The organism is Qipengyuania sp. 902 (assembly GCF_051195295.1).
Lineage (GTDB): Bacteria > Pseudomonadota > Alphaproteobacteria > Sphingomonadales > Sphingomonadaceae > Qipengyuania.
Genome location: NZ_JBNJLJ010000003.1, coordinates 331950 through 444286 on the forward strand (window position 1 = coordinate 331950; position 112337 = coordinate 444286).

The window sequence follows — 112337 nt, forward strand, 5'->3', positions numbered from 1 at the left end:
TGGGCCGCGGGCTCGCTACGCTACGCGGCGAGGTCACGGTAGCGCTAGGCGTAGGGGTTGGGGTCGGCGTCGGTGTGGCAGTCGCCGTCGGTGTCGGGCGCGCCGTATTGATTACGCGCGGCGCGACCGGAACGACGCTGCCCTCTTCATCGACCGGGCCCTGCGCGCGCGGGTTCGCCGTCGGCGTCGGCCCCGGCGGGAGCGAGAAATCCTGCGCCGATTGCGCCATCGCAGGCGCGGAAAGGCTCAGCATCAGGGCAATCAGGGGCAGGCGAAAAGTCGGCATGTTTCGGGCGCGTTCGTGAAAAGCAGGCACATGCGCTGCGCCGCGCTGAATAGGTACTGAAGCGCGCGCTTCCAAGCCCCGCCTTGCGCCGGACCGCCTTTCACGGCAGATGCGCGGCATGAGCGACACACACAGCCCCCGGTTCCTCGGCGAGAACAGCCCGCTGCCGGGTTCGCCCGAAGAGGCGGAACTCGACTACGTGCCGAACCCGCGCGCAGGCGAGCTCTACCTGGTGCGCTTCGCCGCACCGGAGTTCACCTCGCTGTGCCCGGTGACCGGCCAGCCGGATTTCGCACATCTGGTGATCGATTATGCGCCGGGCGAGACGATCGTGGAGTCGAAGAGCCTGAAACTTTTCCTCGGCTCCTTTCGCAATCACAACGGTTTCCACGAGGATGTCACCGTGGGCATCGGCAAGCGCCTGTTCGACGAGATGCGCCCCAAGTGGCTACGGATCGGCGGCTACTGGTATCCGCGCGGCGGCATTCCAATCGACGTATTCTGGCAGAGCGGCGCGCCGCCTGCCGACCTTTGGCTGCCCGACCAGGGCGTTGCATCCTACAGGGGGAGAGGCTGAGCATGGCCGAGCATAACGAGACCGACGCGGCCACTCACGACGACACCGCGACCACCACCTCGAGCGAGACAGCCGCGACGCAGAAGCCGCGCCGCGTCTGGCGCAAGAGCCTGCCGAAATGGTCGCTGTGGCTATCGCTGGCCGTGCTCGCGTGGTTCGCCCTTGCCGCGTTCGGACCGAAGATCGGCATCATCCCCTGGCAGACCGGCCTCGGCTTCATGATCCGCGAGGCGGGCGTGATCCTGCTACTCGTCGCGTCGATCTTCGCGATCGTCGCGCTGGCATTCGCCTTCTTCAAAACGCCGCGCGGCCCGTGGTGGAAAGCAGCCATAGGCCTCGCCATTCCGGCAATCCTGTTCATGGGTCTCTCCACGATCCGCAGTCAGGCGGAGAGCGTTCCGCCGATCCACGACGTCTCCACCGACTTGCGCGACCCGCCCGAATTCTCGCCTCGCACCATGACCCTGCGCGGCGAAATAGGTGCCAATCCGATCAACGATTACGGTACTCCCCTCGGCGAGCTGGAGATGTGGGCGGACAGTGATGACGCAGCGCTCAAGGCGAAGAACCACGCCGACCTGATTGCCGAGAATTACGACAATCTCGATCCCATCGTAATCGGCAACCGCACGGACGAGGAAGCCTTCGATGCGATCGTGGCCGCCATGGGCGAGGTCGGCCTGACGGACGTGCGCCGCGTGTCGGGTATGAACTCGGTCGAAGGCGTGGCGGAGACCTTCGCCTTCGGTTTCAAGGACGATGTGGTCGCACGTGTGCAGGACGGCCAGATCGACCTGCGCTCGGTCAGCCGCGTCGGGGTATCCGATCTCGGCTACAATGCCGGGCGGCTGGAGGATTTGCGCGAAGCGATCATCGACCGGCTGGGCGCGTAAATCGCCTGATCCAGCGGGTGTCGAGCCAGTCCTTCACCCGACGCAGCCAGCGCGACTGCAGGCCGAACCGCCGGTAGCTGGCGATCGCTTCGCCGCGACAGGTGTTGAGGAGGTAGAAGTCCATGAAACGCGGGCTGTAGCTGCGCCGCGGCGGCTTGCCGTCCAGCATGCGCCGAAGGTTTCTGGCCAGCACCGGGCCGGTGTAAACGGCATGCACGCCGGAATGCGGTACGCTCCGGTCGGTCCGGCGCGCGACATCTCCGGCAGCAAGGATATGCTCGAATCCGCAGACCCGCTGGTGTTCGTCAACCTGCACGAAGCCGTCCTCATCAACCGGCAAGCCGCTGACGGCGAGCCAGTCGGGTGCGCCGCTGCCGATCGCGGCTGCGATCAGGTCGAGCGGCTCGAGCGAACGGTTGCCTGCCATCAGCGCGCCATCGCGGATCGCCGCATCTTCGCGCATCACTGCGACGCCCTGTGCTTCCAACTCCCGAGCTACGCGCTCGCGCACAGCAATAGCGTGATGGGGCAATAGTCCTCGAGCCCCGGTCGCGAGCGTGACGCTGCAATCGCGCCAGTGACTGGAATTGCGCAAGCCGAAGGCCAGCTCCACACCCCCTGCACCCCCGCCGACGACTGCGATCCGGCGATGGTGCGGCTCGGCCTCACGAAGAGACTCCCAGCGGCCGATGAAACCACTCAGCGGGCGGATGTCGAGCAGGCGCTCGTCCGCACCCAGAACGTCGCTCGCCTGCCCCGCACCTCCGGTCGCAGTGGAGCAAATATCGAACGCCAGCGTCTCGCCATTGTCGAGATAGGCGATGCGCTTTTGCGGATCTATCCGGACAAGGCGCGCCCTATGCCATTCCAGGGCCGCCTCTTTTACCAGCGGTGCCAGTGGGATGGCCAGCTCGCTGGCGCGATATTCGCCGGCGATCCAGCCCGGCACCATGCCTGAATAGAACATCGCATCGAGCGGCTCGACCAGCAGCGTGCGACCACGTGGTGGGCCGTGCTTGCGCCAGTCGTCGATTACCCCGAGATGCGCGTGGCCCGCCCCGGCGAGCAGGAGGACAGGATCGACGCGCGCAATCATGTCGCAACACTAGCGCTTCGAGCACGACTTGTCGCGGGATTGGCAAGCCTGGTGGAGCCGAGCGGGATCGAACCGCTGACCTCGTCATTGCGAACGACGCGCTCTCCCAACTGAGCTACGGCCCCGTTCCAGCTTACGCCCCGGCTACAGCCGGGAAGGCGCGCCAATTAACCCGGCGCGCCGTCTATTTCCAGACCAAATCCGGCGGGCCCGCTCAATCCTGCGGCGTGTCGCTCTCATTCGCATCGCTCGGGACCGGCTGGACGATGGGCGTCGACTCATTGCGCGTATCGACCGGCACCACGGGAATGCGCGCGCCCGTATCGGGATCGACCACAGTGGTCTCATTGACATTCGGCTGATTGGTTAGCAGCGCGGGATCGCTTATTCCGGGCTGCGGAGCGACCATTGAAACACGCGCCTGCTGCGCAGCCACATAGCCGGGCTGCGACGAGCCGTAGCGCGCCCCGTACTGCGCATCCCATGACGCCGAATCGCGCTCGTATTGCTCGTAGGCGCGGAAGAAGTTCTCGAAGGGCTGTTCGAACGTGCTGAAATTCGTCAGCGCGAAGGCGGTCGGATCGACCGTGTCCATCGCATTGTACTGGTTCGCAAGCTGCAACGTCGTGTCGCAGAACTCGCCGCGCGCCGGCGGCAGGGCGAAATAGTTGTAGACCATGGTCATCTGTGCCTCGCGCGCCATGATCGCCTCGCGGCGGGTGCTCGCCTGTTTGCGATATTCGGCGTCGATGCGGTCGTTCACGCGCTTGAGAGCGCGCCCGTGGGTGGAGATGTAATCGCTGTAGCCGTCCAGGATCGGCTGGTATTGCGGATCGAGGCAATTGAGCGCCGCCACGTTCCATGCGGAGCGGAAGTACCATACGCGCTCGTCGTCGCTGATGCCGGTATTCACCGTCTGGCGCACACCCAGCGGCCCGACACGGGGAATGTCCATGACATAGGCCGCCTGCTTGGGCGGGACCGGGCGGTAAGGCACCGCTTCGACCGGCGGCGGTGGCGGCGGTGGCGGGGGCGGAGGAGGCGGCGTCGCGCAGGCGCCGAGGGCAGCGATCGTGCTGATCACGGCGGTAATGCGAAATATCGGTTGTGCGGCGCTGCTCATGGCTGGCGGACCCTCCTGGAAGTACATCTGTCGTTAATTTGCCCCGCCCCGGATTGACCGGGGATGAAGCAGCAATGCTTAGCGGCTGGAAAGGACAAAGAAAATGCCCGGAGCGCGCATTGCGCCCCGGGCACGTCCAAACGAATCCTGTGTGCGATCAGTGGAGCGCGATCACTCGCGGCTGCCCATGAACCGCAGGAGGAACAGGAACATGTTGATGAAGTCGAGATAGAGGCTCAGCGCGCCCATGATGATCGCCTTGCCGGCGAACTCGGTACCGCGCAGGTACTGGTACTCACGCTTCAGTCGCTGCGTATCGTAGGCGGTGAGGCCCGCGAAGATCAGCACACCGAGGAAGCTTACGGCCAGCGCCAGCGTGCTCGATTGCAGGAAGATGTTGATCACCATCGCGATCAGCAAGCCGATCACGCCCATCACGAGGAACGTGCCGAAGCCCGACAGGTCCTTCTTGGTGGTGTAGCCGAACAGGCTGAGGCCCGCGAAGGCGCCCGCCGTGGCGAAGAAGGTCGCGGCGATGCTCTCGCCCGTATAGACGAGGAAGATCGTCGAGAGCGACAGGCCCATGACGATCGCGAAGGCCCAGAACATGATCTGCAGCGTCGGCTTGGAGAACTTGTTCACCCCGAAGCTCATCGCGAAAACGAATGCCAGCGGCGCCAGCGCTACGATCCACATCAGCGGACCGCTGGCGAAGGTCAGCGCCAGCCCGCTACGCGCAGTCAGCAGCGCGACGATGCCGGTCAGCAGCACGCCCGAAGCCATGTAATTGTAGATCGACAGCATGTGCTTGCGCAGCCCTGCGTCGAAGGTTTCCTGCCGGGTAACGGCATCGCCCGCGCGGGGCACGGAGCCGAAGCCCTGCCGCTGCTCGGTGTTGTCGTTCCAATTGGCCATTTCAAAGTACTCCCATAAGCGGCGATCACACCCGCCGCTTCTCATACGCGCAATATCGCCATTCGGGGCCCGAATTTCAAGGGAAACCGACGAATGTCGAACCTTGTTCGATTAACCAAAATCACTGACGATACTCAGGCCTCGCCCGCCGCATCTACCATGGCCGCACTGAGCGCGTCGGAGGGTGATTTGTCGCCCCACAATACGAACTGGAACGCGGGATAGAAGCGGTCGCACTCATCGACCGCGATTTCGACCAGAGACTGGGCCTGCGCGAGGCTGAGCAATCCATCGTCGCCCAGCATGGTCCCGTTGCGATAGAGCACCACGCCGCCATTGGACCAGATGTCGAAATGGCCGAGCCAGAGTTGCTCGTTGATCCGCGCGACCAGCTCGTGAGCGGCTTTTGTCTTGCTGTCCGGCACACGGATTTCCGGCAGGCAGATGACCTGCAGGACCATGTCTTCCGGCCGCCAGATCCCGCGCAGCTGGTAGTTCGTCCAGCTACCCTGGATTTCGCCGCTCATCTCGCCCTGCGCGCTTTGGCACGGCCATCCGCGTGCCTCGAACAGGGCCACCAGCATATCGAGCGGAGCTGCGTCCTCGTCCGCTTCGTAGCTTTCGCTTGCCGTTCTCATCGAGCCTGTCCTTCACACGTCATGCACGCTGGATGCCGACAGGACACGGGGCTTGGCAATCCAGCCGATTGTCGCTGCTGGGGAGAACCGTTTTCGCTTGTGCAAACCCTGTGCACAAGGCGCGCGAGGTGAATTAGCCGAGGGGCTCGATCGCTTCGCCTTCGGCACTGCGGAAGGTGAAGCTGTCGATGTCCAAACCTTTGAGCTTGTTCATCATTTCCCGGGCAGAACCAGCATCGGGGTAGGGCCCGGAAAGCAGGCGGTTGGCCTCCCCCCATGGCGTCACGAAGGGCCCCTTGCCCTCCAGCAGCCCGTCCGCCTTGCGAGCGATCCGGCGCCAGTCGAAGCCGAGCGCCGACACGTCCTTGCCGGTCGCAATCTGCACCCAGTGCCGCGACGGATGGGCGGGCGGCGGCGGGGGGTCAGGCTCGGCCTTCTCGCGCGGTGCCTCGATACGCGTGATGTCGACCGCCCCCTGCGCTGCCGGGCGGGACGTGGTCGGCTCGAGGGAGAAGCCGGCAAAGGCTTGCTCGAGCGTGGGTGCCGGTTCGCTAGGTGGCGGGGGTGGTGGTGGTGGTGAAGCGGCGGTCGCGCGGGCGGGATCGATTATGTTCGGCGTGGTGGCGGGTTGCCGCGCAATCACCACAGGCGCGGTCTCTGCAGGCGCTGGCGCCGACGCAGTATCAGCCAAAATGGCAGCGGCTCGCGGCGCTTCCTCTGCCGCCCTGGAACTTCGCGCAGGCTGCGCTGGAGCGGGAGCTTGCTGCGGCACCGGCTGCGCCACTGGTTGTGGTTGCGCCGCCCGCGTAGTCGTCGGGGAGAGATCGGGTGCAATCCCCGCATTTTCGCTCGAACGCGGCCCAACCGTCGCGGTCCGGCGTGATCGCTCCTGCCGTTCGCGTGCGAGAGCCCTGCTCTCGGCCTGGCGAGAGGCCACTCGCCGTGGCGGAATGGCTCGCGGCTGGGGAGCTGCCGCAGGTGGAGGTGCCGTCGCCGGTGCTTGCGACGTGGCTGGTGAAGGAGCGACCGGCGCGTAGGCGGCGATTTGCGGGTCGTCCGTGCCGATATTGGCCGCGCGTGGAAACACCCCGAGCGTCCCCGCCGCTGCCTGCTGTGCCGGCGTCAGGCGGGGCATGAACTCGAGATAGGGCCGAACCCGGCCGGCCATCTGCGCGGGCAGCATCGCATCGGAAATGTCGATCGCCTCGCGCGTATCGCCAAGGATCGCCAGACCGAATGCGCGTGTGCGAAAAGCTGCGAGATCGCGGGCTTCGAGCAAGGGCAGCAGGGTCTGCTCGAAGGCCTCGCGCGCTCCCGAGATCGCCAGGCTGAGCGCGAGGCGGCGCTTTACTTCCGACCCGGCACCTTGCGCCAGCGCCAGCCGGAAAAGCTCCTGCGCGCTGCGGTTGTCACCGACGAGCATGAAGGCCATGCCCCTATCTTCCGCCATGCGATCATTGGTGACGCCCGCCCGTTCTGCCTCGGCAAACAGGCGCAAGGCCTCGATCGGTTGGCGCGAGCGGGCATATGCCTTGCCGAGGCCGAGACTGATGCGGCTGTTTGTGGGCGAAAGCTGCTTCGCGCGACCGAAAAAGCCGATCGCCGCATCGATATCTCCGACATCCAATGCCGCCTCGCCGGCGTCGAGCAGGGCGGAAACATCGGCCGCATTGCGCGCAAGCCGCCGCAAGGCGTCGCTCAACCGGTCGGACCCTTTCGGCGGCAAGGGCTGGACGATCTCGCGCTGTGCGTGGGCCGCGGTCGGCACGGCAACTGCAGCGGCCAAGACCGCTGCAACCGTGATCCGCGATAGTGTTACCATGATCCTGCCCTTACCCGGGCGCGCCTGAACAGGCGCTGGCCCGGGTGGCTGCGTGTCTTACTGGTTGTTCTGGCGTCCGAGGAAGCGGGGAATGTTCAGCGAGCCGCCCTCGTCGTCCTCGTCTTCGTCGTCCTCTTCGTCGGGCTTGTTGGCACCGCGCGAGAGATTGGCCATGCGCTCGAACAGCGTGCTGCCGGCACCGGCATCGCTCCCGCTGTCGTCACCGCCCAGCACGGGGCGCTTCTTGCCCGGCTTGCTGGCGAGCGGACTCTCGCCTTCGCCATAGGAGCTGTCCTGACCGCCTTCTTCCATCGGCTCGGACAGGTCGAGGGGCGAGGGCTGGCCGGCATCTTCCGCCCAGCCGCTGCCGAATTCGCCATCCTCTGCGGGCGGCGGAACTTCGCCGTCCTCGTTGCGCAGGCCAGCGAGCGGATCCACAATGCCGTCGACATCGTCGTAATCTTCTTCCTCGTCGTCGTCCGCAGAGCCGTAGCCGAGGTCGTCGGAGAGGACCGAGGGGCTGTCGTCGCCCGCTTCCGCCGTGAGGTCGAGCGTGTCGGCGTCGCCGGACTCGGCATCCGGTTCGGCGGACAGGCCTTCGGACAATTCGAACGGTTCGTCGTCATCGATCGTCTCGGTCGGCAGGTCGAGCACCGGACGCTTGGGCGCGCGGCTATCGCTCATCGAGAACGCCTGCGGTGCGCTAGGCTGAACGCTGCCATCCGTTTCGATACCGGTCGCGACGACCGACACGCGGATCTTGCCTTCGAGTTCGGGATTGAAGGCCGAGCCCCAGATGATGTTCGCGTCTTCGTCGACCAGCTCGCGAATGTGGTTCGCGGCCTCGTCCACTTCGAGCAGCTTCATGTCCTCGCCGCCGATGATCGAGATGATCACGCCCTTGGCACCGGTCATGCTGACACCGTCGAGCAGCGGATTGGCGATGGCCCGTTCGGCGGCTTCGAGCGCGCGATTGTCGCCCTCGCCCTCGCCCGTGCCCATCATGGCCTTGCCCATTTCCTGCATCACCGAGCGGACGTCGGCAAAGTCGAGATTGATGAGGCCCGGCATGACCATGAGGTCGGTGATCGAGCGCACGCCCTGCTGCAGCACCTCGTCGGCCAGCATGAAGGCTTCCTTGAAGGTCGTTTCCGCCTTCGCCACCAGGAACAGGTTCTGGTTCGGGATAACGATCAGCGTATCGACATGCTTTTGCAGCTCGTCGATGCCCGCTTCTGCGGCGCGCATGCGGCGCGTGCCTTCGAACAGGAACGGCTTGGTTACCACGCCGACAGTGAGCACGCCCTTCTTGCGAGCGGCCTCGGCGATAACCGGGGCAGCACCGGTGCCGGTGCCGCCGCCCATGCCGGCCGCGATGAACACCATGTTGCAACCGTCGAGCGCGTCCTCGATGTCCTCAACCGTTTCTTCAGCTGCGGCCTTGCCTACCTCGGGCCGCGCGCCTGCGCCGAGGCCGCCGGTGATGTCGGGGCCGAGCTGGATGCGCTTTTCCGCCGGCGAAGAGCTGAGCGCCTGCGCGTCGGTGTTGCTGACGATGAAATCGACGCCTTCGATGCCGGCGTCCATCATGTTGGCGATCGCGTTGCCGCCCGCACCGCCGACGCCGATCACCATGATCTTGGGGCGAAGGTCGTCGCTGGATGCCGGACCGATATTGATGCTCATTGGGTATCCCCCGGAAAGTCGGAATTCTGAAAAATCACTATGTCACATTACGCGCGCAAAGCGAATCGCGCGAAGACTCGTAGAAGAAGCTTATCCACAAAGGCCTAATGCCCTGTTGTGCATGGGTTTCAACCATCAGAAATACTCGCGCACCGCCTGTACGACACGGTTCACCAGAGCGAAGCCGGAATAGCGGCTGGTCGATTGGTAGTTCGAGCCGACCGAGCGGATGTCTACCGGGTCTTCCGCAGCGTAAAGGCACAGGCCCGCAAGCGTCGCAAATCCGGGCGTCGCGTGGGCTTCGGGGAGGCCCTGCAATGCTGGCGGCTTGCCGATTCGCACCGGCTGACCGAGCGCGCCCTGCATGAAGTCGGCTATGCCGTGCAGTTCGGCCCCGCCGCCTGTCAGGACGACCTGCCCGCCTTGCGATCCGCCGAAGCCCAGCGCCTTGAGTGCCTTCGAAATTTCGCCGCTCATCACGCCGAGACGGTCTGTGACCGTGCCGACCAAATCCGCGCGCGGAATGCGGTTCTGCTCGTCCGCACCGCGCGCCAGCCGCCCGTCGGGCTTGTCGCCCGGGCCGTCCACCGGGATCATCTCGCGGTGATCGGTCGGCGTGGCTATCGCCGAACCCGATACGCACTTCAGCCGCTCCGCCTGGCTCCGGCGGATGCCGAGCGAAGATGCGAGCGCATCGGTAATGTCGTTCGAGCCGACCGGGATCGACTGCAGACCGAGCAGCATGCCCGCTGCATGGACGGAAACATTTGTCACCTGCGCGCCTATCTCGACCAACGCCACGCCGAGATCGCGCTCTTCGGCGGAAAGGCAGGCGTATGCTGTCGCGAGCGGGCTGGCGACCACGCCCTCGACCTCGAGATGCGCGCCCTGCACCGCCTCGATCAAATTGCGAACCGGTGCGCCTTCGGCGAAGGTTACATGGACATCGACGCTCAGCGCTTCGGCATGGAGGCCCTTGGGATTGGCGACACCATGCGCACCGTCGAGCATGTAATGCGCCGGCTGCGCGTGCAGGACCATGCGCCCGTCGGGATGCAAATGGTCGCGCGCTGCATGGAGGAGATGCTCGATATCGTCCTCCTCGATGCGCCGCCCACCAATGGCGATCTCGACGCTGGAGATGCGGCTCGACAGCCCGGCCCCGGCGCAGCCGATCCAGACGCTGGAGATCGAGGTGTTCGCATTGGCCTCGGCCTTTTCGACTGCGGTGCGGATCGAGTGGCTCGCCGCGCGCATATCGGTGACATAGCCGCGCTTGATCCCCTCGCTGGCGCGGTGGCTGGAGCCGAGCACGACCATTTCTCCGCCTTCGGCCTCTCCCATGATCATGGCCGATACCCGGAAGGATCCGACGTTCACGGCACCATAGACGCGGGTTATGCGTGGCGTGGGGGCGGCCATCACTCGGCCCGCCCGTTGCGCGCCAGCTGCGTCGGGCACGGGCCGTCCTTGCAGCGCAGATAGACTCTGTCCGGCACGCGCATGTCCACAGCGATGGGCTTGCCGCCGATCAGCCGGTGCATCCCGTCTAGCTGGGCAAACTTGACCAGCGCGGGCGCGCCCGCATCGCCTTCCGGGAGGGCTAGCAATTGCCCACTGGTGAAGGTCAGATTCCATCGCCGGTTGCCGACCCATTCGGCTCCGGCGATATGCGGTTTCAGCGCCGGCGCGGCATCCAGCAGGCGGCCCAATTCCTCGACCTGCTTCTGCGCCCCGGGCCCCTCGATCAGCAGCTTGCCCTTCGCCGCCTCACGCGCGATCGGCTCGAGTTCGTGCCCCTGCCCATCGACCAGCATAAGCCGGTTGGGCTTGCGCAGCACGGCATGGGGTTCGCGCTCGACGATATCGATCTTCAGCGTGTCGGGCAGCTGGCGCGAAACCCGCGCATCGGCGACCCAAGGCAGCTCCAGCAGGCTGGCGCGAACGTCGTCGAGTTCGACCAGCGGCATCGGCCGGTCGCGCTGGGCGAGCACGCGTTCGTAGACCAGCTGTTCGTTCATCCGCTCGACGCCGGAGACGCGGACCTTGCTGACCTCGAAGCCGGAGCGCGAGGCGGATTTTGCGAGTTCGTCGCGGGCCATTTCCGGCACGCCCGCATAGCTGGCGACCGTCCACGCAATGGCGAGCCCGACGACGATGATCGAAGTCAGGAAGAACTTGTGCCACTGCTCCTCGGTGAACGGCAGCGCGGCCATGATGCGGTCGAGGATGCCGCTGGTATGCTTGCGCGCGGCGCGCGCCTTCTGGCTCCGGCTGCGCGCAGCGGCCGAGCGCCGGACCCCCTGGGGCTTGCGGCTAACTCTGGCCATCGCCCCTGCCCTTACCTGTATGGTCCTTACCCGCATGGTCGCGCAAGGCCGCGGCAATCACGGTCTCCACCAGTTCGCCATACTCCATGCCGACATGCTTGGCCTGCTCGGGCACGAGGCTGAGCGGGGTCATGCCGGGCTGGGTGTTGGTTTCGAGGATGAACAGCCCATCCTCGCCCTGCTCCTCGTCCCAGCGGAAATCGGTCCGACTGGTGCCCCGGCAGCCGAGCACCTGGTGCGCCTTCAGCGCAAATTCGCGGCACAGCCGCTCAATGCTTTCGGGAATGTCCGCCGGGCAGATGTGATCGGTCATCCCGTCGGTATATTTGGCATCGAAATCGTAAAAGCCGCTCTTGGGCTTCAGTTCGGTCACCGCCAGCGCGCGCGGGCCGTCCGCGAAATCGACCACCGCCGTCGTCATCTCGCGGCCCTTGATGTAAGGCTCGGCAAGCAATTCGGCGAATTCCTGCCACGGCCCCTTGGCATCGCGCGCGATGGGATTGCCGTATTCGCTCTCGTCGGTGACGATCGCCACGCCGACGCTGCTGCCCTCGTTGACCGGCTTGAGCACATAGGGGCGCGGCAGCGGATCGCGCTCGTACAGATCGGCGCTCTTGACGATCCGCCCGCCGGGCATGGGGATGCCGTGCGGCACCAGTGCCTGCTTGGTCAGCTGCTTGTCAATCGCGACCACCGACGTGGCGAGGCCCGAGTGCGTATAGGGCACGCCCATCAGGTCGAGCATGCCCTGCACCGTGCCATCCTCGCCCGGAACGCCGTGGAGCGCATTGAACACGACATCAGGCGCGACCTTGGCGATGCGCGCGGCGACCTGCCGGTCCATATCAATGCGTGTGACACGATGCCCGCGCTCTTCCAGCGCTTTCGCCACGCCTTCGCCCGACATGAGGCTGACAGGGCGTTCATTCGCCCAGCCGCCCATGAGGACGGCGATGTGCAAGTCTTTGGGAAGGTCGGTCATGTCAGTTCCTATGGCCGCCCCACCCGCTGGATTTCCCATTCGAGTTCGACGCCCGAATGCTCGTAGACGCGGCGTTTTACTTCTTCGCCCAGGCCTTCGATATCGGCGCTGGTCGCGTCGTCGACGTTGATCAGGAAGTTGGTGTGCTTTTTGCTCACCTGCGCACCGCCCATCTGCAGGCCGCGGCAGCCCGCCGCATCGACCAGTTCCCAAGCCTTGCGACCGGGCGGGTTCTTGAAAGTCGAGCCGCCGGTCTTGGTGCGCAGCGGCTGCGAATTCTCGCGCGCTTCGGCGATCTCGTCCATCTTCGCACCGATAGCTTCGGGATCGCCCGGCTCGCCCTGGAAGCGCGCCGCAACAACGATTGCGCCGTCCGGCAAGGCCGAGTGGCGATAGGTATATTGCAGGTCGGCCTTGGGCAGCGTCACCAGATTGCCGCCCGGCAGGATGACGTCGCAGTCGATCAGCACGTCGCTGACCTCGCGCCCGTAAGCTCCGCCGTTCATGCGCACGAAGCCGCCGACCGTGCCGGGAATGCCGCGCATGAATTCGAGGCCGGCGATCCCGGCATCGCGCGCCGTCGAGGCGACGAGGATGCCATGCGCCCCCGCCCCGCAGGCGACCACATGATCGTCACGCGTTTCGATATTCGCAAAGGGCTTGCCGAGCTTGATGACCACGCCCGGCACTCCGCCATCGCGCACGATCAGATTGGAGCCGAGGCCCAGCGCCATCACCGGCAGCTTGCCGCCCAGCCGTTCGAGGAAGACGCGCAGATCGTCGAGGTCTTCCGGCTCGAATAGCCAGTCGGCATGCCCGCCGCTCTTGAACCAGACCAGCTTGGCGAGCGGTGCATCGTGGGTCAGCTTGCCGCGCAAGTCGTCGATCGCCACGGGCGCGGAGACGCCGCCATCGACCTCGCAATCGGGGGCCATGCCGCTGTCCCAGTTCCACACGTCATCGGGTTGGTCCATCTCCATCGCTCAGCTTGCCAGCGCGATCTGGTTTTGAAGGCCGGCCGCCCAGCGGGTGATGTCGCCTGCGCCGAGGCAGATCACGAAATCGCCTTCCTGCAATTCGGCTGCGAGCGTTTCGGCAAGGTCCTGCTCGTCCTCGATCGTCGCGGCGGCGCGGTGTCCGCGCGCCTTGAGGCCATCGACCAGCGCCTGCGCGTCGACGCCGGGGATCGGGTCTTCGCCCGCCGCATAAACAGGGGTGACATATACCAGATCGGCTTCGTTGAAGCAGGTCTGGAATTCGTCCATCAGATCGTTGAGGCGCGTGTAGCGGTGTGGCTGGACGACGGCGATCACGCGGCCCCGCCCCGCACTTTCGCGCGCCGCGCCCAGCACCGCCTTGATCTCGACCGGGTGGTGGCCATAATCGTCGATGATCGTCGCGACGCCGCCACCGGTCGGAACCTCGCCGACCTTGGTGAAACGCCGCCGGACGCCGCCGAACTGGTTGAACCCGCTGCAGATCACCTCGTCCGGGCAGCCCATCTCGATCGAGACGGCAATCGCGGCGAGCGCGTTCTGGACATTGTGGCGGCCGGGCATCGGCAGGCGTACGCCTTCGATCCGGCGATCTTCCTGCCCGCGCCGCCGCACGATGACGTCGAAGCAATTGCCGCCCGCATCGGGCCGCACGTTCACGCCGCAAATGTCGGCCTGCAGGTTGAAGCCATAGGTCACCACATTGCGATCGCGCACCTTGGCGATCACGGCCTGCACTTCGGGATGGTCGATGCACAGCACCGCCGCGCCATAGAAGGGCACGTTGTGGATGAACTCCACGAAGGCGTCCTTCACGCCCTCAAAATCGCCGTAATGATCGAGGTGTTCGGGATCGATATTGGTGACCACCGCGATCGTGCCGTCGAGCCGCAGGAAGCTGCCGTCGCTCTCGTCGGCTTCGACAACCATCCAGTCGCTGTCGCCGAGGCGGGCGTTGGAGCCATATTGCTCGATGATGCCGCCATTGATCACGGTCGGGTCGATCTTGCCCGCGTCGAGCAGGGCGGCGATCATGCTAGTCGTGGTCGTCTTGCCATGCGTGCCGGCGACCGCGACGGTCGATTTGAGGCGCATGAGTTCGGCCAGCATTTCCGCGCGGCGCACCACGGGAATGCGATTTTCGAGTGCGAAGGCGACCTCGGGATTGGTCCGTTTCACGGCGGTGGACGTCACCACCACTGCCGCCCCTTCGACATTCTCCGGCGCATGGCCGATAGAGACCGTCACGCCGCGGCTGCGCAGCCGCTCGATCACCGGGCTTTCCTTGATGTCGGAGCCCTGCACGCTGTAGCCGAGATTGTTCATCACCTCGGCGATGCCGGACATGCCGATCCCGCCGATGCCGACGAAATGGATGGTCCCGATATCGGTCGGTACGCCCCTCATTCGGCCGCCTCCTTCGCAGCGCCTTGCCCTGCCGGTACGCCCTGCGTAGCGCCGCGCGCATTGTTTCCGCCGACGCGGATGACGTCCATCATGTCCGCTCCGCCGAAGCTTTCGACCAAGTCGGCGAGATCCTCGACTGCCTTGGGCCGGCCGCAGTTCCATGCGGCATGGGCGGCTCTGTTCAAACCTTGCGGGTTCTCGGCAAGCGCCTTGATCTGCTTGGCGAGTTCCTTGCCGGTGAACCGCTCCTGTCGGATCATGCGCGCCCCGCCGGCCTTCGCCATTTCGCGCGTGTTCGATGCCTGGTGGTCGTCGGTCGCGATCGGCAGCGGGACGAGGATGGCCGGGCGGCCCACGGCGGTGAGTTCGGCAATGGTCGAGGCCCCGGCGCGGCCGATGAACAGATGCGCATCGGCGAGCCGCGTGGCCATGTCCTCGAAATAGGTCGCGAGTTCTGCCGGGATCTCGTGATTGCGATAGCGTTCGCGAACGGCATCTAGGTCCTCGGCACGGCACTGCTGCGTTACCTGTAGGCGCTGGCGCAGCGCAGGGGGAAGCATAGCGAGCCCGTCGGGTACGACTTCGGACAGCACGCGGGCACCCTGACTGCCGCCGGTAACAAGCACGCGCAGCAGTCCATCCTCGGTGAACTCGGGAAATGGCTCTTCGCGCAGCGAGAGCACGCCTGCGCGCACCGGATTGCCGACGAGGTGGACCTTGTCCGAATGCTTGTCCGCCAGCCGCTCCACATCGGGATAAGCCGTCGCGATTGCCTGGACACGGCCTGCCAGCAGGCGATTGACGCGGCCGAGCACGGCGTTCTGCTCGTGCAGGATCGTCGGGATGTCGGCGGAAGTCGAAGCGAGCACCGCCGGAGCAGAGGGATAGCCGCCGAAGCCGATCACCGCGCTCGGCTCGAAACTCTCGTACAACCGCAGCGCCATACGCCGGCCTTCCAGCACGGCGCGGATGCCCTTGATCCATTGCAGCGGGTTCTTCCCGAAGCGGCCCGCGGGGATGACATGCGCCGGCATGAAGTCGGGCTTGCCGGGGATCTCTGCCCCGCGCTCGTCAGTGATCAGCGCGACGTGATGCCCGCGCCGGTCGAGCTCGGTCGCCAGCGCAAAGGCCGGCAGCAAGTGTCCGCCGGTGCCACCGGCGGCGAGGACATAATGGCGGCTGGAGCGAGTCATGGCTGGATCTCGCGCACGGGGCGAGCGGAAGGGGAATTCATCGCGTCCGCCTGCCCTATTCCCATCCACTCGCCAAGCCCCTTGGTCCGGCTTTTCAGGAACGGATTTCGCCGGGTTACCGCCAGCAACAGCCCCACGCCGATACCGATGGCGATGGTCGAGGAGCCGCCGTAACTCACCAGCGGCAGGGTCATGCCCTTGGACGGGAACAGTTGGAGATTGACCAGCATGTTGATGAACGCCTGCCCCCCGAGCAGCGAAACCAGCCCAGCCCCGGCCAGCAATGCGAACAGGTCCTCCTCGTCAACCAGCCGCATCAGCACGCGGCCGACGATGGCGAGATAGAGGATCACGATCACCGCGCAGGCGAGCAGGCCGAATTCCTCGCCGATCACGCTGAAGATATAGTCGGTATGCGCTTCGGGCAGGCTCATCTTGCGAATGCCGAGGCCGTAGCCTGCACCGGTCCAGCCGCCGGCCAGCAGCGTGCGGCTGGCGAGGTCCACCTGGTCGTAAGCCGTGCCGCCGCCGAGGAAGCTGTCGATGCGGTGGCGGGCGTTGTCGTAGAGGAAATAGGCGGCGGTGATCCCGGCAATTCCGCCACCGATGACGAAGCCGATGCGCTTGGCATCGACACCGGACAGCACCACCATCACGAACCACACGCCGGCAAACAGGATGGTGCCGCCGAAGTCGGGCTGCGCCATCATCAGCGCAGCGATCAACCCGAGGGTTCCGGTCGCGATGCCGAGAACCGGCAGGTTCGGGTCGCGCAGGCGCCAGGCGAAGATCCATGCCATGGCGATGGCGAAGCCGGGCTTGAGGAATTCGGACGGCTGGAACTGCATGCCGATCCTGATCCAGCGCCTTGCGCCGTTGATTTCGACGCCGATCAGCGGGGTGAGGAACAGAAAGAACAGCATCGTCGCCGCAAGGACGATGCCGAGCCGCCGCGCATTGTCGCGGGTCAGCATCGACACGCCGAGCATCGTACCGAGGCCGACCACCTGCCAGGCGATGTGGCGATAGAAGAAATAGAGCGGATCGAGCGTCTCGCTGCTGGTCGACAGGCGATTGGCCGTGGCGGGACTGGCGGCGGCGACGGCGATGGTGCCGAAGCTCATCAGCAGCAGGATCAGGAACAGCAGCACGCGGTCGATTTCGCGCCACCAGATCTTCAGCTCCGACCAGCGCGAGAGGCGGCCCTTGGGCATATGCGCAGGCTGGCGCTTGCCGGGGACATAGGGCTGCATGGTGGTGCTCATTTCAGGGCCTCCACCAGCTCGCGGAAGTGTTCGCCGCGCGCTTCGAAGTCGCGATACTGGTCGAAGCTGGCGCAGGCTGGAGACAGGAGGACGGTGTCGCCGCTCACGGCGTGATCAGCGGCGCGAGCCACGGCGTGATCGAGCGTTTCGCACGGCGTGACCGGCACGCGGCCTTCGAGCAGCGCCGCGAAGTCCGGCCCGGCCTGACCGATGGTGTAGGCGGCTTTGACATGAGGCAACTCGGCCTCGCATTCGCCCAGCCCCGGCTCCTTGGCGAGCCCGCCGAGGATCCAGTGGATGTTGTCGAATGCCGCCAGCGCGGGCGCGGAGGCAGCGGTGTTGGTGCCCTTGCTGTCGTTGACGTAGGCGACGCCTGAGATTTCAGCGACACGCTCCATGCGGTGCGGGAGGCCGGGGTAGGACTCAAGGCCATTTTCAATAGCACCATCGGTCAGTCCGATGTCGCTGCAGGTCGCCCAAGCCGCGGCCGCGTTCTGCTGATTGTGGCGACCTTTCAGCCACGGCCAATTAGCCGAGATTTCGATTGGTACGTCGCCAATAAATTGGATCAGAGGATCCTCGGCGCTTTCGAGGACATCTTCATCCGCTTCGGCTTGAAAATCGACAACCGCAAAACGCTGCGGTGACTGCATTTCGAACAAGCGCGCCTTACTCGCCGCATATTTCTCAAAATCCCCATCATACCGGTCCAGATGATCTGGCGTAATGTTCAGCAGCACCGCCACGTCGCAATCGAGCGAATAGGTCAGGTCGATCTGGTAGCTCGACAGTTCCAGGACATAGACCCCGCCCTCCGGCAAAGGCTCCTGCCCGAGGATCGGCAGGCCGATGTTGCCGCCCATGGTGGCAGGCCGCCCGGCGGTCTTGAGGATGTGGTGGACCAGCGCGGTGGTGGTGGACTTGCCGTTGGTGCCGGTGATGCCGACGACCTTGTGCGGCGGCAGACCGCTGCGCGCCTGAGAGAAGAGTTCGATATCGCCGATCACCGGCACGCCGAAACTGTCGGCATGGGGTTTGATCGGGTGGGTGTTGAGCGGGACACCGGGGCTGACGACCACGCCTGCGAAGCCGGTCAAGTCCGCCTCGACCGGATCGGCCAGTTCGACACGATCCGCAAACTCGCTGCGCGCTTCCTCGCTTCTGTCCCACGCCATGACCTTAGCGCCGCTCGCCAGCAGCGCCTCGACCGTTGCCCGGCCGGACCGCGCGAGGCCGAGCACCGCGTAGCGTTTGTCCTTCCAGGCGGTCGAAGTGATCATCGCAGCTTCAGCGTCGCCAGGCCCATCAGCGCGAGGATGATCGAGACGATCCAGAAGCGGATCACCACCTTGCTCTCCGACCAGCCGAGCTGTTCGAAATGGTGGTGGATCGGGGCCATGCGGAACACGCGCTTGCCGGTCCGCTTGAACCAGAAGACCTGGATAATGACGGAAAGCGCCTCGAACACGAACAGCCCGCCGACGATCGCCAGCACGACCTCGTGATGCGTCGCCACGGCAATCGCGCCGAGCGCGCCGCCCAGCGCCAGCGATCCGGTGTCACCCATGAAGACAGCAGCCGGCGGCGCGTTGAACCACAGGAAGGCGAGCCCCGCCCCCATGATCGCCGCGCAGAAGATCGCCAGCTCGCCCGCGCCTTCGACATGCGGGATGCCGAGATATTCGGAATAGTCCACGCGCCCGACAAGATAAGCGATCAGCGCGAAGGTGCCGGCCGCGATGATCACCGGCATGGTCGCGAGCCCGTCCAGCCCGTCGGTCAGGTTCACGGCATTGCCGGCGCCCACGATCACGACAGCCGCGAACAGGTAGTAGAACGGCCCCAGCTCGACCCCGAAATCGTTCACGAAAGGAACGTAGACGAAGGTGTTGATCTGGCTGACGACGATATAGCTCGCCGCGCCTGCCACCAGGAATTCCGCCAGCAGCCGCGTCCGGGCGGAGACGCCCTTGTGGCTCGATTTCGACACCTTGTCGTAATCGTCGAGGAAGCCGATCAAGCCGAAGCCCAGCGTCACGGCGAGGCAGGCCCAGATGAACGGGTTCTTGAGGTCCATCCAGATCAGCACTGCCAGCGACAGGCTGATCAGGATCATCAGGCCGCCCATGGTCGGGGTGCCGACCTTGGCGAGGTGCGTCTGCGGACCGTCGGTGCGGATCGGCTGGCCCTTGCCCTGGCGCACGCGCAACATGGCGATGAAGCGCGGGCCGATCAGCAGGCCGATCACCAGCGCCGTCATCAGCGTCGCTCCGGCGCGGAACGTCTGATAGCGCACGAGGTTGGCGACGCCCTCGAAGTTCAGCCATTCGGCAAGAAGGTAAAGCAAATGCGCCTCTTGTCGCGCCTATCCGGCGCGGGTGAAGTGATCCACGAGCCGACCGAGGCCGACCGAATTGGAGCCTTTGACCAGCACGGCATCGCCAGCGACGACGCCGAAATTCTCGAGCAGTTCGATGGCCTCTTCGGCAGTTCGGCAATGCGCCCACGCAATGGGCTTGCCAAGCACGTCGCTCTGCGGTTTCCCCAGTTCGCGCGCGAGCACGCCCATCTCGTCGCCGACCAGCACCGCATAGTCGATGTCGGCGGCAAGCAGCGGCTCGGCGAGGCCGGCGTGGAACTTCGGGCCGAAATCGCCCAGCTCCTTCATCGATCCGAGCACCGCGATGCGACGGCCCGAAGGAGTCTGGCCGAGCTGCGCCAACGTGGCGCGCATGCTGGCGGGGTTCGCGTTATAGCTTTCGTCGATCAGCAGCGCCTTGCCGCCCGGCGCGGTGATGCCGTGGCGCGCACCACGGCCCTTGAGACCGCCCATTTCGGCCAGCGCGAGGCCGGCCGCGGCAAGATCGCCACCTGCCGCACGCACCGCCGCCATGACGGCGAGCGAATTGGCGACCCAGTGTTCGCCCGGCTCGGCCACCGTGTAGCACAGTCGCCCTTCGGGAAATTCGCAGGTCACCAGGCTGCCGCCATTGGCGCTAGGGATTGCGTCGAGCAACCGCATGTCGGCATGGCGCGCCTTGCCGAAGCTCATCACCCTGGCGCCGACTTGCTCGGCGGAGGACTTCAGCTGTTCGTAATGGGGCGTGTCTGTCGGGATGACGGCAGTGCCGCCGGGCTCCAGCCCCGCGAAGATCTCCGTCTTCGCGGCAGCGATTGCCTCCATCGAACCGAGGTTCTCGATATGCGCCGGCGCGATGGTGGTGATGACCGCGACATGCGGGCGGACCTGCGTCGTCAGCCCCTCGATCTCCCGGGCATTATTCATGCCCATCTCGAAGATGCCGAAGCGGCTGCGCGCGGGCATGCGGGCAAGGCTGAGCGGCACGCCGACATGGTTGTTGTAGCTGCGGATCGAACGGTGCGCCGCACCGCGGCTGGCACGTTCGAGCGCGGCGAAAATCGCCTCCTTCACCCCCGTCTTGCCGACCGAACCGGTGACGCCGATGATCTTTGCTTCGGTGCGGGCGCGCGCTGCGCGGGCGAGCGCCTTCAGAGCTTCGGTCGTGTCTTCGACCAGGATGTGCGGCCAGTCGATCGGGCGATCGACGATGGCCCCGGCAGCGCCATTGGCGAAGGCTTTCTCAAGGAAGCGATGCCCGTCCATCGCCTCGCCCTTGAGCGCGACGAAGAGATCGCCATTCAACACATCGCGGCTGTCCATCTCGACGCCTGCGACCTGGAAATCATGGCTCGCCGTGCCGTCGACGGCTTCGGCGATGCTCTTTGCGTCCCACAGCGTCAGTGGCAGGCGGTCGCGCGGATCGGCAGGCCATTCGACATAGGCCGGATGGCGCAGGATAGCGGCGCTCATGCGCGCTCTCCCGCGATTTCGGCAGCGCATTCGCGCGCGACTTCCACGTCGTCGAAGGGCAGCACCCGCATGTTTTCTCCCGACCCGATGATCTGACCCGTTTCATGTCCCTTGCCGGCGACGAGGACGATATCCTCGGTGCCCGCTTCGGCGATGGCTGCTTTGATGGCTTCGCGACGACCGCCTATTTCGCGTGCTTGCGGCGCTCCCTCAAGCACCGCGGCACGGATATCCGCAGCAGTTTCGCCGCGGGGGTTGTCATCCGTGACGATCACGACATCGCTGGCCTTGGCCGCGGCCTCGCCCATCGGCGCGCGCTTGCCATGGTCGCGGTCTCCGCCTGCGCCGAATACGGTGATCAGCCTGCCGGAAACATGCGGCCGAAGCGCCGCGATCGCGGCTTCGAGCGCGTCGGGTGTGTGGGCATAGTCGATGTATACCGGCGCACCGCTCGGCGAGATCACGGCGCGTTCGAGCCGCCCGCGCACCGGCTGCAGGCGCGATACCGCATCCCAGACGCCCGAAGCGCTCGTGCCCGTAGCAAGAGCAAGTCCCGCCGCGCACAGCGCGTTGGACACCTGGTAGGCACCGATCAGTGGCAGAGTGATCTTGCGCTCCTGCCGGTCATGCTCGACCGTCAGCACCTGGCCAAGCTGGGTCGGCTCGCGCGAGGTCAGGCGGATGTCGTTCCCTTGCTCGCCGACGGTCATGACGGTCAGCCCGCGCTTGCCGGCATGGTCGACGACCCGCGCGTTCCAGCCGCTTTCGCCAGAGCCCATCCAGACGACCGCAGTCGCACCGTCGGACACGACCTCGTCGAACAGCCGCATCTTGGCCGCAAAGTAGTCTTCCATGTCGGCATGGTAATCGAGGTGATCGCGGCTGAAGTTGGTGAAGGCGGCCGCTTCGACCGGGATGCCTTCGTTGCGGAATTGCGAGAGGCCGTGGCTGGATGCTTCGTAGGCGACATGCGTCACGCCTTCGCGCGCCAGGCCGCTGAGGTTCGACAGGAAGGTCACGATATCGGGTGTCGTCAGCCCGGTGGAGACGCTCTCGTCCGGCGTGGTGACCCCGAGAGTGCCGATGCTCGCCGCACGTTCCCCGGTCATGCGCCAGATCTGGCGCGCCATCTCGACGGTCGAGGTCTTGCCATTGGTGCCGGTCACCGCGACGATGTGCTCCGGAACCGGCGTGAAATAGCGCGAGGCGAGGCGGGCGAAAGCGCGGCGCGGTTCGGGCTCGGCGATGTGTACCGCGCCCTCGACTGTGGCCTCAGGCCGCGCGACCACGGCGATGGCACCGGCTTCGATGGCAGCGGGAATGAACTCCTCGCCATTGACCTGCGTGCCCTGGAACGCGCCGAACACCGTTCCGGGCGCGACCTTGCGATTGTCGATCGCGAAGCCGGTGACTTCGGCATCGCTGCCGCCGCAATCGAGGCCCGCCGCCGCGCAGAGTTTCGCCAGCTTCATGACGTCTTCCCTGGAATCAGCGGTCGAATATCGGAAATATCGACATCGCGGGTTTCGTCGGGCCGCACGCCGATCAGCGGGCCGATGCGCGGCACCAGACGGCCGACGATCGGAGCGGCGGTCCAGCCGGCCGTGCGCTGATAGCTCGATGCCACGGTGCCGCGCGGCTCGTCGAGCATGGCGATGACGACGTAACGCGGGCGATCCATCGGGAAGGCGGCTGCGAAAGTGGAGACCAGCGCCGTGCGGCGATAGCCCGCGCTGCCGCCCGGCTTTTCCGCCGAGCCGGTCTTGCCACCCACGCGATAGCCATGCGCATCGGCGTTCTTGCCCGTTCCGAACACGGTGATAGCGCGCAGCAACTGGCGCATGCGGCTTGAGGTCGAGGCCTTGAACACGCGGCGCCCCTTCGGCGCGGCGCCCGGCTCGACCTTGTGCAGGGTCGCAGGCCGCCAGATCCCGCCGTTGACCATCGCCGCATAAGCGCTGGCAAGATGCAGCGGCGTCACTGCGATACCGTGACCATAGCTCACGGTCATGTTCCGCAGCCGCGGCCAGTTTTCGCCCGGCCAGATCGGGAAGCCCTTGGCCGGAAGTTCGATATAGGGTCGCTCGTTCAGACCCATGTCGATCATGTAACGACGCATCCGTTCAGGGCCGAGATCGTCGGCGATCCGCGCGGTGACGGTGTTCGACGAGTAGACCAGCGTCTCGACCACATTGAGCGTATTGCCCTTCGAATGCAGGTCCTTGATCGCAAAACGGCCGACCTTGACCGGGGTCGCGTCATACCGCCTCGAAAAGTCCCGCACCACACCGGCATCGATTGCGGCAGCGACCGAAAGCGGCTTGAAGGTCGAGCCGAGCTCGTAGACCTGGTTGGTCACGCGGTTGAACATCAGGCTCTGCCCGCGCTCGTCGATCTTGTTCGGATCGAACTCCGGAAGAGAGGCGAGCGCCAGCACTTCGCCGGTGTCGACATCCAGCACGATCCCCGCGCCGCCCTGCGCATCGACCAGCTTCATGCCGCGCCGCAATTCGTCTTCCAGCGCGCCCTGGACGCGCACATCGATCGACAGGGCGGCAGGCGTCCCGCGGGTCACCGGATCGTTCAGCTGAGCATCGAGCACCTGTTCCATGCCGACGCGGCCCTTGCCGTCGGCGGCGACATAGCCGAGCACATGCGCCGCCATCGATCCTTGCGGATAGTGGCGGTCGTTCTCCATCGGCATTTCGAGCGCGAGCTCACCGATTTCCTGCACGCGGTTGGCGTCTTCCGGCAGCACGCGCCGGCGCAGGTAGCCCTGCTGACCGCTGGCAAGCTGCTTTGCGACGCGGCTTTCGTCCATGTCGGGGAAGATCGCCTTGAGCTTGGCAGCGACCTCTGCCGGATCGCGAACCAGCGGGTCGCCGTTCTCGCCAAGAGCCTTGGGATTGAACCACAGCGCATAGGCCGGGAAAGCACGCGCCATCGGAATGCCGTTGCGATCGACGATCTCGCCGCGCGGGGGCAGCAGCGCTTCTTCCAGCGAGGTCGCACGGGAAGCGCTGTCGGACATGCCGAGATAGCCGAGCCGCAGCAGCGCCATCAGCGCGACGAAGGCGAAGCCGAGCGCGATCCACAGGACCCGCCAGCGCGCGACCGTCAGCGAACGCTGGCGCAGGGTGACGAGCTGCACGCGGCCGGAAGCGACGGCCATGCTCACCGCCCCGTGCCCCGTGCGCCCTGCCGCGATCGCGGGACCATAGCCCGCGAAAGCGTTCACCGGGCCACCTCGGCAACTCCGGCAGCTGCAACCGGCCGGGTCAGCCGCTGCGCGAGATCGGTAGAGGCGAACTCACGCGTCGACGTGCGACCAGGGCGCGCGGCGTCCTCGGACTCGTCGCCAAGCCAGTCGGCCAGCAAGCCCTGCTCTTCGCGCGGCGGCCGGTTGAGCGCGACGCGCACAGGCGAGGGCGCGTCGAGCCCGCGCGGCGTGCCGAGCGCGGCAAGCTGGCGCTCGCTTTCGAGATACTGGTCGGCGCGCGGCGGACCATAGCCGAATTCGATCGCGTTCCAGTTGGCCAGCTGCTGCTGGCTGGCACGGGTCTGGAATTCGGTTTCCAGCATCAGCTTGTCGTGCTGGGCCGCGATGATGTGGCGTTCGGTCAGGCGCACCTGGCTCTTCACCGCGTTCACCTTGAAGGTGAGCGCGAGCAGCAGGCCGAAGCATACGGCCAGCACCAGCGCCCAGCCGATCTGGCGCAGACGGGAGCCGCCGGCAATCATGCCGCTTCCCTCGCCGGTGTGGCAGTGCGCACCGCATGACGCAGGACGGACGAGCGCGCGCGCGGATTACGCTCGATTTCCACCGCGCCCGGCTTGACCGCCTTGCTGACGGGAGAGAAGACCGGATCGCCAAGCGCCGCCAGTGGGACGTGACGCGAGGCGCTCGGGGTTGAGGATGCCTCGCGCAGGAAGCGCTTGACGATCCGGTCTTCGAGGCTGTGGAAGCTGACCACCGCAAGGCGGCCCCCTTCGCGCAGCAGGTGTTCGGCAGCCGACAGGGCTTGGGACAGTTCGTCGAGCTCGCCGTTCACGTGAATTCTGATGGCCTGAAACGTGCGCGTGGCCGGGTCTTTCTTGTCGTGCGGCTTGTGGCCCAGCGCCTTGCGCACGACGCGGGCGAGATCGCCAGTCGTCTCCAGCGGGCGGGCCGCCACGATCGCACGCGCGACGCGGCGCGACTGGCGCTCTTCCCCGTACTGGTAGATGACATCGGCAATCGCGCTCTCGTCGGCGCTGTTTAGGAAATCGGCGGCGCTTTCGCCCTCCTGGCTCATCCGCATATCGAGCGGACCGTCGGCCGAAAAGGCGAAGCCGCGTTCGGCTTGGTCAAGCTGCATGGACGACACGCCGATATCCATCACGATCCCGTCGACTCGCGCCACACCGGCCGATGTCATGACGTCGAGCATTTCGGAGAAACGGTGCGGGTGGAGAATAAGGCGCGGCGGGTTTTCCCCCGTCTCGCGCCAGTTGCGACCCGAAGCGATTGCATCGGGATCCCGGTCGAAAGCATGCACCGTCGCGCCGCGCTCCAGCAACGCACGCGTATAGCCGCCCGCGCCGAAGGTCGCGTCGATCACGACATCGCCCGGCTGCGGGTCGAGCGCGTCGATCACCTCGTCGAGGAGGACGGGGATGTGCGGGGCGCAGGTCATTTCCCTTTCGCCTTCGCATCGGCGAGCAGGCTGTCGCAGGCGGCCTTGGCGCTGGCCCAGTCGTCGCTCATCTTGGCGAGCTCGTCCGGGTTCCACAGCGTGAAAAAGCGTCCGCCACCCTGGAAATAGAGACCTTCCTCGATCCCGGCGAGGCTGCGCAGATGATCCGGCATGACGAAGCGGCCGCTGTCGTCGAAGGGCATTTCGAGGAAGCCGAACAGCTGGCTGGCCCGCGTGTCACGGTCGAAATCCTTGCCGACACGAACGGCGATTTCTTCCTCGCGGTCGAGTTGGGCGTCGAGCTCTTCCTTGCGGCTGAGGCCGAAGCCGACGAGGCAGTTCCACGTGGGGTGCTTCATGAGGCAGAGGACGCGGCCGTCGCTGCTTTCCTTGACGGCCTTGCGGAACAGCGGCGGAAGCACAAAGCGGCCCTTATCGCCCGCAGGCGAATAGGCTTGTCCGCTGTACCCTCCGAAAGTCACCTGCCCCAATTCCCGAATGCGCGTTCAACATCTCCCCCGGGCAAGACTTCTTCCCCCTCGCCCACATGCATGGGCGAGCTGCACCGCTCGCGAGCGGTACGCGCATAGACAGCCTTGTCCGATGTCCTGAGGATTTATCGCGGGACGGGCGGGGATGGAAGGGAAAATTGCGGGATTTCACGGGATAAGCCCGTAAAATATTGGTTTTTCTCGACTATTTTTCCAGCTGCGCTCTCGAAACTCCTACCGCTTTGCCAACGAGACCGCTGGAAACACTAGTAATTTCGGAGAGCAAAGCACGATTTCCCGTGCCCTCCCCGACTCGCTCCCGCAATTTCCCGTGATCAGAAATCGAGCGCCGCAGCGACCAGGTCATCAAGTGCCGCCCGGCGCCGCGAGGGCAGATCGCCCTCCCCTTCCCAATCGAGGATGGCGGCATCGGCCAGCAGGGTCACGCGGCCTTCGCCGACCTCGCACTGGGCGAGCAGGCCGCCGTCCGACACGGTGCATTGCGACGGCGCGCCTGAATCAACCTGCACGAACTTGCCGGGGAGATTTACCGGAAACTCCCCGTCATAGGCATCGACCCAGCGTTCGCCGACAGGCTGGGTTTCGTTGAATTGCAGTTCCAGCCCCCACCGCTTCAGGATCGGCGAGATCAGCACGACGTCCTGTGGCCGCCTGCGGTCGCCGATGGAAAACTCGCTATGCCTTGTGAGCAGCGGGTCGGCGAAGATCAGCAGGCGCCCACCACCGCGCAGCCAATCGTCGAGTGCGACGTTTTCCGACGGAGCGAGCGGCCGGGGCTGGGCCAGCAGCAAGCGATCGACATTCGCGAGGGTTTCCGGCTCGAGCGCGTCGAGCGGGGCGAGTTCGAACCTGCGCTCCAGCAACTCGCGCACCCAGTCCTTTTCTTGCGCGGTATCGAGCAGCGTGGCGACATCTCCGCCGCTACCCCAATAGATAGGCAGCGTGGAGAACAGGCCGAGCTGCTCCTTGTCGGCGGCGTTGTCCGTTGGCGCAATGCCCTGTCCGCAGGAGGCCAGCGCCACCCCCAAACCGAAAAGCGCAGCCTTAAGGCTTTTGCGGCCGGGGGGCACTGAGATCCTGCTCCGGTGCGGCGGGCGAAGGCGTGCCGGTCACCGCCGTAGTGGGCTCTGCGGGCAGTTCCGGCACGACGCCAGCCTCGGCCAGCGGGTCGTTTCGCGGCATCGCCTGCGTCGGTTCGGTAGTCGGTGCCGCTTCCGGCACGGCGGTCGCATCGGTCTGCGCCGCGCGATTGCTCACCACGCTGGCCAGCGCGACCAGCAGGACCATCATGACGATACCCGTCCCGCCGATCTGCAGGCGCTGGAGATTGCGCTCGCGCCGGGCGCGGTTGCCGGGAATGTCCGACACCTCGCCCGTATCTGGCTTGCGGCTCATATCGAAAAATTGCGCCATCGACCGCAGCGATACGCCGCAACCCGCAGTGCGGTCAATCGTCGCCCTGCAACCAATCGAAGACGGGCAGGTCTTTCGATGCCAGCCATTCGGGATCGTAAAGCGTCGAGAGATAGCGGAAGCCGGTATCGCACAGGATCGTGGCGACGCGCGGGCTTTCGCGCCCCTCGGCCACCAGCTGCTTGCCCAGCGCGATAGCGCCAGCGACGTTGATGCCGGAGGAAAGACCGAGGCACAGCCCCTCCTCGCGCAGCAGGCGGGCGACCCAGTGAAGCCCTTCCTCGTCCGACACGCGAAACTGCGTATCGATCGGCGCGCCTTCGAGATTGCCGGTGATCCGCCCCTGCCCGATCCCCTCGGCCACCGAGGAGCCTTCGGCCTTCAGCTCGCCATTGGCGAAGTAGTTGTAGAGCGCCGCACCATGCGGGTCGGTCAGCGCGATCTGCACGGTCTCGTCGAATTCCTTGAGGCCCATGCCGACCCCGGCGATCGTCCCGCCAGTGCCCGCTGCGCAAGTGAAGCCGTCGATCCGGCCGTCGAGCTGCTGCCACAGCTCCTTCGCCGTGCCTTCGATATGGGCCTTGCGATTGGCGGTATTGTCGAACTGGCCCGCCCAGATCGCGCCCTCGGTCTCCTCGGCCATGCGCCGCGAGACGTGCTGGAAGTGATTGGGATCGGCATATTTGGTCGGGGGAACCGTGACCAGTTCCGCGCCGAGAGCCCGGATGGTCTGCATCTTCTCGCGGCTCTGGTTGTCCGGCATCACGATGATCGTGCGATAGCCCAGCGCATTGGCGACCAGCGCGATGCCGATACCGGTATTGCCCGCCGTCCCCTCGACCACCGTGCCGCCGGGCGTCAACTCGCCCCGCGCTTCCGCATCGCGGATGATGTAGAGCGCGGCGCGATCCTTCACCGAGGCGCCGGGGTTGGCGAATTCGCATTTGCCGAAAATGTCGCAACCGGCCTCCGCGCTTGGTCCTTCCAAGCGGACCAGCGGCGTGTTGCCGATGAGGTCGAGCGTGTGCTCGCGTACGGGAATTGCTGTCATGTCGGGTGAGGTAGGCGCGCGGGGTGAGCTGCGCAAACTACATGGCCTTGCAGGCGGGAAAGGGAGAGTCTTTGTGGGGTACGCCTTCGACATCCGTCGAAGGCTTGCGGCACCAGCCCACGCCCCCACCCGGATTCTTTGTTAGGTGCAGTCAGGACATCCGTCCTGACCTTGCTGTTCCATCCCGCTCCCCCACCCGGCCACCCACGGCACTATACTGTTTGGGTGGCCGGGTGGGGGAGCGGGATGGAACAGGGCGCAGCGCGGGACGCAGTCACGCGCGAATAGAAGCCATTAATCCTCGGGAGCGATAGTAACTTTCAGCCCGTCCAGTTCCGCCGTGAACGGGATCTGGCAGCCCAGGCGCGAGCCGGCGGTGCGGTGATCGGTGGACTCGAGCAGATCGTCCTCGTCCTCGCTCATTTCCGGCAACTTGTCGACAAAGGCCTGGTCGACATGCACATGGCAGGTCGCGCAGCTGCAGCAGCCGCCGCACAGGGCCAGCAATTCGTCGAAGCCGTTGTCGCGGATGGCTTCCATCACGGTCAGGCCGTCCTCGACCTCGATTTCGGAGGTTTCGCCTTCGCGAGTGGTGACGATCAGCTTGGGCATGAATGCTTCCTCGGTTGCAATGGGCCATTGGCCCGACCTATGCGGGCGGCTGCTATTCAATCGAACGCGGGAAGGCAAGCACGCGCCGCCATGGGCCTGACGAATGCACAATTGCGCGAGCATCTCGATGCGGTTGCGCGCGACGATGCGACCGTCGCGGCGGCGCTGGAGCGTTGCGGCTATCCCGAGGAGCGGATCAGGCCGACCGGCTATCGCACGCTGCTTCGTACCATCGTCGGCCAGCAGGTCAGCGTGGCGGCCGCTGCCTCGGTGTGGAACAAGCTGGAGGCCGAACTGGGTGAGGAGATGCACCCCCAGGATCTGCTCGACCGCGACTTCGATACGCTGCGCGCCTGCGGGCTCTCTCGGCAAAAGCAAGGCTATGCCCGGTCTTTGTGCGAACTGGTGGCCAGCGGCGAACTGAGCCTCGACGACCTGCCGGAAGACGACGAGGCGGCGATTGCCGAACTCACCCGGATCAAGGGCATCGGCCGCTGGTCGGCGGAAATCTACCTGCTGTTCGCGGAAGGCCGCCCGGACATCTGGCCTGCGGGAGACCTCGCCGTGCAGGAAGCGGTCGGGAGGTTGCTGGACCTGCCCGCGCGACCGAGCGAGAAAGAAACGCGCGCACTGGGCGAGCAATGGCGACCATACCGGGGCGCGATGGCGATTTTTACCTGGCACACCTACAACAATGCCGCGCTTTAGCGCGCTCGAGGAGAGAAACATGGCGGACCGTAAAGCGATCTTCATCACCGGCGGCGGGTCGGGCATCGGCCGTGCGGTCGCGACCTATTTCGGCGCGCGCGACTGGTTCGTCGGCGTCGGGGATATCGACCAGGCCGGCATGGACGAGACGCTGGACATGATCGGCCACGGCTTCACCTATGCGCACAAGTTCGATGTTCGTGACCGGTCCGCCTGGGACGAGGCGCTGGAAAGCTTCGCCACCGCGGCGGGCGGACGCATCGACGTGGTGTTCAACAATGCCGGCATTCCGATCGGCGGCTCGCTGGTCGAGAATTCGACCGAAGAAATCGAACGCTGCCTCGACATTAATTTGAAGGGCGTGTTGTTCGGCGCGCAGGCAGCCTATCCGCATCTCAAGAAGACCGCGCCCGGTTCGTGCCTGCTCAACACGGCGAGCGCGGCCGGGATTTACGGCACGCCGGGCGCCAGCGTCTATTCGGCGACCAAGTTCGGCGTTCGCGCGATCACCGAGAGCCTCGATGGCGAATGGGCGGAGGACGGGATCAAGGTCCGCTCGCTGATGCCCAGCTTCATCGACACCCCGCTGCTCGACCACACGCCCAATGCGCAGACCAACGAGGGCATCCGCCAGCGCGTGACCGAGGCCGGGCTGGAGATCACCCCGGTGCTGGAGGTCGCACAGGCCGCGTGGGACGCGGTGCATGGCGAAAAGCTGCACACGACCGTCGGCAAGACCGCCAAGCAGATGGCCTTTGCCGCGCGCTGGCTGCCGGGCCGGGTCCGCAAGCAGACCCGCGGAAGCGCGCGCCCGCTCGGTCGGTGAACGCCTAGCCGAGCAGCGCGTCGATCTTGCGAGCCATCTTCACGTCGCGCAGGCTCAAGCCGCCCGCGTCATGCGTGGTGAGCGTGATATCGACTTTGTTGTAGACGTTGAACCACTCGGGATGGTGGTCGCGCATTTCCGCGATCAGGGCGACGCGGGCCATGAACCCGAAAGCTTCAGAGAAATCGTCGAACTCGAACTTGCGCTCGATCGCATCGCCATCGCGGGCCAGCGACCATTTCGGCAAGGCGCTCAGCCAGGTCTTGCGTTCTTCCTCGCTCAGCTTTTCGACCGACATCCTGTTCATCCTCCGAAGACCTCGTCACCTCGCTTGTGACAGCGGCGGCTTTTGCCTATCGCTGCGCGCCATGCAAGCCCGCCTCGCCGCGAAAGACCTCGCCTGCCGACGCGGCGACAGCCTGCTGTTCAGGGGGCTAAGTCTCGAATGTGACAGCGGTGCGGCAGTGCATGTGACCGGTGCGAACGGTGTCGGCAAGTCGAGCCTGATCCGCATCCTTGCGGGGCTGCTCCGCCCTTTCGCGGGCACAGTGGAAACTGTCGGCGGTATCGGCCTGGTGGACGAGCGGCTGGCGCTGGACGAGGCGCTGCCGCTGGGCAAGGCGTTGGCGTTCTGGGAGACGCTCGACGGCTGCCGCGATGCGGGCCGGGCGATGGAATTGCTCGATCTCGCCAACCTGCTGGACGTGCCGGTGCGCTTCCTGTCGACCGGCCAACGCAAACGCGCCGCGCTCGCTCGTTTGCTCAATCGCAATTGTCCGATCTGGCTGCTGGACGAACCGCTGAACGGGCTGGACACGGAGGCCCAAAAAGCTTTCGAGGCGCTAATCGCGCAGCACTGCCAAGGCGGCGGGATCGCCATCGTCGCTTCGCACCAGCCAATCGCCCTGCCCTCCCCGCGCGCCATCGCGCTGGCGGAGTTCGCCGCATGATCGGCCCCCTTCTGCGGCGCGATCTCGGCCTGCTGCTGCCGGGCGGTCGTGGCGGTGCGGGCGTGCTGCCGCTGCTCTTCTTCCTCGCCGTCGCGATGCTCTACCCGTTCGCGGTCGGGCCCGACGCGCAATTGCTGGCGCAGACCGGCGGCGGTGTGATCTGGGTCGCAGCGCTGCTCGCCGCGATCCTCCCGCTGGAAAAGCTTGTCACTGCGGATCTCGATGCCGGCGTTTTCGACCAGCTGCACCTGCGCGGCGCGAGCGAGGAGTTGGCCGTGGCCTCGCGCCTGCTCGCCCACTGGCTTGCCTTCGCGCCGTTGCTGCTTCTGGCAACCCTGCCCGCCGCGGCCCTGCTCGGCCTGAGCGGAGAAACGCTGCGGCCCGTACTGCTCGGGCTGTTGGCCGGCACACCGGGCCTCGCCGCCGTCGGTCTCATCGTCGCCGCGCTTACCGCATCACTGCGCGGAGGGGCGGCGCTCGCGGGGCTGATGGTGATCCCGCTGGCCGTGCCGATCCTTATTTTCGGCGCCGGCGCACTCTCGCGGCCCGAAAGCAGCGGACTGCTGCTCACGGCGGCCATCAGCCTCGGCCTTTGCGCCATCGCGCCTTTTGCTGCCGGGGCGGCAATCAGGTCGGCGCGAGAAGAATGAAGTTGCGCGTGCCCTTCGACAGGCTCAGGGCGAGCGGACGTTGTAAATTCCACCCCGAGTCCGCGCATCCTGAGCTTGTCGAAGGATAGGCACCGCGCCCGAAACCCTACTCAGTACGGCGGCTTGTGCAGCCCCTTCGGGCTTTCGGTGAAAATCTCCACCCCGTCGTCGGTAATCGCGATCGAGTGTTCAAACTGCGCGGAGAGCGACTTGTCACGCGTCACCGCGGTCCAGCCGTCGCGGAGGATCTTCGCATGCGGGCGGCCGAGATTGATCATGGGTTCGATGGTGAAGAACATGCCGGGCTTCAATTGCGGGCCGGTCCCGGCCTTCGCTGCGTGAATGACTTCGGGCGCATCATGGAACAGGCGGCCGAGGCCATGGCCGCAGAACTCCTGCACCACGCCATAGCGGAATTGCCGCGCATGCGCCTCGATTGCGGCGCCGATATCGCCGAGCCGCGCGCCGGGCTTGGCCGCAGCCTCGATCCCCAGCATCAGGCATTCGTAAGTCACATCGACCAGCTTCGTGGCCTTGAGCGCAGGCTCCCCGGCATAGAACATGCGGCTGGTATCGCCGTGCCAGCCGTCAAGCAGCGGCGTGACGTCGATATTGACTATGTCGCCGTCCTTCAGCGCCTTGTCGCTAGGGATGCCATGGCAGATCACATGGTTGATGGAGGTGCAGCAGCTATGCGTATAGCCGCGATAGCCCATGGTCGCAGGAACCGCGCCCGCGTCCAGCGTCATCCCACGCACGAGGTCGTCGATTGCGCCGGTCGTCACGCCGGGCTTCACGAACGTCGTCAGCTCGTCGAGAATTTCGGCCGCCAGCCGGCCCGCCTTGCGCATGCCTTCGAAACCATCCTCGCCATGCAGCTTGATGGTCCCGTCGCGATAGACGGTCTGGTCGCCTTCGATAACCTGATATTCTGTCATGCACGCGACATAGCGATTGCCACGACGGATTGCGAGACAATCAGCGCTTTACGCTGAAGGCACCGGCATATTCGGGCTTCACCGCATCGATTACGCTGGCCGTGACCGGGAAATCGAGCTCGTAGTCACCTTCGGCATAAGGTCCGGCTACGTATGGTCCGAAATAGACCGCGATCCGGTCGAAGGTTTTTCCGTTCGAGGAGCCGACGAGGATCGAGGCTTCGTCCAGTCCCGGGCAGTCGTTCGGCCATTCGCCATCTTGCCCGACCGGCCCGCCACGGCGCTTTGCGCGGGCCTCGTTCAGCGCGCTGCACAGCTTCGCGCCCAGTGCCTGCTCGAGATCGACCGGCGAATTGAACAGTTCCATACCGGCCATCCCGCGTCCGGCGGATTTGTCCCAGACCAGTGAGCTCTTGCCATAGGTGCCATGCGCGCCGCCGGTGTAGGCATAGAGATCGGCGCTCAGACTGAGCCAGTCGGGCAGATCGGCAACGACCAGCCACTTCTTTTCGAAACCGCGATTGCGGCAGGACACGCAGTCGGCTGGCGAGTCCGCAAGCGCGCTCTGCCACTCGTCCTTCTGCTCGGCGAGCTGTTCGTCGCGCTCCGCCTGCAATTGCTCTGCCAGCGCCGGAATGGCGGAGGCTGGGGCAGGCCAGCTATACGCGAAGGCGCGGGTGTCGCCGTTGTCGTCCGCATTGTCTTCGAACTCGACGGCCTGCGCCGCGCTCGCCGGAGTTGAGGCAGTCGCAGTGGCCGTTGCAGCCGGACGCTCCGCGACGCCCGCCCGCTCGGCATACTCGGCACCGTCGGAACAGGCCGCACTCGACAGGGCGAGGGAAATCAGGAACAGGTGCGCTCGCATCGCGCTTCCTTTGCGTCAGATGAAATGAACGGGGACTTGCCACTTATGGCCGACACGACACCGCTTATCCAGCCCGATCGGGGCCAGGACGCAATTGCCATCCATCTGGTCGACAAGGACGGCTTTGCCGAATGGGCGAAGTCGCTCTCCGCCGGCCAGCGTGCTGCGCTGGAGGCGCAGAAGTTCGACGGCAGCGGATACCAGGTCGGCATCATCCCCGATGGCGACAGCTGGTTTGCAGTCGGCGGCGTGGCCAATCCCGACGAATTGTCGAGCTGGTGCATGGCCAAGCTGGCCGAGGCGCTGCCCGAGGGCACCTATCGCCGCGCATCGGGCGAGCCCGGCCCGGCGCTGCATGGCTGGCAGACCGCGCAATATACTTTCGAGAAGTATAAGAAGCCCGACAAGCCGGTCGGCCCACGCGTGCTTCTGACGAAGGACGCGGGCAAGATCGAGGCCGCGATCGCCGAGGCCAAGGCCGTCTGCCTCGTCCGCGATCTGGTGAATACGCCTGCCGAAGATATGGGCCCGGCGGCACTGGAGGAAGCCTGCGAAACCCTCGCCAAGACGCATTCGGCCAAGCTCTCGGTCACCCGCGGTGACACGCTGGAGCAGGAATATCCGATGGTCCATGCCGTGGGCCGCGCTGCGGCGCGCCACCACGCCCCGCGGATCATGCACCTCACCTGGGGCAATGAAAGCGACACCACAATAGCCATAGTCGGCAAGGGTGTGTGTTTCGATTCCGGTGGGCTCGATGTGAAGAGCTCGTCCGGCATGTTGCTCATGAAGAAGGACATGGGCGGCGCGGCCCATGCCATCGCGCTTGCCGGCCTTATCATGCAGGCAGGGTTGAAGGTGAGGCTGCACCTGCTGGTCCCGGCGGTCGAGAATGCGATTTCCGGCAACAGCTTCCGCCCCGGCGACGTCCTGAAGACGCGCAAGGGCCTGACGGTGGAAATCGGCAATACCGATGCCGAGGGCCGCCTGATCCTCGGCGATGCTCTGACCCGCGCGAGCGAGGAAAAGCCCGACCTCATCATCGATTTCGCGACCCTGACCGGTGCGGCGCGCGTTGCCCTCGGCCCCGAGTACCCGGCCCTGATGACCCGGCGCGACGACACGGCGCAGGCGCTGATCGAGGCAGGCCGCTCGCATGACGACGAGCCGTGGCGCCTCCCCTTGCCTGATGTTTATCGCGAGTGGCTGGCGTCGGACATCGCCGACACGAACAATGCCCATGGCAATGCCTTCGCCGGGGCCAGCGTGGCCGGACTGTTCCTCGACAAATTCGTCGGCGAAGGGCTCGACTGGGCGCATTTCGACACTTTTGCATGGCGGCCGAGCGCCAAACCCGGCCGTCCGAAAGGCGGCGACGCCTATGGCCTGCGCGCGGCCTTCCATATGCTCAAAGCACGCTATGGGGGGACATGAGCCGCCCCAATCTTGCGGGATCGGCGCCGCGCAGCTAAGCGCCGCGAAACCTTGAAACGGATTGACCCGGAAGCGTGACCTCGCCTGCTAGCTACACATTGCCCGACGGCATCGTCGGACTGAAAGGTCCGGTGGACCGCCCCGCGCCGGGCACGCTGCCTCTGCGCGGCGACTTGGCGCATATCGCTCTGGCAGGTCGCTATCTCGCGGCGCATTACGTAATCCCGCAACTTCGCCGCGTCGGTAGCGAGGCCGTGACGCTCAAGATCGCCATGCGCGACGATGCCGATGACGGCGCGACGATCGATGCAGGTACCGAAATCGAACTGCTCGATTGCGCGGGCGACTGGGCCTGGATCGCCTGTGGCCCCGAAGGGCCGAGCGGCTACGTCCGTCTCGGCGCGCTCGCCCCAGCCGCGTGACGCACCGCATCTTCATCGACGGGGCTGCGGGCACGACAGGCCTCGAAATCGCCGACCGGCTGAAGGACCGCAGCGAGTTCGAGCTGATTGTGCTCGCCGACACGCAGCGCAAGGACACCGCGGCCCGCCGTGAAGCGCTGAACGAGGCGGATGTCGCCATCCTCTGCCTGCCGGACGACGCCGCGCGCGAAGCTGTGGAACTGGTCGATCCCGCGAACGGCACACGCATGATCGACGCCTCCAGCGCGCACCGGACCGCGGAAGGCTGGTGCTACGGCTTTCCCGAACTGGTCGGCCAGGAGCGCGTGGCCAATGCCAGGCGAGTGAGCAATCCGGGCTGCTATCCGACGGGCTTCCTCGCGTTAATTGCTCCATTAGTGCAGTCCGAGTTGCTGCCTGCCGACTGGCCTTACACCGTCAATGCAGTCAGCGGCTATTCGGGTGGCGGCAAGGCGCTGATCGAGCGTTATGAGAGCGGCGCGGCTCCGGGCTTTCGCCCCTATGGCTATAATCTCGCGCACAAGCACCTGCCCGAAATGCAAGCGCACGCAGGCCTTGAGCACCCCGTGCTTTTCGCGCCTGCCGTGGTGCCGGTGTTCCGCGGAATGATCGTGGAAGTTCCGCTACATCTAGGCGCCATGGAAAACGATCCGCATGCGGACGATCTGCGCAATGCGCTGCGCGAGTTTTATGATGGCTCAAGCGTCGTGACGGTGAGTTCCGCACCCGCGCCGGCCGAGTTGACGCTTGAGCCCCAAGCTGCGCCTTGGGACGGCGTGGAGCTCTTCGTATTCGGCAACGAGGGCGGCTCGAATGTCCGCCTCGTCGCCAAGCTGGATAACTTGGGCAAAGGTGCCAGCGGAGCAGCTGTGCAAAACCTCAACCTCATGTGCGGGCTGCCCGAAACGCAAGGCTTGGAACTCACCCCTGCCTAAATCTTAGGCAGCCTCCGTCTGGTCCTTAGGCATCGGTAAGGACCGCGGTTGAAGCAATTGCGCCGCACCCGCCGAACCATTCCCGAAAATGGCGCAAATCCGTGCCGCCACTTGCTGATTCGATCCCGGCCAGCCTATCCCCCGCTTGGCACGATTCTTGGAACGCCGCGCGCAGGCGCGCATTCGGTTTACCAAGGCGCAATTCATTTGGCAGGCGGGACTCAGCAAGCGTGAAAAAGATCGAAGCGATCATCAAACCCTTCAAGCTCGACGAAGTGAAGGAGGCGCTGCATGAAATCGGCGTGTCCGGCATCACCGTGACCGAAGCGAAAGGCTTCGGCCGTCAGAAGGGCCATACCGAGCTTTATCGCGGTGCCGAATATGTCGTCGACTTCCTGCCCAAGGTGAAGCTCGAAGTCGTCGTTTCCGACGACGTGGCCGAGCGCACCGTTGAAGCCATTGCCGCCGCCGCCCAGACCGGCCGCATCGGCGACGGCAAGATCTTCGTCTCGCCGATCGAGAGCGCGCTGCGCATCCGCACCGGCGAGAAGGATAACGACGCAATCTAAATCAACGTGGCGTGCCGCACCGGCGCGCCACTCACGAACCTATCCGTTCAAACGAAAGGCAAGACATCATGGCAAGTGCAAAGGACGTCCTCAAACAGATCAAGGACGACGGTATCGAGTGGGTCGACCTGCGCTTCACCGATCCCAAGGGCAAATGGCAGCACCTGACCATGGTCGCCAAGATTCTCGGCGAAGACGAGCTTGAGGACGGCCTGATGTTCGACGGCTCCTCGATCGCCGGCTGGAAGGTGATCAACGAAAGCGACATGATCCTGAAGCCCGATCTGGAGCGGGTCTATGTCGACCCGTTCAGCGCCGAGCCGATGATGATCGTCTTCTGCGACATCGTCGAACCCTCGACCGGCGAATGGTACGCCCGCGACCCGCGCACCACCGCCAAGCGCGCCGAGGCCTTCCTCAAGTCGACCGGCATCGGCGACACCATTTATGTCGGCCCCGAAGCAGAATTCTTCATGTTCGACGATGTCCGCTTCGAAGACGGCTATGCCGGTTCGGGCTATGCCATCGACGATATCGAGCTGCCGACCAACAGCGGCAAGGAATACGAAGCCGGCAACATGGCGCACCGCCCACGCGCAAAGGGCGGCTATTTCCCCGTGGCCCCGGTCGACAGCGCCGTCGACATTCGCGGCGAAATGGTCGCGACCATGATCGAAATGGGCCTGCCCTGCGACAAGCACCACCACGAGGTGGCCGCCGCGCAGCATGAGCTTGGCCTGACCTTCGGTACGCTCGTCGAAACCGCCGATAATATGCAGATCTACAAGTATATCGTGCACCAAGTCGCCCATGCCTATGGCAAGACCGCAACCTTCATGCCAAAGCCGATCAAGGACGATAACGGCAGCGGGATGCACACCCACATGTCGATCTGGGACGACGGCAAGCCGACCTTCGCAGGCAACCAGTATGGCGGGTTGAGCGAAAACTGCCTCTATTACATCGGCGGCGTCATCAAGCACGCCAAGGCACTGAACGCCTTCACCAACCCGACCACCAACAGCTACAAGCGCTTGGTGCCGGGCTTCGAAGCGCCGGTCCTGCTGGCCTATTCGGCACGCAACCGCTCGGCCTCGTGCCGCATCCCTTACGGCGCGGGCGACAAGGCAAAGCGCGTAGAATTCCGCTTCCCCGACGCGATGGCCAACCCCTACCTCGCCTATGCCGCGCTGCTGATGGCCGGCCTCGACGGGATCCAGAACAAGATTCACCCGGGCGAAGCGATGGACAAGAACCTCTACGACCTGCCCCCGGCAGAGCTTGCCGAAGTCCCCACCGTCTGCGGCAGCCTGCGCGAAGCGCTCGAGGCGCTGCAGGGCGATTACGAGTTCCTGCTGCAGGGCGACGTTTTCACCAAGGACCAGATCGACGCCTATTGCGAACTGAAATGGGAAGAAGTCATGCGCGTCGAAACGACGCCGTGCCCGGCGGAATTCGACCTCTACTACAGTGCTTAACCTTTAGCGGTCATAGCAACCCCATCACCGAGGAGGGCGTCCGGAGCGATCCGGGCGCCCTTTTTCTTCGCGGTCCGGACAAACCTCGAAACGATCATCCCCGATATGGGACGAAAGGGACCGCCAGTTGTGGCGATGTGCACCTAAACCATTTTCCTACTGCGCCATTTCCTGCTTGATCGCATCGCGTCCTGTTTGAGCAAGGAGCGCTTTCCATGAACCGCACATCCGTTTTCGATGCCGTCCGCCGGCTGCTTGGTCGGGGGTTTCGCCAATCCGAAGTCGATGCGCTCGACCGTGCGCTCGACGAAGCGACCGGCATGGCTACCGAGAACCGCAACGGCATGCAGCACAAGGTAAGCCAGCGTGGGATCGATCTCATCAAGCGCTTCGAAGGATGCGCGCGCGTCAGGCGCGACGGTCTGGTTGAAGCCTATCCGGACCCCGGGACGGGCGGTGCGCCCTGGACCATCGGCTGGGGCGCGACGGGTGCGGGCATCGGGCCCGGCACCGTTTGGACGCAAGCACAATGCGACGCGCGGCTCGAACGCGATATAGCCCGTCACGCGGAGGATGTTGCACAAGCCCTCGGCAACGCCCCGACCACGCAAGCCCAATTCGATGCTTTGCTCAGCTTCCACTACAACACCGGCGCAATCGCACGGGCCACGCTCACCAAGCACCATCTTGCCCGAGATCACGAAGCTGCCACCGCAGAGTTCGCACGCTGGAACCGTGCTGGAGGCCAAATCATGCGAGGCCTCGTGCGCCGGCGGGATGAGGAGGCAAGGCTATACCGCTCCAGCGATCGGATGAACGCCGGCTAAACGCTCGGTTATAAAGGAACCGCGCGCACACACGCGGCGTTGCTTTAGCCAAAGGAGACTTAACATGCGTTATATTCTGTGCGGTGCGGCAGCGGTTGCGCTTGCTGCGTCGGGAGCCATGGCGCAGCCGGGAAACGGCAAGGGTAATGGTAACGGCAACGGGGGCGGCGGTCAGTCTGCCGCCTCGATGAACAAGGGCAATGGCAATGCCAACCGCGGTAATCGCGGGAATGGCAATGCTGTCAAGCAGCGCGGGCCCGATCGTCAGGTCCAACGCGATCGTGGGCCCCAGCGCTCGGCCAATCGCGGCGATGGAAACGGAAACGGTAATAACAACCGCACTGCGATCCGCGCCGACCGGGGTAACGGGAACGGCAATACCGCTCGCGTGAATCGCGGCAATGGCAATGGAAACGGCAACGATTTCATTCGTCGCGGCGACCGTGACGTCCGTTCGGTGACGCGCGTCGATTACCGCGACGGCCGCGACTTCCGTCGCATCGACCGATCGCGCAGTTATATCGAAGGCTGCCCTCCGGGTCTGGCCAAGAAACGCAACGGTTGCATGCCCCCGGGCCAGGCGAAGAAATACTACGATCGCGGCCTGTTCGGCCAGTCCTATCGCCCGAGCCTGTTCGGTCTGAACAATTATCGCGACGGTCGCTATGCCTATAACGACGGGTATCTGTTGCGGCTCGGCAGCGGCGGCGGGATCAGCGGTTATATCCCGCTGCTCGGCGGCGCACTCGGCATCGGCAATCCGTGGCCGAATTCCTACGATTATTACAACGTCCCCGACTACTACGTCGATTATTACGACCTCGGCCGCCAGGGGCAGTATCGTTATGCGGACAATGTGATCTATCGCTACGATACGGAAGACGCCGCGATCCTGTCGGTTGCGGCGCTGCTGACCGGTGACGAGTTCCAGGTCGGTCAGCCGATGCCGCGCGGGTATGACGTCTACAACGTCCCCTATACTTATCGTGACAGGTATTATGACACGCCCGACAGCATGTACCGCTATTCCGACGGTTACGTCTATCGCATGGACCCCGAAACCCGCCTGGTCGCCGCTGCGATCGAATTGCTTATCTGAGGAGGATGGCATGAAATCGATCGTTAAGAATGCGCTTGCCGCGGCGGCACTGGCTGCCTTGCCACTCGTCGCAGCATGCTCCGACGGGGCCGAGGCCGATGCCGAGACGCTGTCGGAAACCCGCGATGAAAGCACCCAGTCTCTCGGTGGCGCGCTTGGCGCCATGAACGACGTGTCGACGTTGCGAAATGCTCTCACCGAAACGGAACTGGCCGGTATTCTCGATGGTCCCGCAAGCTATACCGTGCTTGCCCCCAACGATGCGGCTTTCGAAAAGCTCGGCGAAGCGTCCGCCGACCTGTCGGAAGAAGAGCAGAAGCCAATTTTGCTTGCCATCGTCCGCGATCACCTTTTGCCGGGTCACCTCACGCCGGAAACCATCCGCAGCGCCATCGAAGCGCAGGGTGGGTCGGTGAGCATGACCACGCTGGGTGAAGGCGATGTGACCTTCGCGATGGAGGGCGAAAACCTTACCGTTTCACTCGGCGATGGCGCCCAGGCGCGCATCATCGGAGAACCGGTGGCATCCAATAACGGCGTCATCATTCCCCTCGATACCGTACTGGTCCCGAGCGAAAACGGCTGACCCGCCTTGCTTAATAATCGCGGCTGATTTCGGCGACGACGCTTTCGCGTCCCACCGTCGAGACGGCCGCGAGGAGCGATAGCCAGCTGGTCACGCGGAACTCGACCTCGGTAGCGCTATATCCGCGCCCGTCGGTGATAATCTCCGCATAGAACCTGCGCCCGAAATTCTTGCCCAGCGCAACGCCGGTCCCGCGACCCAAAGCGGGATCGGCGCTGACTATGCGCAGCCGGTCCAGCCCGATGGCGCTGCGCAGCTGGTTGATCGGGTCCATCCCGCCACCACCGCGCAGGCTGGCCAGCGCCGCGCCGAGCTGCAGCGCATCGGTTGCCGAGAGGCTCGTGACAGATCCGCCGAACAGCAGGCGGGCGAGAATTTCCTCTTCCGGCAGTGCGGGATTCGAGCTGAAGGCGATTTCTGGCTGGGTCGCGCTGCCGCGCACGTTGACTTCCACCGTCAGACCGTCGCTTTCGGTTTCCGCGCGAATGTCGAGGCGCGGATCGATCGGCTGGTTCGCATCGAATTCGATCCGCCCCCGAGTCAGCTCGAAGCGCGTCCCGGCGAAAGTGTAATCGCCGCGCACTACTTCCGCGCGCCCGCCTATCCTGGGATCGTCGGTCGTCCCGCGCAGGATGATGTCGGCACCCCATTCGCTGTCGAGTCCCATCCCGTCGACATCGATCCGGCTCGTGGCTGTCGCATCGATCAGGTAGCGCCATGGCCGCGAAGGTGCGACGGCCTGCTGGCGATTGGCCGGCGTGTTGATCTCGCGCGTCGCGATCTGCGGCAGGCGCAGATCGTCCGCCGCAGTTCCCAGACGCCAGCTCGCACGATCGACGCGTACCCGGCCTGCAATCGTCCCGCCAAGGCCATTCGACACGATCCGTAGCGGCCCGCTGATTGTGGCATTGAGTCCGTTCGCCTGCAGCAATTGTGCGTTCGACGCGGAGGCCCGCAGGTCGATGATCGGGCCGCGCACCTCCAGCACCCGCCCCTCGACCGGCTCGCCGATGGTGCGCAGATCGACGATGCCGCTGCCGCTGACCGTGCCGCCATTTGGCGTTTCCCCGCTGAAGCGCGTCAGTTGCAGCCGCGAGCCGGCAAATCGTCCGCGCATCGCGACGCTACGGATGTCGGTGCCCGATAGCGAACTCTGTACGCGCATCGCATCGCTGGAAACCGAGCCGCGGACGGTCGGATCGGCTAGCGTGCCGGTAGCGTCGGCGGCAACGGAGACCGGCCCGGTCAGGTCGAAGGCATCGATGGCGGCGAGGCGCCAGAGACTTTCTGCGGCGCCATTGTAGCGCAACTGGCCGAACAACCGCCCCGCCCGCAGGCGTTCGAGCAGATCGCCCGATTGCGGCAGGCTGGAAATGCGCGCCTGCAGGCGTCCGCGCCGGATGTCCTCGTTACGCATCAGCGCACGGGTTTCGAGATCGCTTTCCGTAAGACGCGCCACCAGCGATAAATCAACCGGACGAGACGTCAGTACCAGGCCGGAGCGCGTAAGCCCGTCGACTTTCACGCGCGCGAGCCCGACCGGCAGGCCACCCTGCCCGACGCGGTATTCGACCGTGCCCGATATCGTCCCACCGAGTCCGGTATCCGCGCTCGCCAGATCGACTAGCGACAGCGGCATGCGTGCAAGCTTGAGATCGAGCTCGGTCCGCTCGCCGCCGAACAGCCCCGCGGCGATCATTCCGCCATCGCCGTAGATCACTTGCGCCGGAGCAAGGCGCCATCCGGCCTCGGTGCTGGTCAGCACCGCACGGCGCGGCATTTCGATCGCCTTGCCCGCGAATGTCCCGTCCACAGCCACCGCGATCTGCTCGGGCCGGAAGCGCGCATTCATGTCCATTTCGAAGCGCGCGTTGCGGCGGCCCGAGATGGAAGCATCGACGCTGCCGATGCCGTTCTCGACCTCGCCCTGAGCGGCGAAACGACCGATGAAGAGCGAGCCGTAAGATAGACCTGCCCCGCGCGTCGAGCCGGAGAAAGTTGTAAGTCCCTCGCCTACCACGCCCGTCGCGTCGATCCGGGCGCGGGCGATGCGGATGGGGGTGGCGCCACCGAAGCTCGCATTGCGTGCTGTCAGATCGACGTCGACGCCCTGGCCGCCACCGCGCGGTGCCAGCGCCACAGTGCCGTCGAGGCCACCGCCGACGAATGCCAGATCGCCCTGTGCGCCGCCATCCTCCAGCGTGAGCGCACCGGTGACGGTCGTATCGCTGACGGTAAGCGTCTCGACGTCTATGCGGGTGGGCCCGTTCGCTGGCGAAAATAGACCGAGCTGACCTGCGAACGGCCCGAGCGGCGAACCGCCTTCGGTCTCGATGGCGAACCCCTCGTCGGTCGGTGCGATCGCCACACGTACATCGGTGAAGCCGCTGACGGGTTCGGCGAAGACGAGTTCGGCCTCGGGACCGGAGTCCGTGAGCGCGGCGACGACGGTGAAATCGCCATAGTCCACATGCCGCCCGCTGCCCGCGATACTGGTGGTGCCGTCACGCACGCTGCCGTTCAGCCGCATCGCAAGCTTGCTCGCATCGAGCCTCACGTTGTCGAACACGAGTGGGCGATCCCCGCCGATGGCAAGCCCGCCGCGCACACGGATCGGCGTACCGGCTAGATTGGCCAGCGTGTCGTTCGTGACGGGCGAGATCCGCGCATCGAGATCGGCGGAAACGCGCCAGGGCGCGCCCGATGCAAGCGTCAGGTCGATGACGGCCGTGCCGCCAGCCGTACCGACATTATCCAGCGCCAGCCGGTCGGCGCGCACCGGCCCGCGGATCTGGTAGCTGCCGCTGTCGAGGTTGCCCCGCAGCGCAAGGTTCGCACCTAGACCGGGGAAGGCGATCCGCAAATCGTCAGCCAATAATTGCGAGCCGCTGAGCACGATCGTCCCCTCGCCGCGTCCGTTGACGAGGCGTGGATCGACCAACGCATTGCCGCTGGTGATGCGGCCAACGGCCAAGTTCAGGGGTAGCGTCCAGCGCGTCCCATCGTAGGTCGCAGTGCCCTGCTGCCGGACATTCGCCAACACTGTTCCGCTCGCGTCGAGTTCATCGACCGTCAGATCGTGCACGATAGTCAGGTCGGAGAATGCCCCGTCGATCGTAGCATTCACTTCGGCGCCGCGGATCGCGAGGTCGGGTCCGAAGAGATTGGGGTCACGCAAGAAACCCTGCACGACCAGGCCGTCGGCGCGGTTCTCGGCGAGGTCGATCGCGCCCTCGGCATCGAGCCGGACGCCGCTTCCGAGCAGTTGCGTGCGCCCGTCGAAGATACGGTTGTCGATCGTGGCTGAGGATTTGATCGCGACATCGCTGCCTAGCGCTGCCAGCGGCAAGCCTTCAAGGAAGGCAGAAGGATCCACCTTGCCGACCAGTCCGAACCGTCCGCTGCGATTGGTGATTTTCAGCGCGCCGACGCGATCCGTTTCGCTGCGCAGGAGCAGGCCGCCGTTCCACGCGCTCCAGGTCCCGGATCCGCGCACGCGCGCCCGATAGGCTTCGTCCAGCCCCGCCAAGGCCACGACCGGTCCGTCGGCTGCCGCGTCGAGATCGAGCGACAGGTCGAAATTGTCCCCATCCGGTTCGGCATCGAGGAGAAGGGCGATGCGATCCTGCTGGCCCAGACGACCGTCCGCCTCGACCATCAACCTTCGATCGGTGACCTGCACTTCGCCCGCGAGATCGACGCGCTGCGCCGTGTCGCCGGCGATGCCAGGGGCAAGCATAAGATTGTCGATCTCGAACTCGTCGATCGAGATGTCGAAACCCGGCAGGATCGGCCCGTCTTCCTCACTCGGAATGAATTCAGGCAAACGTCGCAAATTGGCGCGGCGCGCTGCGAAGCTATCGATCTCCAGCCGGTTGTTCAGCCACGCGCCGGGATTCCAGTCCACCTCCGCGCGCGGAATGGTCATGAACAGGCCCTGCGGATCCGACAGGCGCACATCGTGCAGCACTGCGGCACCGTAGAGATTGCCCTCGATCCGCCCGATCTGAATGTTGAGCCCGTTCGGCAGCGTCCGTTCGCCGATCTGCTTGGCAAGGAAGCGCTCGCCCAGCGGGGTGTTCAGCACGATTACCGCACCCACGATCAGCAGGACGATCGCCCCGACAATCCCGAGCAGCCATTTCGCCGCGCGGCCCATACGCGATTTGCGGCGCGGCGCGGGCTCTGCGACGGGTGCCGGTTCGACTTCGGTGGCCTCTGCCATCAGAACGCCTGCCCCAGTCCGACATAGACCGCGACGGGAGAATCGTCAGGACCGGGATTGAGGGGCACGCCCACGTCGAGGCGGATCGGGCCGAAGCCCGTGGTGTAGCGCACGCCGATGCCCGCGCCGATCTTGATCTCGCCGAAGTCCGGCGTTGCCGAGGTGGAGACGCTGCCCGCATCGACGAAAGGCACAATCGACACGGCGCCGTCGAGGAAGCCGGTGCCGATCCGCGCCTCGAGCGAGAATTCGACAAGGCTGCGTCCGCCGATCGGTTCGTCGAATTCGTTCTTCGGCCCGATCGAGCGATAGGCATAGCCGCGCACCGATCCTCCGCCGCCGGCGTAGAGCCTGCGAGACGGTGCGACACCCACGAGGTCAGCCCCTTGAATGGTCGCCAAGCGCGCCCTGGCCGCGACCACGTAACGGTCGCCGATCGACTGGTAATACGAAGCGTCCGCCTGATTGCGCAGGTAGTAGTATTGCTGGCCCTGCGTTCGCGAGGTTTCCGGAGCGAGGAAACCGGTCAGGCGATAGCCGCGGGTCGGGTCGAGCAACGAATCGCTGGTGTCGATGGTAGCGCGCCCGAAGATCGAGCCGACGAAATAGGTCTGCCGCGGCCGCGGCATGCCGTCGACGATGCGATTGCGCTCGTCGGTGGCGAGGATTTCCGCGCCGACGGCCCAGGATAGCGGCTTCTGGAACAGGAGGGTCGACAGCCGCTCATAGGTGCCGGTCAGCGCCACGGTGTTCGCGTCATAGGCCGCATTGTCGATCGTCGAGGCATAGGCGTCGAGCGTCAGCACCTTGTCGCGGCCGCCGAGATTGTTGCGGCGGAAAGTCACCCCGGCAAGCTGCTCTTGCGTGCCGACAATGCCGCGCACGCGCAGCGATCCTTCGGGTGGGAAGAAATTGCGATGCTCCCAGCTCGCCTGGACCCGGATGCCTTCTTCCGAACCATAGCCGATCGCGCCCGCGATGGTGCGGACCTTGGCGCGTTCCAGTTCGACATCCATCGCCACCACGCCGGGCTCGTCGCCCTGCGGTGCCTGCACCTCGCGCGGCGTGACCGAGACTGTCGAGACGAGGCCGGTCGCCGTGACAGCGCGGCGCAGGTCCAGATCGAGGCTGCGCTGGTACACATCGCCCGGATCGAAGCGGGCGAGCGAGGCCAGGTGCCGGGAGGACAGGAAGTCAGGATCGTTACTGACGACTTCGCCGAACACGTACTTCCCGTTCGGGCGCACCGGCATGGTGAGGTCGCCTTCTTCGCGCTCGTGGTCGATCAGCAGTTCCGGCTCGTCGATCTCCGCGAAGGGATAGCCGGTCTCGCCCAACTTTCGGTCGAGGTCGAAGCGTTCCTGCACGATCGTATCGCTCTGCAGGAAGTCGCCCGGCTGAATTTCGAATGCCGCGCGCAAGGTGTCCGCATCGGGCGCGGTGGGCAGCTGGCCGAGGTCAATGGCGCCATAGCGATACCGGTCGCCGGGAATGACATCGAAACGCACGCGTGGGCTGGTATCGGCATCGTCCTCGCCCGGCTCCGGCGAAGCGAGCGTCCGGATGACCTGCCCGTCGTAATATCCATAAACCCGCAACAGGGTCTCGAGCAGTTCCTGATCGGCCTTGGCGCGGGCTGCCACCTGCGCTGGATTCTCCTCCCCGTCGTCGTCCAGTTCCTCGATCGTCGACAACGCCTCGAAGCGCTCCACGAAGTCTACGCTCTCGAGGAACGGCGGTTCTTTTTGCGGGAAGGCCAGCACCAGCGAATCGGACAGCTCGAAAGTCTCCGCATCGTCGAAGGCGAGGCGCGGGTTGTCGGGCAGCAGATCGACGAATTCGATGTCCTCGTCGGGCTCGAGATCCTGCAGGGGCTCGAACTCGAGATCTTCGGGCCAGGCGAGGTCCATGCCGGGGATATCGTCGATCGGCGTGTCCGCCTCGATCTCGGCGAAATCGTCACTCTCGGATGCCTGCGGACCGTCGGTGCCCTGCGCTGCCCAATCCTCGGGATTATCGAGCGCGCTGTCGGGGATCAGCTCCTCGAGTTCCTCTGCGGTCGAGCGATCTTGCGCCAGCGCGGGTTGGGTAACGAGCGCAGCCGAAGCCATGCCGAGCGCCAGCGCCCGGCGAGCCAGGTCAATCGGCGAGCTTGTATTCGGCCGGGTTGCCGTCCTTGGCGGGCAGCGCACCGTCGCGCTTGCGGCTTCGCGGTGCGGTGGCTGCAGCAATGAGCCGGCGCTGCTCGTCGTCGGCCATGCGTTCCCAGCCTGCGCGTCCGAGCTTTTCGAGCGGGCGATAGCGGACCTTGTACTGCATCCGCTCCGCCCCTTCGACCCAGTAACCGAGGTAGACGTAAGGCAGTCCGCGCTCTGCCGCGCGGCGGATGTGGTCAAGAATGATGTAATTCCCAAGCCCAGCCCGATCCTCATGCTCCGGGTCGTAGAAGCTGTAAATCATCGACAGCCCGTCACCCTGGAAATCCGTTAGACATGCTCCGACCAGGCGACCCGGCTCGGCGCCGATTCCCGGCTCCCTATATTCAACGACATAGCTGGATACAGGCGTGTGTTCCACCATATCCGCAAAGTCGGTATCTTCCATCTGCGTCATTCCACCACCGGGGTGCCGCGATGCAAGATATTTCTGCAACAGCTGGAACTGCTCGTCGGTCGCCCATGGGCGGCACTCGACCGAAACCAGGTCATCGTTAGCCTTGAGCGCACGGCGCTGGGTCTTGGATGGCTTGAACTCGCTGGCGACCACGCGCACCGAGACGCAGGCCTGGCAGTCGAGGCATGAGGGGCGGTAGGCGACCGTCTGGCTGCGGCGGAAACCGATCCGCCCGAGCGCTTCGTTCAACTCGTCGGCATTGGCGCCGCGCAGTTCCGTAAACACCTTGCGCTCGCTCTTGCCCGGCAGATACGGACAGGGCGCAGGGCTCGTCACGAAAAAGCGGGGAAAGCGGATCGGTGCTGTCACGGCTGCGGGCATCCTTTCATCGCGAAATCGGCTTACGGCAAAGCATCTTTCTGCCGCATTTACGATTTGTTGACTCTGTTATGCAGCTTCCGGTTCCGGGTTAAAAGGCCCTTAACCATGAAAAGCGGGCTTGCCTCGTCAAACGACTCGCGATTTGTGGAAAATCGCGCAGCTGCCGATCAGGCCAGTTCGGCCAGTTCCACGTCGTAGCCCTTGGCTCGGAGGCCTTGCACGAGGCCGTTGATCTGGGCCTCGTCGCGCGCCTCGCACTCGATTTCCGCCGTGAGCCCCTTGGCGGGCAACAGGGTGAAGATGCGCTGGTGATAGATCTCTATGATATTCACATTGTGCGCATCGAATTCGCGCATCACCTTGAAGAGAGCGCCCGGGCGATCCTGCAAGGTGATCTGGAGCCGGGCAAGGCGACCTGAGCGAGCCAAGTCGCGCAGCAAAACGTTGGCGAGCAGCCGTGTGTCGATATTGCCGCCGCACAGCACCAAGCCGACGGTCTTGCCGGCGAACTTCTCCGGATGCGACAGCACCGCCGCCAGACCCGCCGCGCCTGCACCCTCGACTACTGTCTTCTCGATCTGGAGCAACAGCGAGACCGAATGCTCCAGCTTCGGTTCTTCCACCAGCAGCACTTCATCGACCAGTTCGCGAATGATCTCGCGGGTGAATTCGCCGGGTGCCTTGACCGCGATTCCTTCGGCCAGCGTATCGCCGCCGCAGGGCCGCTCGTCGCCGGTGACTGCCGAATACATCGACGGATAGAGCGCAGCCTGCACGCCGATCATTTCGATCTCGGGGTTCAGCGCCTTGGCAACCGTGGCCATGCCGCTCATCAACCCGCCCCCCCCGATGGGCACCACCAGGCAGTCGAAATCGTCCTTCTGCTCGAGCATTTCCAGCGCAACCGTTCCCTGCCCCGCCGCGACATGCGGATGGTCGAAAGGATGGACGAAGGTCAGCCCGCGCTCATTTTCCAGCTTGCGCGCATGGGCATAAGCTTCGTCGAAAGTCTCGCCGAACAGTTCCACATTGCCGCCGACGCTTTCGGTCTGCATCACCTTCACGCTGGGCGTCGTCTGCGGCATCACGATGGTCACCGGCACGCCGAGCCGCCGGCCGTGATAGCTCAGTCCCTGCGAGTGATTGCCCGCCGATGCCGCAATCACGCCGCGCGAGCGCTGCTCTTCGGGCAGTTGCAGCAGGGCGTTGAGCGCGCCGCGTTCTTTATAAGCGGCTGTGAACTGGTGATTCTCGAACTTGAGCCAGATGTCCGCGCCGGAAATCTCCGACAGCGTCTGCGAGCGCAGCATCGGCGTCTTCACCACCGCGCCGTCAATGCGCGAGGCAGCCGCCCGCACATCGTCGAGGGTCAGCAGATCGGTCGCCTTGTCGTGGGCGCGCGCGGTGGATGCAGTGCTCATGGCCCCCGCCCCTACGGCGCGCACGGGGACGGCGCAATCTCGGAAAGGGTTTGCCTGCGCCAAGCTATGCCTTATCGCGCCGGAACACGATGACACGGGGCCGCTCGATGAAACTGAAATTCCTCACCGCACTTCTCGCCTGCACCATGGCGACGCCGGCTTTTGCCGATGTGCTGATCGACAATGTCGAGGGCCTGACCATCGACGAGGATGGCGACGTCAAGCGCTTCACCGGCATCGTGATCGGGGACGACGGCAAGATCGTCCATTTGCTGGAGCGCGGCGATAAGAAGCCGCAGACCGATTATCGCGAGGATGGCCAGGGCCGGGTGATGATCCCCGGCCTGATCGATGCGCATGCGCACGTGATGGGCGTCGGCATCGGCGCGTTGACGCTGGACCTGTCCGACACGCGCTCGCTCGACGAAGCGCTGGCCAAGATCGCCGCTTTCGCTGCCGAGAACGAGGCGCGCCCGTGGATTCTTGGGCGCGGCTGGAACCAGGAACAATGGGGCCTTGGACGGTTTCCGACGGCAGCCGAGCTGGACCGCGCCGTGTCGGATCGGCCGGTCTATCTCCAGCGCGTCGATGGTCACGCAGGCTGGGCTAATACGCTCGCCTTGCAGGCCGCGGGCATCACCGCGCAGACCAAGTCACCCGAGGGCGGCCGGATAGAACGACTGGCCGGGTCGCAGGAGCCCTCCGGCGTTTTCGTCGACACTGCCGAAGAGCTGATGAACCGCGCCATCCCCGCTCCGCGCCCGGTCGAGCGCGACCTCGCCTTTGCCGAAGCGCAGAAAGTGCTGCACCGGCAGGGCATCACAGCGGTGGCCGACATGGGCACGACGATCGAGGATTGGCAGGCCTTCCGCCGCGCAGGCGATCGGGGCACGCTGACGCTGCGCATCATGAGCTATGCCGCCGGGCCCGACCAGATGGAGCTGATCGCCGGATCGCGCCCGTCGCCCTGGCTCTATGACGACAAGCTGCGGATGAATGGCGTAAAGCTCTATCTTGACGGCGCGCTTGGCAGCCGCGGAGCGTGGCTCAAGCAGCCCTATGCCGACGATCCGGGCAATACCGGCCTGCCGCTGACCAGCCCGGCCAAGCTCCGCAACATTCTGGTTCGCGCGGCGCAGGGCGATTTCCAGCCCGCAATCCATGCCATCGGCACCGCCGCCAATGCCGAGGCTCTCAATGCGATCGGAGAGATCGCTGAGAGCTTTCCCGGCGACCGGCGCTGGCGCATCGAGCATGTGCAGATCGTCGATCCGGTCGACCTGCCGAAGCTCGGGCAGAACGGCATCATCGCCAGCATGCAGCCGGTCCACCAGATCAGCGACCGCCTAATGGCCGAAGCGCGGCTAGGCCCGAACCGGCTGGACGGAGCTTACGCCTGGAACACGATCCTCGGCCTCGGCGGAAAGCTGGCCTTCGGTTCGGACGCGCCGGTCGAGAGCGCCGATCCCTTCGCCGGAATGGCCGCCGCGACGACGCGCATGGACGCCAATGGAGAACCCTTCGGCGGCTGGCGCCCGCAGGACCGCGTCAGTCGCGAGCAGGCTTTGGCTGGCTTCACCGCCTGGGCGGCCTATGCAGGCTTTGCGGAAGGACGCTTTGGTCGTCTTTTGCCCGGCGAGCGCGCGGACTTCGTGCTGGTCGATACCGATCCGCTGATGGCAACCCCGGCGCAGCTACGAGCGACGAAGGTGTTCGAGACCTGGGTCGGCGGCCGGAAAGTCTACGACGCGGACTGAGGCTCTTCAGGCTCGGCCTCGTCCTTGATCTTCTTGCGATCGGTAAAGCGCATGAGGATCAAGGAGCCTTCGAAGAGTAGCAGCAGTGGTATCGCCAGGAGCAATTGCGACCCGGGATCTGGCGGCGTGATGATCGCCGCGAGCGCGACAACGAGCACGATGACATAGCGGCGCGCGCCGACTAGCTGCTCGCGCGTCACGATGCCTGCGCGGTGCAGGAGCAGCAGCAGCACCGGCAGCAGGAAGCTCATCCCGAAGGCGAGGATGAACTGCATCACGAGGCCGAGATATTCGTTCGCCGTCGGCAGCGCCTGGATTTCGAGCCCGCCAGCCGTGCCCTCGAAGCCGAGAAACCAGCGGAAAGCGGTCGGCATGACGACATAATAGGCAAGCGCCGCCCCGGCTCCGAACAGGATCGGCGTCGCGAGCAGGAAGGGCAGGAAGGCTCGCTTTTCCTTCGCGTAGAGACCGGGGGCAACAAACGCCCACAGCTGGTTGGCGATGATCGGGAAACTGAGGCAGAAGCCGGCGAACAGCGCGACCTTCAGCTCCACGAAGAACACTTCGTAGAGCTTCGTGAAGATCAGCTGGCCCTCCCCCGCGGGAAAGGCGGCCTTGAGCGGCTGGATCAGGAAACCGAGGATCGGATCGGCGAAATAGAGGCACACGCCGAACGCCACCACCAGCGCGAGGATGCAGCGAACCAGCCGTGCGCGCAGCTCGATCAAATGGTCGATCAACGGGGCCTGCGTTTCGTCGATGTCCTTGATTACCGCCACGTCACGCGTCCTTCGCAGGCGGCGGAGGCGGGTCGAGGGGCAACGAAGGCTCGTCGGTCTCCGCCGGAGCATGCTCGGGCGCTTTCACCGGTGCGGCGCGGCGAATGGCGGCTTCTGCAGCGGCGTCGGGATCGGGCACTTCATCCGCAGCGGCCAGCGGCTCCATCTGCGGCGGGACAAGATTGTCGGGCGCCCCGCCGGCGGGATCGTCGCCGGTCGGATACTCGGCCATGATCCTCTTGTTGCGGTCGGCCCATTCCTTTTCCATGTCCTCGATTTCCGCCTGCCGGACCATCTCGTCCAGCCCGGCGCGGAAATGGCCCGAGACCTTGCGCAGCTTGCCGATCCAGCGACCCGCCGTGCGCATGGCCCGCGGCATGTCCTTGGGACCGATTACGATGATCGCCACCACGACGATCACCAGCAGTTCGGCAGCGCCGATATCGAACATGGAAAGCCTACCGCGGTCTAGCCGGTCACTTGGTGTCGGTGGTCGATTTGACCTGGCTGTCTTTCAGGCCGTCGTCGGCGGGCTTCGCCTCGTGCTGGATCTGCGGGGCCGGCTTCTCGTCGTCTTCGTTCATGCCCTGCTTGAAGCTTTTAATGCCCTTGCCGAAATCGCCCATCATTTCGGAAATACGCCCGCGCCCGAACAGGACGAGGATGACGATGGCGATGATGATAAGCTGCCAGGGACCGAGCGACATGATGAAACCTTTTTCGTAGCTGTCCTGCCTATATAGGCGTCTGCGCCGCGCTACGCCAGTGAGCTATCGTCGGGCGTGTCTTCGGTCTCGCCATTGGTCACGGCCTCACCCATCAGGTCGTCATAAGCGTCGTCGACCGGGTCGAGCAGGCCGGTGGCGCGCAATTCTGCGATACCGGGCAGGTCGCGGCGGCTGGAAAGGCCGAAATGCTCGAGGAAGTCGGGCGTTGTGGCGTAGATCGTCGGGCGACCGGGCACCTCGCGCCGTCCTGCGATCTTCACCCAGCCAGCCTCCATCAGTACGTCGAGCGTACCGCCGCTGGTCTGCACGCCGCGGATCGATTCGATTTCCGCGCGGCTGACCGGCTCGTGATAGGCGATGATGGCGAGCACTTCGGTCGCGGCGCGGCTGAGGCGGCGGAGTTGCTCCTTTTCGCGCCGAAGCAGATGCGCGAGGTCCGGCGCGGTTTCGAAATGCCAGCGCTTCGCCCGCTCGACCAATCGGATGCCGCGCTCCCCGTAATGCCCTGCTAGCTTGCGTAGCGCCTCGCGCACTTCGCCGGGTGCGGCATCGCCGAGGAAGCCTGCAAGCGCGTCCGCTGTCATCGGCTCTTCCGCGGCGAACAGCGCAGCCTCCAGCGCGCGTGCGAGATCATCCATTCGCCGCAGCCCGCCTGAGGTGAAGCGGCCCGAAGGTCTCCTCCTGCTGCAGTTCCGCCTTGCCCAGGCGCGCCAGTTCCAGCGCGGCGACGAAGCTGGAAGCCAGCGCCGACTTGCGCAGCCGCGGTTCGGCATGCGGCGGCAGGAAACTGCGCAATTCCATCCAGTCGAGCGATACGCCGAGCATGTGCGACACCCGGTCGAGCGCGCTTTCGAGCGTCATCACCGGTCGCTCACGCACCATGTGGATGGCCGGTACGGTGCGCGCCTTGACCCGTCCGTATGCCTCGATCAGCGCGAACTGGTCGCTCTGCCACAGCGTCTTGCGCGCGATCTCCAGCCCTTCCGGTGCGCCGCGCAGGAAGACATCGCGCCCGATACGGTTGCCGCCCATCAGCCGCGCCGCTGCATCGCGCATCGCGCCGAGCCGCTGCAGGCGCAGCTGGAGCTTCAGCGCCAGCTCTTCCGGGCTGGGGTCCTCCTGCTCGTCCTTGGGCAGCAGCATCGCGGATTTGAGGTAAGCGAGCCAGGCGGCCATCACGAGATAGTCCGCCGCCAGTTCCAGCTTCAGCGCACCGGCCTGCTCGATGTAATCGAGATATTGATCGACCAGTGAGAGGATCGAGATCGAGCGCAGATCGACCTTCTGACGCCGCGCGAGGTCGAGCAGCAGGTCTAGCGGCCCTTCCCATCCGTCGAGCTCGAGATAGAGCGCGTTCTCGTCGACCTTCGCCTCTGAGGCGATGCCGTCCCAATCGTGCTCGGCATCCGCTTCGGCGAAAAGGAGGCCGACGCTCGTCACGCTGCCGCGCCCTCGGCCACTGCCAGCAAGGCATCGCGCTTCGCCAGCAATTCCGCAGTCTCGACGGTATCCAGAGGATCGCCCATGGCGGCGTGGACGCGGTCCAACCGCTCGCGCGCCTGCTGCGACATCGTGCCGCAGCGTTCGACAATGCCTTCCATATCGTCACGCTTGGCCCAGCAATTGAGCACGATATCGCACCCCGCAGCGAGCGCCTGTTCGGAGCGTTCGGGTATCGTCCCGTCGAGCGCCTGCATGTCGATGTCGTCGGTCAGCAACAGGCCGTCGAAGCCGATCTGTCGGCGGATGACGTTGCCGATCACCTTGCTCGACAGCGTGGCCGGGCGATCCGCATCCCACGCGGCAAAGACGATATGCGCGCTCATGCCGAGCGGATGATCGGATAGCGTGCGGAAAGGCTCGATATCGGCCTCGAGCTCCGCTGCGCTCGCCTCTACGGTCGGCAGTTCCTTGTGCGTATCGCAGGTCGCACGGCCATGGCCCGGCATGTGCTTGAGGCAGCCGACCACCCCCGCCCGCGCCATGCCATCGAGCAGCGCGCGACCGAGGGCGGCGACCTGCATCGGTTCGTTGCCCAGAGCACGGTCCCCGATCACGTCGTCGGTCTCCGGTCGCCGCACGTCCAGGGGCGCGTGGTAATCGACGCTGATACCGGCGAGCGCCAGTTCCAGAGCCATGGCTTCGGCATTGCAGCGCATCGCCTCGATGGCGGAGGCAGGCGCGATCTCGTAAAGCCTCGCGAATGCCTCGCCTGCCGGATAGCGCGGCCATTCGGGCGGCTTCATCCGCGCGACGCGCCCGCCTTCCTGGTCGATCGAAACGATCAGCCGGTCGCGACCGTGGATGCCGCGCAGATCGTCCGTCAGCCGGCGAAGCTGCTCACGGTTCTCGCAATTGCGCGCAAACAGGATGTATCCCGCGGGATCGGCTTCCTTGAAGAAGGCCCGTTCATCGGCCGTAAGCTCGGGGCCGGAAATGCCGAAGATGGCAGGTGTCATGAACGCAAACTGCGGTGTTTCGGGGGGTGCGGCAAGCTTTTACCCCGTGCGAAGTGTGGAAATTACGGCTTGCAGTCCTATTTCACAAAACAGGCAAGGCCATCCGACTTCAATGCATTGCACAGACGGTTGGCCGCGGCGCGATCGCCCGGCAGAGCCTGCAGGCGGTAGACCCGCCCGATGTCGACCTGCGCCTCCACCACGCGGTGCCGCACGCCGTTCAGCACTTCGGTCTGGCGCGTCAGATTCGTCCACGCCGCTTCCGCATCCGCGCGGTTCGGGAAAGCGCCGACTTGCACGGCAGTCCCGCTGGCAGCCGGCACGGGAGCCGGCGCCGGGCGCGTCGCGGGGCTTTCCACCGCGCCGTCATCGTTGATGGTCGAAGCGATCGAAGGACCGGCGACCCTTTCGCCCTCCCGCTCGGCCTGCGCCTGTTGCGGCGAATCGGCGAGTCGGCCCTCGCGGGTTTCGCCTTCACCGACGGCGAAACTGGAATCGCCGGTGCCGTGGAAGACCTTGCCGCCCTCGTTTTCCGGCTTCGTCTTGTACGGTTCTTCCGGCGCGGCAATCAGGCTGCCGTCGGCGGGCGGTTCGTCTGACGTTGCGCGGCCGAAGAACCAGATGCCGCCAAGGACGACGGCCAGTGCGACCAACGCCAGCACGCCGACCAGCACGACACGACCGGTGTCGAAACCTCCGCGCGGCTCCTCGTCATCGGTTGCTTCGAGCCACGGCAAGCTCTCGTCTTCGGCCAGGTCCAGCTCTTCGCTGTCGTCCCAGTTGGCGTCGCTGTCATAGGGCGTTGCCGCCATGCTCACATCTCCTCGACCGCTTCGACGCCGAGAATGACGAGCCCGTTGCGGATGACCTGTCCGACGGCATCGGCGAGGAACAGGCGCGCTGCGGTGAGCTCGGCATCCCCCTCCTGGATGATCCGCTTGGACGGATCGTCGTTACCCGCATTCCAGAAACTGTGGAAGGCGGCAGCGAGATCGCCGAGGAAAAAAGCGATGCGGTGTGGCTCGCGCGCCTTGGCGGCGGATTCGACGACGCGCGGGAACTGGGCGGCTTCGCGCACCAGCGCGAGTTCTTCCGCGCCCAGTCGGTCGAGGTGCTCGCCGGACGGCTCGACCCCGGCCTTGCGCATGGTCGAGCGGATGCGGGCGTGGGCATATTGCAGGTAGAAGACCGGATTGTCCTTCGACGCCTCGACCACTTTAGCGAAGTCGAATTCCATCTGTGCTTCGGGTTTGCGAGTCAGCATGGAGAAGCGCACCACGTCCTTGCCCACTTCCTCGACCATATCGGCGATGGTGACGAAATTGCCCGAGCGCTTCGACATCCTGATCGGCTCGCCGTTCCGCATCAGCTGGACCATCTGGACCAGCTTGACGTCGAACGGGATGGCCTTGCCCTCGCCTTCGGAAAGCGCAGCGACGGCGGCCTTGATGCGCTTGACCGTGCCGGCATGGTCCGCGCCCCAGATGTCGATCAGCTCGTCGGCCCCCTGCGCCTTCTGCAGGTGATAGGCGAGATCGGCGCCGAAATAGGTCCACGCACCGTTCGACTTCTTGATCGGGCGATCCTGATCGTCGCCGAATTGCGTGGACCGGAACAGTGGCAGTTCGACCGGCTCCCAATCCTCCGGCGGGGCCTTGCCCTTCGGGGCTTCGAGCACGCCGTCATAGACGAAGCCATGCTCGCGCAGCCACGCCTCGGCGGCTTCGGGCTTCTTCGCGGCCTGCAATTCGGCCTCGGAGGAAAAGAGGTCGTGATGGATGCCGAGCAGCGCCAGATCCTCGCGGATCATGTCCATCATCGCAGCCACCGCCTGCTCGCGGAAGATCGGCAGCCATTCGCTCTCCGGCGCTTGCTTATATGCATCGCCGAATTGCTGCTGCAGCCGCTCGCCAACCGGCGTGAGATAGTCGCCGGGATAGAGCCCCTCGGGGATTTCGCCGATGTCTTCGCCCAGCGCCTCCTTATAGCGCAAGTGGGCGGAGCGGGCGAGCACGTCGACCTGCCCGCCGGCATCGTTGACATAATATTCTCGCACCACGCGATGGCCGGCGAATTCCAGCAGGCCCGCCAGCGCATCGCCCACCACCGCGCCGCGGCAGTGGCCCATGTGCATCGGGCCGGTCGGATTGGCAGAGACATACTCGATATTGACCGTGCGACCATCGCCCATGGTCGAGCGACCGTAATCTGCGCCGAGCGCGGCGATCGCTTCGAGCTCGCGCCGCCATGCATCGTCGGACAGGCGCATGTTGATGAAGCCCGGCCCGGCAATCTCGGCCGAGGTGATGTCGGGATCGCGATCGAGATGCTCGACGATCTTTTCTGCCAGCGCGCGCGGATTGGACTTCGCCTGCTTGGCCAGTACCATGGCCGCGTTCGTCGCGAGATCGCCATGCGAAGGATCCCGCGGCGGCTCCACCGTCACATTGCTGCGCGGCGTTTCGGGCGGAAGCGTGCCTTCCATCTCCAGCGCGTTCAGGATTGCATCGATACGCGCCGCGAAAGCCGCGTGAAGGGTCTGCATGTCAGCCATGGCGCGCGCCTAGCCCATTGGGCCAGATTCGCAAGAGAGCAGCGCTTAGCGCGTGGCGTTGTAGCGCAGCTGGTCCTGCGACAACTGGAAGCCGACCAGCAGCTCGAACGTCGCCCGCTGGACGGCCGCACGCACCGCCGGATCGGCCAGCGGGTCGAGCGCGGCGTCGGGATCGCCGGCCTTGCGCTTGCGGGTGATCTGCTCGCGGATATCGGCGGGCAGCGAAGCATCGGCACGGTTCACATAGGCACCCGCCGTGGCGCTGGCCTGCGCGCGCTCTTGCCCATCTGCAAATTGAAGCGTGACCTGTCCGACCCGTTTGGTAACCACCTGCGAACCGCCGCGCAGCACGGTGGAGAAGTAGGGCAGCGTCACGGTGCGCGCCCCGCGCGTATCGGCGCGGCGGGCTAGCACGTCGAAGGTCGCCTGCGTATAGACTCGCTCCGCACCCTCGTCGCAGGTGGAGCGCAGATTGGTGATCGCCGCCGTCACGTCGAGATCGGCCAGCGTAGTCGAACCTGGGGCGCGGAACGTAGTGATATCGCCGGTGTAATCGGGAATGCCGACTGCCGGGCAGGCGGTGCGGACCGCCTGGATACCGACGCCTTCGTTGATCACCAGTTCGCCTTCGCGGCTGCATCCGGCGAGCGCCAGTCCGACTGCGAGCACGGAGAGGAGGCGATTGCGGCTGGTCATGCGGCTTGTATTCCCTTGTCGAAATTCGAACTCGGCCCGCCATGCGGGACGCGAGGACGCCCTAGCTTGCGTGCGGCGAAAGCGCTAGAGGGCAGCACATGAACGCCCCCTTTCAATCCACCGATGCGGCAGCAAGCAGCGATCCGCGCCTGCCGCTCCAGCTCCTGATCGCCGCCCCGCGCGGCTTTTGCGCCGGAGTCGATCGCGCCATCGAAATCGTCGAGCGCGCGCTCGAGAAATACGGCGCGCCGGTCTATGTCCGGCACGAGATCGTCCACAATCGCTATGTCGTCGAAAGCCTCAAGGCAAAGGGCGCGATCTTCGTCGAGGAACTGGACGAAGTACCGACCGATGCTCCGGTCGTCTTCAGCGCACATGGCGTGCCGAAATCGGTGCCTGCAGAGGCCGAGCGGCGGAACATGATGTATGTCGATGCGACCTGCCCGCTGGTGAGCAAGGTGCACCGGCAGGCCGAACGCCAGATCGAAAAGGGCCAGCACATCCTCTTCATCGGCCACGAGGGCCATCCCGAAGTCATCGGCACGATGGGCCAGGTGCCCGAAGGCCAGATCACGCTGGTCGAGACGGTCGAGGACGTCGCGAAACTTCCATTCACGCGCGACGACAAACTTTCTTTCCTGACTCAGACGACCCTGTCGGTCGATGACACGCGCGAACTGGTGGAAGCATTGCGGGAACGCTATCCGCAGATCGTCGGACCCAAGGCGGAAGACATTTGTTACGCCACCAGCAACCGGCAGGCGGCGGTCAAGAAGATCGCCCCGGCCAGCGATCTCGTGCTGGTCATCGGAGCCCCGAATTCCTCGAATTCCTTGCGGCTCGTTGAAGTGTCCGAAAGGCTCGGCACGGACGCGCGGTTGATCCAGCGTGCGGACGAGATCGACCCCAGCTGGCTGGAAGGTGTCGGCACGCTCGGCCTGACCGCAGGAGCCTCGGCTCCCGAGAAGCTGGTTCGCGAAGTCGTCGACCGGCTGTCCGAATGGCGCGCCGTGAGCGAAGAAACTATCATGGCCGCCGAAGAGAACATGATCTTCAAGCTGCCACGCCAGCTGACCGACTAGGTGGCCGTCTACACCCACCTCGGCGCAGAGGATCTGGCTGGGCTGATCGCGGCTTACGATGTCGGCGAGCTGGTCTCGGCCAAGGGGATCGCCGAGGGCGTGTCGAACTCGAACTGGCTGATCGAGACGACTGGCGCGGATGGCACCGGCGCTCGCTTCATCCTGACGATGTATGAATATCGCATCGATACCGCGCAGTTGCCCTTCTATCTCGGCCTGCTCGATCATCTTTCGGCCAAGGATTGCCCCGTTCCGCGCACCATCCACGACCGGACTGGCGCAGCCTATCGCAAGATCGGAGACAAGGCGGTGGCGCTGATCGAATTCCTGCCCGGCGTCTCGGTCGACCGCCCGACACCGGCGCAAGCCGAGGCGGTGGGAGCGGCTTTGGCGCGATTGCACGGTGCGGTCGGAGACTTCGACAAGTCGCTGACGCAGGCCATGGGCTTGGCAGAATGGCGGCGGTTATTGGAGGACTGTGGCAAGGAGGGGCTGGCGGGGATCGATCCTGCACTGCCCGACCTGGCCTTTTCGGAGCTGGACTACCTCGATGCCCATTGGCCCGAGGGGCTGCCGCGAGACGTCGTCCACTGCGACCTGTTTCCCGACAACGTCCTGATGTTGGACGACCGGGTCAGCGGCCTTATCGACTTCTATTTCGCAGCCGAGGATTTCCTCGCCTACGATCTCGCCGTGACCCATGCAGCCTGGTCCTTCGAAGACCGAGGCAAACGTTTCCGCCCGAAAATCAGCGATGCGCTGCTCGCAGGCTACGCGACCGGGCGGAGATTGTCGGACGCCGAGAGAGCGGTGCTTCCCGTGCTGGCGCGAGGGGCCTGCATGCGCTTTGTTTCGTCGCGCGCCTACGACTGGGTGAACACCCCCGCCGACGCGCTCGTGGTGCGCAAGGACCCGATGGATTTCGCCGCGCGACTGGATTTTTACCGCGAGCATGGCACAGCGCTCTTCGCATGAAGAAAGTCGAGATATTCACCGATGGCTCCTGCAAGGGCAATCCCGGCCCCGGCGGCTGGGGCGCGCTGCTGCGCATGGGTCGTCATGAGAAGGAACTGTCCGGCGGCGAGCCGGAGACGACCAACAATCGCATGGAAATGACCGCCGCGATCCGCGCGCTGTCCGCGCTGATCGAGCCGTGCGAGGTCGAGCTCTATACCGACAGCAAGTACCTGATCGATGGCATCACCAAATGGGTGCACGGCTGGAAGAAGCGCGGCTGGGTCAATGCCAGCAAGAAGCCGGTCCGCAATGCCGAGCTATGGCACGATCTGATCGAGCTTACCGCGCGTCACACCGTACACTGGCATTGGGTCAAGGGGCATAGCGGCCACCCGGAGAATGAACGGGTGGATCAGCTCGCCAGCGACGCGGCCGATGCCATCGCCGCTGGCGCAGCCTGACACAGCTTAACTGTTGTCCATCACCTCGGCACCGGGGCCGTTCTTCTTGATCGAATCGATCGCGTTCTGTGCGCTGGCCTTGGAGCTGTAGCCCTCTGTCGAGAACATCGTTTCCGAATTGTATTTGAAGCGCACGCGATACTCGCCTGCCTTGTCCTTATAGATTTCGAAATGATGAGCCATGGATCGCGTCTCCCTTTTTGCGATTGGATTCGGCACCGCGAACTTAACAAATGTTGACCGCCTGGCTACCCGAAGCGTGACGCCAGGTATGGCGACGGATCGATCCCTACTGTCAGATCGTCGCCGGATGCGCCGGTGAGCAATTGCGCCGCGAGGCGCGCAGCTGCGGGCGAGGTCTGGATTCCGAAGCCGCCCTGGCCCGCGAACCAGCCCAAGCCTTCGACATCGGGATCCCAACCGTAAACCGGTCGCCGGTCGGGCGCGAAGCTGCGCAATCCGGCCCATTTGCGCTCGACCGCTTCGACCTGCCAGTCCACCACGCTTTCGAACCGATCAATCGCCTGAGCAACGGCCAGCTCTTCGGGAGCGGCATCGCAAGGCTCGCTCGGTTCTTCGTCATGCGGGCTCAGCCAGACCCGGCCCGATTCGGGCTTGAAATAGAAACCACCACCGATGTCGAGCACGAGCGGGAGATCGGGCGCGACCTGCGGCGCGACCCGTAGCTGCACGACCGTGCGCCGCAGCGGCTGGATCCCGACCGGGCGCGCGCCTGCAAGTTGCGCGAACTCGTCCGCCCAAGCGCCGGCTGCGTTTATGATCGTCCCGGCAGTCCAGCTTTCGCCTGCTGCGCTGATCAACGTCCACTGGCCATCCCGGCGGGACGCGTCGACGATCCGGGCGCGACAGACAAGCTCGACGCTTCCGCGCTTCGCCTTTCCCAAATAGTGATGATGCAGCGCGCCAACGTCGATGTCGGCACAGGCAGGCTCCCAGATCGCGCGGGTCCAGTCCGGGCGCAGGCCGGGCAGCCGCTGTTCCAACGCTTGCCGGTCGAGCTGCTGTATCGTCACACCTGTCCCCTCGAAACGCTGTTCGAAGCGGTCGATGGCATGCGTATCGCTAGTGCGCCCGATATAGAGCGCACCGCGCTGCGTCAGAAAGCCGCCCTCGCGCAAATATCGTCCCGACGCGAGGGTGAGCGGGACGATGTCCGGCCCGCCATAGCATTCCTCCCAGAACGCAGCCGAGCGGCCGGTCGAATGGTATCCCGGCCGATCCTCCGCCTCGAGCAGCAAGACGGTCGCTCCGGTAGCGGAGAGTTCGGCGGCGAGGCTGGCCCCGGCGATCCCGGCGCCGACGATGGCGAAATCGAAAGTGTTCACGATGTTTGCGGTGCGACCCTGTCCAGAAATTCCTCGATCGCATTCATCGCGCGGTCCCGCACGTCATCGGTCTCGCGCAGAATCTCGTGATGTGCTTCCGGGCCGAATGCGATCAGTTCGCCCTTCGACAAGCGCTCGCTCGCCCGAACGGCGGCGGGATGGCTGACGAGCTTGTCGTTGGATGTCGACACTATCAGCACCGGAACCTCCACGGCTTCCATTGCGCCCGTCCGTTCCAGCACCCGGCTCGAGGCATAGGCCCGCTCGACCCAGCCCCAGCTGCCCGGTCCCATCACCAGTTCGGGCCGCTGCTCGCGCCACCACAGTTCGTCGGCATAGCGTTGGGCGTCGTGGCTTAGCAGGTCGCGCCGCCGCGCAGGAATTTCCCCCGGCTTCTCGCTCCATTTCCATGCAGGGCGCGTGGGTTTGCCCAGCAACGTCATCAATTTCGCGACTGCCTGCAGCATGGGCAGCGGAAGCGGCGGCCCCGCCATGCTGAGCATCGGCGCGCTCAGGACTACGGCATCCGGTTCGACAGCCTGCTCGACCAGGGCACGCATGACGAGATGCCCACCCATCGAGTGGCCTGCGAGGACATGGGGTCCGGGGGTTTCCGCTTCCCATGCGGTCCAGAGAGCCGCCAGATCGGCCACCCAGTCGCCGAAATCGTCGATATGTCCGGTGACGTCGTCGTCGCCCAACCGACCCGACCCGGCCTGACCGCGCCAGTCCGCTGCCGTCACGCGCCAGCCGGCCCGGTGCCATTCCTCCAGCGTCTCGAGATATTTTTCATAGAAGTCGCCGCGCCCGGGAAGGAACAGGATCGAACCGCGCGCGGGCTTTGCGCCCGGCCAGTCGATCCGGCGCAGGGCATGTCCATCGGGTGCAGTCCAGCGGGTCTCGCTGGCATCTGCAGGAATGGAGCGGCGGTCGATCGCCGGGGTCATGGCCGTATCCGAGATATGCGGGTCCTCGCTATGGTTACTGTTTGGTAAGTCATGATCTGTACCACCGGCACCGAAAGGACTTTCGGGGACATCATGGCCGGTATCGAAATCACCTACGTTTTGCTCGGCGGATTGGCAATCGCACTGCTCATTGCTGCGGTCACCGACCTCAAGAGCCGCACGATCGGCAACAAGCTCAATGCCGCAATCGCACTCGGCGCCCCGCTGTGGTGGTGGGCGAGCGGGCTGACGCTGTGGCCGGGTGTGGCATGGCAGATCGGCTTTGCCGCGCTGGTATTCGTAATTTGCACCGCAATCTTCGCTCTTCGCCAGATGGGCGGCGGCGACGTCAAGTTGCTGACCGTACTCGCGCTGTGGATTCCGCCGCTGCCGTTTCTCAAGCTGATCGTCATCATGGCCATCGTCGGCGGGGCGCTGACGATCGTTTTCGGCGCGGCGCACATCCTGCGTCGCAGCAAGGACCGCATCGCCATTCCTTACGGTCTGGCGATCGCCATCGCCGGTCTGTGGGTGCTCGGCACCGAGCAGTTGGGCCAGGTGCCTGCCGTTTCGGGAATGCTGTAAAAACCCGATCTTAACCAATTCGCCCGTAAGCGAAGAAACCATACCTGCCCGCACCAACATTTTCACGCGGGCCATACGAGGGGGCTAGATAGCCATGGACAGGAAGAAGCTGGTTCTGCTGGTAGGCGCACTGATCGTTGCGATCGGTACCGCACTGGTTGCTCGGAGCATGTTTGCAGGTGCCTCGGCACCGCAGGCAGAGGCCGCGCAGGTGGAAGCACAGGGACCCAAGGTTCTCGTCGCGCAGCGTGCGCTGCCGGTGGGCACGATCATCACCGCTGACGCAATCAACTTCCAGCTGTGGCCGGAAGAGCTGGTGCAGAACGCCTACTTCCTCGATGGCGAAGCGGATATGTCCAAGCTGCTGGGCACGGTGGTCCGCCACCCGATTACGGCAGGCGAACCGGTGACCCAGGGTGCGCTCGTCGCGCCGGGCGATCGCGGCTTCCTTGCTGCAGCCCTCGCCCCCGGCATGCGTGCTATCACCGTCCCGGTGTCGGCCCAATCGGGCGTGGCCGGCTTCGTCTTCCCGGGCGACCGGGTGGACATGGTCCTGACCCAGACGATCAAGGGCGACGAGGACACGGAAATGCGTGCTTCGGAAACCATACTTCGTAACCTTCGTGTTCTCGCCACCGACCAGTCGACCGTGTCCGAAAAGGCCGAAGACGGGTCCACCATCGTCAAGCCTTTCCGCGCCGTTACGCTGGAAGTGACGCCGGTAATCGCCGAAAAGATCGCTGTGGCGCAGACCATCGGTACGCTCAGCCTGTCGCTGCGTTCGCTTGCCGACAACCAGAGCGAGCTCGAGATGGCGCTGGCCAAGGGCGATGTGACCATCCCGGACGACGCTACGCCGGAAGAAGAAGAAAAGCTGCTGCGCGAAGCCATGGCCCGTCCCGACGATGCCAAGGGCACCTTTGTGACCGGCGGCGACGTCTCGCGCTTCCAGCGCCGCAGCGTCCGCCCGGTCGGATCGTCCAACAAGGGCGGCGGCGGCGGCACCGCGGACTTCAACCCGGCCGATCTCTTCGGCGGACGCGAAGTCAAGCATACCGGCCCGACCGTCAGCGTGACGCGCGGCAAGGACACCGAAGTCGTGCCGATCGGCAAGAACGGTTCGGTCACCACGCCCGCCATGCGCGAGGCCTCCGTCTTCGAGAAGATGATGGAGACCGCCATCAAGGCACAGGCGGGCACCGCTGGCCAAGGCATGCCGGCGCCGACCAATTCGGAGCCAGTTCGATGATCGGCCGCGATACCAAGACAGGAAGCCATTCAGGGGGCAATTCCATGAAACGTCGTCTCACTACCAAAGTGCTGCTCGCCAGCCTGGCGCTCGCGCCCTTGGCCAGCATCCCGGCCAATGTCGCCACCGCCCAGTCGGTCGCACGGCCCAGCTCGGAAATCGTACTGTCGATCGGTCGCGGTGAACTCGTGACCGTCCCGGGTGCCATGGCCAACGTGTTCGTCGCCGACGACAGTGTCGCCGATGTGCAGGTCAAGTCGACCCGCCAGCTTTATGTCTTCGGCAAAGCCGGCGGCGAGACCACGGTCTACGCCAGCAACTCGGCCGGCGACATCGTCTGGTCCGCCAACGTCCGCGTCGGTTCGAACATCTCGAGCATCGACCAGATGCTGGCGCTCGCCATGCCGGCCGCGAAGGTCAATGTCGCGACGATCGGCACGAACACCGTATTGCTGACGGGTACGGTCGGCGCGCCGGAAGATGCTGCCGAGGCCCAGCGCCTGGTCGAAGCCTTCCTCGGCGAAGAAGCCAACGTGATTAGTCGCCTCCGCACGGCAACACCTTTGCAGGTGAACTTGCAGGTAAAATTCGCCGAGGTCAGCCGCTCGCTGGTGCGCGACATCAAGGGCAACCTCACCACCCGCGACCAGTCCAACGGATTTGTATTCGGTGCACAGAGCAATAACGCGGGCAACATCGTCGGCAATCAGGCTACGGCAAATACGGTTCCGCTCGATCCCTGCGCAGTTTACCAGTTTGCCTGCACCAGCGAACCGCGCCCATACGACTATATCAACCAGCGCTTCGTTACTCCGCAGACCACGTTCGAAACCGTGCGTGGCAATGCGAACGGACTGCTCGCTCTTGGCGGCCGAGTTCTCGGGTTCGATCTTCTTGCAACGCTCAATCTGGGTGAGCAGATCGGCCTTGTTACAACGCTATCGGAACCGAACCTGACAGCCCTTTCGGGCGAAACGGCCGAGTTTCTTGCAGGTGGCGAGTTCCCGATCCCGCAGAGCCAGGGCCTCGGTACCGTCACCGTCGAGTACAAGAACTACGGTGTCAGCCTGACCTACACGCCGACCGTGCTGGCCAATGGCCGTATCTCGATGCGCGTGCGTCCGGAAGTGTCGGAACTTTCCAGCCGCGGTGCGGTGACGCTGAACGGGTTCACCGTTCCCGCCCTCACCACCCGCCGTGCGGAAACGACTATCGAGCTCGGCTCCGGCCAGAGCTTCATGATCGCGGGCCTGATGCAGAACAGCTCGCAGAACGCCCTGGAGAAGACCCCGGGCTTGGCGGAGCTGCCGATCCTCGGCAATCTGTTCCGCTCCAAGAGCTATCAGAAGGGCGAGACCGAGCTGGTCATCATCGTAACGCCGTATCTGGTGAAGCCGGTCAACGCGAGCGACATCGTGTTGCCGACCGATGGCTTCCGCGCTCCGGACGAGGTCGAAAGCATTCTCGGCTACATGGAAAACAACGGCGAGAGCGGCGCCAAGCGTCCGATGCCGACCATGCAGGAAACCACCGAGCCGGCCACGCCGGGTATCTCGCAGGCTCCAGCGAACGGCGCAGCAACCGCCAGCGCCGCACCGGTCCAGCCGCGCCGCGCCGAGGCCGATCCGGCCGCCAAGCCCGGCTTCAGCTTCGAGTGAGAAGGAACATAGCGATGCGTAACATCATGAACCGCAAGACGACCTCCGCCATGGCCCTCTCGCTCGCGCTCGGCCTGGGTGCCTGCGTCGGCGGGGTGCCGACCAACGATACGCTCTATTCGACCAAGCAAGCGGTCGTGGAGCGCACGCACTACACCTTCGACGTCCAGACCAATGGCGATAGCCTGCCGGTCAGTGAACAGCAGCGCCTGCTTGCCTGGTTCGACTCGATGGACCTGCGTTACGGCGACAAGATCGCGGTCGAAGATCCCGGTTATGGAGAAGGCGTGCGCGATAGCGTGGCGCAGCTGGCCGGCCGCTACGGCTTGCTGCTGACGGACGGTGCCCCGCCGACCGAGGGCTATATCTCGCCGGGCCAGGCGCGCGTCGTTATCTCGCGCACGCTCGCCAGTGTTCCGGGCTGCCCGGACTGGTCGGCCAAGAGCGACGCCAATTACAACAACGCCACCTATCCGAATTACGGCTGCGCCACCAATGCCAACATGGCTGCGATGGTCGCCAATCCGGAGGACCTCGTCACCGGCCAGGTGGGCACGGGCGAAACCGTTATCCTGAGCTCCAACAAAGCCATCGACAGCTATCGCAACCAGGAGCCGACCGGCGCTGGCGGCCTTGCTGAAGTCGGCACCACAGAGGACTGATCCATGAGCGCTTCACTCAAATCTGCCATGCCCGGCAACCGCGATGCCTTCGCTGCATTCCTGTGCGACGAAGCGGCGCTCGACGTGTTGCGCCCGGTGGTCATCGAACTCGGCTGGCAGCCCGAGAAATGCAACAAGGGCGGGCTTCGCAATGCGATCCAGGCCCTGTCGGTCTCGGCCAGTCCGAATATCCTGATGGTCGACCTGTCGGAAAGCGGCGACCCGCTCAACGACATCAACGCGCTGGCCGAGGTTTGCGAGCCCGGCACGGTGGTGATCGCGATCGGTCAGGTGAACGACGTGCGCCTTTATCGCGACCTGCTCGCGAGCGGGATACACGACTACCTCCTGAAGCCGCTCAGCGCGAGCGTGCTGCGCGATTCGCTCAATCAGGCACAGGCGGTCTTCGCGGCTCCTCGAATGAGCGACGAGGACAAGGCCAAGCGCCATATCTCGACCGCCGTCATCGGTACGCGTGGAGGCGTCGGGGCATCGACGCTCGCAACGTCGCTGGCCTGGAACTTTGCCGCCGAACGTAACCTCGCGACGGCCATGCTGGACCTCGACGTGCATTTCGGCACCGGTGCCTTGACGCTCGATCTCGAACCGGGGCGCGGACTGACCGACGCGATCGACAACCCCAGCCGCATCGACGGGCTGTTCATCGAACGCGCCATGATCCGTGCGAACGAGAATCTCGCAATCCTGTCGGCCGAGGCGCCGATCAACCAGCCGTTGATGACCGACGGATCGGCATTCATGCAGCTACAGGACGAATTCAAGCATGCGTTCGACATGACCGTGCTCGATATGCCGCGCAACATGATGATCAACTTCCCTCACCTTCTGAACGAGGTGAATATAGTGGTCCTCGCGGCGGAAATGTCGCTTGCCTCCGCACGCGATACGATCCGTATCCTGTCGTGGCTGAAGACCAACGCCCCGCACGCTACGCCGCTGATTGTGGCGAACAAGGTGCAGCCGGGCGCAGCCGAAATCAGCAAGGCCGACTTCGAAGCTTCCATCGAACGCAAGATCGACGTCATCATTCCGTACGACCAGAAGGCCGCGGCCAATGCGGCCAAGCTGGGCAAGACCTTCCTCGAGGCCAATAGCGGAGCGAAGGCTGCGGCGGCGATCAAGCAGGTCAGCCAGCAGGTCATCCGTCTGGGTCATGACGACGAGGACGAGGGCGAAACCGAAAGCGGCAAGAAGTCGCTGCTCGGAGGCCTCGACCTCAAGGGCCTGCTTTCGAAAAAGAAAGAGCCCGTGGCAGCTGCGGAAGCGGTCGAATAAGCGCGGTGCCCGCATCCGCCCCAGAGCGGACGGCGCGGCAACCGAACGAACGGATAGGGACGGAGTCAGCGAATGGATATCATTCAGGTCGTATTGCTAGCTGTCGGGGTGCTCGCCCTGCTGGTCATCGGCTATACGCTGATTGCCGGCCCCGATGCTGCCAAGGCCAGCCAGCGGCGTCTGCAGCAAGTCCGCTACCGGCATTCGGAAAGCACCGATGCCAAGGTGGAATCGCAGCTTAAGAAGGCGATTGCCTCGCGCCGGCCGAAGCGGCACGCGGCCGCCGGCTCGACGTCGCGCATCGATGCGCTCGCGATCCGGCTCGACCGGTCGGGCAAGAACTGGTCGCTGAGCCAGTATGCCTATGTCTCGATCGGCATCGGTCTGGCGATTGCGACCTTGCTGTTCCTGCGCTCCGGATCGCTGCCGCTATCCTTCGGCATCGGCGTGCTCGCCGGCGCGGGCCTTCCCCACTTTTTCGTTGGCCGGCAGATCAACAAACGTACCGCGCAATTCAATGCGAAGTTTCCGGACGCGATCGAACTGCTCGTGCGCGGTTTGCGCTCGGGTCTTCCGGTAACGGAAACGCTGGCAGTCGTATCGCAGGAAGTCCCTGGCCCGGTCGGCCAAGAATTCCGCGGTATCGTGGAGCGCATCAAGATCGGCAAGACCATGGAGGATTCGCTCCAGGACACCGCCGACCGCCTGGGTATCCCGGAGTTCAATTTCTTCTGCATCACGCTGGCGATCCAGCGCGAAACCGGCGGCAACCTCGCAGAGACGCTGTCGAACCTTTCCGATGTGCTGCGCAAGCGTTCGCAGATGAAGCTGAAGATCAAGGCGATGAGTTCGGAGTCGAAAGCATCGGCCTACATCGTCGGCTCGCTGCCCTTCATCGTCTTCTGCCTCGTCTACTGGATGAACCCCGAATATCTCTCCGGGTTCTTCACCGACGATCGCCTCATCGTCGCCGGCCTTGCCGGTCTCACATGGATGAGCATCGGAGGCTTCATCATGGCCAAGATGGTCAACTTCAAAATCTGAGCAGGGAAGAGACAGACCCATGGACCCCTCCACCGGCCCAACGCTTCTCGGTGTCGACGTCATGTTCGTCGGCTCGATCCTCGCCGGGATCGCAGCGCTCGCAGTATTGTTCGCAATCTACACGGCGGTCACGATCCGGGACCCGATGGCGAAGCGCGTCAAGGCGCTCGAAGGTCGTCGCGAGGAGCTGAAAAGCGGCCTTGTGACGTCCAGTGCGAAAAAGCGCCAGAGCCTGGTGCGCAAGACCGATACGACCGAGAAGATCAAGGACACGCTCGGTAGCATGAAGGTGCTGCAGCAGAGCCAGGTCGAAGCTGTTCAGCAGAAGCTGGCCCATGCGGGCTTCCGCAACAAGGAGCTGGCGGTGTACATCATCGCCGCGCGCATGATCCTGCCGGTCCTTCTCGGCGGGGCCGCCTTCACCTGCATCTTCCTGCTCGACATGTTCCCCGACTGGGGCGCGATCAAGCGTAACGGCGCGCTCGCGGCATCCGTCTTCGCCGGGTACAAGGGGCCGGAACTCTATATCGGCAACATCGCCAAGAAGCGCTCCGACGCAATCCGCAAGGGTCTGCCCGACGCACTCGACCTGCTGGTCATCTGCGCGGAAGCCGGTCTCACGGTCGATGCCGCCTTCAACCGCGTCGCCAGGGAATTGGGTCGTGCCTATCCGGAACTCGGAGACGAATTCACCCTGACCGCGATCGAGTTGTCGTTCCTGAACGAACGCCGCCAAGCCTTCAACAACCTCGCCTATCGCGTCGATCTCGATGCGGTGAAGGGCGTGGTCACGACCATGGTTCAGACCGAGAAGTACGGTACGCCGCTGGCTTCGGCATTGCGAGTGCTCTCCGCCGAATTCCGCAACGAGCGGATGATGCGGGCCGAGGAAAAGGCCGCGCGCCTCCCGGCGATCATGACCGTGCCGCTGATCCTTTTCATCCTGCCGGTGCTCTTCATCGTCATCCTGGGCCCTGCGGCCTGTTCAATCGGCGACGCGTTCAGCGGCGGGATCGGATAGCCCGAACCACGATATTTGGGACTAAGCGAAAGCCTGGCCGGCTCAGTCGGCCAGGCTTTCCGCGTCGAAGTCCCCGGCATTGTCGCGCACGCGGGCGAGCATGTCGCGCAGCGCCTCGCGCTCGTCGGGGCTCAGCACGTCGAACAGCTCTTCCTCGATCTTGCGCGCCAGCGGCATGATCCCGGCGTGTACAGCCCTGCCCTCCGCCGTCAGCTCCAGCATGTGCGAGCGGCCGTCCTTCGCATTGGGCGAGCGCTGCACGAGGCCGCGGTCCTCCAGCCGCTTGCAGGCGCGGTTGACCGGAACCTTGTCCATCAGGGTGAGCTGCGAGAGATCCCGCTGCGTCAGCGCGCCGCCATCGCCCAGCACCGCCATGATCCGCCACTCGGTCGTCTTGAGCGCGAACCGCTTGCGATACTGTTCGGCAATCCGGGTCGAGACCGCATTCGAGGCGATCGAGAGCTGGTAGGGCAGGAAGTCGGCAAGGCGCGGGGCGAGTTGATGCTTCGGCATCCCGCCATCCTTACCCCCCAACGCACTCAAGGCAACCCGGTTGCGCGGGTGACTATCTCGCCTGCAACTACTTGTATTGCGGTTCGTCCCACCACGGGTAGAAGTCCGGCATGTCGCTGCTCACCGTATCGGGATACTCCGGCGCGCGTTTCTCGAGGAAGCTGGCGATCCCTTCCTTCGCGTCGTTGCTGCGGCTGAGGCGATAGATCGCGCGGCTATCCACCCGGTGCGCGTCCATCGGGTGACCGCCCGCGCCATTGTGCCACAGCATCGCGCGCGTCATCGCGACCGATACGGCAGAGGTGTTGTCCGCGATCTCCCGCGCGAGGCCGACGGCCGCATCCATCAGGTCGCCCTGCGGATGGACCGAGCGCACGAGCCCGCGTTCCAGCGCCTCGCCCGCATCGATGAGGCGGCCAGTCATGCACCATTCCAGCGCGGTCTGCATGCCGACCAGCCGCGGCAGGAACCAGCTGCTCGCCGCCTCGGGCACGATCCCGCGCCGCGCGAAGACGAAGCCGAAGCGCGCATTGTCGCTGCACAGGCGGATGTCGAACGGCAACTGCATCGTCACGCCGACGCCCACCGCAACGCCGCTACAGGCACCGATTAGCGGCTTCTTCGACTGGAACAGCCGCAGCGTCAGCCGCCCGCCCCCGTCGCGCACGCGCTCGTCCGAGAGGTCCTCCACCGGGTTCGGATCGGAGAACACGTGCCCCCCGCTCCCGTCTGGATTCTTGGGGGGCGTCAGGTCCGCGCCGGCGCAGAAGGCCCGATCGCCGTGCCCCGTCACGATTACCGCCCGCACGCTGTCGTCTGCATCGGTCGTGTCGAGCGCATCGATGAACTCGTCCATCATCGTGCGGGTGAAGGCGTTCATCTTCTCCGGACGGTGGAGCGTGACGGTGGCGATGCCATCGGCGATATCGAGCTGGATCTGCGTGTAGGGCATATGTTGGTTTTCTCTCCTCTCAGTACCACGACATGGACCGCATGTTACACGGTCCATGCAAGAAAAAACCTGCCGACGTCGCATGGATTGTCTCTCGCAACACAGGTGCGAGCCAGAGGTCGAGCTGCTTCAGGCGTGGGACGAACGATCGTCATCACGCCCCGCATAATCGGCCCTTGCCAAGTAGGAAATCCCGCTCAGGGCGTGGCGCCGCCGTCGGGATTGAGGAAGCCTTCCATTTCCGGCACCGGCCGCGCAGCCGCCTCTTCCTCGGTCGTCGCCGTGCCGTTGGCCGCGATATCATCGAGCAGCCACTTCATCTCCGCGATTTCCTTGCGCTGCGCCTTGATGATCGAATTGGCGAGTTCCTGCACCCGCTTGTCCTCGATATGCGCGCGTTCGCTGGTGAGGATGGCGATCGAGTGGTGCGGGACCATCGCCGACATCCATTCGCTGTCGTCGATCGTCTGCTGGCTGCGGGCGAGCCACAGCGCCACGGCGAAGGTGAGCACCGACACACCAATGATGATCCAGTTCTTCGCCCTGTTCTTGTACATGCCCCCCATGAAGGCGAGCATGACCACAGCCATCACCGCGCCCATCACGAAGGTCATCCAGAACCGCGTCTCGCTCCACATGACATGGTCGAGCTGGTAGGTGTTGAGGTACATCAGGCCGAACATGATCGCGGTGGAGGTCCCCACCATCGCCATGAACCGCTTGTAATTGCCTTCGTGCTTGCCGTGTTCGTTTGTCATCGTCGGCCCCCTATCGGTATTTTTTCAGCGCTTCGTTTTCGCGAACAAATCGACCAGTTCGGAGAACTTCTGCCGCTGCTCGTCCTCGTCGCCCGAGGCGATGGCTCCGGCGACGCAATGCGCCGCGTGATTGCGCAGGATTTCGTCCTCCGCCCGCGCCAGGGCCGATTTGATCGCCTGGATCTGGTGCAGGATGTCGATGCAATAGCGGTCTTCCGCAACCATCTGCTGCACGCCGCGCACTTGCCCCTCGATCCGTTTCAGCCGGTTTCCGATTGCTTGTGTGTCACTCATGACCCTGTTCGCCCTTGAATACCCTAGGGGGGTATCTTAGACGGGGTTTCAGGAGATACAACTCGAGTGACCGCATTGCATACCGACCGCCGGAAATTCATGCTCGGCTCGACCGGCCTGCTGGCCAGCGGCCTCGCCATGCCCGCTTGGGCGCGGGGCGAGAGCCTGTCCCACGCGCGGCAGGGTTTCGGAGAAGTTTCGGGCGAACGCATCGCCCTTTCGGTGGACCGGCATCATTTCGGTGTCGGCGCTCGCAGTGGCCATGCCATCGCGGTCAACGGCACGGTGCCCGGTCCTCTGGTGCGCCTGCGCGAAGGGCAGAATGTCCGCATCGAAGTGACGAACAATCTGGCGGAAGATACCTCGATCCACTGGCACGGGCTGCTGCTGCCGTTCCAGTTCGACGGGGTGCCGGGCGTAAGCTTCCCCGGCATCAAACCTAGCGAGACCTTCACCTACGAATTCCCGATCCGGCAGAGCGGCACCTATTGGTGGCACAGCCATTCGGGCTTGCAGGAGCAGGAGGGCCATTACGGCCCCATCGTCATCGAGAGCGCCGAACCCGATCCGCGCTACGACCGCGACTATGTCGTGCTGCTGAGCGAGTTCAGCCCGCGCCACCCGCACGAGATTGCGCGCATGCTCAAGGTCGGCGAGCATTACTTCAACTACCAGATGCAGACCGCCAGCGAAGGCGATATGCCGCTGGACGAGCGGCTGATGTGGGGCGGGATGCGGATGAACCCGCGCGACATTTCGGATGTCACTGGCGCGACCTACACCTTCCTCGTCAACGGGCACGGGCCGATGGACGGGCTCGAATATCTGTTCGCGCCGGGCGAGCGGGTGCGACTGCGGATCATCAACGGCTCCGCCATGACCTTCTTCAATATCCGCATTCCCGGCGTGCCGATGACGGTGATCGCAGCCGACGGGATGGATGTCGCGCCGGTCGAAGTGGACGAGTTCCAGATCGGCGTGGCGGAGACCTATGACGTGATCGTCAGGCCGCCCGCGGGCAGCCACGCGCTTGTCGCCGAAGCGATGGACCGCAGCGGCATGGGGCTGGCTTCGCTCACCTCGCACAAGGGCCATCGCGCCACCCCGCCCCCGCTGCGCGAGCCGGTGACGCTGACGATGGCGGACATGGGCATGGGTTCAATGGACGGCGCACACGGCGGCGCGATGAACCACGATGCGCATGGTGGTCACGGCGGGATGGACCATTCGGGCATGAACCATGGCGGCGGCGAAGCAAGCCCTGCGATGGATCATGGCGCGATGGATCACGGATCGATGGACCATTCGATGCGCGATACCTCGAAACTGCCGCCCGACGTGAAGGTCGGCCCCGGGATCGACATGGTCGCGCCCATGCCGATGGACCGGATGGACTTCCCCGGCCTCGGCCTCGACACGGTCGATCACCGCGTGCTGCGCTATACCGACCTGAAGGCCGCGCGGCCGAACCCGCATCGCATGCCGACCCGCCAGCTGACCATCCACCTGACCGGGAACATGGAACGCTACATGTGGAGCTTCGACGGCGAGAAATTCTCCGCCGTCACCGACGATCCGATCCGCTTCGCCTATGACGAGCGCGTGCGCGTGAAACTGGTCAACGACACGATGATGGCGCACCCGATCCACCTGCACGGCCATTTCTTCGAACTGGTCAATGGTGCAGGGATGATGGACCAGCCGCTGAAGCACACGGTGGTGGTCCAGCCGGGCAGCACCGCCACCTTCGACGTAACCGCGAACGAGCCGGGCGACTGGGCCTTCCACTGCCACCTGCTCTACCACATGCATGCCGGCATGATGCAGACGGTGACCGTGCGTCCGTTCCCGGCGGCGGAGGACGAAGCATGAGAGCGCAACTAGGCCTCGGCGCTGCGCTGACGTTGGCGGCGGCTCCACTGGCCGCGCAGGATCATTCCGGCCATGCCATGCCCGATCACTCCGCGCACCAGCAGCAGCCGGAAAAGGAACCGGCGGCGGAGGACCATTCGCAGCACGGGCAGGCACCCGCGCCTTTCGTCCTCCCCGACATGACCGGCGCGCCCAAAATGGACCATTCGACCATGGACCATTCCGCGCATCAGGTCGGCGATTTGCCGGAAGGCCCGCCTCCGCCCGAAGCTTTCGAGGGACCGCAACATGCGGCGGACGCGATCTACGGCCCCGCTGTCATGGCCGAGGCCCGCGCGACCAATCACGCGACGCATGGCGATATGACAACCGGCACGCTGATGGCCGAGCGGCTCGAAGCGCGCATCGGCGAGGGCGAGGACGGCTATCTCTGGGATCTGCAAGGCTGGTACGGCGGCGACATCGACAAGCTCGTGATCAAGTCCGAAGGCGAAGGCGAGTTCGGCGGGGCAGTCGAGGATGCCGAAGTGCAAGCGCTTTGGGGCCATGCCATCGGCCCGTTCTTCGACCTGCAGGCGGGTGTGCGGCTGGACGTCGAACCGGAAACGCGCAGCCACCTCGTGCTCGGCGTCCAGGGCCTCGCGCCCTACATGTGGCATGTCGATGCCGCAGCCTTCCTCTCCGATCGCGGCGACCTGACCGCGCGGATCGAGGGCGAATACGACCAGAAGCTGACCCAGCGCCTGATCCTCCAGCCGCGCGCCGAGATGGAGCTGGCCGCGCAGGACATTGCCGAGCGCGAGATCGGCGCGGGCCTTACCAAGTTCGAGACCGGCCTGCGCCTGCGCTACGAAATCGCCCGCGAGTTCGCGCCTTACGTCGGCGTGGGATACGAGACCAAGCTCGGCGAGACGCGCTCCATGGCAAAGGCCGCCGGGGACGACCCCGACGGCCTCAAACTGTTGCTCGGTCTGCGCGCCTGGTTCTGACGCGCCGCGCACTTTCTCCTCGGAACGGCCATGCCTGCCGCCGGTTCGGACCACAACCAAGGAGAAAATCGATGAAAATTCTCGTAGCCGGTTCGACCGGCAATACCGGCACCCGTCTCGTGAAGGAACTGTGCGACCGCGGGCATGACGTCATCGCGCTCGTGCGTGCCTCGTCCGATACGGGCGCACTCCCCGATACCGTGACATTGCGGCAGGGCGATCTTACCGCTCTGGACGACGATGTCGCACAGGGCTGCGAAGTCGTCGTCTTCGCAGCCGGTTCGGGCGGCGACACTAGCTCCGAGATGACCGACAAGGTCGACCGCGACGGCGCGATCCGGCTGATCGACATCGCACAAGCCAGCGATGTCCGCCGCTTCGTCATGCTGAGTTCGGTCGGCGCCGACGATCCGGACCCCGATAGCGAACTTGCCCACTACCTCGAGGCCAAGCACGCTGCCGACGAGCACCTGAAGCAGAGCAGCCTCGAATACGCCATTCTTCGACCCGTCTCGCTCACCGATGACGGTCCGACGGGTTCGGTCCGGTTGGGCGACGACGTCGATCCCACAGGCAAAGCCGCGCGCGGCGATGTGGCGAAACTGCTTGCCGACGCAGCCGAGCAGGACGAATGGGCGGGCTCGATCCAATTGATGGAAACCGCATACTGAAACGAAAAACGCCCCCGGTTCGGCGGTGCGAACCGGCGGCGAATATCTTTACCTGCGAAATGACGCCTAGCGCGGGGCCATGCGGATCGCACCGTCGAGGCGCACGTCCTCGCCGTTGAAATAGCCGGTCTCGATCATGCACATGGCGAGATTGGCGTATTCTTCCGCATTGCCGAGGCGCTTGGGGAACGGCACGCTGGCGGCCAGCGCATCCTTCACCTGCGGCGGGGCGGCGTTCATCAACGGGGTGTTGAAGATGCCCGGCAAGATGGTGTTCACGCGGATGCCTTCGCGCATCAGGTCGCGCGCGATGGGGAGCGTCATGCCGACCACGCCGCCCTTCGATGCCGAATAGGCCGCCTGGCCCATCTGGCCGTCCTCGGCAGCGACCGAAGCGGTGTTGACGATCGCGCCGCGATCGCCCTCGTCGCTCAAGGGGTCGAGGCTCATCATGCCGGCTGCCGATTTGGCGATGCAGCGGAAGGTGCCGATGAGGTTCACCTGGATGACGAAGTCGAAAGCGCTGATCGGGAAATGCTTGATCTCGCCCGACTGCTTGTCGCGGCTGGCGGTCTTGATCGCATTGCCGATGCCGGCGCAATTGACCAGGATCCGCTCCTGCCCGTGCGCCTCGCGTGCCTTGGCGAATCCGGCGTCGACATCCTCGTCGCTGGTGACGTTGACCTTGCAGAAGACGCCGCCGATGTCCTTGGCGACTGCCTCGCCCTTTTCCTCGTTCATGTCGAAAATGGCGACCTTGGCGCCCTTGGCTGCGAGCGCGCGCGCGGTGGCTTCACCGAGGCCCGATGCGCCGCCGGTGACGACGGCGGGGGTGTTGGCTGATACTTCCATGAAAAATGTCCTCTCAATTCGTCATCCCAGCGAAAGCTGGGATCGGGTTCGGATAGGTAAGACTTCGCTGCACGCGATCCCAGCTTCGCTGGGATGACGCAAGCCGTCAAAGCGCCTCGACAATCGTGACGTTGGCGACGCCGCCGCCTTCGCACATCGTCTGGAGGCCGTATTTCTTGCCGCGCGCCTTCAGCGCATGGACCAGCGTCGCCATCAGCTTGGTGCCCGACGCGCCGAGCGGGTGGCCGAGCGCAATGGCGCCGCCGTTGACGTTGAGCTTCTCGGGGTCCGCCCCGGTATGCTTCAGCCAGGCGAGCGGCACGGGGGCGAAGGCTTCGTTCACCTCGTAGAGATCGATATCGCCGATGCTCATGCCTGCACGCTCCAGCGCGCGGTCGGTGGCGAACAGCGGCTCTTCCAGCATGATCACCGGATCGCCCGCCGTTACGGTCAGATTGTGGATGCGCGCCATCGGCGTGAGGCCGTATTCCTTCAGGGCCTTCTCCGACACGACCAGCACCGCGCTCGACCCGTCGCAGATCTGGCTGCTGGTGGCGGCGGTGATCTTGCCCTCGGGGCTCAGCAGCTTGACGCCGGCGATCCCTTCGAGCGTGGCGTCGAAGCGGATGCCTTCGTCGACCGTGTGGCATTCCTCGCCCTCGGGCGTCTCGATCTCCACCCCGACGATCTCGTTTTCGAACGCGCCGGACTTCGTGGCCTCGATCGCCTTCTCGTGGCTGTGCAGCGCAAACCGGTCGAGGTCGTCCTTGGAGAAGCCGTGCTTCTGCGCGATCATTTCCGCACCCATGAACTGGCTCCACTGGATGCCGGGGTACTTCTCTTCGAGGCCGGGCGACTTGTAGTTGCCGAGGCCCTCTTTCATGTGGAACATCGCGGTCGAGCCCATCGGCACGCGGCTCATGCTTTCCACACCGCTCGCGATCACGACGTCCTGCGTACCGCTCATCACCGCCTGCGCGGCAAACTGGATCGCCTGCTGGCTGGAGCCGCACTGGCGGTCGATCGTGACGGCTGGGACGCCCTCGCCCAGGTGCTTGGCGGCAAGCACGGCGTTCCGCCCGACCTGCATCGCCTGTTCGCCCCCCTGGCTGACGCAGCCCATTACCACATCGTCGACGGCTTTCGCTTCGAGTCCACTACGCTCCATGATCGCATCGAGCGAGGTAGCGGCGAGATCGACCGGGTGGACCCCGGCGAGCCGGCCCCCGCGGCGGCCACCGGCAGTGCGGACGGCTTCGACGATATAGGCTTCGGGCATGACAGGCTCCTCGTTGACTGGGTCGGATTGGGTTTCGTTTCGCCACTCGCCTATGTGCGCCTTACGTTAAGGTCAAGCGGCACGCGGCAACGCCTAAAAAATGTCGCCTGCATACGTAGGCGCAATCGGATCGCTAGGCAGCATCCAGCATGTGTGGGATTCGCGCAACACACGTTCAGACATTACGGAAAACTGCCAGATTTGCTTTGCAATGTAACTATCCCGCGATGCAAACACCACATTCCGCCGATGGGCCTGTCGTTCGGAATACCGGTGCAGGCAGTCCATCCATGGGGGTTCTTACACGCGCATCGACTGATCGATGCGCGTAACGGAAGAAGGACACAATCGAGTGAAACTCCAGACATATTTCAAAGCCAGCGCGGCTCCCGCCGCTCTCGGCCTTGCGCTGATTGCGCAGCCGGCGATGGCCCAGGTTTCGGAAGAAACGCCTGAAGCAGAGGCAGCAACGGCCCCGGCCGGACAGGCGATCGTCGTCACCGGCTCGCGCATTGCAGACCCCAACATCGAGAGCGCAAGCCCGGTTGCGGTCGTGACCGCCGAAGAATTGACGCTGCAGCAGGCCAACACGGTCGAAGAATCGCTGCGTCAGATTCCGGGTATCGTCCCGAGCGTCGGCTCCAACGTCAACAACGGCAACGGCGGTTCGACCTACATCAACCTTCGTGGCCTCGGCGCCAACCGCAACCTCGTGCTGTTGAACGGCACGCGCGTGGTTCCTCAGGGCCTCAACGGCCTTACCAACATCGACGTGATCCCGGTTGCCCTGCTCGAGCGGATGGACGTGCTGACCGGCGGCGCCGGCGCAGCTTACGGTGCCGATGCCATTTCCGGCGTCGTCAACTTCGTCACCAAGCAGGACTTCTCGGGCGCAGAGCTCGCCGCGACCAACGCGATCACCGAAGAAGGCGACGGTTACACGTTCCGTGCAGACCTCACGGTCGGTGGCAACTTCGCCGACGGCCGCGGCAATGCGGTGTTCTCGGTCGGCTACACCGATCGCGAAGCCGTCTTCCAGGGCGACCGCGAATACGGCCGCGAGAACATTTCGTCGTTCAGCGGGCTTCCCGGCGGTTCGTCGACCGCAGTGCCGTCCGTCATCACCGTTCCCGGCACGACCAGCGGAACGCTGCAGGTCGACGGTGATTCGCTGCGTCCGTTCTACGCACCGTTCAACTTCAACCCGTTCAACGTCTACCAGACTCCGCTGGAACAGTACCGCATGTTCGGTTCCGGCCGCTTCGAAATCACCGACGCGATCGAAGTCTTTGCCGAAGGTATGTTCGTTCAGAACACGACCTCGACGATCATCGCTCCGTCGGGCACCTTCCGCAACGTTCTCGAAACCCCCCTCTCCAACCCGTTCCTGACGGCCGGCATCCGCAATCAGATTTGCGGACTCGACACCGATGGGGACGCGGCCGGTGTACAGGCCCTCTTCGGCCAGGCGGAATGTGATGCCGCTGCACTGGCGACCGATCCGAACGATCCGAACTATCGTACGGTCGGCATCGACTATGGTCGTCGCTTCGTGGAATTCGGGCCGCGTCTGAACGAGTACCGGACCCGCCTTTTCCAGGTCAAGGCCGGTGCGCGCGGCGCCCTGACCAACAATCTGGACTGGGAAATCTTCGGTGCATACGGCGAGAGCGAAAACGTCTCGCGCCAGTCGGGCAACGGTACGTTCACCCGGCTTCAGCAGTCCGTGCTCTCGACGAACCCGGACACCTGCCTCGACACCTCGAACGACTGTGTGCCGATCAACCTGTTCGGTCCGCTCGGTAGCCTGACCCCCGAAGTTCAGGATTTCCTCGACGTCGGTAACTCCGGCACCGAAGGCGCAGAGCTCAGCCAGATCCAAGCCTTCATTTCGGGCGATCTCGGCTTCGGTATCGCTGCTGATCCGATCAGCATTGCGGCCGGTGTCGAATATCGCGACTACTACGCCTTCAGCCGTTCGGACCTGCTTTCGCAGACGCCCGGCGAGGTGCTCGGCAACGGTGCAGCATCGCCCGACGCCGATGGTAGCTACGACGTGAAGGAAGCCTTCGGCGAACTCATCGTTCCGCTGGTGGTGGATTCTCCGATCGGCGAGGAACTGACGCTCGAACTGGCGGGCCGTGTGTCCGACTATTCGACGACCGGCACCGAATACACCTGGAAGATCGGCGGTACCTATACCCCGGTTTACGGTGTGCAGTATCGCGGTGGTTTCCAGAAGGTGACGCGCGCTCCGAACATCGCCGAACTGTTCGCAGTTCCGACGACGGGCCTCGACAACTTCAGCAACGACCCGTGCGCGGGCGCAGCCCCGACCAACGACGCGAACCTGCGTGCCGTCTGTCTTGCACAGGGCGCCCCGGCTTCTTCGATCGGCAATATCATCGTCGATCCGGCCGGCCAGGTTAACGTCACTTCGGGCGGCAACCCCAACCTCGACGCCGAGAACGCGGAAACGTGGACTGTCGGTGCCGTGATCCAGCCGGGCTTCCTGCGTAACTTCACGCTGACGTTCGACTACTACAACATCACGCTCACCGACGCGATCACCACTCCGACGATCGATGACGTGTTCAGTGCCTGCTTCAACGGCACGCCTTCGGCGACCAATCCGGCATGTACCGCAATCCGTCGTAACCCGGCGACCGGTAACCTGTTCGGCAGCGTCGCGACCACGCCGGGTCTGCCGTTGGTCCTGACCAACCAGGGCCGCGTGTTCACGGACGGCATCGACCTGACCATGAACTTCAACACGGACCTGGGCTTCGGAGGACTCGACCTGAGCTTCTTCGGTAACTGGACGAACCGTTCGACGTTCAAGGCGAACCAGAACGATCCGAACAGCCTCAATCGCGATTGCGTAGGCTACTACAGCATCAACTGCCCTTCGATTCAGCCGGAGTTCTCCTTCACGCAGCGTACCACGCTGAGTGTCGGCGATGCCGATCTGTCTCTGCGGTGGCGCTTCATCGATGCCGTCGAAGTGGAGCCGGAATTCGCAGGTGACTTCCTCGAGGAATTCACCACGATCGGTGCTGAACACTACTTCGATCTGACCGCCAACTTCAACGTTACGGACAACTTCGGCTTCACCGCCGCAGTCATCAACCTGTTCGACAACGAACCGAAGGTGGTCGGCAGCAACATCGGTTCGACCGCATATAACAGCGGCAACATCTACCCCTCGACGTACGACCCGCTCGGCCGTCGTTACTCGGTAACCGCGCGTATGACCTTCTGATCTTCGAAGGTAATCGACCAAGGAAAGGGGCGGCGGTTGCCGCCCCTTTTTTTATAAGCTATCATTCCTGGGACTTATGCATTCGCTCCATAACATTGCGATTTGATCGCTGAAGGACTTCATCATGAAAGCAGCCACCGTCGTCATCGCCCTGAGCCTATGCGCTCTCACGACGCCCGTGCACAGCATGCAGTCAAATTCGAAGCAGGCCACGTCGGCTGAAACTCGCACGACCGATAGTGAGAAGCGGGACGCAGGCGATGATGCGAAAATTTGCAAATCCTTCAAGGTGACCGGCTCGAGGGCGAAGAAGGAGCGGCTGTGCAAGACACGTGAGGAATGGATCGCCTTCTACAGCGAGACTCGCGATGAAGCGGGACGGCTCGCCAATCGCGAGGGCGTCTGCAGCGACGCGAGCATCTGCGGCGGAAACTGATCAACCGGCGGGCCATTCAGCCAGATTGGCCTTCTACCTGAATGAAATCGAGCCACGCCCCGAGTTTCTGCGGGTTCGCTAGGGTGTGCCGGATGTCTGCAGCGCCTCTGTGGACCGAAAGATCTGACGATCTCGCAAAACTGTTGCAAATTGGTGACCCTTCGATCCCGATCTGCCCATCTCCAAGCCTTTTCGCCTAGGCATTGCTTGCGTCCGCCCCAAACGCTTGCTTTTATCGCCCCATCAGCCGGACAACCCCGGCTTGAGTAGGGGACTGACAATCATGAAGAAGACCTTTTCCACCCTGGGTGGACGGGCCGCGCTGTTTACCGGTGCCGGTCTCGCCGCCCTTGCGCTGGCCACTCCGGCCTACGCGCAGGACGTCGACACGTCCGAGCAGGATGCGTCCGACACGGCCGACGAAGGCCCGGACGCCGTTGTCGACACTGCGCCTGCAAACGCCATCATCGTTTCGGGTTCGCGTATTGCGCGTCCGAACCTCGAATCGCCGGTTCCGGTCACCAGCGTTACCGCCGAAGACCTGACCAACCAGGGCGACATCTCGCTCGGCGACGCGCTGAACGATCTTCCGTCGCTGCGCACCACCTTCAGCCAGGGCAACTCGACCCGCTTCATCGGTACGGCCGGTCTCAACCTGCTCGACCTTCGCGGCCTCGGCACCAGCCGTACGCTGGTCCTCGTCAACGGCAAGCGTCACATCACGGCACTGCCGGGCGACTTCATCGTCGACGTCAACACGATCCCGGTCGACCTGCTCGAGCGCGTCGATGTGGTGACCGGCGGTAACTCCGCCGTTTACGGTTCGGACGCTGTTGCCGGCGTGGTGAACTTCATCCTCAAGCGCGACTTCGAAGGTTTCGCCGTTCGCGGCCAGGCCGGTATTTCGGAAGAAGGCGACCGTGCAACCCGCTTTATCTCCGCAACCTACGGCAAGAACTTTGCCGACGGTCGCGGCAACATCGCGGTTTCCGGCGAGTACGCCAAGTCGGACCCGCTGTACTTCCGTCAGCGCGACGATCTGACCGGCGCCTACAGCGGTCGCTGCCAGTACAACGTCGTCAGCGACGACCAGAGCGACGAAGGTCCCTTCGGCAGCGACGGCATCACCGACCTCGAACCCATCTGCGGCGTTCGCAACGGTTCGATCTCCGACGGTGGTACGCTCGGCGGCCTCGGCGGCGGCGTATATCTTCGCTTTGCGCCGAACGGCGACCTGTTCGTCGATACGCCTGACGATCCGCTTCCGTTCTCGGGCAACGTCGTCGGTGGTGGCGGCTCCACTCTGCGCAATACCGGCCAGCTGGCTGCAGGTCTCGAGCGCTACACGGCGAACATCCTTGCCCGTTTCGATGTCACCGACGCTTTCCGTCCGTTCGTCGAAGCGAAGTATGTTCGCCTCGAAGCCATCCAGGAAGGCCAGCCGAGCTTCTTCGTCGGCGGCCCGACTTATGTCGGCGGCAACCCGCTGTTCTGCGACAACGCCTTCCTGAACGATCAGGCGCTCGGCACGCTTCAGAGCTACGGCCTTTGTTCTGCCGGACGGACCAACACGCAGACCGTTCCGCTGTCGCGTTTCAACATCGACTTCGGTGGTCGTGGCGAACTGCAGACCCGTGAGACCTATCGCATCGTCGGCGGTATCGAAGGCACGTTCAACGACGACTGGAACTACGAGCTTTCGGCAAACTATGGTCGTCTCGAAACCGATCTGCGTTCGCTGAACAACCTCGTCCTGTTTGATCTCGACGGGAATCCGGCAGGCTTCAACCTGGCTGCCGATGCCGTCCTGAACGGAGCCGGTAACCCGGTTTGCCGTATCAATGCGGATTCCGATCCGAGCAATGACGATCCGAACTGTGTGCCGATCAACCTGTTCGGCTTCGGTGCTCCGAGCCAGGCAGCTCTGGACTACGTCAACACGACCGGTCGCCGCGAAGGCAATGCCGAACAGTTCGTGGTTCTGGCCTCGCTGGCCGGCGACCTGTCGGGTCTGTTCGAACTTCCGGGTGGCCCGATCGCATTCGCAATCGGCGGCGAGTACCGTGAAGAGCGTGCTTACGAGGCATTCGACGAACTTACCGCAAGCGGCGGCACGTTCCTGAACGCCATCCAGCCGTTCGATCCGCCGGCCCTGAAGGTCAAAGAAGCTTTCGGCGAACTTCGCGTTCCGCTGCTGGCGGACCTGCCCTTCGCCGAAGAGCTGACCCTCAACGGTGCAGCGCGTGTTTCGGACTACAACACCGCAACCGGCACGACCTTCTCGTGGAACGTGAACGGCATCTATGCACCGATCCCGGATATCCGCTTCCGTGCAGGTTACGCCGTTTCGGTTCGTGCGCCGACGTTGAGCGATCTCTACTCGCCGCAATCGCAGAACTTCGCCTTCCTGGCGGACCCCTGCGACCGCGATACGGGTGCGATCAACAACAACCCGAACCGTGCAGCAAACTGTGCCGCTGCGGGCGTTCCGACCACGGTCAATGCTGCAATTGCAGCGGCCTGTGCGGGTAGCTCGTTCCCGGTTGCAGTCGGCGATCAATTCACCAACTGCCTTGCGCGTACGGCATCGACCGGCTTTACCTCCGGCGGTAACCCGAACCTGACCGAAGAGAAGGGCAAGTCCCTTACCCTCGGCGTGGTTCTCGAGCCGCGCTTCCTGCCCGGCTTCAGCGTAACGGTCGATTACTACAACATCGAGATCGAAGATCAGATCGCCGTTCTCGGTGCTCAGACGATCCTCAACAACTGTTACGATTCGCCGACGGGTATCGATAACCCCTTCTGTACGACGGTTAGCCGCGATGCGACCACCGGCCTCTTCGTCGAGCCGGCCGTGCTTTCGGGTGGCATCAACTTCGCTTCGCGCGAAACGGAAGGCATCGACATCGACGTGCGGTACAACCGGACCTTCGACAATGGTAACCGTTTGAGCGTGCGAGCAATCGCAACGCACCTGCTCAAGCTGAACTTCTTCGAAGATCCGACTTCGCCGATCAATCCGAACCGTATCAAGAGCGAACTGGGCGATCCCGACTGGGCCGCCTCGCTCAATACGACCTACGATTTCGGTGATGTCGCCCTGACGTGGTCGGCGCGTTACATCGGTCCGATGTACAAGAGCGCGTACGAGAACCAGAACCCGTATCAGGGTCTGTGCCCGACGTCGGGTGTGGTCGGTTCCTCGGGCGGCACCTGTACGCCGGGCGAACTCGTCACCCTCGATCCGGCCAATGCGGACCAGTATGCAGATCCGACCTTCTCGGATAAGATCTACAACAACTTCCGCATCACCTGGGATGTGCAGGAAGAGTTCAGCTTCTACCTCGGCGTGGACAACGCGTTCGACGTGAAGCCGCCCTTCGGCCAGCTCGGCATCGCCGGCGGTGAACCGTACGACAACTTCGGTCGTTACTGGTACGCCGGTTTCAACATCGAGCTGTAAGTTCGAACGAAGGGCGACCTTCGGATGAAAGAAAGGGCCCCGGGAAACCGGGGCCCTTTTTCGTTTGACGACTATTTGCGGTGGCGGACCTGACCGCCTCCTGGTCTCAACTCACGACCATCTCCAGGGCGCCGTCGCCCTCGTCGACCGCCACGGTGGCACCGTCCGGCACCTCGCCGCGCAGGATCTTGTCCGCCAGCGGGTCCTGCAAATAGCGCTGCACCGCGCGCTTCAGCGGCCTTGCGCCATAGACCGGGTCGTAGCCCACCCGGCCGAGCCACTTCTTCGCGCCCTCGGTCAGGTCGATCGTGATCTTGCGATCCTTCAGCAGCTTCTGCACCCGCGAGACCTGGATCTCGACGATCGGGGCCATGTGCTCCTGCGCCAGGCGGTGGAACAGGATGATCTCGTCCAGCCGGTTGAGGAACTCGGGGCGGAAGTGGCCGCGCACCACATCCATCACCTGCGGCTCGACATCCTCGACCTTCTGCTCGTCGGTCATCTGCGCCAGATATTGGCTGCCGAGGTTCGAAGTCAGGATGATCAGCGTATTGGTGAAGTCCACCACGCGGCCCTGCCCGTCGGTCAGACGCCCGTCGTCGAGCACCTGCAGCAGCACGTTGAACACGTCGCCATGCGCTTTCTCGACCTCGTCGAACAACACGACCTGATAAGGCCTGCGCCGCACCGCCTCGGTCAGCACGCCGCCTTCCTCGTAACCGACATAGCCCGGAGGCGCGCCGATCAGACGGGCGACCGCGTGCTTCTCCATGAACTCGCTCATGTCGATGCGGACCATCGCCTGGTCGTCGTCGAACAGGAAGCCCGCGAGCGCCTTGGTCAGCTCGGTCTTGCCGACACCCGTAGGCCCGAGGAACAGGAAGCTGCCGAGCGGCCGGTTCGGGTCTTGAAGCCCGGCGCGGGCGCGGCGCACGGCCTTGGACACGGCGTCGATCGCCTGGCTCTGCCCGATCACACGCTTGGCGAGGATATTCTCCATGTCGAGCAGCTTTTCGCGCTCGCCCGCCATCATCCGGTCGACCGGGATGCCCGTCCAGCGGCTGACGACGCCGGCGATATCATCTTCGGTGACCTCTTCCTTGAGCAGCGCGTTCTCGGTCTGGCCGCTGGCTTCCGCGAGCTGCTTTTCGAGCTGCGGGATCTTGCCGTATTGCAGCTCGCCCGCCTTGGCGAGGTCGCCTGCCCGTTGCGCCTGCTCCATTTCGATGCGCGCCTGATCGAGCTCTTCCTTGACCCGCGCCTCGGCATGGATCTTGTCGCGCTCGTTCTGCCAGCGCGTGGTCAGTTCGGAGGACTGCTGTTCGAGTTCGGACAGCTCCTTGCGCAGAGCTTCGAGGCGATCCTTCGAGGCGGAATCGCTCTCCTTCTGCAGGGCCTGCTCCTCGATCCGCAGCTGGATGATGCGGCGGTCGAGCCCCTCGATCTCCTCGGGCTTGCTCTCCACCTCCATGCGGATGCGCGACGCCGCTTCGTCCATCAGGTCGATGGCCTTGTCGGGCAGGAAGCGGTTCTGGATGTAGCGATTGCTGAGCTGCGCCGCCGCGACGATCGCGCCATCGGTGATGCGCACACCGTGGTGCAGCTCGTACTTGTCCTTGATGCCGCGCAGGATGCTGATCGTGTCCTCGACGCTCGGCTCATCGATATAGACGGGCTGGAAGCGCCGCTGGAGCGCGGGGTCCTTCTCGACATACTTCTGGTATTCGTCGAGCGTGGTCGCGCCGATGCAGTGCAGTTCGCCGCGCGACAGGGCAGGCTTGAGCAGATTGCCCGCATCCATGCTGCCTTCGGACGCGCCCGCGCCGATCAGCGTGTGCATTTCGTCGATGAACAGGATGATCTGACCCTCGGCCCCCTTCACCTCGTCGAGCACAGCCTTCAGCCGCTCTTCGAACTCACCGCGATACTTCGCGCCAGCAATCAGCGCGCCCATGTCGAGCGCCATCAGCGTGCGGCCTTTGAGGCTGTCGGGCACGTCGCCATTGGCGATGCGTAGCGCGAGACCCTCGGCGATCGCGGTCTTGCCGGTGCCGGGTTCGCCGATCAGGGCGGGATTGTTCTTGGTGCGGCGGGCGAGGATCTGGACGGTGCGACGGATTTCCTCGTCGCGGCCGATGACCGGATCGAGCTTGCCGTCGCGCGCCGCCTGTGTGAGGTCGCGCGCGTACTTCTTCATCGCGTCGTAGCTTTCCTCGGCGCTGGCGCTGTCCGCGCTGCGGCCGCCAGTTGCCTCCTGGATCGCCTCTTCAAGCGACTTCGCATCGACGCCGGCTGACTTGATCGCCTTGCCCGCGTCATTGTCCGACAGGGCGAGCGCTTGCAAAAGACGCTGCACGGGCACGAAGCTGTCGCCCGCCTTTTCCGCCAGCTGCTCGGCCTGGTCGAGCGCGCGCACGGCATCGTTGTCGAGGCCCGGCGTCGACTGCGCCCCGCCGCCGGAAACCGCCGGGATCTTGCCCAGCGCCGTATCGACCTCGGTAATCGCCACGCCTGGATTGCCGCCCGCGCGCTGGATAAGCTGCGCCGCCATGCCCTGATTGTCCTCGAGCAGCGCCTTGAGGATATGCAGCGGCGTTATCCGCTGGTGGTTCATGCGGATCGCAACGGTCTGCGCGCTTTGCAGGAAACCCTTGGCGCGGTCGGTGAATTTTTCGAGATTCATCTGGAAACCCCTGTGCTTGAATATCCGCTCGAATATGGTGTTGCGATTATGCAACACAAGCCCTCGACGCAAATTTCGTGAGGTGTGTTAGTCGGATATAGGGGTATGCTCGCGCTTGGCGAGAGGGCAGGCGAATTTTTCTTCGCGATTGACCGGAGGCGTGCGCCGCGCAACTCTCATGCCCATGACAGCATTCGACGACTGGCGCGCCCGCTCCCCCTACTATGACGAGACCCACGAAGCGCTCGCGCAAAGCGTGCGGCGCTTCGTCACCCGCGAGATCGCGCCGCATATCGACAGGTGGGAAGACGAGGGCGAATTGCCCCGCGAATTGCACCGAAAAGCCGCCGAAGCGGGCATCCTAGGGCTACGTTATCCGGAGAAGTACGGCGGGCACGAGGAAGGGTTCGACATCTTCCACGGCCTCGTCGTGACGGAGGAACTGGCAGCCGTGGGGGCCGGCGGGCTTGGCGCTTCGCTGATGACGCACGGCATCGGACTCCCTCCCGTCCTCGCCCTCGCATCGGACGAACTGAAGCAACGCGTCGCCCCGCCGGTCCTTGCGGGCGAGAAGATCATCGCGCTCGGCATTACCGAAGCAGGCGGCGGATCGGATGTCGCCAATCTGGCGACCACAGCCGTGCGCGACGGCAACCATTACATCGTCAACGGCGGCAAGATGTTCATCACCTCGGGCATGCGGGCCGACTGGCTGACCTGCGCGGTGCGCACCGGCGGTCCGGGCGCCGGCGGTATTTCGCTGCTCCTGATCGATATGGACAGCGAAGGGGTTGAGCGCACCCGGCTCGACAAGATGGGCTGGCGCTGTTCGGATACGGCCGCGATCCATTTCAGCGATGTGCGCGTACCGGCCGAGAACCTCATCGGTCCGGAAAATGGCGGCTTTCTAGGCATCATGCGCAATTTCAACAGCGAGCGGCTCGGCATGGCGATGGGCTGCTGTGCTTATGCCCGCGTCGCGATGGCAGAGGCAGCGGAGTGGGCGCAGAACCGCGAGACCTTCGGCAAGCCACTGGTCGGCCACCAGTCGATCCGCATCAAGCTGGCCGACATGGAACGCCAGATCGAAGCAACGCAGGCCTGGGTGGATTTGTGCGCCTGGCAGGTGCGCGAGGGGCGCGACCGCCCGGCCGATTTCGCCATGCTGAAAGTGCAGGCGACGCGCATGCTCGAGTCCGTCGCCCGCGAGGCGGCGCAGGTCCTTGGCGGGGCAAGCTACATCACCGGCAGCAAGGTGGAGCGGATCTACCGCGAGGTGCGCGTCAATGCGATCGGCGGGGGCAGCGAAGAGATCATGCTTGATCTCGCCGGACGCCAACTATTCGGCGGCAGTCGCTAAATCGCCTAACCCTGGCACCATCACCGTCCGGTCGCCGCCGAAATCCTCGCGCACGACGACGAGGCCCTGCCGCTCGAGGTGGTCGAGCAGGCGGCGGATGCGTCCGGGCGAACTGGTGCCATAGGCCCGGGCAAGCGCCTCCTCGTCGACTTGCGTTTCGCCCGCATGGGCGGCGCGAGCGATCACCAGGAAGGGTGCGAGCAAGTCTTCCTCGACCGCCTCAGCCAGTTCCATGATGCGCGCGGCGGTATCTTCCGGCAGCTCGTCCAAACCAGCGCCCGCCATGGCAAACCGGCGGCGGAAGGCGCGCATGTCGGGCATGGGACCGATGATCCGCTCGCGTCGGCAGCGGGTGAGGAAGGTCTGGTATTGCGCGCTGGCGGACTGGAAGGCGACGCCCTCTTCGTTCGCCATCGCACGGATGATCGCCTCGATCTGCTCCGCCACGGCGGAGGTGTCGCGCGGTTCGGCGGGCGGCGCAACCTGACGCTCTTCCGCTCGCGCGATACTCTGCTCGACATCCTCGACCCGCGGTGCGGGCGGTGGCGGAGGCGGTGCCGTCTTGGCGACATCTCCCGCAAGGTTGCGCGTCAGCAGCGCTTCCATGTCGGCAGGCGCGGTATCGGGCAGCGCCATCAACCCTTCGGTACGCGCTTGGTTGCCTGTCTTCACCGGGCCGATCTTGCACGCCAGCGGTAGACGCGTGATCGCCGGACCCAGCGCGAGGAAGTGCCCGCGCTCCAGCTCGCGAATACGCTCCGCCTGCCGCCGCTCCATGCCGAGCAGATCGGCCGCGCGCACCATGTCGATGTCGAGGAAAGTGCGCCCCATGAGGAAATTCGACGCTTCGGCGGCGACGTTCTTGGCGAGCTTCGCCAGCCGCTGTGTCGCCACGATACCCGCGAGGCCGCGCTTGCGCCCACGGCACATGAGATTGGTCATGGCCGATAGCGTCATTCGCCGCGTGTCCTCGGCCATCTCGCCCGCAGCGGAGGGGGCGAACATCTGCGCCTCGTCCACGACCACCAGCGCCGGGTACCAATGCTCGCGCGGAGCATCGAACAGCGCGGTCAGGAATTGCGCGGCGCACCGGATTTGCTGCTCTACTTCCAGCCCGTCGAGATCGAGCACCACGCTGGCGCGGTGTTCGCGGATGCGGCGGGCCAGCGCCTCGATCTCGCCCGGCGAATAGGCCGCGCCGTCGATTACCACATGGCCGAATTCCTCGGACAGAGAAGGGAAATCGCCTTCCGGATCGATCACCACCTGCTGCACCATGCCGGCGCTTTCCTCCAGCAGGCGGCGCAGCAGGTGCGACTTGCCGCTGCCGGAATTGCCCTGGACCAGCAGGCGCGTGGCGAGCAATTCCTCGACATCGAACTCGACCGGCTTGCCGGTGGCGTCATGGCCGATGGTGATCTGCGTGCTCACACATTCTGGCTAGCGAGGCGAATCCCGTTAACGAAATAGCGCGCGGCGGGTTTTACCCAGCCCAATGCCGCCTCTTTGCACTGCCCGCCTTTCTCGCTAGGCCACGGGCCAAGAGAGGAATTGTCTTAATGCGTAAATGGTTCGCGCGCGGCGGGTTCGCGCTGCTTGTCCTGTTGCTTGTCGCCTTCGTGGCCCTTGCGACGTGGGAGCCTTTCTGGGCGGATCGGGACGATGTCCGCCCCTCTACCGGCACCTACACCGCAGAAATCGTCCGCGATGAATTCGGCGTGCCGCACATTTATGGCGAGCGGGATGCCGATGTCGCCTATGGCGTGGCCGTCGCCCATTCGGAGGACGATTTTACCACCCTGCAGGATGTGATCGCTATGAGCCGCGGGCGCTATGGCGCGATCGCCGGGCAGGACGGCGCGGCCTTCGACTATGCCTATCACCTGCTCGACGCGCGCGGCACTGCCGAGCAGCGCTTTCCCGAACTGCCGGAGGATACGCGCGCGCTGTTCGAAGCCTACGCTGCGGGCCTCAACGACTATGCGGCCGCGCATCCTGGTGAAGTGAAACTCGGCAATCTCTTCCCGGTCGACGGGGTGGACGTCGCCGCCGGTTTCGCGCTGCGCCAGCCGTTCTTCTTCGGCCTCGGCAATGTCATCGGCCCGCTGGTCGAAGGTGAGCCCCTGCGCCGCGAGCAAGGACCGGCGATCCCGACGGACGATCCTGCAAGCGATGCACCGCCGATCATGGACGGCACGCGCTCCGAACCTCTCGCCTACACCCGCCCGCTCGCCCTGCCCTCGCGCGAGGAATCGGCGATGAGCGGCTCCAACGCGTTCGCCGTTACGCCCGAGAAGTCCGGCGGGCCGACGACGCTGATCTCGAATTCGCACCAGCCCTGGCGCGGCGGTGTCGCGTGGTACGAACTGGTGGTCGAAAGCGGCGAAGGGTGGCATTTCGCCGGAGCGAATTTTCCCGGCAGCCCCTACCCCTTTCTCGGCCACAATGCCGATCTCGGCTGGACCAATACAGTCAACACGCCCGACATGGTCGATATCTACCAGCTGGTGCTGGACGACAGCGGCACACGCTATCGTCTCGACGGGAAGTGGCGCGACATCGAAAAGCGCACGGTGACGTTGCCAGTCCGGGTCGGCCCGATCGTCCTGCCGATCCGGCGCGACATCTGGCGCAGCGTGCACGGCCCTGTGGTGAAGAACGACAAGGGTGCCTTCGCCATCCGCTATGGCGGGATGGGCAATCTCGGCCAGCTCGACGCCTACTACCGGCTCAACAAGGCCAGCTCGCTCGACGAATGGCAGGGCATCCTTGCACGGATGGACATCCCTTCGACCAACTTCATCTATGCCGACAAGGCGGGAAATATCGCCAATATCTACAATGCCGCGATCCCGTCCCGGCCCGCGACCGTGAATGGCGAGCGGATCGACTGGCGCGGCATCCTGCCCGGCGATCGTAGCGACCTGATCACGCGCGGCCCGGTGAGCTACGAGCAATTGCCCCGGTATGTGAATCCGGCCAGCGGCTGGCTGGTCGAGGCGAACAACAACCCGTTCCTCGACGCAGGCCCCGGCAGCAATCTCTCGCCCGAAGACTTTCCCCCCGAACTCGGCATCGAGATCAAGAACACCAATCGCGGGACGCGCGGGGCGAAGCTGATGGCCGAAGCGGACGTGCTCGACCGTGCCGCGCTGGAGCGGATCAAATACGATACCGGCTACGAAAACACCGGCTACATCGCGCAAATGCTGCGCGACGTTGCGGCGATCCGCACCGATGACGAGCATGTTCTGGCGGCCCAGCGGCTGCTAGCAGGCTGGGATCTTAGAGCCGACAATATCGGCCGCGCGGACAGCCTCGCGCTGCTGATGATCCGGCCGTTCATGGGATCGAGCTACAACAACGAGCCGTGGCCCGATGCGGAGGAAGAGCTGCAACGCTCGGTCGACCACCTGCTGACCCATTTCGGCAGGCTGGATCCGCCGATGGGCGAGCTGCTGCGCCTGCGGCAGGGGACGGTCGACCTTCCGCTCGACGGAGGCTCCGACACGCTGCGCGCTTCGACGCTATGGGATATCGACGACGATGGCCGCCTGTCCGTGCGCCATGGCGACAGCTTCATCCAGTGGGTCGAATGGATGCCGGGCGAGCGGGTCACCTCGCGCTCGATCCAGCCCTTCGGTTCTGCGACCACGCGCCCCGATTCCCCGCATTACGCCGATCAGGCTACGCTGTTCATCCAGCACCGCTTGAAGCCGGTGCATTTTTGGCGCGAGGATGTGCTTGCCAATGCCGTGCGCCGCTATACCGTTTCATCCGACCGAACTCGCTAACAGGAACTCGACCATGCGCCATATCCTGCTCACCGGAATTGCCACCTTCGCTCTTGCCGGATGCGCCAGCGTGCCCGGCGAGCCGATGGCAACCGCGGCCACTCCGCCCGCCACCGACGGTTCGCTCGCGAGCCTCGTCGACAAGGTTGATATTCCCTACGAGCAGTTCACGCTGGACAATGGCCTCACCGTCCTCGTCCATACCGATCGCAAAGCGCCGATCGTGGGCGTGACGACCTATTACCGTGTCGGATCGAAGCACGAACCGCGCGGCCGCACCGGCTTTGCGCACCTGTTCGAGCACCTGATGTTCGGCGGCAGCGAGAACGTCGAGAATTTCGACATTCCGCTGGAGGCCGCAGGCTCGACCAGCACCAACGGCTCGACCAATTTCGACCGCACGAATTACGTGGAAACCGTTCCCACCGGCGCGCTCGACCTTGCATTGATGATGGAAAGCGACCGCATGGGCTACCTCCTCGGCGCGATCAGCCAGGAGAAGCTCGATAAACAGCGCGGCGTGGTCCAGAACGAGAAGCGGCAGGGCGACAACCAGCCCTATGGCCTGACGTTCTATGCCATCCTCGAAGGGCTGTTTCCCGTCGGCCATCCCTATCGCCATTCGACCATCGGCTCGATGGCCGATCTCGACGCGGCGAGCCTGACCGATGTGCGCAACTGGTTCATCGACAATTACGCGCCGAACAACGTTGTCCTCTCGCTGACCGGCGATATCGATGCCGCGACCGCGCGCCCGATGGTGGAGCGCTGGTTCGGCGATATCGAGCGCGGGCCCGAAGTCACGCCGGTGCAGGCCGCGCCGGTCACGCTGGCGGCAGAGAAGACGCGCGAGCTGGTCGACCAGGTTCCGCAGACGCGCGTCTATCGCGCCTGGACCGGCCCCGGTATCAACCACGCGGACGCCGTGCCGCTGTCGATCGGCATGAACATTCTCGGCGGCCTCGCCAGCTCGCGGCTCGACAATGTGCTGGTCCGCGACGAGCAGCTGGCCACCAGCGTCAGCGCCTATAACTGGCAGTCCGAGCAGGTCGGCATCCTGATGGCGCAGATGGACATCAAGCCGGGCGTCGACCGCGCACAGGCGGAAGCTCGGCTCGACGCCGTCATGGCCGAATATCTCGCCAGCGGGCCGACCGCGGCGGAAATGGATCGCGCGGCGACCAGTTGGGTATCGAGCGAGATCAACGCGCTGGAACGCGTCGGTGGCTTCGGCGGCAAGGGCTCGACGCTGGCCGAAGGGCTGCTCTATTCCGACGATCCGGCCTATTACCGCACGGCGCTGGAGCGCGCGGCCTCGCTCGAAAGCGGCGAAGTGCGCGAGGCGCTCGCCCGCTGGCTAAATCGCCCGGCCTACAAACTCGCTATCGTGCCCGGAGAGCGTGTCGAGAGCGGCGCGGACATGGGCGGCTGGGGCGACGAGGCGAGCACGCCCGCGCCGGAGCCCGACGCCAAGGAACCGATCGAGATTACCCGTACCGGCCCACCGCGCGAAATGCCGACGCCGCAAGATGTCGGCCCGCTGACTTTCCCGACCGTCGAGCGAGCCGAGCTCTCGAACGGCATCTCGGTCGCCCTGGCCCGCCGTACCGCCGTGCCCAAGGTCGTCATTTCGATGCAGTTCGATGCCGGCTATTCCGCCGATGGTGCGGCCCGCGCGGGCACGCAATCGCTTATGATGGACCTGTTGGAAGAAGGCACGACCAGCCGCAGCGCCGTCGAGATCGCCGAGGAGCAGGAGCGCCTCGGCGCTTCGATCGGCACCGGCAGCTCGCTCGACACCAGTTCGGTAACGATGAATGCGCTCGCGACCAACCTTGCGCCGTCGCTGGAGCTGATGGCCGACATCGTGCGCAATCCCGCCTTTGCCCAGACCGAGGTCAAGCGTGTGCGCGACCAGCGCCTGGCCGAGATCGCGCAGCAGCTGTCCTCCCCCGGCGGGCTGGCCAGCCGCACACTGCGCCCGCTGATCTTCGGCGAGAACCATCCCTATGGCACCGTCGGCAGCCTCGGCACCGTGCCGGTGGTCGAGGCCATCGGCCCGGCGACCCTGCGCGCAGAGCACGGCAAATGGATCCGTCCCGATAACGCGGAAATCTTCGTGGTCGGCGACATCACCATGCCCGAGCTTACCCGCCAGCTGGAGGGCGCTTTCGGCGACTGGGAGGCGAGCGGGGCCGCCGCGCCCGAGAAGGTGTTTACCGACTCCGCGCCGGTGGACGGAACACGTCTCGTAGTCATCGACCGGCCCAATTCGCCGCAATCGGTGATCTATGCGGGCCGCGTCCTGCCGCTCGCCGGGGCAACACCGGGGCTGGAATCGCTCGACCTCGCCAATGAAGTGCTCGGCAACGGCTTCCTCAGCCGCCTCAACATGATCATTCGTGAGGAAAAGGGGTGGAGCTACGGCGCACGTAGCGGCGTCGATGCCCCGGCTGGCCCGCGCACCTTCACGGTCAGCACTTCGGTCCAGTCCGACCGTACGGGCGACTCCGTCCAGCTGATCCTAGATACCGCGCGCGAGTTCGCCGAAGGCACCCGCACGGTCGACGATACCGAGTTCACCCGCGTCACCGACGGGAATATCCGCGGCCTCCCGAACCGCTTCGAGACCAATTACCAAGTGCTCGGCGCCATCGTGGAGAACGACCGGCTTGGCCGGCCGGACGATTACTACACCACCCTGCCCGCCACCTATCGCGCGATCGACAAGACCGCGATCGATGCGGCGGCCCGGCAGTATCTCGGCCCCGACGATCTCACCATCGTGGTGGTCGGCGATCGAAGCGAGATCGACGCGCAGCTCGAAAAGCTCGGCCTGCCGACGACCTATCTCGATGTTGACACTGATGTCAGCAACGCGGATTAAGGTGTCACTTCAAACCCTCAAAACCTACAGAGAGGAATTATCATGTCCGTAGCCGGTACGTATGACACCGTCGTCAAGAGCCCGATGGGCGACCAGAAAGGCACCCTGACCGTCGTCCCGGGTGACGATGGCAACACCTTCACCGGCTCGATGGCCGGCGGAATGGGTTCGATGGACGTCAAGGACGGCACCATCAACGGCAACGCGCTGAGCTGGAAGATGGACATGACCGTCCCCATGCCGATGACGCTGAACTGCAATGCCACCGTCGATGGCGACCAGCTGACCGGCACCGTGAACGCTGGTGCTTTCGGCGATATGCCGATCACGGGCGAACGCCAGGGCTAAGCTGTTCTTGAGCAAGAATTGGGAGGGCGTCGGGAGCGATCCCGGCGCCCTTTTTCATTGGCGCAGGCCATAACGATAAAAGTTACCGACCTTCCCAATCCGCCCCGCAGTGGTAGTCTTCCAACGGGCGCCGGGTCGTTTCGGCCCGCGAGACGACCCGGTTCGTGCACTGACGTCACGAATAGGGGAGTTGTTCGTCATGAATTCCACACTGCCAAAATCGGCACTTTTCTGCGCCGCTGTCGCGATGGCCGCCACGCCAGCGCTGGCTGAAAAAGCAAGTGAATTGACCTATCTCAACGGCTCCGATGCCGGGAGCGCGGAACGCCAGTTGCGCGATCGCGGCTTTGCCCACATCGGCAGCGACCGCCACGAAATGGGTTTCGTCTACAGTTATTGGTGGGACGAAGGCGATGACGATTGCGTGCAAGTCGAAGCGCGCAACGGCCAAGTGATGACGATCAACGATGCGTCCGACCAGGATTGTGGCCATCATAAGGGCAATGCCGGGGCCGCGGTGGCAGCGGTAGCCGGTGCCGCGATCCTCGGCGCGTTGCTGAGCCACAAGTCGCACCATCACGAGGACGGCAACCACCACTCCGACCGCGACAGCGAAATGCAGTACGAGCGCGGCTACACCGACGGGCTGCACAATGCCGCCTATCACAATTACGACCGATCGGACTCTTACTCGAGCGGCTATTCCGCGGGCGTCCAGCAGCGCAACGCAAACCTGTCGTATCATCATGGCCAGGGCGGCTATCGCCAGGCAGCGCAATTCAAGGATCTGCGCGATGCCCGCGCGGCAGGCGGGATGACCCAGCTCGAGCGCCGCGGCTTCCGCCAAGTGGACAATTTCACCAGCGGCAACACGCGCTATTCGATCCAGTGGCGCCCTCAGTCGCGCCAGTGCGTGCAGGTCACCATCGCCGATCGCCGGTTCTACGATATCCGCGATATCGGCCAGCATCCCAATTGTCGTTGAGGGAGGATAGCAGATGATCTCCAGACCAGTATTGATGGGGACTTCGGCTCTCGCCCTCATCGCCTGCGGGGATACCGCGGATACATCCGAGCCGGAGGCGCCGGCAGAGGATGTCGCCGTCATTCCTGAAACGCTCGCCCCGTTCGGCGACGGCTACCCGGCGTCGGGCGATCCATGCAGGCGGCTGGGCGAAAGCGCGGCCACGTCCAATTAGCTCGACGACAGCGCAATCCTGGTCGGCTGCCCGACCGAGGCATCCGCCGAAGCGCTGGGCGGAGAGATCGTCGACAATATCGACGGGGCATGCGACTGGTCAGCGTGTCGATGGGCGACGCCAATGTTGGGATGGGCGAAAACGGACCCATGGACGGCGAGAGCGAGGACACTTTGGTGGCTGGGACCGAATACAACGCGACCGCCCCGAGCCAGTGCGGTTTCGACAACGCTGCGCCGACGCAAAGCTGCACTGCTGGCGTCAAGCGGAACTGGAGCGAACGACCGAACGAGCATTTGGTCGAGGTGACCAAGCCCGACGGCCGCAAGCGCGCGATCTTCTTCCGCGGTACCGAGCCGTATAGTGCGGACAGTGCGCAAGCCGACGGTTCTGCGGGTTGGGACTTCGAAACCAGCCGCGATGGCGACCGGGTGACGATCAGCTACGGCCCGGAAACCTATGTGATCGTGGATGCACTGATTACCGGCGGCTGGAGTTCAGCGCTTCCACAGCCAGTAGAGAATCGCTGCATTGATGGCTGGCGCAAGCATGGCCAGCACCGGACCGGTCAGGCCGGCCTTGTCGCCGAGCCAGTTCCACGGCAGGCCGAGCGGGACCAGGAACACACCCGACAGCGGGTCCCGCTCCTGCCCGAACCAGCCGAAGGTGCCGATTGCCAGCAGCAGCAGTGCCAGTGCGTAAAGCAGGGTGAATATGATGACCGCCCACTTCATTTGCGCGAGCATATCCCGCGTAATGAAATCGGCAATCAGGCGAGGTGTTTGCGCACTGCCTGGTAGGCTGCCGCCGCCACTGTGTTTGCGAGGTTGAGCGAGCGCACCTTGTTCGAGCGCATCGGTAGGCCGACCAGCTGCTGGCTATGGGCCTCGATGATTTCCGCCGGGATGCCCTTCGTCTCGCGCCCGAAGACGAGATAGGCGTCCTCGGGATAGTCCGGTTCGTAGAAGCTGCGCTCAGCGTATTCCTCGAACAGGTAGAGCTGGTCGGCGCGCGGAGACCGCTCCGCGATGAACGCCTCCCAACTGGCAAACTCGACCAGCCCGATGTGCGGCCAGTAGTCTAAGCCAGAGCGCTTCACTCGCTTGTCCGAAATCTCGAAACCGAGCGGGTGGATCAGCACCAGTTCCATGTCGAGCGCCACGCAGGTCCGCCCCACCGCGCCGGTATTGCCGGGTATCTCGGGTTGGACGAGGACGATGGAGGTCATCGTGCCCGGAACAGTCCCCATAGGAAGAGCGCCCAACCGACGGTCAGGAGACCGCTCGATCCCATGACAACGAGCGTGACGACGCTTTCGGCCAGAGCAGAACCATCATCTCCCTCACCGGCCATGGGCAGCACCTCGCTGGCACCGCTCACTGCGGCAAGCGTTATGCCCACCCACAGGCCGACCATACCGATCGCAAGGGTCCAGCGCGCAATCTGTTCAATCCGTTGACCAAGTTTGGCCGTGCTCCAGAGCGCGCCCGCGATCATCACCGCCATGCCGCTTTGCACGGCATCGAGATGCGCGGACAGGGCCATCCGTGGATTGGCGTGCATGTCCACAACAGCGCCTTGCAGGATGCCCGCCATAAACAGCGCTGCCCCCGTGATAACCAGCGAACGACCGGCCGGGGTTAGCGCCAGCTGCATCAGCCCAGCTTGTCCTTCAGGATCTGGTTGACCACTGCCGGATTGGCCTTGCCCTGCATCGCCTTCATCGTTTGGCCGACGAAGAAGCCAAACAGCTTGTCCTTGCCGCTGCGATATTCCGCGACCTTGTCGCCATTGTTGGCGATAATCTCGTCGATCGCGGCTTCGATCGCGCCGGTGTCGCTGACCTGCTTGAGGCCTTCCGTTTCGGCTACTTCCTCGGGGTCGCGTCCGGTCTTTAAGACGATCTCGTAAATCTCCTTGGCCTGTCCGCCCGAAATCTCGCCCTTGTCCTGCATCGCGAGGATGCTCGCCTGCGCTTCGGCGGTGGCGTTGGCCGGATCGGCCTCATCCCCGAGCGACTTCATGACACCGGGCGCGATCGAAAGCGCCCAGTTGGCCACCTGCGTCGCAACCTTGGCTTCCGGCTTGCCGATCTTCGCAGCAGTCGCGGCCAGCAGCGTTTCGAAGCGCCCGAAGGTTTCGACCTCGGCAGTCAGTTCCCGTGCATTATAGGGCGTGAGGCCGAGCTCGCTCTCGTAACGCTGGCGCTTGGCATCGGGCAGCTCGGGCAGCGAAGCACGGCATTCCTCGAGAAACGCGTCCTCCAACTCCAGCGGCAGCAGGTCGGGATCGGGGAAGTAGCGATAATCATGCGCGTCTTCCTTGCTGCGCATGGTTCGCGTGGTGCCGGTGTTCGGATCGAACAGGCGCGTTTCCTGGTCGACACTGCCGCCGTTCTCCAGCACGTCGACCTGGCGGTTTGCCTCGTATTCGATGACCTGCATGACGAAGCGCACGGAGTTCACGTTCTTCGTTTCGGTTCGCGTACCGAATTCCTCGCCCGGCTTGCGCACGCTGACGTTGACGTCGGCGCGCATCGAGCCTTCTTCCATATTGCCGTCGCAGCTGCCGACATAGCGCAGGATCGAGCGCAGCTTGCGCACATAGGCCCCCGCCTCGGCGGGCGAGCGCATGTCGGGCTTGGATACGATCTCCATCAGCGCCACGCCGCTGCGGTTCAAATCGACATAGGACATGGTCGGATGCTGGTCATGCATCAGCTTGCCCGCGTCCTGCTCGACATGGATACGCTCGATCCCGATGACCTTGTCTTGCGGGATACCGGCCTTCTCGTCCGCCTCGATCAGCAGCTGCCCCTCGCCCACGATGGGGTGGTAGAGCTGGCTGATCTGGTAGCCCTGCGGCAAATCGGCGTAGAAGTAGTTCTTGCGGTCGAACCGGCTGTATTTGTTGATCTGGGCCTCGATTGCCATGCCGGTACGCACTGCCTGGCGGATGCACTCGGCGTTCGGCACGGGCAGCATGCCGGGCATCGCCGCATCGACGAGGCTGACCTGCGTGTTCGGCTCCGCCCCGAAGGCAGTCGAGGCGCCGCTGAACAGCTTGGCCTTGGACGTGACCTGCGCATGGACTTCGAGGCCGATCACGACCTCCCACTCACCCGTTGCGCCCTGGATGCGATACGTGCTCATTCTGTTTCCTCGAAACGTGTGCGGGCAATCGAGATCATTTGGTCGAACATTTTCTCGAGACGATCAAACTGCCCTTGCTCCAGTGAGCCTTCCGGGAGCATTTCCAGCACCGCACGAATACCATCGACCGAAGTTTGTATATCAATTGAGGAAGCAAGCCCACGCTCCGCAAGAATGCGGAGGCCGTGAATGCCGGCTGTCAGCCCCGCAATACCCAGCAACCTATCGCGCCGGTCGTCAGAACTCTCGCCGAACAGTGTCACCACCATTTCTCCGGCTTCGCGTCGAACCCGGCGCGTTGCTGGATCGCCAGCCCTGCGTTCAGCACGCCCTGCTCGTCGAAGGGCTTGCCGACGATCTGCAGGCCGAGCGGCAGGCCGTCCGAGTTCACCGTCGCGGGCACACTCATCGCGGGCAGGCCGGCGAGCGATGCGGGGACGGCGAACACGTCGTTCAGATACATCGTCAGCGGGTCGTCGTTGAGCGAACCCAGCGGGAAGCTGGCCGTCGGTGTGGTCGGCGCGAGGATCGCGTCGCACTGACCGAAGGCCTCGGCGAAGTCGCGACTTACCAGCGTACGGACCTTCTGCGCCTGGTTGTAATAGGCGTCGTAGAAGCCGGCCGAGAGCACATAGGTGCCGATCAGGATGCGGCGCTTGACCTCGTCACCGAAGCCTTCGGCGCGGGTGGCGGCGTACATGTCCTGCAGGCCCGCCCCGTCGGGCAGGTCGCGTAGGCCATAGCGCACGCCGTCATAGCGCGCGAGGTTGGACGAGGCTTCGGCGGGGGCGACGATGTAATAAGCAGGCAGCGCATATTTGGTGTGCTGCAGCGAGACGTCGACGATCTCCGCGCCCGCATCGCGCAGCCATTCCTTGCCCTGCTCCCACGACTTGAGGATGTCCTCGTCGGTTCCTTCCATGCGGTATTCGCGCGGAATACCGATGCGCTTGCCCTTGAGGTCGGCGGAAAGGCCCGCTTCCCATGCGGGCACGTCCATCTTCAGGCTGGTCGCGTCCTTCGGGTCGAACCCGGCCATCGCCTCCAGCATGATCGCGCAATCTTCGACCGTGCGGGCCATCGGCCCGGCCTGGTCGAGGCTGCTGGCGAAAGCCACGACGCCCCAGCGGCTGCAGCGGCCATAGGTCGGCTTGATGCCGCAGATGCCGGTAAAGGCGGCGGGCTGGCGGATCGATCCGCCGGTGTCGGTGCCGGTGGCGGCAGGCGCAATTCGCGCGGCAACTGCGGAGGACGAACCGCCCGAGGAGCCGCCCGGGCTCATCGCGGCATTGCTGCCAGCCTTGCGCCAGGGCGAACTGACGTTGCCGAAATAGCTGGTCTCGTTGGAGGAGCCCATCGCGAACTGGTCGAGATTGAGCTTGCCCAGCATCCCCGCGCCCGCATCCCACAGGTTCTGCGACACGGTGCTTTCGTATTGCGGATTGAAGCCTTCGAGAATGTGGCTGGCGGCGGTGGTCTGCACGCCCTTGGTGGCGAAGAGGTCCTTCATGCCGATCGGCACGCCGCCCATTGTGCCGAGGTCCTCGCCCTTGGCCCGCTTGGCATCGACCGCGTCGGCAGAGGCGAGCGCATGGTCGGGCGTGGTGACGATGAAAGCGTTCAGACTGGCGGCTTCGGCCACGGCGGCATTGAACGCTTCGGCCACTTCGCGCGCGGTAAACTCGCCGGAAGCGACGCCGTCGCGGATGTCCTTGACGCCAAGATTCGTGAGTTCGGTCATTACTTCGTCTCTACCGTCGGAGCTTGGCCTTCGACAGGCTCAGGCTGAGCGGGTGTGGGTTTGCGGGCGAAAACATCCGCTCGTCCTGAGCCTGTCGAAGGACAGTCACCACGCAACATTACTCGATCACCTTGGGCACGCCGAAGAAGCCGTGTTCGGCCGCGGGCGCATTGGCGAGCACATCCTCGCGGCGGCCGCCGGCGGTCTTGGGGTCGGCGTCGACCACGTCGTCGCGCAGGCGCAGGTGGTTTTCGATCACCGCAGTCATCGGCTCGACGCCGGAGACATCGACCTCGCCCAGCTGTTCGACCCAGTCGAGAATGCCGTTCAGCTCGGGCACCATCCGCTCGAGCTCTTCGTCACCCATCTTGATGCGCGCCAGCGAGGCGATCTTCGCCACGGTGGCCTTATCGACGGACATGGCTGCCGTCCTTTCCGTTCCTGGTGTTGACCGGTTGCAAAGCGCAGCTAGCAGCGCCGCTCCGCAGCTTCAAGAATTCGCGCGACGCGGCCTATTCGGCCGGGGGCGCTGCGTCTGGTGCGCCCTGCTGCTGTTGCTGCTGCATCATCTGCTGCATGGCGGCGGCACGCGCCTGGAAATCTTCCTCGCTCATGAAGTCCACCACCTCGACCTCGAATACGAGATCGGCATTGGCGGGGATCGGCGAGCCCGGCGGCGGCTCGGCGCCATAGGCTTGGTCCGCGGGGATGGTGAGCACGTATTCGCCGCCCTTCTTCATCTGGGTCAGCCCTTCGATGAAGCCATCGATGATCGCGCCTTCCTGCAGCAGGAGGGGATTGCCGTCCGGGAACAGGCCCGGCGGGATCGGCAGCGGCTGCGAACGATCGAATTCGGTCCCATCGGTGAGCTTGCCGACGTAGTTCACGAACACCACGTCGCCGACCTGCGGCGAATCGCCCGTACCCTCGGTGACGGTCTCGACCGAAACGCCTTTGGGCACGGCCGCCCAGGCGAGGCCCGCGCCGAGCAGCACGGCGATGATCACGCCGATCCACAGCTTGGTGAGCGAGCCCTTGGAAATGGGCTGAAGGGGAACGCGGGTAATTTCAGTCATGCAAATTCGCCTGTGATACGCAAAGGGCGCGGATTTCTCCGCGCCCTCATGGCTTAGCTTGAATATCGCATCAACGGCTTATTTTACGCCGTCGCGCTCCATCCGCTTGCGCTCGAGCTTGCGGGCGCGGCGTACGGCAGCAGCCTTTTCGCGGGCGCGCTTTTCGCTCGGCTTTTCGTAGTGACGACGCAGCTTCATTTCGCGATAGACGCCTTCCCGCTGCAGCTTCTTCTTGAGCGCGCGGAGGGCCTGGTCGACATTGTTATCGCGAACCATGATCTGCATAAACTTCAATACCTCGACTTGCGGGCCAGAGCCCGCTCGCGGCGGGGTATGCCTCCTTGAATAGTGCTTCGTTAGATAAACGAAAAACGCGCCGAATCCGTTCCGGATCGGCTCGAACCGGGGCGCACATACGGATTCGAGCGGTAAAAGGCAAGCGCTGACTGCGCGCTTCCCGTTTCCCGCGCGAGGCGCTAGGGGCGCTTGCAGCAATGTCCACCTACTCCCCCGTCCTTGCCAGCCTCAACGTCGCTCTCGGCGGCGCGATCGGCGCGGTGCTGCGCTACCAATTGGGGCGCGGCATGACTTGGTGGCTGGGGCCGCAGATGGTCTCGCTGTTCCCTTGGGCGACGCTTGCCGCCAATGCGGTCGGCAGCCTCGCCATGGGGCTGCTCGCAGGGGGGCTGGCCGTTCGCAGCAGCGGCGACGGCGAGCAGATGCGCCTGCTCTTGGGCGTCGGCCTGCTGGGCGGCTTTACCACTTTCAGCGCCCTCAGCCTGGAGATGGTCCTGCTGATCGAACGCGGACAGTTCCTCTTCGCCGCCCTTTACGCGATCCTCAGCTTCGCGCTCGGCATCAGCGCGCTGGTGGTCGGCCTCACCCTGATGCGGAGCTTCGCATGAAAACTGCCGACGAAGTCCGCACCTTTACCGTCGAGCAGGACGATGACGGCGTCCGCCTCGACCGCTGGTTCAAGCGGCATCTGCCGCAGGTCGGCTTCGGCACAATCAGCAAATGGGCGCGCACCGGCCAGATCCGCGTCGACGGGAAGCGCGCCAAGCCCGACGACCGGATCGCCGCGGGCCAGCAGATCCGCGTGCCGCCGGGTGGCGATGCGCCGCATAAGAGGTCCAAAGTCAAGCGCCCGCTGACCGAGGACGAGATCAGCCAGGCGCACGACATGGTCGTCAAGCAGACCAAGAGCGCGATCGTGCTGAATAAGCCCCCGGGCCTCGCCACGCAGGGCGGCACCGGGACGACGCATCACGTCGACGGCCTGCTCGACGCTTTCGCGCCGGGCGAGGAGGACGTGCGCCCGCGCCTCGTCCACCGGCTCGACAAGGATACGTCGGGCGTGCTGCTGGTGGCGAAAACTCCGGGCAGCGCATCGTATTTCTCCAAGCGCTTCTCCGGGCGTAGCGCCAAGAAGATCTACTGGGCGCTTGTGGTCGGAGTGCCCGAAATCCGCGAGGGCGTGATCGAGGCGCCGCTCGCCAAGCAGCCGGGCTCCGGCGGCGAGAAGATGCATGTCGATCACGAAGTCGGGCAATCGGCGAAGACCAAGTACCGGGTGGTCGACAGCGCCGGCAAGAAGGCCGCGTGGCTCGAACTCCAGCCGCTGACCGGGCGCACCCACCAGCTGCGCGTGCACTGCGCGGCGATGGGCAACCCGATCGTCGGTGACGGGAAATACGGCGGCAAGGATGCGTTTCTTACCGGCTCGATCAGCCGCAAGATGCACCTGCATGCGCGCCGCCTGATCATCGACAGTCCTGACGGCAGCAAGCTCGACACGACCGCCGACCTGCCCGAGCACTTCGCGGCGAGCATGGAGCAACTCGGCTTCGACCCGAACATCAGCGACGCGACGCCTATGCGCGACGATCCGCCGCCCAAGAGCCGCGAGGAAAAGAAGCAGCAGGCCCGCCAGCACGCGAAGAACTACCGCAAGTCCCAGCGCGGACCTCGGCGTGCGCGGGGTGGATCGGGCGGGAAGCCGGCGAAGCCGAAGGGCAAGCGCTGATGCACCCCAACCCGGTGTTCAGAGCCGACGACGAAGCGCTGCTTGCGCGGCTTCTCGACGAGGTCGGCTTCGGGACCGTCTTCGCGCAGACCGCGGACGGCCCCCGGGTGGCTCATACACCTCTGGCCATAGGTCCGGATGGCGGCATTCGCTTTCATCTCGCTAAGCGAAACCTACTCGCTCCGGAGCTCGACGGGACGCAGGCGCTGATCGTGATCGATGGTCCCGACGGCTACATCTCGCCGCGCTGGTATGCGAACCGCGACACGGTGCCGACGTGGAACTACGTCGCGCTCGAACTCGAAGGCCGTGTGTCGGTGCTCGACGAAGCTGCGCTGGAAGAGATGCTGCACGGGATGATCGCAAGGCATGAAACCAAGCTTGCCGGAAATGGCTGGAGCGCAGCCGAAACCAGCGAGCGGGTCTGGGCTGCGCTGCTCAAAGGCGTCGTCGGTTTCGAAATGACGGTCATGGCCAGCCGCTCGACGGTAAAGCTTTCGCAGAAGAGCAGCACCGAAGAGCGTCAGTGGATCGCGACCGGGCTGGTGTCAGCGGGAAATCCTGCGCTCGCCGGCTGGATGCGGAAAGCTTGTGCATGAACCGCCTCGCCATCTTCGATTGCGACGGTACTTTGGTAGATGGCCAGGCCGCCGTCTGCGAAACGATGGAGCGCGCCTTCGGCACCATCGGCGCGCCGCCGCCCGAGCGCACTGCGATCCGCCGGACAGTCGGCCTGAGCCTGCCCCTTGCCGTGCGCCAGTTGATGATGGACGGCCGCGAGGTCGACCGGCTGCAGGTGGTCGACGCGTACAAACGCATTTTCCGCGACATCCGCCTTTCGGGCAAACTGCACGAACCGCTCTTCGACGGGATGCGCGAACTGCTCGAAAGGCTCTCCGCGGATGGCTGGCTGCTCGGCGTGGCGACCGGCAAGAGCGACCGGGGACTCCATTCCTGCCTCGAAACGCATGGGATCAAGGACCTGTTCGTGACCCTCCACGGCGCGGACCGCTATCCGTCCAAACCCAATCCGGCGATGCTGGAGGCCGCTTTGGTCGAGGTCGGCGTCGAGCCGCAGGCGGCGGTGATGATCGGGGATACAAGCTTCGACATGGAGATGGCCCGTGCGGCCGACATACGCGCCATCGGCGTCGCCTGGGGCTATCACGAACCGCGCGAACTGCTGCAGACCGGCGCCAGCGCCGTGGCCGAAACGATGGAAGAACTGGAGGACATGATCCGTGGCTGAGCCCGATCCCGCCGCGAGCCGTTTCTGGCTGTTGCAACTTATCCGCCTGTCGGGGGCCGCGATGGTCGTCGTCGGTGCGCTGATCGTCGCCGAAGCGATTGCGCTGCCCTATGCGCTGGGCATCGCGCTGCTGGTGCTGGGGCTGGTGGAATTCTTCGTGATCCCCACCCAGCTGGCCAAGCGCTGGAGCACGCGCGACAAATGAAGCGTTTTTACAAGGATGTGAGCGTCGAACCGACCGACGGCGGCTATCGCGTGCTGCTCGACGGCCGGCCGATCAAGACGCAGATGGGCCGACCGCAGGTCGTGCCGAGCGAGACGCTTGGCTCTGCCCTTGCGGCGGAATGGGCCGAGCAAGGCGTAGAGATAGACCCTCGCAAGTTCCTGTTCCGCGACCACGCCGATTTCGCCATCGACATCGTCGGACAGCATCGGGACGAGACGATCGCCAAGCTGCTGGCCTTCGCGGAAACCGACACGCTGTGCTATCGCGCCGACCCGGACGAGCCGCTCTATCGGCGGCAGCAGGAGGATTGGGAACCTCTTCTTTGCCGCCTTGAAGACAAGCATGGCGTAGCATTCCAGCGGATCAGCGGCGTGATGCACAGGCCGCAGCCTCCGGAAACGATCGCGACGCTGAAGGCCCATCTCGAACAGCTGGACGATTTCGCGCTGGCGGGCATGACCGCCCTCGCATCGCTCAGCGCATCGCTCGCCATCGCCCTGCTGGCGGACGACGAGGCCGTGAACGATCCGATGCAGCTATGGCGCGATGCCAATCTCGAGGAAGAATGGCAGGCCGACCAATGGGGCCGCGAGGAAGAGGCCGAGGAGCGCCGCCGGAAAAAGGGCGACGAGTTCTCCGCCGCTCACACCTTTATGCTGCTGGCGAAAAGCTGACCCGTCAGCCGACCCAGTCGGCGACCTGCACCGCGACGTCGTTGGCCGCCCGGTTGAGCGCCGGACCGACGCTTTCACGGTCGGCAGCGATGCCAGGAATGCGCGCTTCGAAGCGGCGGGTTTCGATCGCACTACCCTTACCGGGCTTCACCGCGTCGAAGACCAGCACCACGCTGGACGACGGCACGTCGTAGCCGAACTGGCGCAGCGTTCCCGTGAGGCGGTTTTCGGCCAGCACGCCGGGATCGTCGCCGTCGATGACGACGCGGCCAGAACGGGTGCGGATGGTTTCGGCAATCAGGCGACGCAGGAGGCGCGCGGGTTTTTCGACCCAGGTCGCTTCCTGGAGATAGGCGAGCTTGGTCGGATCGATCTGGACCGGCACACGCGTCACATCGAGCGCGGCGGGCGCTTCGAATTCGGACAGGACCAGCGCAGTCCCGGCATTGGCAGAGCCGCCCGCGCCCACCGGAGCCGAAGCGGTCGGGGTCAGCGTGAGCAGATTATCGGGCGTCTCGCCGCCGAAGCTGATGCAGCCCGCGAGCAAGGCGATCGGGGCCAATGCGGCCGGTCGAAGAAAACAGGTCGTCATCATGCGCCTCACGGTTCGTAATCGGGCAGCGGTTGCGAGCTTAGCAGGGCACCTGCGCCCTTTTCGTCGATCTTCTCGGTCACGTCGCGCAGCGCCTTGCTCGTAGCGCGCAGGTCGCGAAGCGTTGCTTCGGCAGCCGGCAGCGTGCTCTCGGTCAGTTGCTTGGTCGCCGGCCGCGCATCTGCGAGCGTCTGCTCCAGTGCCTTGGCGGCGCCGCTGGCGGAATTCAGCGTCCCGCGCAGCTGCTCGGCGAGCTGCGAGCCTTCCTGGTTGATCAGCCTGTCGGTCGACTGCGTAACCTTCTCGAACGCATCGAGCGCTTCGCTGGATTCGCGCAATGTCACCTGCAGTTCGGACAGTACCCGCTCGATCTGCGGCGTGGCAGCGGCAAGATCGCCGCTCATGCGCTCGGTATTGCGCAGGATGCCCTGCAGCGAATTCTGGTTCTCGTCCGACAGCAGCAGTGTCAGCCGCTCGGTCAGCGTGGCCAAACGCTCGAGCAGCAGCGGCGCGCTGGCGAGTACGGCACCGATCCCGCCCCCGGAGGTCGGCGGGATAATCGGCACGCCTTCGGTGCAGGCGGTGGTCTCGCAGGAGATCGGCGGAGCGCCGGTGCGCGCCCCATCCAGCGTTATGGTCGACACGCCGGTGAAGCTGCCCTGGATTGTCGCGGTGGTCCCGACCAGGATCGGCACTTCCTCGCGCACCTTGATACGGACGCGCACGAATTCGGGATCCTTGTCCCACAGCTCGATCTGGTTGACCTGACCCACCGGCACACCCGCGAAATCGACCGAGCTGCCATTGGCGAGGCCCGCCACCGACTGCTTGAAGAAGATGTCGTATTCGTTCTGGTCCCCGCCGCCGAGTCGCGCGAGCCAGACGATGAACAGCGCAAGGGCACCGAGGATCAGCAAGGTAACCGCCCCCACCCAGATATGATTTGCCCGCGTTTCCATCCGTCAGTCTCTATGCCTTGTCATCATGCTTATTGTCCAACGCTTTGACCGCGTGCGCAGCGATGGGATTGTCCATGTGCTGCCGCAATTCGTCGAGCGCCTGCGCGGTGAGCGCCGCCCGTCCGCGCGGGCCGTTGAAATATTCCTGAATCCACGGGTGATCGAGCTGCATCAGGTTCGGCACCGTATCGACGGCGATCACCTTCTTGTCGGCCAGCACCGCCACGCGGTCGCAGATTTCGTGCAACGTATCGAGGTCATGGGTGATCAGGAAGACAGTGAGGCCGAGCGTTTCCTTCAGCTCGCGCGTCAGGCGGTCGAACGCCGCCGCGCCGATGGGGTCGAGGCCCGCAGTCGGTTCGTCGAGGAACAGGAGCTCGGGGTCGAGCGCGAGGGCACGAGCGAGGCCGGCACGTTTCTTCATCCCGCCCGACAGCTCGCTGGGGAACTTGCCTGCGGCCTCTTCGGGCAGGCCGGAAAGCACGGTCTTGAAGCGCGCGATCTCGTCGAGCAGCTCGGATGAGATGTCCGGGAAGAACTGCTTCAGCGGCACCTGCACGTTCTCGCCAACGGTCAGCGTCGAAAACAGCGCCCCGCCTTGGAACAGCACGCCCCAGCGGTTGCGCACGCCGATCTCTGCATCGGGATCGCCTTCGGTCATCGATTTGCCGAAAACCTTCACCTCGCCTTCGGTCGGGGGCTGCAGCCCGATGATGGAGCGCATCAGCACGCTCTTGCCGGTGCCCGAACCGCCGACCACGCCGAGGATTTCGCCCCGCCGCACCTTGAGGTCGAGACCATCGTGCACGGTCTGTGAGCCGAAGCGATTGACCAGCCCCTCCACTACGATTGGGTGCTCGCCGCGATAACGTTCGTGCCGCCCGAGGGTCCTGTCGTCGTCCTGCACCATCAGCCCCACCCGATCTCGGTGAAGAACACCGCGAAGAAGGCGTCGATGACGATGACGGCGAATATCGCGGAGACGACGGCCATCGTGGTGCGCCGTCCGACCTCTTCGGAATTACCCTTGACCTGCATGCCGTGATAGCAGCCTGCGAGCGCCACGATCAGGCCGAAGACCGGCGCCTTCACCAGCCCGACCCACAAATCGTAGATCGGTACCACGTCCTGAATGCGCGCAAGGAAGGTGTAGAAGGGGATGCCCAGCATGACGTCGCCGATCACCGCGCCGCCGACGATGGCGACCAGCGCGGCGTAGAAGCCGAGCAGCGGCATCATCAGGATAGCCGCCAGGATGCGGGGAATGACCAGCGCCTCCATCGGGGAGATACCGATGGTGCGCATCGCGTCGATCTCCTCGGTCAGCTTCATCGTGCCGAGCTGCGCGGCGAAGGCCGAACCGGAGCGACCGGCAACCATGATCGCGGTCATTAACACGCCCAGTTCGCGCAGGGTGATGCGCCCGACGAGGTTGATGGTCAGCGTTTCGGCACCGAACTGCGCTAGCTGCACGGCACCCTGCTGAGCGATGACGATGCCGATGAGGAAGCTCATCAG

General features: G+C 64.7%; 110 protein-coding genes and 1 tRNA gene (2 of these 111 cut by a window edge). 43 read left to right on the top strand and 68 right to left on the bottom strand.

The genetic code is table 11. The annotated features are described in order from the left end of the window. A protein-coding gene (locus tag ACSH0F_RS11265) for an LPXTG cell wall anchor domain-containing protein (RefSeq protein ID WP_435202814.1) crosses the window boundary here: on the bottom strand, positions 1-286 show its beginning. It extends 824 nt beyond the left edge of the window; 286 of the gene's 1110 nt are visible here — the first part of the coding sequence; its start codon is at positions 284-286; its stop codon lies off the left edge, out of view. A gap of 109 nt (positions 287-395) precedes the next feature. On the opposite strand from ACSH0F_RS11265, the gene queF reads away from it, so the two are divergent. After that, positions 396-863: a preQ(1) synthase gene (gene queF / locus ACSH0F_RS11270; protein WP_435202816.1), complete on the top strand. Its 468-nt coding sequence runs from the start codon at positions 396-398 to the stop codon at positions 861-863. Between the two features lie 2 nt (positions 864-865). Continuing rightward, entirely contained in the window at positions 866-1756 is an 891-nt protein-coding gene (locus tag ACSH0F_RS11275; RefSeq protein ID WP_435202818.1) for a DUF1499 domain-containing protein, read from the top strand. On the opposite strand, the gene ACSH0F_RS11280 is transcribed toward ACSH0F_RS11275, so the two are convergent. From ACSH0F_RS11280 to ACSH0F_RS11405, 26 genes are all read right to left on the bottom strand, one after another. Further along, the gene (locus ACSH0F_RS11280; RefSeq protein WP_435202820.1) at positions 1734-2852 is read right to left on the bottom strand and encodes an NAD(P)/FAD-dependent oxidoreductase; all 1119 of its coding nucleotides are present in this window, start codon (positions 2850-2852) and stop codon (positions 1734-1736) included. The genes ACSH0F_RS11275 and ACSH0F_RS11280 overlap by 23 nt on opposite strands. A 49-nt stretch (positions 2853-2901) precedes the next feature. After that, positions 2902-2977 (bottom strand) — tRNA-Ala (locus ACSH0F_RS11285). A gap of 89 nt (positions 2978-3066) precedes the next feature. Beyond that, positions 3067-3975, bottom strand: a complete 909-nt coding sequence (locus ACSH0F_RS11290) for a hypothetical protein (RefSeq protein WP_435202822.1) — start codon at positions 3973-3975, stop codon at positions 3067-3069. 171 nt (positions 3976-4146) lie between these two features. Continuing rightward, complete coding sequence (locus ACSH0F_RS11295; protein WP_278327383.1) at positions 4147-4890, bottom strand: Bax inhibitor-1/YccA family protein; 744 nt, start codon at positions 4888-4890, stop codon at positions 4147-4149. 134 nt (positions 4891-5024) lie between these two features. Beyond that, the gene (locus ACSH0F_RS11300) at positions 5025-5528 is read right to left on the bottom strand and encodes a YbjN domain-containing protein (protein WP_435202824.1); all 504 of its coding nucleotides are present in this window, start codon (positions 5526-5528) and stop codon (positions 5025-5027) included. Between the two features lie 133 nt (positions 5529-5661). Beyond that, entirely contained in the window at positions 5662-7350 is a 1689-nt protein-coding gene (locus ACSH0F_RS11305) for a tetratricopeptide repeat protein (RefSeq protein WP_435202826.1), read from the bottom strand. A gap of 57 nt (positions 7351-7407) precedes the next feature. Then, positions 7408-9036, bottom strand: a complete 1629-nt coding sequence (gene ftsZ, locus ACSH0F_RS11310; protein ID WP_435202828.1) for a cell division protein FtsZ — start codon at positions 9034-9036, stop codon at positions 7408-7410. Positions 9037-9171: 135 nt separating this feature from the next. Continuing rightward, positions 9172-10458: a cell division protein FtsA gene (gene ftsA / locus ACSH0F_RS11315; RefSeq protein ID WP_435203175.1), complete on the bottom strand. Its 1287-nt coding sequence runs from the start codon at positions 10456-10458 to the stop codon at positions 9172-9174. Further along, complete coding sequence (locus tag ACSH0F_RS11320) at positions 10458-11366, bottom strand: cell division protein FtsQ/DivIB (RefSeq protein WP_435202830.1); 909 nt, start codon at positions 11364-11366, stop codon at positions 10458-10460. Before ACSH0F_RS11320 ends, ftsA begins: the two co-directional genes overlap by 1 nt. Next, positions 11353-12348, bottom strand: a complete 996-nt coding sequence (locus ACSH0F_RS11325) for a D-alanine--D-alanine ligase (protein WP_435202832.1) — start codon at positions 12346-12348, stop codon at positions 11353-11355. The genes ACSH0F_RS11320 and ACSH0F_RS11325 overlap by 14 nt, the downstream gene beginning before the upstream one ends. Before the next feature lie 8 nt (positions 12349-12356). After that, positions 12357-13283, bottom strand: a complete 927-nt coding sequence (gene murB, locus ACSH0F_RS11330; RefSeq protein ID WP_435203177.1) for a UDP-N-acetylmuramate dehydrogenase — start codon at positions 13281-13283, stop codon at positions 12357-12359. Between the two features lie 48 nt (positions 13284-13331). Then, positions 13332-14750, bottom strand: a complete 1419-nt coding sequence (murC, locus tag ACSH0F_RS11335; protein ID WP_435202834.1) for a UDP-N-acetylmuramate--L-alanine ligase — start codon at positions 14748-14750, stop codon at positions 13332-13334. Then, a complete protein-coding gene (gene murG / locus ACSH0F_RS11340; protein WP_435202836.1) occupies positions 14747-15943 on the bottom strand; it encodes an undecaprenyldiphospho-muramoylpentapeptide beta-N-acetylglucosaminyltransferase in 1197 nt (398 codons plus the stop codon). The genes murC and murG overlap by 4 nt, the downstream gene beginning before the upstream one ends. Then, positions 15940-17208, bottom strand: a complete 1269-nt coding sequence (locus tag ACSH0F_RS11345; RefSeq protein WP_422785411.1) for an FtsW/RodA/SpoVE family cell cycle protein — start codon at positions 17206-17208, stop codon at positions 15940-15942. Before ACSH0F_RS11345 ends, murG begins: the two co-directional genes overlap by 4 nt. Continuing rightward, complete coding sequence (murD, locus tag ACSH0F_RS11350; RefSeq protein ID WP_435202838.1) at positions 17205-18488, bottom strand: UDP-N-acetylmuramoyl-L-alanine--D-glutamate ligase; 1284 nt, start codon at positions 18486-18488, stop codon at positions 17205-17207. Before murD ends, ACSH0F_RS11345 begins: the two co-directional genes overlap by 4 nt. Next, positions 18485-19555, bottom strand: coding sequence for a phospho-N-acetylmuramoyl-pentapeptide-transferase (mraY, locus tag ACSH0F_RS11355; protein ID WP_305931957.1), 1071 nt, complete (start codon positions 19553-19555; stop codon positions 18485-18487). Before mraY ends, murD begins: the two co-directional genes overlap by 4 nt. Positions 19556-19573: 18 nt before the next feature. Then, positions 19574-21040 carry a UDP-N-acetylmuramoyl-tripeptide--D-alanyl-D-alanine ligase gene (locus ACSH0F_RS11360; protein ID WP_435202841.1) on the bottom strand — a complete coding sequence of 489 codons (1467 nt, stop codon included), beginning with the start codon at positions 21038-21040 and terminating at the stop codon, positions 19574-19576. Next, a complete protein-coding gene (locus ACSH0F_RS11365) occupies positions 21037-22512 on the bottom strand; it encodes a UDP-N-acetylmuramoyl-L-alanyl-D-glutamate--2,6-diaminopimelate ligase (protein ID WP_435202843.1) in 1476 nt (491 codons plus the stop codon). Before ACSH0F_RS11365 ends, ACSH0F_RS11360 begins: the two co-directional genes overlap by 4 nt. Continuing rightward, entirely contained in the window at positions 22509-24212 is a 1704-nt protein-coding gene (locus ACSH0F_RS11370) for a peptidoglycan D,D-transpeptidase FtsI family protein (protein WP_435203179.1), read from the bottom strand. The genes ACSH0F_RS11365 and ACSH0F_RS11370 overlap by 4 nt, the downstream gene beginning before the upstream one ends. 62 nt (positions 24213-24274) lie before the next feature. After that, positions 24275-24781, bottom strand: coding sequence for a hypothetical protein (locus ACSH0F_RS11375; RefSeq protein WP_435202845.1), 507 nt, complete (start codon positions 24779-24781; stop codon positions 24275-24277). After that, entirely contained in the window at positions 24778-25716 is a 939-nt protein-coding gene (gene rsmH / locus ACSH0F_RS11380; RefSeq protein ID WP_435202847.1) for a 16S rRNA (cytosine(1402)-N(4))-methyltransferase RsmH, read from the bottom strand. The genes ACSH0F_RS11375 and rsmH overlap by 4 nt, the downstream gene beginning before the upstream one ends. Continuing rightward, complete coding sequence (locus ACSH0F_RS11385) at positions 25713-26198, bottom strand: division/cell wall cluster transcriptional repressor MraZ (RefSeq protein ID WP_435203181.1); 486 nt, start codon at positions 26196-26198, stop codon at positions 25713-25715. The genes rsmH and ACSH0F_RS11385 overlap by 4 nt, the downstream gene beginning before the upstream one ends. A 344-nt stretch (positions 26199-26542) precedes the next feature. Further along, a complete protein-coding gene (locus tag ACSH0F_RS11390; RefSeq protein WP_435202849.1) occupies positions 26543-27250 on the bottom strand; it encodes a Gldg family protein in 708 nt (235 codons plus the stop codon). Positions 27251-27272: 22 nt separating this feature from the next. Continuing rightward, positions 27273-27641 (bottom strand): hypothetical protein, encoded by a 369-nt coding sequence (locus tag ACSH0F_RS11395; RefSeq protein ID WP_435202851.1) that lies wholly within the window; start codon positions 27639-27641, stop codon positions 27273-27275. Between the two features lie 34 nt (positions 27642-27675). After that, a complete protein-coding gene (locus ACSH0F_RS11400; RefSeq protein ID WP_435202853.1) occupies positions 27676-28692 on the bottom strand; it encodes a cysteine synthase A in 1017 nt (338 codons plus the stop codon). A 294-nt stretch (positions 28693-28986) separates the two neighbouring features. Next, positions 28987-29304 (bottom strand): 2Fe-2S iron-sulfur cluster-binding protein, encoded by a 318-nt coding sequence (locus tag ACSH0F_RS11405; RefSeq protein WP_435202855.1) that lies wholly within the window; start codon positions 29302-29304, stop codon positions 28987-28989. A gap of 90 nt (positions 29305-29394) precedes the next feature. Here ACSH0F_RS11405 and ACSH0F_RS11410 point away from each other — a divergent pair, with 90 nt between their 5' ends. Together ACSH0F_RS11410 and ACSH0F_RS11415 are read left to right on the top strand one after the other, a co-directional pair. Next, positions 29395-30012, top strand: coding sequence for a DNA-3-methyladenine glycosylase family protein (locus ACSH0F_RS11410; protein WP_435202857.1), 618 nt, complete (start codon positions 29395-29397; stop codon positions 30010-30012). A gap of 19 nt (positions 30013-30031) precedes the next feature. Next, positions 30032-30838, top strand: coding sequence for an SDR family oxidoreductase (locus ACSH0F_RS11415; RefSeq protein WP_435202859.1), 807 nt, complete (start codon positions 30032-30034; stop codon positions 30836-30838). A 4-nt stretch (positions 30839-30842) separates the two neighbouring features. Here the strand turns inward: ACSH0F_RS11415 and ACSH0F_RS11420 are convergent, their stop codons facing one another. After that, positions 30843-31136, bottom strand: a complete 294-nt coding sequence (locus tag ACSH0F_RS11420; RefSeq protein WP_435202861.1) for a 4a-hydroxytetrahydrobiopterin dehydratase — start codon at positions 31134-31136, stop codon at positions 30843-30845. Between the two features lie 70 nt (positions 31137-31206). On the opposite strand from ACSH0F_RS11420, the gene ccmA reads away from it, so the two are divergent. Both ccmA and ACSH0F_RS11430 read left to right on the top strand, forming a co-directional pair. After that, a complete protein-coding gene (gene ccmA, locus ACSH0F_RS11425) occupies positions 31207-31788 on the top strand; it encodes a heme ABC exporter ATP-binding protein CcmA (protein WP_435202863.1) in 582 nt (193 codons plus the stop codon). Beyond that, positions 31785-32438, top strand: coding sequence for a heme exporter protein CcmB (locus tag ACSH0F_RS11430; protein ID WP_435202865.1), 654 nt, complete (start codon positions 31785-31787; stop codon positions 32436-32438). The genes ccmA and ACSH0F_RS11430 overlap by 4 nt, the downstream gene beginning before the upstream one ends. 110 nt (positions 32439-32548) lie before the next feature. Here the strand turns inward: ACSH0F_RS11430 and map are convergent, their stop codons facing one another. Next, complete coding sequence (gene map / locus ACSH0F_RS11435; RefSeq protein WP_435202867.1) at positions 32549-33376, bottom strand: type I methionyl aminopeptidase; 828 nt, start codon at positions 33374-33376, stop codon at positions 32549-32551. A gap of 40 nt (positions 33377-33416) precedes the next feature. Beyond that, positions 33417-34241, bottom strand: coding sequence for a hypothetical protein (locus ACSH0F_RS11440; RefSeq protein ID WP_435202869.1), 825 nt, complete (start codon positions 34239-34241; stop codon positions 33417-33419). A gap of 45 nt (positions 34242-34286) precedes the next feature. On the opposite strand from ACSH0F_RS11440, the gene ACSH0F_RS11445 reads away from it, so the two are divergent. From ACSH0F_RS11445 to argC, 3 genes are all read left to right on the top strand, one after another. Next, on the top strand, positions 34287-35675 hold the full coding sequence (locus ACSH0F_RS11445; RefSeq protein ID WP_435202871.1) for a leucyl aminopeptidase family protein: 1389 nt from the start codon (positions 34287-34289) through the stop codon (positions 35673-35675). 74 nt (positions 35676-35749) lie between these two features. After that, entirely contained in the window at positions 35750-36097 is a 348-nt protein-coding gene (locus ACSH0F_RS11450) for a hypothetical protein (protein WP_435202873.1), read from the top strand. After that, positions 36094-37032, top strand: a complete 939-nt coding sequence (gene argC, locus ACSH0F_RS11455; protein ID WP_435202875.1) for an N-acetyl-gamma-glutamyl-phosphate reductase — start codon at positions 36094-36096, stop codon at positions 37030-37032. The genes ACSH0F_RS11450 and argC overlap by 4 nt, the downstream gene beginning before the upstream one ends. 25 nt (positions 37033-37057) lie before the next feature. On the opposite strand, the gene ACSH0F_RS11460 is transcribed toward argC, so the two are convergent. Continuing rightward, the gene (locus tag ACSH0F_RS11460) at positions 37058-37285 is read right to left on the bottom strand and encodes a hypothetical protein (protein ID WP_435202877.1); all 228 of its coding nucleotides are present in this window, start codon (positions 37283-37285) and stop codon (positions 37058-37060) included. Here ACSH0F_RS11460 and ACSH0F_RS11465 point away from each other — a divergent pair. From ACSH0F_RS11465 to ACSH0F_RS11485, 5 genes are all read left to right on the top strand, one after another. Beyond that, a complete protein-coding gene (locus ACSH0F_RS11465; RefSeq protein WP_305933453.1) occupies positions 37263-37601 on the top strand; it encodes a P-II family nitrogen regulator in 339 nt (112 codons plus the stop codon). The two genes, ACSH0F_RS11460 and ACSH0F_RS11465, sit on opposite strands and share 23 nt — an antisense overlap. A gap of 68 nt (positions 37602-37669) precedes the next feature. Then, positions 37670-39079: a type I glutamate--ammonia ligase gene (gene glnA, locus ACSH0F_RS11470; protein WP_435202880.1), complete on the top strand. Its 1410-nt coding sequence runs from the start codon at positions 37670-37672 to the stop codon at positions 39077-39079. A 215-nt stretch (positions 39080-39294) separates the two neighbouring features. Next, a complete protein-coding gene (locus ACSH0F_RS11475) occupies positions 39295-39906 on the top strand; it encodes a lysozyme (RefSeq protein ID WP_435202882.1) in 612 nt (203 codons plus the stop codon). A gap of 64 nt (positions 39907-39970) precedes the next feature. Beyond that, entirely contained in the window at positions 39971-41005 is a 1035-nt protein-coding gene (locus ACSH0F_RS11480) for a hypothetical protein (RefSeq protein WP_435202884.1), read from the top strand. 10 nt (positions 41006-41015) lie between these two features. After that, complete coding sequence (locus ACSH0F_RS11485) at positions 41016-41591, top strand: fasciclin domain-containing protein (protein ID WP_435202886.1); 576 nt, start codon at positions 41016-41018, stop codon at positions 41589-41591. Between the two features lie 10 nt (positions 41592-41601). On the opposite strand, the gene ACSH0F_RS11490 is transcribed toward ACSH0F_RS11485, so the two are convergent. The 4 genes from ACSH0F_RS11490 to ACSH0F_RS11505 form a co-directional block, all read right to left on the bottom strand. Continuing rightward, positions 41602-45816, bottom strand: coding sequence for a translocation/assembly module TamB domain-containing protein (locus ACSH0F_RS11490; protein ID WP_435202888.1), 4215 nt, complete (start codon positions 45814-45816; stop codon positions 41602-41604). Beyond that, positions 45816-47927 (bottom strand): autotransporter assembly complex protein TamA, encoded by a 2112-nt coding sequence (locus tag ACSH0F_RS11495; protein WP_435202890.1) that lies wholly within the window; start codon positions 47925-47927, stop codon positions 45816-45818. Before ACSH0F_RS11495 ends, ACSH0F_RS11490 begins: the two co-directional genes overlap by 1 nt. Positions 47928-47955: 28 nt before the next feature. Then, entirely contained in the window at positions 47956-48798 is an 843-nt protein-coding gene (locus tag ACSH0F_RS11500; RefSeq protein ID WP_435202892.1) for an arginyltransferase, read from the bottom strand. A 179-nt stretch (positions 48799-48977) separates the two neighbouring features. Then, positions 48978-50231 carry a threonine ammonia-lyase gene (locus tag ACSH0F_RS11505; protein WP_435202894.1) on the bottom strand — a complete coding sequence of 418 codons (1254 nt, stop codon included), beginning with the start codon at positions 50229-50231 and terminating at the stop codon, positions 48978-48980. A 107-nt stretch (positions 50232-50338) separates the two neighbouring features. On the opposite strand from ACSH0F_RS11505, the gene ACSH0F_RS11510 reads away from it, so the two are divergent. Then, complete coding sequence (locus ACSH0F_RS11510; protein WP_435202896.1) at positions 50339-51988, top strand: amidohydrolase; 1650 nt, start codon at positions 50339-50341, stop codon at positions 51986-51988. Here the strand turns inward: ACSH0F_RS11510 and tatC are convergent. The 9 genes from tatC to ACSH0F_RS11555 all read right to left on the bottom strand — a co-directional run bounded on the left by tatC (position 51973) and on the right by ACSH0F_RS11555 (position 59204). Next, positions 51973-52758 carry a twin-arginine translocase subunit TatC gene (gene tatC, locus ACSH0F_RS11515; RefSeq protein ID WP_435203183.1) on the bottom strand — a complete coding sequence of 262 codons (786 nt, stop codon included), beginning with the start codon at positions 52756-52758 and terminating at the stop codon, positions 51973-51975. The genes ACSH0F_RS11510 and tatC overlap by 16 nt on opposite strands. A gap of 10 nt (positions 52759-52768) precedes the next feature. Continuing rightward, positions 52769-53218, bottom strand: coding sequence for a Sec-independent protein translocase protein TatB (tatB, locus tag ACSH0F_RS11520; RefSeq protein WP_435202898.1), 450 nt, complete (start codon positions 53216-53218; stop codon positions 52769-52771). 25 nt (positions 53219-53243) lie between these two features. Beyond that, entirely contained in the window at positions 53244-53474 is a 231-nt protein-coding gene (tatA, locus tag ACSH0F_RS11525; RefSeq protein ID WP_435202900.1) for a twin-arginine translocase TatA/TatE family subunit, read from the bottom strand. A gap of 50 nt (positions 53475-53524) precedes the next feature. Next, positions 53525-54133: an SMC-Scp complex subunit ScpB gene (scpB, locus tag ACSH0F_RS11530; RefSeq protein WP_435202902.1), complete on the bottom strand. Its 609-nt coding sequence runs from the start codon at positions 54131-54133 to the stop codon at positions 53525-53527. Next, positions 54126-54935: a segregation and condensation protein A gene (locus ACSH0F_RS11535; protein WP_435202904.1), complete on the bottom strand. Its 810-nt coding sequence runs from the start codon at positions 54933-54935 to the stop codon at positions 54126-54128. Before ACSH0F_RS11535 ends, scpB begins: the two co-directional genes overlap by 8 nt. Continuing rightward, entirely contained in the window at positions 54932-55954 is a 1023-nt protein-coding gene (nagZ, locus tag ACSH0F_RS11540; protein ID WP_435202906.1) for a beta-N-acetylhexosaminidase, read from the bottom strand. The genes ACSH0F_RS11535 and nagZ overlap by 4 nt, the downstream gene beginning before the upstream one ends. Before the next feature lie 77 nt (positions 55955-56031). After that, complete coding sequence (locus ACSH0F_RS11545) at positions 56032-56766, bottom strand: SPOR domain-containing protein (protein WP_435202908.1); 735 nt, start codon at positions 56764-56766, stop codon at positions 56032-56034. A 2-nt stretch (positions 56767-56768) separates the two neighbouring features. Further along, complete coding sequence (gene argS, locus ACSH0F_RS11550; protein WP_435202910.1) at positions 56769-58508, bottom strand: arginine--tRNA ligase; 1740 nt, start codon at positions 58506-58508, stop codon at positions 56769-56771. A gap of 45 nt (positions 58509-58553) precedes the next feature. Continuing rightward, positions 58554-59204, bottom strand: a complete 651-nt coding sequence (locus ACSH0F_RS11555; RefSeq protein WP_435202912.1) for a hypothetical protein — start codon at positions 59202-59204, stop codon at positions 58554-58556. Between the two features lie 98 nt (positions 59205-59302). On the opposite strand from ACSH0F_RS11555, the gene ispH reads away from it, so the two are divergent. The 3 genes from ispH to rnhA are packed head-to-tail and all read left to right on the top strand — an operon-like array spanning position 59303 to position 61704. Beyond that, positions 59303-60286 carry a 4-hydroxy-3-methylbut-2-enyl diphosphate reductase gene (ispH, locus tag ACSH0F_RS11560; RefSeq protein ID WP_435202914.1) on the top strand — a complete coding sequence of 328 codons (984 nt, stop codon included), beginning with the start codon at positions 59303-59305 and terminating at the stop codon, positions 60284-60286. Next, positions 60287-61261: a homoserine kinase gene (locus ACSH0F_RS11565; RefSeq protein WP_435202916.1), complete on the top strand. Its 975-nt coding sequence runs from the start codon at positions 60287-60289 to the stop codon at positions 61259-61261. Then, a complete protein-coding gene (rnhA, locus tag ACSH0F_RS11570; RefSeq protein WP_435202918.1) occupies positions 61258-61704 on the top strand; it encodes a ribonuclease HI in 447 nt (148 codons plus the stop codon). Before ACSH0F_RS11565 ends, rnhA begins: the two co-directional genes overlap by 4 nt. A 6-nt stretch (positions 61705-61710) precedes the next feature. Here rnhA and ACSH0F_RS11575 read toward each other — a convergent pair whose 3' ends face one another. The 3 genes from ACSH0F_RS11575 to ACSH0F_RS11585 form a co-directional block, all read right to left on the bottom strand. Further along, positions 61711-61887 carry a YegP family protein gene (locus ACSH0F_RS11575; RefSeq protein ID WP_278327437.1) on the bottom strand — a complete coding sequence of 59 codons (177 nt, stop codon included), beginning with the start codon at positions 61885-61887 and terminating at the stop codon, positions 61711-61713. 65 nt (positions 61888-61952) lie between these two features. Beyond that, entirely contained in the window at positions 61953-63050 is a 1098-nt protein-coding gene (locus tag ACSH0F_RS11580; RefSeq protein ID WP_435202921.1) for an NAD(P)/FAD-dependent oxidoreductase, read from the bottom strand. After that, the gene (locus ACSH0F_RS11585) at positions 63047-63997 is read right to left on the bottom strand and encodes an alpha/beta hydrolase (RefSeq protein WP_435202923.1); all 951 of its coding nucleotides are present in this window, start codon (positions 63995-63997) and stop codon (positions 63047-63049) included. The genes ACSH0F_RS11580 and ACSH0F_RS11585 overlap by 4 nt, the downstream gene beginning before the upstream one ends. Before the next feature lie 93 nt (positions 63998-64090). Here ACSH0F_RS11585 and ACSH0F_RS11590 point away from each other — a divergent pair, with 93 nt between their 5' ends. The 7 genes from ACSH0F_RS11590 to ACSH0F_RS11620 all read left to right on the top strand — a co-directional run bounded on the left by ACSH0F_RS11590 (position 64091) and on the right by ACSH0F_RS11620 (position 71512). Further along, positions 64091-64582, top strand: coding sequence for an A24 family peptidase (locus tag ACSH0F_RS11590; protein ID WP_435203185.1), 492 nt, complete (start codon positions 64091-64093; stop codon positions 64580-64582). Between the two features lie 94 nt (positions 64583-64676). Continuing rightward, on the top strand, positions 64677-65831 hold the full coding sequence (cpaB, locus tag ACSH0F_RS11595; RefSeq protein ID WP_435202925.1) for a Flp pilus assembly protein CpaB: 1155 nt from the start codon (positions 64677-64679) through the stop codon (positions 65829-65831). 44 nt (positions 65832-65875) lie between these two features. After that, positions 65876-67489 carry a type II and III secretion system protein family protein gene (locus ACSH0F_RS11600; protein ID WP_435202927.1) on the top strand — a complete coding sequence of 538 codons (1614 nt, stop codon included), beginning with the start codon at positions 65876-65878 and terminating at the stop codon, positions 67487-67489. Positions 67490-67503: 14 nt separating this feature from the next. Then, positions 67504-68151, top strand: a complete 648-nt coding sequence (locus ACSH0F_RS11605) for a CpaD family pilus assembly protein (protein WP_435202929.1) — start codon at positions 67504-67506, stop codon at positions 68149-68151. Positions 68152-68154: 3 nt separating this feature from the next. Continuing rightward, entirely contained in the window at positions 68155-69447 is a 1293-nt protein-coding gene (locus ACSH0F_RS11610; protein ID WP_435202931.1) for a pilus assembly protein CpaE, read from the top strand. Positions 69448-69519: 72 nt separating this feature from the next. Then, positions 69520-70491, top strand: a complete 972-nt coding sequence (locus ACSH0F_RS11615) for a type II secretion system F family protein (protein WP_435202933.1) — start codon at positions 69520-69522, stop codon at positions 70489-70491. A gap of 19 nt (positions 70492-70510) precedes the next feature. Beyond that, entirely contained in the window at positions 70511-71512 is a 1002-nt protein-coding gene (locus tag ACSH0F_RS11620; protein ID WP_278327446.1) for a type II secretion system F family protein, read from the top strand. A gap of 42 nt (positions 71513-71554) precedes the next feature. Here ACSH0F_RS11620 and ACSH0F_RS11625 read toward each other — a convergent pair whose 3' ends face one another. The 4 genes from ACSH0F_RS11625 to ACSH0F_RS11640 form a co-directional block, all read right to left on the bottom strand. Further along, complete coding sequence (locus ACSH0F_RS11625; protein WP_278327447.1) at positions 71555-72025, bottom strand: MarR family winged helix-turn-helix transcriptional regulator; 471 nt, start codon at positions 72023-72025, stop codon at positions 71555-71557. A 67-nt stretch (positions 72026-72092) separates the two neighbouring features. Continuing rightward, the gene (locus ACSH0F_RS11630; RefSeq protein WP_435202936.1) at positions 72093-72977 is read right to left on the bottom strand and encodes a crotonase/enoyl-CoA hydratase family protein; all 885 of its coding nucleotides are present in this window, start codon (positions 72975-72977) and stop codon (positions 72093-72095) included. 197 nt (positions 72978-73174) lie between these two features. Next, positions 73175-73735 carry a DUF305 domain-containing protein gene (locus ACSH0F_RS11635; protein WP_435202938.1) on the bottom strand — a complete coding sequence of 187 codons (561 nt, stop codon included), beginning with the start codon at positions 73733-73735 and terminating at the stop codon, positions 73175-73177. A gap of 24 nt (positions 73736-73759) precedes the next feature. Next, positions 73760-74029 carry a metal-sensitive transcriptional regulator gene (locus ACSH0F_RS11640; protein ID WP_435202940.1) on the bottom strand — a complete coding sequence of 90 codons (270 nt, stop codon included), beginning with the start codon at positions 74027-74029 and terminating at the stop codon, positions 73760-73762. 66 nt (positions 74030-74095) lie between these two features. Between ACSH0F_RS11640 and ACSH0F_RS11645 the strand changes: the two genes are divergently transcribed. From ACSH0F_RS11645 to ACSH0F_RS11655, 3 genes are all read left to right on the top strand, one after another. Further along, positions 74096-75901 carry a copper resistance system multicopper oxidase gene (locus ACSH0F_RS11645; RefSeq protein ID WP_435202942.1) on the top strand — a complete coding sequence of 602 codons (1806 nt, stop codon included), beginning with the start codon at positions 74096-74098 and terminating at the stop codon, positions 75899-75901. Next, positions 75898-76890, top strand: a complete 993-nt coding sequence (locus ACSH0F_RS11650; RefSeq protein ID WP_435202944.1) for a copper resistance protein B — start codon at positions 75898-75900, stop codon at positions 76888-76890. Before ACSH0F_RS11645 ends, ACSH0F_RS11650 begins: the two co-directional genes overlap by 4 nt. 71 nt (positions 76891-76961) lie before the next feature. Then, positions 76962-77561, top strand: coding sequence for an SDR family oxidoreductase (locus ACSH0F_RS11655; protein WP_435202946.1), 600 nt, complete (start codon positions 76962-76964; stop codon positions 77559-77561). Positions 77562-77627: 66 nt separating this feature from the next. Here the strand turns inward: ACSH0F_RS11655 and ACSH0F_RS11660 are convergent, their stop codons facing one another. Together ACSH0F_RS11660 and ACSH0F_RS11665 are read right to left on the bottom strand one after the other, a co-directional pair. Beyond that, positions 77628-78413, bottom strand: coding sequence for an SDR family NAD(P)-dependent oxidoreductase (locus ACSH0F_RS11660; protein WP_278327453.1), 786 nt, complete (start codon positions 78411-78413; stop codon positions 77628-77630). Positions 78414-78519: 106 nt separating this feature from the next. Continuing rightward, positions 78520-79692, bottom strand: coding sequence for an acetyl-CoA C-acetyltransferase (locus ACSH0F_RS11665; RefSeq protein ID WP_435202949.1), 1173 nt, complete (start codon positions 79690-79692; stop codon positions 78520-78522). A 352-nt stretch (positions 79693-80044) separates the two neighbouring features. Here ACSH0F_RS11665 and ACSH0F_RS11670 point away from each other — a divergent pair, with 352 nt between their 5' ends. From ACSH0F_RS11670 to ACSH0F_RS11680, 3 genes are all read left to right on the top strand, one after another. After that, positions 80045-82954, top strand: a complete 2910-nt coding sequence (locus ACSH0F_RS11670) for a TonB-dependent receptor domain-containing protein (RefSeq protein WP_435202951.1) — start codon at positions 80045-80047, stop codon at positions 82952-82954. A gap of 124 nt (positions 82955-83078) precedes the next feature. Continuing rightward, positions 83079-83390, top strand: coding sequence for a hypothetical protein (locus tag ACSH0F_RS11675; protein WP_435202953.1), 312 nt, complete (start codon positions 83079-83081; stop codon positions 83388-83390). Between the two features lie 283 nt (positions 83391-83673). Beyond that, positions 83674-86853 carry a TonB-dependent receptor domain-containing protein gene (locus tag ACSH0F_RS11680; RefSeq protein ID WP_435202955.1) on the top strand — a complete coding sequence of 1060 codons (3180 nt, stop codon included), beginning with the start codon at positions 83674-83676 and terminating at the stop codon, positions 86851-86853. Positions 86854-86959: 106 nt separating this feature from the next. Here the strand turns inward: ACSH0F_RS11680 and clpB are convergent, their stop codons facing one another. Then, a complete protein-coding gene (clpB, locus tag ACSH0F_RS11685; protein WP_435202957.1) occupies positions 86960-89536 on the bottom strand; it encodes an ATP-dependent chaperone ClpB in 2577 nt (858 codons plus the stop codon). Between the two features lie 184 nt (positions 89537-89720). Here clpB and ACSH0F_RS11690 point away from each other — a divergent pair, with 184 nt between their 5' ends. After that, on the top strand, positions 89721-90896 hold the full coding sequence (locus ACSH0F_RS11690) for an acyl-CoA dehydrogenase family protein (protein WP_435202959.1): 1176 nt from the start codon (positions 89721-89723) through the stop codon (positions 90894-90896). Here the strand turns inward: ACSH0F_RS11690 and ACSH0F_RS11695 are convergent. Next, complete coding sequence (locus ACSH0F_RS11695) at positions 90876-92327, bottom strand: ATP-binding protein (protein WP_435202961.1); 1452 nt, start codon at positions 92325-92327, stop codon at positions 90876-90878. The genes ACSH0F_RS11690 and ACSH0F_RS11695 overlap by 21 nt on opposite strands. Before the next feature lie 128 nt (positions 92328-92455). On the opposite strand from ACSH0F_RS11695, the gene ACSH0F_RS11700 reads away from it, so the two are divergent. The 5 genes from ACSH0F_RS11700 (at position 92456) to ACSH0F_RS11720 (ending at position 99124) form a co-directional block, all read left to right on the top strand. After that, positions 92456-94690, top strand: coding sequence for an acylase (locus ACSH0F_RS11700; protein ID WP_435202963.1), 2235 nt, complete (start codon positions 92456-92458; stop codon positions 94688-94690). Positions 94691-94703: 13 nt separating this feature from the next. Beyond that, on the top strand, positions 94704-97577 hold the full coding sequence (locus ACSH0F_RS11705; RefSeq protein ID WP_435202965.1) for a M16 family metallopeptidase: 2874 nt from the start codon (positions 94704-94706) through the stop codon (positions 97575-97577). Between the two features lie 42 nt (positions 97578-97619). After that, positions 97620-97925: a hypothetical protein gene (locus tag ACSH0F_RS11710; protein ID WP_435202967.1), complete on the top strand. Its 306-nt coding sequence runs from the start codon at positions 97620-97622 to the stop codon at positions 97923-97925. A 199-nt stretch (positions 97926-98124) separates the two neighbouring features. Then, on the top strand, positions 98125-98910 hold the full coding sequence (locus ACSH0F_RS11715) for a hypothetical protein (protein ID WP_435202969.1): 786 nt from the start codon (positions 98125-98127) through the stop codon (positions 98908-98910). A 13-nt stretch (positions 98911-98923) separates the two neighbouring features. Next, positions 98924-99124 (top strand): hypothetical protein, encoded by a 201-nt coding sequence (locus ACSH0F_RS11720; RefSeq protein WP_435202971.1) that lies wholly within the window; start codon positions 98924-98926, stop codon positions 99122-99124. 497 nt (positions 99125-99621) lie between these two features. Here the strand turns inward: ACSH0F_RS11720 and ACSH0F_RS11725 are convergent, their stop codons facing one another. The 9 genes from ACSH0F_RS11725 to rpsU form a co-directional block, all read right to left on the bottom strand. Further along, complete coding sequence (locus ACSH0F_RS11725) at positions 99622-99858, bottom strand: hypothetical protein (RefSeq protein ID WP_435202973.1); 237 nt, start codon at positions 99856-99858, stop codon at positions 99622-99624. 35 nt (positions 99859-99893) lie between these two features. Further along, positions 99894-100373 carry a tRNA (cytidine(34)-2'-O)-methyltransferase gene (locus ACSH0F_RS11730; RefSeq protein ID WP_435202975.1) on the bottom strand — a complete coding sequence of 160 codons (480 nt, stop codon included), beginning with the start codon at positions 100371-100373 and terminating at the stop codon, positions 99894-99896. After that, on the bottom strand, positions 100349-100780 hold the full coding sequence (locus ACSH0F_RS11735; RefSeq protein ID WP_435202977.1) for a hypothetical protein: 432 nt from the start codon (positions 100778-100780) through the stop codon (positions 100349-100351). The genes ACSH0F_RS11730 and ACSH0F_RS11735 overlap by 25 nt, the downstream gene beginning before the upstream one ends. Then, positions 100780-102276, bottom strand: coding sequence for an Asp-tRNA(Asn)/Glu-tRNA(Gln) amidotransferase subunit GatB (gene gatB / locus ACSH0F_RS11740; protein WP_435202979.1), 1497 nt, complete (start codon positions 102274-102276; stop codon positions 100780-100782). Before gatB ends, ACSH0F_RS11735 begins: the two co-directional genes overlap by 1 nt. After that, the gene (locus ACSH0F_RS11745; protein WP_435202981.1) at positions 102273-102539 is read right to left on the bottom strand and encodes a hypothetical protein; all 267 of its coding nucleotides are present in this window, start codon (positions 102537-102539) and stop codon (positions 102273-102275) included. Before ACSH0F_RS11745 ends, gatB begins: the two co-directional genes overlap by 4 nt. Continuing rightward, the gene (gene gatA / locus ACSH0F_RS11750; protein ID WP_435202983.1) at positions 102536-104017 is read right to left on the bottom strand and encodes an Asp-tRNA(Asn)/Glu-tRNA(Gln) amidotransferase subunit GatA; all 1482 of its coding nucleotides are present in this window, start codon (positions 104015-104017) and stop codon (positions 102536-102538) included. Before gatA ends, ACSH0F_RS11745 begins: the two co-directional genes overlap by 4 nt. Positions 104018-104135: 118 nt before the next feature. Further along, positions 104136-104438, bottom strand: coding sequence for an Asp-tRNA(Asn)/Glu-tRNA(Gln) amidotransferase subunit GatC (gene gatC, locus ACSH0F_RS11755; protein WP_435202985.1), 303 nt, complete (start codon positions 104436-104438; stop codon positions 104136-104138). 91 nt (positions 104439-104529) lie between these two features. Next, positions 104530-105093: an FKBP-type peptidyl-prolyl cis-trans isomerase gene (locus ACSH0F_RS11760; protein ID WP_435202987.1), complete on the bottom strand. Its 564-nt coding sequence runs from the start codon at positions 105091-105093 to the stop codon at positions 104530-104532. Positions 105094-105171: 78 nt separating this feature from the next. Next, positions 105172-105378, bottom strand: a complete 207-nt coding sequence (gene rpsU, locus ACSH0F_RS11765) for a 30S ribosomal protein S21 (protein ID WP_007011585.1) — start codon at positions 105376-105378, stop codon at positions 105172-105174. A 209-nt stretch (positions 105379-105587) separates the two neighbouring features. Here rpsU and ACSH0F_RS11770 point away from each other — a divergent pair, with 209 nt between their 5' ends. Genes ACSH0F_RS11770 through ACSH0F_RS11795 form a run of 6 tightly spaced genes read left to right on the top strand, consistent with a single transcriptional unit; the run spans position 105588 to position 109268 of the window. Beyond that, positions 105588-105998 (top strand): CrcB family protein, encoded by a 411-nt coding sequence (locus ACSH0F_RS11770; RefSeq protein WP_435202990.1) that lies wholly within the window; start codon positions 105588-105590, stop codon positions 105996-105998. Further along, positions 105995-107119, top strand: a complete 1125-nt coding sequence (locus tag ACSH0F_RS11775; RefSeq protein ID WP_435202992.1) for a pseudouridine synthase — start codon at positions 105995-105997, stop codon at positions 107117-107119. Before ACSH0F_RS11770 ends, ACSH0F_RS11775 begins: the two co-directional genes overlap by 4 nt. Then, positions 107119-107718 carry an FMN-binding negative transcriptional regulator gene (locus tag ACSH0F_RS11780; protein WP_435202994.1) on the top strand — a complete coding sequence of 200 codons (600 nt, stop codon included), beginning with the start codon at positions 107119-107121 and terminating at the stop codon, positions 107716-107718. The genes ACSH0F_RS11775 and ACSH0F_RS11780 overlap by 1 nt, the downstream gene beginning before the upstream one ends. Continuing rightward, positions 107715-108368, top strand: a complete 654-nt coding sequence (locus ACSH0F_RS11785) for an HAD-IA family hydrolase (protein ID WP_435202996.1) — start codon at positions 107715-107717, stop codon at positions 108366-108368. The genes ACSH0F_RS11780 and ACSH0F_RS11785 overlap by 4 nt, the downstream gene beginning before the upstream one ends. Next, the gene (locus tag ACSH0F_RS11790) at positions 108361-108573 is read left to right on the top strand and encodes a hypothetical protein (RefSeq protein ID WP_435202998.1); all 213 of its coding nucleotides are present in this window, start codon (positions 108361-108363) and stop codon (positions 108571-108573) included. The genes ACSH0F_RS11785 and ACSH0F_RS11790 overlap by 8 nt, the downstream gene beginning before the upstream one ends. Next, positions 108570-109268: an ATP12 family chaperone protein gene (locus ACSH0F_RS11795; RefSeq protein WP_435203000.1), complete on the top strand. Its 699-nt coding sequence runs from the start codon at positions 108570-108572 to the stop codon at positions 109266-109268. The genes ACSH0F_RS11790 and ACSH0F_RS11795 overlap by 4 nt, the downstream gene beginning before the upstream one ends. Positions 109269-109272: 4 nt before the next feature. On the opposite strand, the gene ACSH0F_RS11800 is transcribed toward ACSH0F_RS11795, so the two are convergent. The 4 genes in view from ACSH0F_RS11800 to ACSH0F_RS11815 are tightly spaced (at most 10 nt apart) and all read right to left on the bottom strand, a layout consistent with a single transcriptional unit that may run on beyond the window. Further along, entirely contained in the window at positions 109273-109863 is a 591-nt protein-coding gene (locus ACSH0F_RS11800) for an ABC-type transport auxiliary lipoprotein family protein (protein ID WP_435203002.1), read from the bottom strand. Positions 109864-109868: 5 nt separating this feature from the next. Beyond that, positions 109869-110819: an MlaD family protein gene (locus ACSH0F_RS11805; RefSeq protein WP_278327477.1), complete on the bottom strand. Its 951-nt coding sequence runs from the start codon at positions 110817-110819 to the stop codon at positions 109869-109871. A 10-nt stretch (positions 110820-110829) separates the two neighbouring features. After that, the gene (locus tag ACSH0F_RS11810; protein WP_435203004.1) at positions 110830-111729 is read right to left on the bottom strand and encodes an ABC transporter ATP-binding protein; all 900 of its coding nucleotides are present in this window, start codon (positions 111727-111729) and stop codon (positions 110830-110832) included. Then, positions 111729-112337, bottom strand: partial view of an MlaE family lipid ABC transporter permease subunit gene (locus ACSH0F_RS11815; RefSeq protein WP_435203006.1) — the 3' portion only. The gene runs 504 nt beyond the window's last position; the window shows 609 of its 1113 coding nt (coding positions 505-1113); its start codon lies beyond the right edge, outside the window; its stop codon occupies positions 111729-111731. The genes ACSH0F_RS11810 and ACSH0F_RS11815 overlap by 1 nt, the downstream gene beginning before the upstream one ends.

Coding starts and splice junctions, on each gene's coding strand:
- queF (WP_435202816.1), top strand. CDS start 396: ATGCGCGGCATGAGCGACACACACAGCCCCCGGTTCCTCGGCGAGAAC.
- ACSH0F_RS11275 (WP_435202818.1), top strand. CDS start 866: ATGGCCGAGCATAACGAGACCGACGCGGCCACTCACGACGACACCGCG.
- ACSH0F_RS11280 (WP_435202820.1), bottom strand. CDS start 2,852: ATGATTGCGCGCGTCGATCCTGTCCTCCTGCTCGCCGGGGCGGGCCAC.
- ACSH0F_RS11290 (WP_435202822.1), bottom strand. CDS start 3,975: ATGAGCAGCGCCGCACAACCGATATTTCGCATTACCGCCGTGATCAGC.
- ACSH0F_RS11295 (WP_278327383.1), bottom strand. CDS start 4,890: ATGGCCAATTGGAACGACAACACCGAGCAGCGGCAGGGCTTCGGCTCC.
- ACSH0F_RS11300 (WP_435202824.1), bottom strand. CDS start 5,528: ATGAGAACGGCAAGCGAAAGCTACGAAGCGGACGAGGACGCAGCTCCG.
- ACSH0F_RS11305 (WP_435202826.1), bottom strand. CDS start 7,350: ATGGTAACACTATCGCGGATCACGGTTGCAGCGGTCTTGGCCGCTGCA.
- ftsZ (WP_435202828.1), bottom strand. CDS start 9,036: ATGAGCATCAATATCGGTCCGGCATCCAGCGACGACCTTCGCCCCAAG.
- ftsA (WP_435203175.1), bottom strand. CDS start 10,458: ATGGCCGCCCCCACGCCACGCATAACCCGCGTCTATGGTGCCGTGAAC.
- ACSH0F_RS11320 (WP_435202830.1), bottom strand. CDS start 11,366: ATGGCCAGAGTTAGCCGCAAGCCCCAGGGGGTCCGGCGCTCGGCCGCT.
- ACSH0F_RS11325 (WP_435202832.1), bottom strand. CDS start 12,348: ATGACCGACCTTCCCAAAGACTTGCACATCGCCGTCCTCATGGGCGGC.
- murB (WP_435203177.1), bottom strand. CDS start 13,283: ATGGCCCCCGATTGCGAGGTCGATGGCGGCGTCTCCGCGCCCGTGGCG.
- murC (WP_435202834.1), bottom strand. CDS start 14,750: ATGAGGGGCGTACCGACCGATATCGGGACCATCCATTTCGTCGGCATC.
- murG (WP_435202836.1), bottom strand. CDS start 15,943: ATGACTCGCTCCAGCCGCCATTATGTCCTCGCCGCCGGTGGCACCGGC.
- ACSH0F_RS11345 (WP_422785411.1), bottom strand. CDS start 17,208: ATGAGCACCACCATGCAGCCCTATGTCCCCGGCAAGCGCCAGCCTGCG.
- murD (WP_435202838.1), bottom strand. CDS start 18,488: ATGATCACTTCGACCGCCTGGAAGGACAAACGCTACGCGGTGCTCGGC.
- ACSH0F_RS11360 (WP_435202841.1), bottom strand. CDS start 21,040: ATGAGCGCCGCTATCCTGCGCCATCCGGCCTATGTCGAATGGCCTGCC.
- ACSH0F_RS11365 (WP_435202843.1), bottom strand. CDS start 22,512: ATGAAGCTGGCGAAACTCTGCGCGGCGGCGGGCCTCGATTGCGGCGGC.
- ACSH0F_RS11370 (WP_435203179.1), bottom strand. CDS start 24,212: ATGGCCGTCGCTTCCGGCCGCGTGCAGCTCGTCACCCTGCGCCAGCGT.
- ACSH0F_RS11375 (WP_435202845.1), bottom strand. CDS start 24,781: ATGATTGCCGGCGGCTCCCGTCTGCGCCAGATCGGCTGGGCGCTGGTG.
- rsmH (WP_435202847.1), bottom strand. CDS start 25,716: ATGACCTGCGCCCCGCACATCCCCGTCCTCCTCGACGAGGTGATCGAC.
- ACSH0F_RS11395 (WP_435202851.1), bottom strand. CDS start 27,641: ATGGCGCAATTTTTCGATATGAGCCGCAAGCCAGATACGGGCGAGGTG.
- ACSH0F_RS11400 (WP_435202853.1), bottom strand. CDS start 28,692: ATGACAGCAATTCCCGTACGCGAGCACACGCTCGACCTCATCGGCAAC.
- ACSH0F_RS11405 (WP_435202855.1), bottom strand. CDS start 29,304: ATGCCCAAGCTGATCGTCACCACTCGCGAAGGCGAAACCTCCGAAATC.
- ACSH0F_RS11410 (WP_435202857.1), top strand. CDS start 29,395: ATGGGCCTGACGAATGCACAATTGCGCGAGCATCTCGATGCGGTTGCG.
- ACSH0F_RS11415 (WP_435202859.1), top strand. CDS start 30,032: ATGGCGGACCGTAAAGCGATCTTCATCACCGGCGGCGGGTCGGGCATC.
- ACSH0F_RS11420 (WP_435202861.1), bottom strand. CDS start 31,136: ATGTCGGTCGAAAAGCTGAGCGAGGAAGAACGCAAGACCTGGCTGAGC.
- ccmA (WP_435202863.1), top strand. CDS start 31,207: ATGCAAGCCCGCCTCGCCGCGAAAGACCTCGCCTGCCGACGCGGCGAC.
- ACSH0F_RS11430 (WP_435202865.1), top strand. CDS start 31,785: ATGATCGGCCCCCTTCTGCGGCGCGATCTCGGCCTGCTGCTGCCGGGC.
- map (WP_435202867.1), bottom strand. CDS start 33,376: ATGACAGAATATCAGGTTATCGAAGGCGACCAGACCGTCTATCGCGAC.
- ACSH0F_RS11440 (WP_435202869.1), bottom strand. CDS start 34,241: ATGCGAGCGCACCTGTTCCTGATTTCCCTCGCCCTGTCGAGTGCGGCC.
- ACSH0F_RS11445 (WP_435202871.1), top strand. CDS start 34,287: ATGGCCGACACGACACCGCTTATCCAGCCCGATCGGGGCCAGGACGCA.
- ACSH0F_RS11460 (WP_435202877.1), bottom strand. CDS start 37,285: ATGATCGCTTCGATCTTTTTCACGCTTGCTGAGTCCCGCCTGCCAAAT.
- glnA (WP_435202880.1), top strand. CDS start 37,670: ATGGCAAGTGCAAAGGACGTCCTCAAACAGATCAAGGACGACGGTATC.
- ACSH0F_RS11475 (WP_435202882.1), top strand. CDS start 39,295: ATGAACCGCACATCCGTTTTCGATGCCGTCCGCCGGCTGCTTGGTCGG.
- ACSH0F_RS11480 (WP_435202884.1), top strand. CDS start 39,971: ATGCGTTATATTCTGTGCGGTGCGGCAGCGGTTGCGCTTGCTGCGTCG.
- ACSH0F_RS11485 (WP_435202886.1), top strand. CDS start 41,016: ATGAAATCGATCGTTAAGAATGCGCTTGCCGCGGCGGCACTGGCTGCC.
- ACSH0F_RS11490 (WP_435202888.1), bottom strand. CDS start 45,816: ATGGCAGAGGCCACCGAAGTCGAACCGGCACCCGTCGCAGAGCCCGCG.
- ACSH0F_RS11495 (WP_435202890.1), bottom strand. CDS start 47,927: ATGGCTTCGGCTGCGCTCGTTACCCAACCCGCGCTGGCGCAAGATCGC.
- ACSH0F_RS11505 (WP_435202894.1), bottom strand. CDS start 50,231: ATGAGCACTGCATCCACCGCGCGCGCCCACGACAAGGCGACCGATCTG.
- ACSH0F_RS11510 (WP_435202896.1), top strand. CDS start 50,339: ATGAAACTGAAATTCCTCACCGCACTTCTCGCCTGCACCATGGCGACG.
- tatB (WP_435202898.1), bottom strand. CDS start 53,218: ATGTTCGATATCGGCGCTGCCGAACTGCTGGTGATCGTCGTGGTGGCG.
- tatA (WP_435202900.1), bottom strand. CDS start 53,474: ATGTCGCTCGGTCCCTGGCAGCTTATCATCATCGCCATCGTCATCCTC.
- scpB (WP_435202902.1), bottom strand. CDS start 54,133: ATGGATGATCTCGCACGCGCGCTGGAGGCTGCGCTGTTCGCCGCGGAA.
- nagZ (WP_435202906.1), bottom strand. CDS start 55,954: ATGACACCTGCCATCTTCGGCATTTCCGGCCCCGAGCTTACGGCCGAT.
- ACSH0F_RS11545 (WP_435202908.1), bottom strand. CDS start 56,766: ATGGCGGCAACGCCCTATGACAGCGACGCCAACTGGGACGACAGCGAA.
- argS (WP_435202910.1), bottom strand. CDS start 58,508: ATGGCTGACATGCAGACCCTTCACGCGGCTTTCGCGGCGCGTATCGAT.
- ACSH0F_RS11555 (WP_435202912.1), bottom strand. CDS start 59,204: ATGACCAGCCGCAATCGCCTCCTCTCCGTGCTCGCAGTCGGACTGGCG.
- ispH (WP_435202914.1), top strand. CDS start 59,303: ATGAACGCCCCCTTTCAATCCACCGATGCGGCAGCAAGCAGCGATCCG.
- rnhA (WP_435202918.1), top strand. CDS start 61,258: ATGAAGAAAGTCGAGATATTCACCGATGGCTCCTGCAAGGGCAATCCC.
- ACSH0F_RS11575 (WP_278327437.1), bottom strand. CDS start 61,887: ATGGCTCATCATTTCGAAATCTATAAGGACAAGGCAGGCGAGTATCGC.
- ACSH0F_RS11585 (WP_435202923.1), bottom strand. CDS start 63,997: ATGACCCCGGCGATCGACCGCCGCTCCATTCCTGCAGATGCCAGCGAG.
- ACSH0F_RS11590 (WP_435203185.1), top strand. CDS start 64,091: ATGGCCGGTATCGAAATCACCTACGTTTTGCTCGGCGGATTGGCAATC.
- cpaB (WP_435202925.1), top strand. CDS start 64,677: ATGGACAGGAAGAAGCTGGTTCTGCTGGTAGGCGCACTGATCGTTGCG.
- ACSH0F_RS11600 (WP_435202927.1), top strand. CDS start 65,876: ATGAAACGTCGTCTCACTACCAAAGTGCTGCTCGCCAGCCTGGCGCTC.
- ACSH0F_RS11605 (WP_435202929.1), top strand. CDS start 67,504: ATGCGTAACATCATGAACCGCAAGACGACCTCCGCCATGGCCCTCTCG.
- ACSH0F_RS11610 (WP_435202931.1), top strand. CDS start 68,155: ATGAGCGCTTCACTCAAATCTGCCATGCCCGGCAACCGCGATGCCTTC.
- ACSH0F_RS11615 (WP_435202933.1), top strand. CDS start 69,520: ATGGATATCATTCAGGTCGTATTGCTAGCTGTCGGGGTGCTCGCCCTG.
- ACSH0F_RS11620 (WP_278327446.1), top strand. CDS start 70,511: ATGGACCCCTCCACCGGCCCAACGCTTCTCGGTGTCGACGTCATGTTC.
- ACSH0F_RS11625 (WP_278327447.1), bottom strand. CDS start 72,025: ATGCCGAAGCATCAACTCGCCCCGCGCCTTGCCGACTTCCTGCCCTAC.
- ACSH0F_RS11630 (WP_435202936.1), bottom strand. CDS start 72,977: ATGCCCTACACGCAGATCCAGCTCGATATCGCCGATGGCATCGCCACC.
- ACSH0F_RS11635 (WP_435202938.1), bottom strand. CDS start 73,735: ATGACAAACGAACACGGCAAGCACGAAGGCAATTACAAGCGGTTCATG.
- ACSH0F_RS11640 (WP_435202940.1), bottom strand. CDS start 74,029: ATGAGTGACACACAAGCAATCGGAAACCGGCTGAAACGGATCGAGGGG.
- ACSH0F_RS11650 (WP_435202944.1), top strand. CDS start 75,898: ATGAGAGCGCAACTAGGCCTCGGCGCTGCGCTGACGTTGGCGGCGGCT.
- ACSH0F_RS11655 (WP_435202946.1), top strand. CDS start 76,962: ATGAAAATTCTCGTAGCCGGTTCGACCGGCAATACCGGCACCCGTCTC.
- ACSH0F_RS11660 (WP_278327453.1), bottom strand. CDS start 78,413: ATGGAAGTATCAGCCAACACCCCCGCCGTCGTCACCGGCGGCGCATCG.
- ACSH0F_RS11665 (WP_435202949.1), bottom strand. CDS start 79,692: ATGCCCGAAGCCTATATCGTCGAAGCCGTCCGCACTGCCGGTGGCCGC.
- ACSH0F_RS11675 (WP_435202953.1), top strand. CDS start 83,079: ATGAAAGCAGCCACCGTCGTCATCGCCCTGAGCCTATGCGCTCTCACG.
- ACSH0F_RS11680 (WP_435202955.1), top strand. CDS start 83,674: ATGAAGAAGACCTTTTCCACCCTGGGTGGACGGGCCGCGCTGTTTACC.
- clpB (WP_435202957.1), bottom strand. CDS start 89,536: ATGAATCTCGAAAAATTCACCGACCGCGCCAAGGGTTTCCTGCAAAGC.
- ACSH0F_RS11690 (WP_435202959.1), top strand. CDS start 89,721: ATGACAGCATTCGACGACTGGCGCGCCCGCTCCCCCTACTATGACGAG.
- ACSH0F_RS11700 (WP_435202963.1), top strand. CDS start 92,456: ATGCGTAAATGGTTCGCGCGCGGCGGGTTCGCGCTGCTTGTCCTGTTG.
- ACSH0F_RS11705 (WP_435202965.1), top strand. CDS start 94,704: ATGCGCCATATCCTGCTCACCGGAATTGCCACCTTCGCTCTTGCCGGA.
- ACSH0F_RS11710 (WP_435202967.1), top strand. CDS start 97,620: ATGTCCGTAGCCGGTACGTATGACACCGTCGTCAAGAGCCCGATGGGC.
- ACSH0F_RS11715 (WP_435202969.1), top strand. CDS start 98,125: ATGAATTCCACACTGCCAAAATCGGCACTTTTCTGCGCCGCTGTCGCG.
- ACSH0F_RS11720 (WP_435202971.1), top strand. CDS start 98,924: ATGATCTCCAGACCAGTATTGATGGGGACTTCGGCTCTCGCCCTCATC.
- ACSH0F_RS11725 (WP_435202973.1), bottom strand. CDS start 99,858: ATGAAGTGGGCGGTCATCATATTCACCCTGCTTTACGCACTGGCACTG.
- ACSH0F_RS11730 (WP_435202975.1), bottom strand. CDS start 100,373: ATGGGGACTGTTCCGGGCACGATGACCTCCATCGTCCTCGTCCAACCC.
- ACSH0F_RS11735 (WP_435202977.1), bottom strand. CDS start 100,780: ATGCAGCTGGCGCTAACCCCGGCCGGTCGTTCGCTGGTTATCACGGGG.
- gatB (WP_435202979.1), bottom strand. CDS start 102,276: ATGAGCACGTATCGCATCCAGGGCGCAACGGGTGAGTGGGAGGTCGTG.
- gatA (WP_435202983.1), bottom strand. CDS start 104,017: ATGACCGAACTCACGAATCTTGGCGTCAAGGACATCCGCGACGGCGTC.
- gatC (WP_435202985.1), bottom strand. CDS start 104,438: ATGTCCGTCGATAAGGCCACCGTGGCGAAGATCGCCTCGCTGGCGCGC.
- ACSH0F_RS11760 (WP_435202987.1), bottom strand. CDS start 105,093: ATGACTGAAATTACCCGCGTTCCCCTTCAGCCCATTTCCAAGGGCTCG.
- rpsU (WP_007011585.1), bottom strand. CDS start 105,378: ATGCAGATCATGGTTCGCGATAACAATGTCGACCAGGCCCTCCGCGCG.
- ACSH0F_RS11770 (WP_435202990.1), top strand. CDS start 105,588: ATGTCCACCTACTCCCCCGTCCTTGCCAGCCTCAACGTCGCTCTCGGC.
- ACSH0F_RS11775 (WP_435202992.1), top strand. CDS start 105,995: ATGAAAACTGCCGACGAAGTCCGCACCTTTACCGTCGAGCAGGACGAT.
- ACSH0F_RS11780 (WP_435202994.1), top strand. CDS start 107,119: ATGCACCCCAACCCGGTGTTCAGAGCCGACGACGAAGCGCTGCTTGCG.
- ACSH0F_RS11785 (WP_435202996.1), top strand. CDS start 107,715: ATGAACCGCCTCGCCATCTTCGATTGCGACGGTACTTTGGTAGATGGC.
- ACSH0F_RS11795 (WP_435203000.1), top strand. CDS start 108,570: ATGAAGCGTTTTTACAAGGATGTGAGCGTCGAACCGACCGACGGCGGC.
- ACSH0F_RS11800 (WP_435203002.1), bottom strand. CDS start 109,863: ATGATGACGACCTGTTTTCTTCGACCGGCCGCATTGGCCCCGATCGCC.
- ACSH0F_RS11805 (WP_278327477.1), bottom strand. CDS start 110,819: ATGGAAACGCGGGCAAATCATATCTGGGTGGGGGCGGTTACCTTGCTG.
- ACSH0F_RS11810 (WP_435203004.1), bottom strand. CDS start 111,729: ATGGTGCAGGACGACGACAGGACCCTCGGGCGGCACGAACGTTATCGC.